The 113670-nt window shown below is 70.5% G+C and carries 112 protein-coding genes and 1 tRNA gene (1 of these 113 only partly in view); 53 read left to right on the top strand and 60 right to left on the bottom strand.

Annotation, left to right across the window (positions count from 1 at the left end):
• The 3 genes from RS86_RS10645 to RS86_RS10635 all read left to right on the top strand — a co-directional run.
• Nucleotides 1-988: the 3' portion of a cysteine desulfurase family protein gene (locus tag RS86_RS10645; protein WP_045272215.1), read on the top strand. The gene continues 194 nt to the left of window position 1, outside the view; 988 of the gene's 1182 nt are visible here — the last part of the coding sequence; its start codon lies beyond the left edge, outside the window; the stop codon is at nt 986-988.
• A 9-nt stretch (nt 989-997) separates the two neighbouring features.
• Nucleotides 998-1939 (top strand): glycosyltransferase family 2 protein, encoded by a 942-nt coding sequence (locus RS86_RS10640; RefSeq protein WP_045272214.1) that lies wholly within the window; start codon nt 998-1000, stop codon nt 1937-1939.
• 65 nt (nt 1940-2004) lie between these two features.
• Nucleotides 2005-2778 carry an SDR family NAD(P)-dependent oxidoreductase gene (locus RS86_RS10635; protein WP_045272213.1) on the top strand — a complete coding sequence of 258 codons (774 nt, stop codon included), beginning with the start codon at nt 2005-2007 and terminating at the stop codon, nt 2776-2778.
• A 27-nt stretch (nt 2779-2805) separates the two neighbouring features.
• Here RS86_RS10635 and RS86_RS10630 read toward each other — a convergent pair whose 3' ends face one another.
• The gene (locus RS86_RS10630) at nt 2806-4680 is read right to left on the bottom strand and encodes an ABC transporter ATP-binding protein (RefSeq protein ID WP_200892788.1); all 1875 of its coding nucleotides are present in this window, start codon (nt 4678-4680) and stop codon (nt 2806-2808) included.
• A 290-nt stretch (nt 4681-4970) separates the two neighbouring features.
• Between RS86_RS10630 and RS86_RS10625 the strand changes: the two genes are divergently transcribed.
• Both RS86_RS10625 and RS86_RS10620 read left to right on the top strand, forming a co-directional pair.
• Nucleotides 4971-6461 carry an MDR family MFS transporter gene (locus RS86_RS10625; RefSeq protein WP_045272211.1) on the top strand — a complete coding sequence of 497 codons (1491 nt, stop codon included), beginning with the start codon at nt 4971-4973 and terminating at the stop codon, nt 6459-6461.
• Nucleotides 6462-6861: 400 nt separating this feature from the next.
• Nucleotides 6862-7770 carry a hypothetical protein gene (locus RS86_RS10620; protein ID WP_045272210.1) on the top strand — a complete coding sequence of 303 codons (909 nt, stop codon included), beginning with the start codon at nt 6862-6864 and terminating at the stop codon, nt 7768-7770.
• Between the two features lie 243 nt (nt 7771-8013).
• Here RS86_RS10620 and RS86_RS20635 read toward each other — a convergent pair whose 3' ends face one another.
• Nucleotides 8014-8187: a hypothetical protein gene (locus RS86_RS20635; protein ID WP_160299686.1), complete on the bottom strand. Its 174-nt coding sequence runs from the start codon at nt 8185-8187 to the stop codon at nt 8014-8016.
• Between the two features lie 148 nt (nt 8188-8335).
• Between RS86_RS20635 and RS86_RS10615 the strand changes: the two genes are divergently transcribed.
• From RS86_RS10615 to RS86_RS10605, 3 genes are all read left to right on the top strand, one after another.
• Nucleotides 8336-8908, top strand: a complete 573-nt coding sequence (locus RS86_RS10615; protein ID WP_045272209.1) for a carboxymuconolactone decarboxylase family protein — start codon at nt 8336-8338, stop codon at nt 8906-8908.
• A gap of 216 nt (nt 8909-9124) precedes the next feature.
• A complete protein-coding gene (locus tag RS86_RS10610; protein ID WP_045272208.1) occupies nt 9125-9424 on the top strand; it encodes a Fe-S cluster assembly protein HesB in 300 nt (99 codons plus the stop codon).
• A gap of 111 nt (nt 9425-9535) precedes the next feature.
• On the top strand, nt 9536-10123 hold the full coding sequence (locus RS86_RS10605; protein ID WP_045272207.1) for a 1-acyl-sn-glycerol-3-phosphate acyltransferase: 588 nt from the start codon (nt 9536-9538) through the stop codon (nt 10121-10123).
• On the opposite strand, the gene RS86_RS10600 is transcribed toward RS86_RS10605, so the two are convergent.
• From RS86_RS10600 to RS86_RS10580, 5 genes are all read right to left on the bottom strand, one after another.
• Nucleotides 10107-10745: a DUF1345 domain-containing protein gene (locus RS86_RS10600; RefSeq protein ID WP_045272352.1), complete on the bottom strand. Its 639-nt coding sequence runs from the start codon at nt 10743-10745 to the stop codon at nt 10107-10109. The two genes, RS86_RS10605 and RS86_RS10600, sit on opposite strands and share 17 nt — an antisense overlap.
• Before the next feature lie 26 nt (nt 10746-10771).
• Nucleotides 10772-11596 carry a DNA-formamidopyrimidine glycosylase family protein gene (locus RS86_RS10595; protein WP_045272206.1) on the bottom strand — a complete coding sequence of 275 codons (825 nt, stop codon included), beginning with the start codon at nt 11594-11596 and terminating at the stop codon, nt 10772-10774.
• Between the two features lie 43 nt (nt 11597-11639).
• Nucleotides 11640-12191, bottom strand: coding sequence for an isochorismatase family protein (locus tag RS86_RS10590; protein ID WP_045272205.1), 552 nt, complete (start codon nt 12189-12191; stop codon nt 11640-11642).
• 91 nt (nt 12192-12282) lie between these two features.
• Nucleotides 12283-12729 (bottom strand): hypothetical protein, encoded by a 447-nt coding sequence (locus RS86_RS10585; protein WP_045272204.1) that lies wholly within the window; start codon nt 12727-12729, stop codon nt 12283-12285.
• A complete protein-coding gene (locus RS86_RS10580; protein ID WP_052680204.1) occupies nt 12729-13304 on the bottom strand; it encodes an alpha/beta fold hydrolase in 576 nt (191 codons plus the stop codon). The genes RS86_RS10585 and RS86_RS10580 overlap by 1 nt, the downstream gene beginning before the upstream one ends.
• A gap of 157 nt (nt 13305-13461) precedes the next feature.
• Between RS86_RS10580 and RS86_RS10575 the strand changes: the two genes are divergently transcribed.
• The gene (locus RS86_RS10575) at nt 13462-13803 is read left to right on the top strand and encodes a YciI family protein (RefSeq protein ID WP_045272203.1); all 342 of its coding nucleotides are present in this window, start codon (nt 13462-13464) and stop codon (nt 13801-13803) included.
• On the opposite strand, the gene RS86_RS20630 is transcribed toward RS86_RS10575, so the two are convergent.
• Nucleotides 13796-13957, bottom strand: a complete 162-nt coding sequence (locus RS86_RS20630; protein WP_160299685.1) for a hypothetical protein — start codon at nt 13955-13957, stop codon at nt 13796-13798. The two genes, RS86_RS10575 and RS86_RS20630, sit on opposite strands and share 8 nt — an antisense overlap.
• A gap of 59 nt (nt 13958-14016) precedes the next feature.
• Nucleotides 14017-14790, bottom strand: coding sequence for an alpha/beta fold hydrolase (locus RS86_RS10570; RefSeq protein ID WP_045272350.1), 774 nt, complete (start codon nt 14788-14790; stop codon nt 14017-14019).
• A 144-nt stretch (nt 14791-14934) separates the two neighbouring features.
• Between RS86_RS10570 and RS86_RS21085 the strand changes: the two genes are divergently transcribed.
• Complete coding sequence (locus RS86_RS21085; RefSeq protein WP_045272202.1) at nt 14935-15279, top strand: LysR family transcriptional regulator; 345 nt, start codon at nt 14935-14937, stop codon at nt 15277-15279.
• Between the two features lie 60 nt (nt 15280-15339).
• Here the strand turns inward: RS86_RS21085 and RS86_RS10560 are convergent, their stop codons facing one another.
• The 4 genes from RS86_RS10560 to RS86_RS10545 are packed head-to-tail and all read right to left on the bottom strand — an operon-like array spanning nt 15340 to nt 17789.
• Nucleotides 15340-15642: a HigA family addiction module antitoxin gene (locus RS86_RS10560; RefSeq protein WP_045272201.1), complete on the bottom strand. Its 303-nt coding sequence runs from the start codon at nt 15640-15642 to the stop codon at nt 15340-15342.
• On the bottom strand, nt 15629-15910 hold the full coding sequence (locus RS86_RS10555; RefSeq protein WP_045272200.1) for a type II toxin-antitoxin system RelE/ParE family toxin: 282 nt from the start codon (nt 15908-15910) through the stop codon (nt 15629-15631). The genes RS86_RS10560 and RS86_RS10555 overlap by 14 nt, the downstream gene beginning before the upstream one ends.
• A 33-nt stretch (nt 15911-15943) precedes the next feature.
• Nucleotides 15944-17017 (bottom strand): redox-regulated ATPase YchF, encoded by a 1074-nt coding sequence (ychF, locus tag RS86_RS10550; protein WP_045272199.1) that lies wholly within the window; start codon nt 17015-17017, stop codon nt 15944-15946.
• Nucleotides 17018-17048: 31 nt separating this feature from the next.
• Nucleotides 17049-17789 (bottom strand): class I SAM-dependent methyltransferase, encoded by a 741-nt coding sequence (locus tag RS86_RS10545; protein WP_045272198.1) that lies wholly within the window; start codon nt 17787-17789, stop codon nt 17049-17051.
• A 79-nt stretch (nt 17790-17868) separates the two neighbouring features.
• Between RS86_RS10545 and RS86_RS10540 the strand changes: the two genes are divergently transcribed.
• Together RS86_RS10540 and RS86_RS10535 are read left to right on the top strand one after the other, a co-directional pair.
• On the top strand, nt 17869-18471 hold the full coding sequence (locus RS86_RS10540; RefSeq protein WP_045272197.1) for a 3'-5' exonuclease: 603 nt from the start codon (nt 17869-17871) through the stop codon (nt 18469-18471).
• 65 nt (nt 18472-18536) lie between these two features.
• A complete protein-coding gene (locus RS86_RS10535; RefSeq protein WP_082076725.1) occupies nt 18537-19868 on the top strand; it encodes a DNA recombination protein RmuC in 1332 nt (443 codons plus the stop codon).
• Here RS86_RS10535 and RS86_RS10530 read toward each other — a convergent pair.
• Nucleotides 19843-20055 carry a hypothetical protein gene (locus RS86_RS10530; RefSeq protein ID WP_045272196.1) on the bottom strand — a complete coding sequence of 71 codons (213 nt, stop codon included), beginning with the start codon at nt 20053-20055 and terminating at the stop codon, nt 19843-19845. The genes RS86_RS10535 and RS86_RS10530 overlap by 26 nt on opposite strands.
• Nucleotides 20056-20243: 188 nt before the next feature.
• Entirely contained in the window at nt 20244-21236 is a 993-nt protein-coding gene (gene glpX, locus RS86_RS10525) for a class II fructose-bisphosphatase (RefSeq protein WP_045272195.1), read from the bottom strand.
• A 183-nt stretch (nt 21237-21419) separates the two neighbouring features.
• On the opposite strand from glpX, the gene fbaA reads away from it, so the two are divergent.
• A complete protein-coding gene (gene fbaA / locus RS86_RS10520; RefSeq protein ID WP_045272194.1) occupies nt 21420-22448 on the top strand; it encodes a class II fructose-bisphosphate aldolase in 1029 nt (342 codons plus the stop codon).
• A gap of 88 nt (nt 22449-22536) precedes the next feature.
• On the opposite strand, the gene RS86_RS10515 is transcribed toward fbaA, so the two are convergent.
• Both RS86_RS10515 and RS86_RS10510 read right to left on the bottom strand, forming a co-directional pair.
• Nucleotides 22537-23211, bottom strand: coding sequence for a zf-HC2 domain-containing protein (locus tag RS86_RS10515; RefSeq protein WP_152642138.1), 675 nt, complete (start codon nt 23209-23211; stop codon nt 22537-22539).
• Nucleotides 23208-23711, bottom strand: a complete 504-nt coding sequence (locus tag RS86_RS10510) for a sigma-70 family RNA polymerase sigma factor (RefSeq protein WP_045272193.1) — start codon at nt 23709-23711, stop codon at nt 23208-23210. Before RS86_RS10510 ends, RS86_RS10515 begins: the two co-directional genes overlap by 4 nt.
• Nucleotides 23712-23956: 245 nt before the next feature.
• On the opposite strand from RS86_RS10510, the gene RS86_RS10505 reads away from it, so the two are divergent.
• Nucleotides 23957-24550: a DUF4822 domain-containing protein gene (locus tag RS86_RS10505; RefSeq protein ID WP_082076735.1), complete on the top strand. Its 594-nt coding sequence runs from the start codon at nt 23957-23959 to the stop codon at nt 24548-24550.
• Nucleotides 24551-24608: 58 nt separating this feature from the next.
• On the opposite strand, the gene RS86_RS20395 is transcribed toward RS86_RS10505, so the two are convergent.
• Nucleotides 24609-25172, bottom strand: coding sequence for a DUF6264 family protein (locus RS86_RS20395; protein ID WP_045272192.1), 564 nt, complete (start codon nt 25170-25172; stop codon nt 24609-24611).
• The gene (locus RS86_RS10495; RefSeq protein ID WP_152642142.1) at nt 25169-26182 is read right to left on the bottom strand and encodes a 4-hydroxy-3-methylbut-2-enyl diphosphate reductase; all 1014 of its coding nucleotides are present in this window, start codon (nt 26180-26182) and stop codon (nt 25169-25171) included. Before RS86_RS10495 ends, RS86_RS20395 begins: the two co-directional genes overlap by 4 nt.
• A 131-nt stretch (nt 26183-26313) precedes the next feature.
• Between RS86_RS10495 and xseA the strand changes: the two genes are divergently transcribed.
• The 6 genes from xseA (at nt 26314) to RS86_RS10465 (ending at nt 31737) form a co-directional block, all read left to right on the top strand.
• The gene (xseA, locus tag RS86_RS10490; protein ID WP_045272191.1) at nt 26314-27651 is read left to right on the top strand and encodes an exodeoxyribonuclease VII large subunit; all 1338 of its coding nucleotides are present in this window, start codon (nt 26314-26316) and stop codon (nt 27649-27651) included.
• Nucleotides 27652-27660: 9 nt separating this feature from the next.
• Nucleotides 27661-27921 carry an exodeoxyribonuclease VII small subunit gene (locus tag RS86_RS10485; RefSeq protein WP_374954855.1) on the top strand — a complete coding sequence of 87 codons (261 nt, stop codon included), beginning with the start codon at nt 27661-27663 and terminating at the stop codon, nt 27919-27921.
• On the top strand, nt 27918-28571 hold the full coding sequence (locus RS86_RS10480) for a DUF4245 family protein (protein WP_045272190.1): 654 nt from the start codon (nt 27918-27920) through the stop codon (nt 28569-28571). The genes RS86_RS10485 and RS86_RS10480 overlap by 4 nt, the downstream gene beginning before the upstream one ends.
• Complete coding sequence (locus tag RS86_RS10475; protein WP_045272189.1) at nt 28568-29221, top strand: carbonic anhydrase; 654 nt, start codon at nt 28568-28570, stop codon at nt 29219-29221. Before RS86_RS10480 ends, RS86_RS10475 begins: the two co-directional genes overlap by 4 nt.
• A 42-nt stretch (nt 29222-29263) precedes the next feature.
• Nucleotides 29264-30661 (top strand): class II fumarate hydratase, encoded by a 1398-nt coding sequence (locus RS86_RS10470; RefSeq protein WP_045272188.1) that lies wholly within the window; start codon nt 29264-29266, stop codon nt 30659-30661.
• 245 nt (nt 30662-30906) lie between these two features.
• The gene (locus RS86_RS10465) at nt 30907-31737 is read left to right on the top strand and encodes a DUF559 domain-containing protein (protein WP_045272187.1); all 831 of its coding nucleotides are present in this window, start codon (nt 30907-30909) and stop codon (nt 31735-31737) included.
• Nucleotides 31738-31791: 54 nt separating this feature from the next.
• Here RS86_RS10465 and RS86_RS10460 read toward each other — a convergent pair whose 3' ends face one another.
• The 4 genes from RS86_RS10460 to RS86_RS10445 all read right to left on the bottom strand — a co-directional run bounded on the left by RS86_RS10460 (nt 31792) and on the right by RS86_RS10445 (nt 35877).
• Nucleotides 31792-32211 carry an ASCH domain-containing protein gene (locus tag RS86_RS10460; RefSeq protein ID WP_200892787.1) on the bottom strand — a complete coding sequence of 140 codons (420 nt, stop codon included), beginning with the start codon at nt 32209-32211 and terminating at the stop codon, nt 31792-31794.
• 186 nt (nt 32212-32397) lie between these two features.
• Nucleotides 32398-33717 carry a PhoH family protein gene (locus RS86_RS10455; RefSeq protein WP_235281755.1) on the bottom strand — a complete coding sequence of 440 codons (1320 nt, stop codon included), beginning with the start codon at nt 33715-33717 and terminating at the stop codon, nt 32398-32400.
• A gap of 201 nt (nt 33718-33918) precedes the next feature.
• Nucleotides 33919-35043 carry an aminotransferase class V-fold PLP-dependent enzyme gene (locus RS86_RS10450; protein WP_045272186.1) on the bottom strand — a complete coding sequence of 375 codons (1125 nt, stop codon included), beginning with the start codon at nt 35041-35043 and terminating at the stop codon, nt 33919-33921.
• Nucleotides 35044-35091: 48 nt separating this feature from the next.
• Nucleotides 35092-35877, bottom strand: coding sequence for an isoprenyl transferase (locus RS86_RS10445; RefSeq protein ID WP_045272185.1), 786 nt, complete (start codon nt 35875-35877; stop codon nt 35092-35094).
• Nucleotides 35878-35970: 93 nt separating this feature from the next.
• Here RS86_RS10445 and trhA point away from each other — a divergent pair, with 93 nt between their 5' ends.
• Nucleotides 35971-36708 carry a PAQR family membrane homeostasis protein TrhA gene (gene trhA / locus RS86_RS10440; protein WP_045272184.1) on the top strand — a complete coding sequence of 246 codons (738 nt, stop codon included), beginning with the start codon at nt 35971-35973 and terminating at the stop codon, nt 36706-36708.
• A gap of 22 nt (nt 36709-36730) precedes the next feature.
• Here trhA and RS86_RS10435 read toward each other — a convergent pair whose 3' ends face one another.
• Nucleotides 36731-36994: a hypothetical protein gene (locus RS86_RS10435; protein WP_045272183.1), complete on the bottom strand. Its 264-nt coding sequence runs from the start codon at nt 36992-36994 to the stop codon at nt 36731-36733.
• A 92-nt stretch (nt 36995-37086) separates the two neighbouring features.
• On the opposite strand from RS86_RS10435, the gene RS86_RS10430 reads away from it, so the two are divergent.
• Together RS86_RS10430 and greA are read left to right on the top strand one after the other, a co-directional pair.
• Nucleotides 37087-37473 (top strand): DUF4307 domain-containing protein, encoded by a 387-nt coding sequence (locus RS86_RS10430; RefSeq protein ID WP_045272182.1) that lies wholly within the window; start codon nt 37087-37089, stop codon nt 37471-37473.
• Between the two features lie 94 nt (nt 37474-37567).
• A complete protein-coding gene (gene greA / locus RS86_RS10425) occupies nt 37568-38056 on the top strand; it encodes a transcription elongation factor GreA (protein ID WP_045272181.1) in 489 nt (162 codons plus the stop codon).
• Between the two features lie 83 nt (nt 38057-38139).
• Here greA and ilvA read toward each other — a convergent pair whose 3' ends face one another.
• Together ilvA and RS86_RS10415 are read right to left on the bottom strand one after the other, a co-directional pair.
• The gene (gene ilvA, locus RS86_RS10420) at nt 38140-39375 is read right to left on the bottom strand and encodes a threonine ammonia-lyase (protein ID WP_045272180.1); all 1236 of its coding nucleotides are present in this window, start codon (nt 39373-39375) and stop codon (nt 38140-38142) included.
• The gene (locus RS86_RS10415; RefSeq protein WP_045272179.1) at nt 39372-40568 is read right to left on the bottom strand and encodes an AI-2E family transporter; all 1197 of its coding nucleotides are present in this window, start codon (nt 40566-40568) and stop codon (nt 39372-39374) included. The genes ilvA and RS86_RS10415 overlap by 4 nt, the downstream gene beginning before the upstream one ends.
• A gap of 98 nt (nt 40569-40666) precedes the next feature.
• Here RS86_RS10415 and RS86_RS10410 point away from each other — a divergent pair, with 98 nt between their 5' ends.
• Entirely contained in the window at nt 40667-41977 is a 1311-nt protein-coding gene (locus RS86_RS10410) for a winged helix-turn-helix domain-containing protein (protein WP_052680215.1), read from the top strand.
• A gap of 19 nt (nt 41978-41996) precedes the next feature.
• Here RS86_RS10410 and RS86_RS10405 read toward each other — a convergent pair whose 3' ends face one another.
• The 3 genes from RS86_RS10405 to RS86_RS10395 form a co-directional block, all read right to left on the bottom strand.
• On the bottom strand, nt 41997-42575 hold the full coding sequence (locus RS86_RS10405; RefSeq protein ID WP_045272342.1) for a LemA family protein: 579 nt from the start codon (nt 42573-42575) through the stop codon (nt 41997-41999).
• A gap of 81 nt (nt 42576-42656) precedes the next feature.
• Nucleotides 42657-43970, bottom strand: a complete 1314-nt coding sequence (locus RS86_RS10400) for a D-arabinono-1,4-lactone oxidase (protein ID WP_045272177.1) — start codon at nt 43968-43970, stop codon at nt 42657-42659.
• Complete coding sequence (locus tag RS86_RS10395) at nt 43967-45211, bottom strand: alanine racemase (RefSeq protein ID WP_045272176.1); 1245 nt, start codon at nt 45209-45211, stop codon at nt 43967-43969. Before RS86_RS10395 ends, RS86_RS10400 begins: the two co-directional genes overlap by 4 nt.
• A gap of 66 nt (nt 45212-45277) precedes the next feature.
• On the opposite strand from RS86_RS10395, the gene RS86_RS10390 reads away from it, so the two are divergent.
• The 3 genes from RS86_RS10390 (at nt 45278) to RS86_RS10380 (ending at nt 46498) form a co-directional block, all read left to right on the top strand.
• A tRNA-Leu gene (locus RS86_RS10390) sits at nt 45278-45350 on the top strand.
• A 120-nt stretch (nt 45351-45470) separates the two neighbouring features.
• Nucleotides 45471-46025 (top strand): hypothetical protein, encoded by a 555-nt coding sequence (locus RS86_RS10385; protein WP_045272175.1) that lies wholly within the window; start codon nt 45471-45473, stop codon nt 46023-46025.
• Nucleotides 46026-46066: 41 nt separating this feature from the next.
• Nucleotides 46067-46498: a MepB family protein gene (locus tag RS86_RS10380; protein WP_045272341.1), complete on the top strand. Its 432-nt coding sequence runs from the start codon at nt 46067-46069 to the stop codon at nt 46496-46498.
• Between the two features lie 2 nt (nt 46499-46500).
• On the opposite strand, the gene RS86_RS10375 is transcribed toward RS86_RS10380, so the two are convergent.
• The 13 genes from RS86_RS10375 to RS86_RS10315 all read right to left on the bottom strand — a co-directional run bounded on the left by RS86_RS10375 (nt 46501) and on the right by RS86_RS10315 (nt 60163).
• Nucleotides 46501-47205 (bottom strand): hypothetical protein, encoded by a 705-nt coding sequence (locus RS86_RS10375; protein WP_152642137.1) that lies wholly within the window; start codon nt 47203-47205, stop codon nt 46501-46503.
• 169 nt (nt 47206-47374) lie between these two features.
• Nucleotides 47375-47764 (bottom strand): hypothetical protein, encoded by a 390-nt coding sequence (locus tag RS86_RS19890; RefSeq protein ID WP_200892786.1) that lies wholly within the window; start codon nt 47762-47764, stop codon nt 47375-47377.
• Nucleotides 47757-48065 (bottom strand): YciI family protein, encoded by a 309-nt coding sequence (locus tag RS86_RS10365; RefSeq protein WP_045272173.1) that lies wholly within the window; start codon nt 48063-48065, stop codon nt 47757-47759. Before RS86_RS10365 ends, RS86_RS19890 begins: the two co-directional genes overlap by 8 nt.
• Nucleotides 48066-48077: 12 nt before the next feature.
• On the bottom strand, nt 48078-49448 hold the full coding sequence (locus tag RS86_RS10360) for a glutamate decarboxylase (protein ID WP_045272339.1): 1371 nt from the start codon (nt 49446-49448) through the stop codon (nt 48078-48080).
• 125 nt (nt 49449-49573) lie between these two features.
• The gene (locus RS86_RS10355) at nt 49574-51004 is read right to left on the bottom strand and encodes an NAD(P)/FAD-dependent oxidoreductase (protein WP_045272338.1); all 1431 of its coding nucleotides are present in this window, start codon (nt 51002-51004) and stop codon (nt 49574-49576) included.
• Nucleotides 51005-51050: 46 nt separating this feature from the next.
• Nucleotides 51051-52364: a S8 family serine peptidase gene (locus RS86_RS10350; protein ID WP_082076723.1), complete on the bottom strand. Its 1314-nt coding sequence runs from the start codon at nt 52362-52364 to the stop codon at nt 51051-51053.
• Nucleotides 52365-52374: 10 nt separating this feature from the next.
• Nucleotides 52375-52896 (bottom strand): DUF501 domain-containing protein, encoded by a 522-nt coding sequence (locus tag RS86_RS10345; RefSeq protein WP_045272172.1) that lies wholly within the window; start codon nt 52894-52896, stop codon nt 52375-52377.
• A 34-nt stretch (nt 52897-52930) separates the two neighbouring features.
• Nucleotides 52931-53446: an FtsB family cell division protein gene (locus RS86_RS10340; protein ID WP_045272171.1), complete on the bottom strand. Its 516-nt coding sequence runs from the start codon at nt 53444-53446 to the stop codon at nt 52931-52933.
• A gap of 68 nt (nt 53447-53514) precedes the next feature.
• Entirely contained in the window at nt 53515-54795 is a 1281-nt protein-coding gene (gene eno, locus RS86_RS10335) for a phosphopyruvate hydratase (RefSeq protein ID WP_045272170.1), read from the bottom strand.
• 158 nt (nt 54796-54953) lie between these two features.
• Complete coding sequence (locus tag RS86_RS10330) at nt 54954-56066, bottom strand: sugar-binding protein (protein WP_045272169.1); 1113 nt, start codon at nt 56064-56066, stop codon at nt 54954-54956.
• Between the two features lie 73 nt (nt 56067-56139).
• Complete coding sequence (mmsB, locus tag RS86_RS10325; protein WP_082076722.1) at nt 56140-57468, bottom strand: multiple monosaccharide ABC transporter permease; 1329 nt, start codon at nt 57466-57468, stop codon at nt 56140-56142.
• The gene (mmsA, locus tag RS86_RS10320) at nt 57465-58985 is read right to left on the bottom strand and encodes a multiple monosaccharide ABC transporter ATP-binding protein (RefSeq protein WP_327037101.1); all 1521 of its coding nucleotides are present in this window, start codon (nt 58983-58985) and stop codon (nt 57465-57467) included. The genes mmsB and mmsA overlap by 4 nt, the downstream gene beginning before the upstream one ends.
• 164 nt (nt 58986-59149) lie before the next feature.
• On the bottom strand, nt 59150-60163 hold the full coding sequence (locus tag RS86_RS10315) for a LacI family DNA-binding transcriptional regulator (protein WP_045272168.1): 1014 nt from the start codon (nt 60161-60163) through the stop codon (nt 59150-59152).
• A gap of 180 nt (nt 60164-60343) precedes the next feature.
• On the opposite strand from RS86_RS10315, the gene RS86_RS10310 reads away from it, so the two are divergent.
• The 12 genes from RS86_RS10310 to menC all read left to right on the top strand — a co-directional run bounded on the left by RS86_RS10310 (nt 60344) and on the right by menC (nt 77738).
• Nucleotides 60344-61831, top strand: a complete 1488-nt coding sequence (locus RS86_RS10310) for an amidohydrolase family protein (RefSeq protein WP_045272167.1) — start codon at nt 60344-60346, stop codon at nt 61829-61831.
• Nucleotides 61828-63162 carry a serine hydrolase domain-containing protein gene (locus RS86_RS10305; protein WP_082076721.1) on the top strand — a complete coding sequence of 445 codons (1335 nt, stop codon included), beginning with the start codon at nt 61828-61830 and terminating at the stop codon, nt 63160-63162. The genes RS86_RS10310 and RS86_RS10305 overlap by 4 nt, the downstream gene beginning before the upstream one ends.
• Before the next feature lie 144 nt (nt 63163-63306).
• A complete protein-coding gene (locus RS86_RS10300; protein ID WP_045272166.1) occupies nt 63307-64692 on the top strand; it encodes a serine hydrolase domain-containing protein in 1386 nt (461 codons plus the stop codon).
• Nucleotides 64689-65594 carry a serine hydrolase gene (locus RS86_RS10295; RefSeq protein WP_045272165.1) on the top strand — a complete coding sequence of 302 codons (906 nt, stop codon included), beginning with the start codon at nt 64689-64691 and terminating at the stop codon, nt 65592-65594. Before RS86_RS10300 ends, RS86_RS10295 begins: the two co-directional genes overlap by 4 nt.
• A 114-nt stretch (nt 65595-65708) precedes the next feature.
• Nucleotides 65709-67292 carry an ABC transporter substrate-binding protein gene (locus RS86_RS10290; RefSeq protein WP_045272164.1) on the top strand — a complete coding sequence of 528 codons (1584 nt, stop codon included), beginning with the start codon at nt 65709-65711 and terminating at the stop codon, nt 67290-67292.
• A 10-nt stretch (nt 67293-67302) separates the two neighbouring features.
• A complete protein-coding gene (locus RS86_RS10285) occupies nt 67303-68301 on the top strand; it encodes an ABC transporter permease (RefSeq protein ID WP_200892785.1) in 999 nt (332 codons plus the stop codon).
• Complete coding sequence (locus tag RS86_RS10280; protein ID WP_082076718.1) at nt 68301-70247, top strand: dipeptide/oligopeptide/nickel ABC transporter permease/ATP-binding protein; 1947 nt, start codon at nt 68301-68303, stop codon at nt 70245-70247. Before RS86_RS10285 ends, RS86_RS10280 begins: the two co-directional genes overlap by 1 nt.
• The gene (locus tag RS86_RS10275) at nt 70244-71281 is read left to right on the top strand and encodes an ABC transporter ATP-binding protein (RefSeq protein ID WP_082076717.1); all 1038 of its coding nucleotides are present in this window, start codon (nt 70244-70246) and stop codon (nt 71279-71281) included. The genes RS86_RS10280 and RS86_RS10275 overlap by 4 nt, the downstream gene beginning before the upstream one ends.
• Before the next feature lie 25 nt (nt 71282-71306).
• Nucleotides 71307-74642 carry a serine hydrolase gene (locus tag RS86_RS10270; protein WP_045272163.1) on the top strand — a complete coding sequence of 1112 codons (3336 nt, stop codon included), beginning with the start codon at nt 71307-71309 and terminating at the stop codon, nt 74640-74642.
• Entirely contained in the window at nt 74642-75775 is a 1134-nt protein-coding gene (locus RS86_RS10265; protein WP_235281742.1) for a M20 family metallopeptidase, read from the top strand. The genes RS86_RS10270 and RS86_RS10265 overlap by 1 nt, the downstream gene beginning before the upstream one ends.
• Entirely contained in the window at nt 75772-76635 is an 864-nt protein-coding gene (locus RS86_RS10260) for a GNAT family N-acetyltransferase (protein WP_152642136.1), read from the top strand. Before RS86_RS10265 ends, RS86_RS10260 begins: the two co-directional genes overlap by 4 nt.
• Nucleotides 76632-77738, top strand: coding sequence for an o-succinylbenzoate synthase (gene menC, locus RS86_RS10255; RefSeq protein WP_045272162.1), 1107 nt, complete (start codon nt 76632-76634; stop codon nt 77736-77738). The genes RS86_RS10260 and menC overlap by 4 nt, the downstream gene beginning before the upstream one ends.
• Before the next feature lie 76 nt (nt 77739-77814).
• On the opposite strand, the gene RS86_RS10250 is transcribed toward menC, so the two are convergent.
• Nucleotides 77815-80322, bottom strand: a complete 2508-nt coding sequence (locus RS86_RS10250) for an ABC transporter permease (RefSeq protein ID WP_045272161.1) — start codon at nt 80320-80322, stop codon at nt 77815-77817.
• Complete coding sequence (locus RS86_RS10245) at nt 80322-81086, bottom strand: ABC transporter ATP-binding protein (RefSeq protein ID WP_045272160.1); 765 nt, start codon at nt 81084-81086, stop codon at nt 80322-80324. The genes RS86_RS10250 and RS86_RS10245 overlap by 1 nt, the downstream gene beginning before the upstream one ends.
• Before the next feature lie 109 nt (nt 81087-81195).
• On the opposite strand from RS86_RS10245, the gene RS86_RS10240 reads away from it, so the two are divergent.
• The 3 genes from RS86_RS10240 (at nt 81196) to RS86_RS10230 (ending at nt 84830) form a co-directional block, all read left to right on the top strand.
• Nucleotides 81196-82431 (top strand): sensor histidine kinase, encoded by a 1236-nt coding sequence (locus RS86_RS10240; RefSeq protein WP_045272159.1) that lies wholly within the window; start codon nt 81196-81198, stop codon nt 82429-82431.
• Nucleotides 82419-83057 carry a response regulator gene (locus RS86_RS10235; protein WP_045272158.1) on the top strand — a complete coding sequence of 213 codons (639 nt, stop codon included), beginning with the start codon at nt 82419-82421 and terminating at the stop codon, nt 83055-83057. The genes RS86_RS10240 and RS86_RS10235 overlap by 13 nt, the downstream gene beginning before the upstream one ends.
• Before the next feature lie 168 nt (nt 83058-83225).
• Nucleotides 83226-84830, top strand: a complete 1605-nt coding sequence (locus tag RS86_RS10230) for a helix-turn-helix domain-containing protein (protein ID WP_200892784.1) — start codon at nt 83226-83228, stop codon at nt 84828-84830.
• A gap of 25 nt (nt 84831-84855) precedes the next feature.
• On the opposite strand, the gene RS86_RS10225 is transcribed toward RS86_RS10230, so the two are convergent.
• Nucleotides 84856-85842 (bottom strand): 4-(cytidine 5'-diphospho)-2-C-methyl-D-erythritol kinase, encoded by a 987-nt coding sequence (locus RS86_RS10225; RefSeq protein ID WP_045272156.1) that lies wholly within the window; start codon nt 85840-85842, stop codon nt 84856-84858.
• A 4-nt stretch (nt 85843-85846) separates the two neighbouring features.
• Entirely contained in the window at nt 85847-86914 is a 1068-nt protein-coding gene (gene mgrA, locus RS86_RS10220) for an L-glyceraldehyde 3-phosphate reductase (protein WP_045272155.1), read from the bottom strand.
• A gap of 237 nt (nt 86915-87151) precedes the next feature.
• Between mgrA and RS86_RS10215 the strand changes: the two genes are divergently transcribed.
• Nucleotides 87152-87835, top strand: a complete 684-nt coding sequence (locus RS86_RS10215; RefSeq protein WP_045272154.1) for a hypothetical protein — start codon at nt 87152-87154, stop codon at nt 87833-87835.
• A 129-nt stretch (nt 87836-87964) separates the two neighbouring features.
• Here the strand turns inward: RS86_RS10215 and RS86_RS10210 are convergent, their stop codons facing one another.
• The 3 genes from RS86_RS10210 to rsmA all read right to left on the bottom strand — a co-directional run bounded on the left by RS86_RS10210 (nt 87965) and on the right by rsmA (nt 89615).
• A complete protein-coding gene (locus RS86_RS10210; protein WP_045272153.1) occupies nt 87965-88186 on the bottom strand; it encodes a hypothetical protein in 222 nt (73 codons plus the stop codon).
• Nucleotides 88187-88415: 229 nt separating this feature from the next.
• Entirely contained in the window at nt 88416-88733 is a 318-nt protein-coding gene (locus tag RS86_RS10205) for a hypothetical protein (RefSeq protein WP_152642135.1), read from the bottom strand.
• 33 nt (nt 88734-88766) lie between these two features.
• A complete protein-coding gene (gene rsmA, locus RS86_RS10200; protein ID WP_045272151.1) occupies nt 88767-89615 on the bottom strand; it encodes a 16S rRNA (adenine(1518)-N(6)/adenine(1519)-N(6))-dimethyltransferase RsmA in 849 nt (282 codons plus the stop codon).
• A 36-nt stretch (nt 89616-89651) separates the two neighbouring features.
• On the opposite strand from rsmA, the gene RS86_RS10195 reads away from it, so the two are divergent.
• The gene (locus RS86_RS10195) at nt 89652-90965 is read left to right on the top strand and encodes an MFS transporter (protein WP_045272150.1); all 1314 of its coding nucleotides are present in this window, start codon (nt 89652-89654) and stop codon (nt 90963-90965) included.
• Here the strand turns inward: RS86_RS10195 and RS86_RS10190 are convergent.
• Together RS86_RS10190 and metG are read right to left on the bottom strand one after the other, a co-directional pair.
• Nucleotides 90947-91831, bottom strand: a complete 885-nt coding sequence (locus tag RS86_RS10190) for a TatD family hydrolase (protein ID WP_045272149.1) — start codon at nt 91829-91831, stop codon at nt 90947-90949. The two genes, RS86_RS10195 and RS86_RS10190, sit on opposite strands and share 19 nt — an antisense overlap.
• A gap of 4 nt (nt 91832-91835) precedes the next feature.
• Nucleotides 91836-93413 (bottom strand): methionine--tRNA ligase, encoded by a 1578-nt coding sequence (gene metG, locus RS86_RS10185; RefSeq protein WP_045272148.1) that lies wholly within the window; start codon nt 93411-93413, stop codon nt 91836-91838.
• Nucleotides 93414-93545: 132 nt separating this feature from the next.
• On the opposite strand from metG, the gene RS86_RS10180 reads away from it, so the two are divergent.
• Genes RS86_RS10180 through RS86_RS10170 form a run of 3 tightly spaced genes read left to right on the top strand, consistent with a single transcriptional unit; the run spans nt 93546 to nt 94532 of the window.
• Entirely contained in the window at nt 93546-93872 is a 327-nt protein-coding gene (locus RS86_RS10180; RefSeq protein WP_045272147.1) for a PadR family transcriptional regulator, read from the top strand.
• On the top strand, nt 93869-94225 hold the full coding sequence (locus tag RS86_RS10175; protein WP_045272146.1) for a DUF1048 domain-containing protein: 357 nt from the start codon (nt 93869-93871) through the stop codon (nt 94223-94225). The genes RS86_RS10180 and RS86_RS10175 overlap by 4 nt, the downstream gene beginning before the upstream one ends.
• Before the next feature lies 1 nt (nt 94226).
• Nucleotides 94227-94532 carry a DUF1048 domain-containing protein gene (locus RS86_RS10170; RefSeq protein WP_045272145.1) on the top strand — a complete coding sequence of 102 codons (306 nt, stop codon included), beginning with the start codon at nt 94227-94229 and terminating at the stop codon, nt 94530-94532.
• Between the two features lie 6 nt (nt 94533-94538).
• On the opposite strand, the gene RS86_RS10165 is transcribed toward RS86_RS10170, so the two are convergent.
• Complete coding sequence (locus RS86_RS10165) at nt 94539-95183, bottom strand: class I SAM-dependent methyltransferase (protein ID WP_052680199.1); 645 nt, start codon at nt 95181-95183, stop codon at nt 94539-94541.
• A 107-nt stretch (nt 95184-95290) separates the two neighbouring features.
• Between RS86_RS10165 and RS86_RS10160 the strand changes: the two genes are divergently transcribed.
• Entirely contained in the window at nt 95291-95860 is a 570-nt protein-coding gene (locus RS86_RS10160; protein ID WP_235281738.1) for an RNA polymerase sigma factor, read from the top strand.
• Nucleotides 95826-96761, top strand: a complete 936-nt coding sequence (locus RS86_RS10155; protein WP_045272142.1) for a CU044_5270 family protein — start codon at nt 95826-95828, stop codon at nt 96759-96761. The genes RS86_RS10160 and RS86_RS10155 overlap by 35 nt, the downstream gene beginning before the upstream one ends.
• A gap of 652 nt (nt 96762-97413) precedes the next feature.
• Here RS86_RS10155 and rsmI read toward each other — a convergent pair.
• Entirely contained in the window at nt 97414-98229 is an 816-nt protein-coding gene (gene rsmI, locus RS86_RS10150; protein WP_045272328.1) for a 16S rRNA (cytidine(1402)-2'-O)-methyltransferase, read from the bottom strand.
• A gap of 23 nt (nt 98230-98252) precedes the next feature.
• On the opposite strand from rsmI, the gene RS86_RS10145 reads away from it, so the two are divergent.
• Both RS86_RS10145 and RS86_RS10140 read left to right on the top strand, forming a co-directional pair.
• Nucleotides 98253-99824 (top strand): dolichyl-phosphate-mannose--protein mannosyltransferase, encoded by a 1572-nt coding sequence (locus RS86_RS10145; protein WP_052680198.1) that lies wholly within the window; start codon nt 98253-98255, stop codon nt 99822-99824.
• 1 nt (nt 99825) lies between these two features.
• Complete coding sequence (locus RS86_RS10140) at nt 99826-100788, top strand: magnesium transporter CorA family protein (protein ID WP_045272141.1); 963 nt, start codon at nt 99826-99828, stop codon at nt 100786-100788.
• A gap of 38 nt (nt 100789-100826) precedes the next feature.
• Here the strand turns inward: RS86_RS10140 and RS86_RS10135 are convergent, their stop codons facing one another.
• The 6 genes from RS86_RS10135 to RS86_RS10110 all read right to left on the bottom strand — a co-directional run bounded on the left by RS86_RS10135 (nt 100827) and on the right by RS86_RS10110 (nt 107401).
• Nucleotides 100827-101300: an Lrp/AsnC family transcriptional regulator gene (locus tag RS86_RS10135; RefSeq protein WP_045272140.1), complete on the bottom strand. Its 474-nt coding sequence runs from the start codon at nt 101298-101300 to the stop codon at nt 100827-100829.
• A 2-nt stretch (nt 101301-101302) separates the two neighbouring features.
• Complete coding sequence (locus RS86_RS10130) at nt 101303-102718, bottom strand: amino acid permease (protein ID WP_045272139.1); 1416 nt, start codon at nt 102716-102718, stop codon at nt 101303-101305.
• The gene (locus RS86_RS10125; RefSeq protein WP_082076733.1) at nt 102715-103878 is read right to left on the bottom strand and encodes a histidinol-phosphate transaminase; all 1164 of its coding nucleotides are present in this window, start codon (nt 103876-103878) and stop codon (nt 102715-102717) included. Before RS86_RS10125 ends, RS86_RS10130 begins: the two co-directional genes overlap by 4 nt.
• 213 nt (nt 103879-104091) lie before the next feature.
• Complete coding sequence (locus RS86_RS10120; RefSeq protein ID WP_045272138.1) at nt 104092-105861, bottom strand: thioredoxin domain-containing protein; 1770 nt, start codon at nt 105859-105861, stop codon at nt 104092-104094.
• 33 nt (nt 105862-105894) lie between these two features.
• The gene (locus RS86_RS10115) at nt 105895-106731 is read right to left on the bottom strand and encodes an aldo/keto reductase (protein ID WP_045272137.1); all 837 of its coding nucleotides are present in this window, start codon (nt 106729-106731) and stop codon (nt 105895-105897) included.
• 70 nt (nt 106732-106801) lie between these two features.
• On the bottom strand, nt 106802-107401 hold the full coding sequence (locus RS86_RS10110) for a TetR/AcrR family transcriptional regulator (RefSeq protein ID WP_045272136.1): 600 nt from the start codon (nt 107399-107401) through the stop codon (nt 106802-106804).
• A gap of 104 nt (nt 107402-107505) precedes the next feature.
• On the opposite strand from RS86_RS10110, the gene RS86_RS10105 reads away from it, so the two are divergent.
• Nucleotides 107506-108291 (top strand): SDR family NAD(P)-dependent oxidoreductase, encoded by a 786-nt coding sequence (locus RS86_RS10105; protein WP_045272135.1) that lies wholly within the window; start codon nt 107506-107508, stop codon nt 108289-108291.
• A 39-nt stretch (nt 108292-108330) separates the two neighbouring features.
• On the opposite strand, the gene RS86_RS10100 is transcribed toward RS86_RS10105, so the two are convergent.
• The gene (locus RS86_RS10100; protein ID WP_045272134.1) at nt 108331-109263 is read right to left on the bottom strand and encodes a nucleoside hydrolase; all 933 of its coding nucleotides are present in this window, start codon (nt 109261-109263) and stop codon (nt 108331-108333) included.
• Nucleotides 109264-109342: 79 nt separating this feature from the next.
• On the opposite strand from RS86_RS10100, the gene hrpA reads away from it, so the two are divergent.
• Complete coding sequence (hrpA, locus tag RS86_RS10095; RefSeq protein ID WP_045272133.1) at nt 109343-113362, top strand: ATP-dependent RNA helicase HrpA; 4020 nt, start codon at nt 109343-109345, stop codon at nt 113360-113362.
• Nucleotides 113363-113670: the final 308 nt, after the last annotated feature.

Here is a 113670-nt window from a genome sequence, read left to right as displayed (position 1 = left end):
TGTGGTCTTCACCGCCGGCGGCACCGAGGCGAACAACCTCGCGGTCAAGGGCATCGTGCTGGCCGCACGGTTCCCGAGCGACGAGCGCAGCGACGAGACGAGGGGCGGCCGGGGCCGGCCGCACGTGATCACGACGCCGATCGAGCACGAGTCGATCCTGGAGTCGGTCGCATACCTCGCGCGCTTCCACGGCGTGGAGGCGACCCTCGTTCCCGTCGACGGCCGAGGACGGGTGGATCCGGCCGCTGTCGCCGCGTCGACCCGCGATGACACCGCGCTGGTCGCGATCGGGCATGCGAACAACGAGATCGGCACGGTCCAGGACGTCGCGGGCATCGCCACGGCCGCGGCCGCGCGGGGCGTGCCGCTGCATGTGGACGCCGTGCAGTCCGCGGGCTGGCTGGCGCTGTCGGGCCTCGGCGCCGATTCGATCGCGATCGCCGGTCACAAGCTGGGCGCTCCCAAGGGCATCGGCGCGCTCGCTGTGCGCGGACGCGTGCCGCTCGAGCCCCTCGTGCACGGCGGAGGACAGGAGCGCGGACGCCGCTCCGGCACCGAGAACGTGGCCGGGGCTGTGGCCCTCGCCACGGCGCTCGATCTGGCCGAGGGCGAACGCGCCGACACCGCCGTCCGCGTGGGCGCGCAGTCCGCGCGACTCATCGCCGGCATCCTCGCGGCGGTACCCTCGGCGCGCCTGACCGGCGACCCGGAGCAGCGGCTGCCCGGCACCGCGAGCTTCACGTTCGCCGAGGTCTCGGGTGAGGCCGTGCTGCTCGAACTGGAGCGGCGCGGCGTGGTGTCGTCCAGTGGATCGGCGTGCGCTGCCGGCAGCGACGAGCCCTCCCACGTGCTGCTGGCCTGCGGGATCGACCCCGTCGTCGCGCAGACCGCGGTGCGCTTCACGCTCGGCCGCGCGGGGCTTCCCGGCGACGGGCCCGATCGGCTCGCAGGACTCGTCGCCGACGCCGTGGCCGCCGTGCGCTCCTAGACTGGCGAGGTGCCCGCTCCGCTCGTGACCGTGATCGTGCCCGGTCGCGACATCGCCGACTTCGCCCCTGCCGCTCTCGCTTCACTGCGCGCGCAGACCGAGAGCTCCTGGCAGGCGATCCTCGTCGACGATGGCTCGCGGGACGACACCGGCCGGATCTTCGAGGCCGCGACGCGCGAGGATCCCCGGTTCACCCTCCTGCGTCACGAGCGTTCGCGGGGCCTCGGAGCTGCGCGCAATGCCGCCCTCGATCTGGTCGACACCGAGTACCTCGGCTTCCTCGACGGCGACGACGAGCTCACCCCGACAGCTCTCGAGCGGATGACCGGCACTCTCGCCGCGACCGGCAGCGACTTCGTGACGGGCGCCTACGTGCGCTCCCGCTGGGACGGCCGTGGCTACGCGGCCGGACGGGTGCAGCCATGGGTCGCCGCGGCGACGGATCCGGAGCGCCTCGGGACCACGGTCTTCGCGCATCCGGCGGCATCGGCGAACATCGTGGCGTGGTCGAAGGTGAGCCGCACGGCGTTCTGGCACGATCTCCGGTTCCCGGAGGGCGTCGCCTACGAGGACCAGATCGTGGCGCAGCGGATGTACACGACCGCACGCGCCTTCGACGTCATCCCCGATGTGGTGGTGAAGTGGCGGCTGCGCGAGAACGGCACCTCGATCACACAGGGCAAGCACCGCGTCCGCGTGCTTCGCGACTACCTCACGGCGCTGCGCGGCGGCATCGAGGTGCTGCATCAGGCGGGCGCGCGCGCCGCGGTGGCCGCTAGGCTCGACCTCATCCTCGCGATGGACGTGCCGCCGCTCCAGGAGATCGCCGGCACCCACCCCGACCCCGCGTATCCCGCGGCGGTCCGAGCGTTCCTCGAAGAGCTCGAGGCACTCCCCGAGTTCGCCGACGCCCGCGTGGATCACACCCTCGCCGCCGCGCTGCACTGGTAGCCGCGGCCACTGCCAGGACGGCCGGCGCGCCCACGCGCATCGAGCCGCCCGGAATCAGGACCACCATGAACGACTACCTCTCCGAACTCTTCTCCCTCGACGGCCGCACCGCCGTGGTCACCGGCGGCAGCTCCGGCATCGGCCGCGGCATCGCGACCGCACTCGCCCGGGCCGGCGCCGCCACGGTGATCGTCGCGCGCGGCGCCGAGCGGATCGAGGAGACCGTGCGCGAGCTCACGGACGCCGGCTGCCGCGCCGCCGGCGTCGTCGGCGACCTCGGCACCCGTGACGGGATCCGTGCGGCGGGCGAGGCGGCGGCTCTGCCGTTCGGCGAGCCCGACATCCTCGTGAACTCGGCCGGCATCAACATCCGCCCCGCCTTCGCGGACATCACAGAGTCCGACTGGGACGCCACGATGACCGTGAACGCGCTCGCCCCGTTCCTGCTCGGGCAGAGGTACGCGACGGGCATGGCGGAGCGCGGCTACGGCCGGCTCATCCACATCAGCTCGCAGCAGGCGCACCGGGCGTTCGTGGGCAGCGGGATCTACGGCGTGTCGAAGGGCGCGATCGAGTCCCTGATGCGCTCCGAGGCCGAGGCGTGGGGCGGTTCAGGGGTCACCAGCAACACGCTCGTCCCCGGATTCGTGCTGACGCCGCTCAACGCCCGACTGCAAGAGGATCCGCAGCAGATCGCGGCGCTCGCCGCCCGTACGATGATCGGCCGCAACGGCCTGCCCTCCGACTTCGCCGGTGCCGCCGTGTTCCTCGCCGGCGCCGGATCCGCTTACGTCACGGGGCACTCGCTCTTCGTCGACGGCGGGCTGAGCGCGCACTGAGCGCGCTCGGCTCCGGCGCTCTGGCGATCAGGCCGAGCGGATATCGTCGTCGATCCGGGCGGCGGCCACCTGCTGCGCCGCGAGGTCGGCGTAGAGCCCGCCCTGCGCGAGCAGCTCGGAGTGCGTGCCCGACTCGATGATGCGCCCCTCCTGCACGACGTGGATGACGTCCGCGCCGATCACGGTGGACAGCCGGTGCGCGATCGTGAGCGTGGTGCGCCCCTTGGCCGCCTCGTCCAGCGCCTCCTGGACTACCCGCTCGGAGACGGTGTCGAGCGCCGACGTCGCCTCGTCCAGCAGCAGCACGGGCGGATCCTTCAGCAGCACCCGGGCGATCGCGATGCGCTGCTTCTCGCCGCCCGAGAGCCGGTAGCCGCGCTCCCCCACCACGGTGTCGTAGCCGTCCTCGAAGCCGGCGATCACATGGTGGATGTTGGCGGCCGTGCACGCCGCGACGAGCTCCTCGTCGGTCGCGTCCGGTTTGGAGTAGACGAGGTTCTCCCGGATCGTGGCGTGGAACAGGTAGGTCTCCTGAGACACGATCCCGATCTCGTCGATGATCGACTCCTGCGTGAGGTCGCGCACGTCGGCGCCGTCGAAGAGCACCGCACCCTCCGACGCCTCGTAGAGCCGCGGCGCGAGGTAGAGGATCGTCGTCTTGCCGGCGCCGGAGGGCCCGACGAAGGCCACGTGCTGTCCCGGCTCGGCCGTGAACGAGATCCCCTGCAGGGTGTCGCGCCCGGCGGACGACGCGTCAGGGTAGCGGAACCGCACGCCGCGGAATTCGAGGCGTCCGCGCGGGCCGGGCGCGGCCGTCGCGGACTTCGCATCCGGCGCGTCCTGGATCTGCGGCACCAGGTCGAGGTACTCGAAGATGCGCGCGAACAGCGCCTGCGACGTCTGCACGTCCAGCGCGACGCGCATGAGCCCGATGAGCGGCATGAGCAGGCGCGCCTGCACGGTCGTGAAGGCCACGATCGCGCCGGCGGTGATCGTTCCGGTGCCGCCGGCGACGAGGAATCCGGCGACGAGATAGATGATCGCGGGCACGCTCGACATCAGCACGGACACCACGGCGAAGAAGCCCTGCCCGCTCATCGCGGTGCGCACCTGCAGGCGGATCTGGGTGCGGTTCTGCGCCTGGTAACGGGCCGACTCGGAGCGCTGGCGGTTGAACGACTTGGAGAGCAGGATCCCCGACACGCTCAGCGTCTCCTGCGTGATGGAGGTGAGCTCGGACAGCGACTCCTGCGTCTGTCCGGCGATCCGCGCGCGCACCTGCCCGACCCGGCGCTGCACGAGCACCAGGATCGGCATGACGCACACGGCGATGATGGTCAGCCGCCAGTCCAGCAGGATCATCGCGACGAGCGAGGCGATCACCGTGACGGTGTTGCCGAGGATGCTCGTGACCGTGCTCGTGAGCACGCCGGAGACGCCGCCGACGTCGTTCTGCAGACGGGACTGGATGACACCCGTCTTCGTGCGGGTGAAGAAGCCCAGCTCCATCGACTGCAGGTGCTCGAACAGTCGCACGCGCAGATCGCCCGTGACGCTGTTGCCGACGGTCGAGGTGAGCCAGGTCTGCACGACGCCCAGTCCGGACGAGAGCAGATACAGGCCGATCATCGAGACGACCAGGACCACCAGCAGGTCGAGCTGCGGTCCGCCGCCGCCGTGCGGGAACAGCGCGTCGTCGAAGACCTTCTGCACCAGGAGAGGCGGGATGACGCCGAGCGCGGCTCCGACGATCACGAGCAGGACCGTCATCAGGATCCGGTTCCGGTACGGCCGGAACAGTCCCACGACTCTGCGCCCGAGGTCGGGGATGCGGGGCGCGTCCGCGTTCTGCTTGCGCTGCGCCGCCTCGTCCACGGGGCGGCCGCCTCGCACGCCGCCCATCCTGGCCATCATGCTCATCCGCCCACACCCCTGACCGCCGCCGGTCGCCCGCGCCGTCGGCACCTGCCGTTCTCTGCTTCGGGGCAAGCGTATGTCCGAGCGGGGACGTCGCGGCGCAGCCGCCGGACGCGTCCGCTCAGGGCGCAACGCCCACGGTCGGACGCTGCCCTCGGCAGCGCGGGCTTCTGCGGAGCCGATCCGGGAATGGAATGTCCGACCCTGTGGTTAGCCTGGGAGTCGCTCGCCGTTCCGCGCAGCTTCCCCCTCGAAACGCTTTCCCGGAGGAGCGCATGTCTGCTACACACACCGATTCCGTGCCCACGAGCGCAGGATCCTCTCTCATCCCCCGCCGCGACATGGCGGTCATCTGGGTGCTCCTCGCCGCCGCCTTCGTCGCGATCCTCAACGAGACGACGATGAGCATGGCGATCCCGCACCTCATCGACGATCTCAAGATCACGCCCCTCGCCGCGCAGTGGGTGACGAGCGCGTTCATGCTGACCATGGCGGTCGTGATCCCCACGACCGGCTTCCTGTTGCAGCGCTTCACGACGCGGCAGATGTTCCTCGGCGCCCTTGCGCTGTTCTCCGTGGGAACGCTGATCGCCGCGCTCGCACCCGGTTTCACCGTGCTGCTCATCGCCCGCGTCGTTCAGGCCTCCGGCACGGCGATCATGATGCCGCTGCTCATGACGACGCTGATGAATCTGGTCCCCTCGGCGAGCCGCGGCCGGATGATGGGGCGCGTCAGCATCGTCATCTCGCTCGCGCCCGCGATCGGGCCCACGCTGTCGGGCTTCCTGCTCGATCACTTCAGCTGGCGCGCGATCTTCGTGGTCGTGCTGCCCATCGCGCTGGTCGCGATGCTGATCGGCTGGCGTTTCCTGACGAACGTCGGCGAGCGCACCAACGCGCCCCTCGACGTGCTCTCGATCGTGCTGAGCGCGTTCGGCTTCGGCGGTCTCGTGTTCGGCCTCAGCCAGATCGGTGCCCTGGCGGGCGGCGGCGGAACCGCCGCTCCCCTGGTGATCTCGCTGATCGTCGGCGTGGTGGGGCTCGTCGCGTTCCTGTGGCGGCAGATCATCCTGCAGCGCAAGGACGACGCACTGCTCGACCTGCGCGTGTTCGCCTCGCGCGACTTCACCCTGTCGATGGTGCAGATGTTCCTGCTGTCGCTCGCGTTCTTCGGCACGCTCACGGTGATCCCGCTGTTCCTGCAGAAGGCGCTCGGCCTTGAGACCACGGAGGCGGGGCTCGTGCTGCTGCCCGGGGCGCTCGCGATGGGTCTGCTCGGTCCGGTGATCGGGCGGATCTACGATTCCCGGGGCACCAAGGTCCTGCTGATCCCCGGCTCGATCCTCACGGCCGCGTCGCTGTGGTTCTACACGACGCTCGCCACCACGACCCCGGTGTGGATCGTGCTGGTGGCGCAGACGCTGCTGTCGATCGGGCTCGCCCTGTCGTTCACCCCGCTGTTCACCGCATCGCTGGCGTCGCTCAAGCCGAAGTTCTACTCCTACGGCAGTGCGGTCATCGGCACCGTGCAGCAGGTGGCGGGTGCGGCCGGCATCGCGGTGATGATCGCGGTGTTCACGCTGATCGTGAACGCGAACGGCGGCACCGAGGTGCCCGACGCCGTCGCGGCCGGTTCGCGCAGCACGTTCGTGATCGGCGCGGTCATCGCGACCGTGACGATCCTCGGCGCGTTCGTCATCCGCAAGCCCGAGGACCAGCCGGACGAGGCAGGCTCCGCCGAGGGCTCCGCCCCCGCGATGCACTGACCCCGGTCGGTTCCTCGCTGCGTCGTCCTGTTCCGCTTCGTTTCGGTTCGCTCCTCTCGGTTCCGCTCCGTTCGGTTCGCTTCTCTCCGTTCCACTCTGTTCGAGTCGTCCCCGTCAGCGCACGCCATAGGCCCCGCTGGCGGGGACGACTCGGTGGTTGGGGCAGCACGCTACCGAAGTTGCGGCGCCCAGATCCGACTGACGCGGAGCACCGTATCCCGAGTCGTCCCCGTCAGCGCACGCCATAGACCCCGCTGGCGGGGACGACCTGGTGGTTGGGGCAGCACGTTTCCGAGTCGTCCCCCTGAGCGCACGCTATGGGCCCCGCTGACCGGGACGACTCGGTGGGTTGTGGATAGTTTCCGCGCCGACTCGCCGTCATGCGGCACGCTTGCGTGGCATGGGATGGCGCGAGGTCGCACGCACACAACAGGGGCTGATCACCCGGGCTCAGCTTCTCGCGCTCGGGGTGACCCGGGGCATGATCCGGCATCGGATCTCGACGGACCGCTGGGTCGCACGATCGTCGCTCGTGATAGGCACGACGACCGGCGAGCTCACCCGAGCACAGCTCATGCGGCTCGGCGTCCTGCACGCCGGCGGTGCCGCCCTCATCGGCGACCTCACGGCGGCGGAGCTCGGTGGGCTGCGCAACTGGCATCGCGACGCGGTCACCGTGCTGGTCCCGCAAGGCCGTGAGCTCGGACCTCCACTGGAAGGGATCCGCTTCGTCGAGACGCGGCGCCCCCTGAGAACGATGAGACAACCCGACCTCGACCTGCCCGTCTGCCGGCTCGAACCCGCCCTGCTCCATTTCGCGGCATATCAGCCCTCAATGCGTACGGCCGAGGGACTGGTCGCAGCGGCCGTGCAGCAGGGACTCACGACGCCGGAGCTGCTGCACGAATGGGTCGATCGGATGCGACCCCTGCGGTGGGCGCGGATGTTTCGTCAGACGTTGTGCGAGATCGCCGACGGATCCCAGTCGGTTGCGGAGCTCGACGTGCTGCGGATGTGTCGCGAGTACGGGCTATGCACACCGCGGCAGCAGACCAAGCGTCGGGATGCGCGCGGGCGGATCCGGTTCACCGATTGCGAATGGCTGCTGCCCGATGGGCGAACCCTGGTGCTGGAGGTCGACGGAGCGTTCCACATGGAAGTCGAGCACTGGGAGGACGACCTCGCCCGCCAGCGAGCACTCGCCGCGCACGACCGCGTGCAGATCCGCTGCACTGCACGGGAGCTCCGGGACACCCCGGGGGCCATCGCTCACGACCTCCGGCTGCTCGGCGTCCCCCGCGCCGCCTGACACCGTCGCGCCCAGGTCCGGATGCGGCCAGCACCCACTTTCGAGTCGTCCCCGCGAGCGCACCCCGTAGGCCCCGCTGACAGGGACGACCCGAAAGACGGGAAATCACAAACCCGAGTCGTCCCTACGAGCGCACCCCATAGCCTCCGCTGACGGGGACGACTCTGAAGTGGTAGCGCTGAGGCGGGAGCGGCGAAGCGGGAGCGGCGAAGCGGGGAGGCGCCGGGGCGGCGAGGGGGGCGGTCAGGCCTTCGAGCCGGGGAGACGGCAGACGCCGTCGATGCACAGTCCGGCGTCGGCGGCATCGAGGCCCGGGAACAGCGCCAGGCCGCCCGGCAGGACGCCCGGAGCAGCACCGTTCGTCGGGCGCTCGGCGTCCGCGGAGGTCTGCTGCTCGGATTCGGCTGCGGTGGTCATCCCTCGATGCTACGCCCGTGTGCGGCAGGGGGCGCCGTTGAGGCGTTTGCCCCATGCCGCCGGTTGCGCGCCGGGCGTAGTCTGCGCTCGTGCGCCGGGGTTTCGCCGCCCGCGAGAACGCCCCGACGCGGATGCGAAGGAGCTTCCCATGATCATCAGCACTCCCCCGACCGAGACGGCCGAAGGACACACCGCCGACATGTACGCCGAAGACATCGCGGACGCGGGATTCGTCTTCTCCTACACCCGGGCGATGGCGGTGAACCCCGCCGCGCACGAAGCGTTCATGGCACTCATCCGGGCGATCGTGCCGTCCATCGGGGTGCGCGTGTACGAGGCGACGACGCTCGGCGCGGCCCGCGCCATCGGATCCCCGCACTGTCTGCTCGCCCACGGGCGCAAGTCGCTGCGGGCCGAGGTACTCAACGATGACGGACTCTCCGCGTTCGCGCGCGGCGACGACAGCGGGTTCACTCCCGCCGAACAGGCCGTGATCCGGTACGCCGAGGCGCTCTCCACGGATCCTCGCGCGATGACCGACACCGACACGCAGCGGCTGCGGGACGCCGGCTACGACGACCGCCAGATCGTCGACATCACCCTCGCCGCCGCGGCTCGCAACTACTTCAGCCGGTCGCTGCTCGCCCTCGCCGTGCCGACGGACGAGGTGCCGGGGTTGGATCCGGCGACGGCCGCGTCGCTCCTAGCCGCCGCGGAATGAGGCCGGCGTCACCAGCGCCGAAGCCAGTCCGACCGGTGCCGCGCAGCGCCAGTCCGCCCCGCCAACGCCTGTCCGACCCACGCCCCGCCTAGGTGGGAAGACCCTCCGAATCACGCCGAATCGCCGCACAGCGGTTGAGAGCTCGGTCCTGAAGGGGAATCGTGGCCCGGACACATGCCGTGACCTCGGCATGTCCGCAACCGGAAGGAGTGCCTCGTGCTCACCTTGACCGACAACGCCACTGCGCTGGTCACCACGCTCGTCCGTCGTCGTACCGACACGGAGGGGGCGGGTCTGCGCATCCACACGGCCGAAACGCCGGGACAGGCGGGCGAACCCCGCCTCGCCGCCGACGTGGTCGTCTCGCCGGAGCCTGACGATCAGATCCTGGATCTGCCCGGCGCCCCGGTCTTCCTTGAAGGGGAGGCCGCCATCGTCTTGGACGACAAGGTCCTCGACGCGAACGTGAATGAGGAGGGCGCCGTGTCGTTCTCCCTGATGCCGAAGGTCGCCTGACCCTCGGCACCCCGAACGGGCGCATGGCCAGGACTTCCCGTCCGACCATGCGCCCGTTCCCCTCTCCGGTTCATGCAGAGTGCGGCATGCGAATCCCTCTACCGTGGACGGATGCTCAAACGCCTCGCCGCCCGCGCGTTCTGGACGCTTAGCCGTTGGACGCTCGCGACGGAACCGGCACCGACGCGTCCGACGGTGCTGATCGGTGCCCCGCACACGTCGAACTGGGACTTCGTGCTCATGCTCGGCATCGCGTGGCGGCTGGGCATCGATGTGCACTGGCTCGGCAAGAAGAGCCTGTTCCAGGGCTGGCGCGGCCCGCTCATGCGGCGCCTCGGCGGCATCCCGGTGGACCGGACGGATCCGTCCCGCGTCGTGGATGAGGTCGTCGCGCAGGTGAACGGCGGCGCCGTGTTCGGCCTGGTGGTCACCCCTGACGGCACCCGCGGCGGCAACGAGTACTGGAAGAGCGGCTTCTACCGCATCGCCCGGGAGACGGGAATGCCGGTGACCCTCGGGTTCGTCGACCGCACCACGATGACGACCGGACTCGGACCCACATTCGACCTCACCGGCGATGTCGCGGCCGACATGGACCGGATCCGCGCGTTCTACGCGGACAAGGCGGGCGTGCGCCCCGAGCGCCGTACCGAACCGCGCCTGCGCGAGGAGAACCCCGCGGTCACCCCAGGCCCGTGACGAGGTTGATGATCGTGCCGAGGATCAGCGCGCCGAACACGTAGGCGATCGTGGTCTGCGCGATGACGATGCGCCGGATCGCGTTGCGCGTGACGTTGGTGTCCGCCACCTGATACGTCATCCCGAGCCCGACCGAGAAGTAGACGAAGTCGGTGTACTCCGGATCCTCTTTCTGATTGAAGACGATCCCGCCGGATCCGTCGTAGTAGAGCTTCGCGTACCGCAGCATGTAGTCGGTCTGGATCAGCCCCCACGAGGCGGCGACGCTGAGCACGGCGCTCCCGGCGAGCGCGAACTGGGTCCACCCCTCGGCGTGCCGGGCCTGCAGCACCACGACCAGTACAGCCGCGATGCTGACGAAGCTGCCGGTCAGCGCGATCACCCGGGCGGCGCCGCGTCCCGGATCCTCCTCTGTGGCGTGCGCGTGGGTCTGCGCGGCGTCCATCCGCCACACCACCAGCAGGATCCACACGATGCTGACGAGGGCGAGCGTGCCCCACCCGGCGAGGATCCCCGCGGCGAGGCCGAGGAACGGCGTGACGACGAAGCCGACCACCACGCCGACGATGATCGCGACCGTCGCACGTACACGCCAACGGTGTCGCAGGGGAAGCTCGCTCACCACCGAATGCTATCTCCGAGGTCGTCTCATGCCGCGGAGCGTTCAGGTTGGCAATGCGGGCAGAGCTGCGCCGAGGCGCCGCCGAAGACGCGGTCGACGATCGTCGTGCCGCAGACCGGGCAGGCCTCGCCGCCGCGCCCGTGCACGGCCATCGCGGCGACCTTGGCCTGCTTGAGCTGATCCGGCCGCAGCCCCCGGCGATCCGAGAGCGCGCCTCGCAGCACATCGACGGTGGCGTGGAAGAGCCGTTCTCGCTCCTCGCCGTCGAGCAATGCGGCGTGCACCACGGGCGAGATCTTCGCGCGGTGCAGGATCTCGTCGGAGTAGGCGTTGCCGATCCCTGCGATCGACGTCTGCTCCTGCAGCAGCGCCTTGATCTGCTTGCGCCGGGTGCCGAGCGCGCGATCGAAGGCATCGCGATCGAAGTCCTGCGCGAGCGGATCCGGCCCCAGCGCCGCTATGCCTGAGACATCGGCGGGCGCGTCGACGACGTTGGCGGTCACGGCCAGGAAGTCGCCCATGTCCACGAGCTGCATCACGGCGCCGTCGTCGAGCGCGATCCGCGCGACCTCCGGCACGGGCTCCTCACTCGGCGGGTCTTCCGGGGCGTGCCAGCGGATCCAGCCGTTGCGACCGAAGCCGATCATCAGCCACCCCGCGTCGGTGTCGAAGCCGACGTGCTTGCCGAAGCGTTCCAGACGTCTGATGCGCGCCCCGACCAGCGACGCCGGCGGGCGATCCCGCGTCTTGATGATGCGGAACTCGCCGACATCAAGATCGGCGATCGCGCGACTGCGGATCCGCTCGTCGAGGAACTCGACCAGCGCTTGCACCTCCGGAGACTCGGGCATGCGCCCATCCTCGCACCGGGGTCGGACATCCGTGCGAGGCTGATCAGGCTAGCGCGACCTCGTCATGCCGCGCGACGGCGAACTCCTGCCCCGGATAGCGGAGCCCGGCGAAGTACATGTTGGTGTGCGCGACGATCTGCTCGCCCGTGATCCGGACGCCGTCCGCGATCGTGTCGACCGTCGTGTGCGCATCGCGCACGAGCGTGACGTCGTAGCCCTCCGCCGCCGCACGCTGGGTCGTCGTGCGCACGCAGAAGTCCGACTGCGCGCCGGCGACGACCAGACGGGTCGCGCCGTAACCGTCGAGCACTGTCCGCAGATCAGTGTCGGCGAACGCGTCTCGGTAGCTCTTGCGCACGATCGCCTCGCCGTCGGCGCGGGCGAGCGGTGCGGCGAGTTCCCAGTCCGGGGTGCCGACGCCGACCGGGTCGTGATGCACCCACACCACGGGGACGCCTTCGCTGCGTGCCCGACGCACGAGAGCGTCGGTCCTCGACAGCACCCCGCGCTCGTCGAAGCAGCCCGGCAGCACCCCCGCCTGCATGTCGATCACGAGGAGGACGGTGCGCGCCGGCGTCTCCGAGGATTCAGGCATGGATCCATCCTGGCACCCGAGACGGAGGCGGCTGGCTCACCGTGCGATCGCCTGCGTGAACAACGAGATCCAGAGTCATCGACAAGAGATCTCAGGTAGCCGGCTCCGCGTCATCCTCATTCAGATACGTCGTGCCGAAGAGGTCGCAGCCCAGCAACGCGAGGTCGTGCTGCAGCGCAGCCGTCATCACGAATCCGCCCTGCGTGCTGTCGGAGAGGCCGCCCCACCAGATCCGGGTCTCGCCGTCTTCGCGGAGGATCGCAAGCGCGTTCGCCCGGGGCAGCAGCAGAGCGACGAGCGAGGCGAGGCTGGCGAAACCGGTACTGTCATCGGCTGGTTCGATCTCGCAGCGGTACGCCCAATAGGTCTCCTGGTATACGAGGTACTCGGGCTTCAGCTTCCGACCTGCAATCCCGGACGGTGTCGGATCGCCTCGATCACCGAAGCCGGTGGGAGCGAAGCCGAGAAGGGAGGTGATCTCTGCCACATCCCTGGTCTCACTTCGGACCACCAGCGACGCGATGTCGGAGGTGATCATCAGTCCCAGGCCAGGTAGTCCTCGATGGCGAACGCCGTGTCGACCGGGTCGCTCACGGGGAACAGGTGTCCGCCGCCCTCTATCGTCACGAGGCTGGCACGCTCCACGGCGGAGGCGCGCAGCTTCTCGCCGTTCGCCGTCGGCATGACGTCGTCCGCGGATCCCTGGATGATCAGGATCGGCACGGAGGGCGCGATCGGCACGTCGACGTCCTCGACGCCCAGCAGCAGCACGCCGAGGGCGCGGTCGGTGCGCTTCGCGGAGAGTGCGCGGGCGACCGTGCCGCCGACGCCGTGGCCGCCGATCCAGGTCGCGCCGATGCCGACGTGGTCCATGACGTCGCTCGCGTCCTGCACCCGATCTTCGAGTGTTGCGTCGTCGTCCTTGCGGTTGCCGACCCGCAGCACGCGGATCCCCTCACCCGCCAGGATGTGTGCGACCGATCCCAGCGCTCCGCCTTCGAGGCCGCGTCCCGGGATGAGCACCAGAACGGGCCCGTCACCCTCCGACATCTCATCGATGTAGGGGATCGCGCGGCCATCGGGTTCGTAGATGCTGTTGTTCTCGGTAGTCACCGAGATATCGTACCGAGTCTCACTGGGGCCTCCGCTGGGGCCGCCATCGGGACGAGAGGGGCCGCACGGGTTCGGTGCCGAGGCTCGAAGGCGCGACATCCCCGGGCGTACGATCGCGAGACGGCCTGTGACCACATGGGCGATGCGAGGAGCGGCGATGACTCAGTACCTCATCTACTTCAACCAGCAGTGGGTCGGCGATCACAGCCCTGAGTGGTTCGCCGCGCGCGGTCCGCTCGCCAATGCCGTGGTGTCCGACCTCAGGGACGCCGGCGCACTCGTCTTCGCGGCAGGCGTGCACGAGGACGACGATGCGGCGTTCACCGCCGACGCGACCAGCGGGACGACGGTGATCACCTCCGGCGCCTTCGCCCCGGCCGAGCAGCGCATCGGAGGCCTCACGATCATCGACGTCGCCGACGACGACACCGCGAAGGAGTGGGCGGGCCGGATCGCCGAGGCTTGCGGCTGGCCGCAGGAGGTCAGGCAGGTCAGCTGACCTGCTCCCCCTCATCGGGCTCGGCACGGAGCAGATCCGCGATCTCCTCCTCGGGGCGAGGCGCGATGTTCTCGTCCTCCTCGAGCTCCGGGATCGTCGGCTCGCCGGGCGCCGGGACATGCCGGGGCGTGGGTTGCGCATCGGTATCGGACATGGCCGTGCCTCCTCTGGACGACACCGTCATCCTACGAGCCGCGAGACAGGAGGGGGCGCTCAGCGCGAGACTCGATCCAGCCAGTCCTGGATCAGCGCACGCAACAGCTCGGGCCGCTCGTGCGGAAGCGCGTGACCGGTGTCGTCGAGGACCGCCGCCGTCGCGTGCGGGTAGCGATCCGCGAGATCGAGTGCGGCGGCGTATCCGACCGTTGAGTCGAGCCGGCCCGCCACGACGAGGGTAGGACCGTCGAACGGCGTCCCCTCCCCCGGCGCAAGCTCCCAGCGCTCGCCGATCCGCTCCATCGCGGTCTCGTCCGCGAGCTCCATGCCGGGCACCACGAACCGTTCGTAGCGCTCCAGCATCTCCGGCGTCTGCACGACGAAGTAGCCCCGGAACTCCTCGTCTCCGAGACCGCCCGATCCGACGACCACACGGTGCTCCGGCACATCTCGGATGCCCGGCAACAGCGGACAGACCAGAGCGAGTCCCGCGACCCGGGTGGGGTGGCGCTCGGCCATCGCCAGCGCGAAATGCGCGCCCGCCGAATGACCGATGAGCCAAGACGGCTCGTCGCCGCTCACCTGCTCCACGAACTCGAGGAGCACGGTCAGAACATCCTCAGCGCTGCGGATCTCCACCGGAGCCGGTGTGCGACCCATCCCGGGCAGGTCGGGATAGATCCGTCGGATCCCCGTTGCGCCCGCGAAGGCGAGCTCGAAGCAGGCTTCTGACTCGCGATGGTCCACGCCTGCTCCGTGAAGGATCACCGCCGGTCGCCCCGAACCGTGCTCGACGTAGTGCACCGTGGTCTTGCCCGTGCGCGCTTCCACGGCCCCAACGTAGTGCGTCCGGCCCGGCGAGGCAGCCCTCATCTCCATGAGGATCCGGCCTTCCGCCCGCCCCGGGTGCAACTGATCGAAGGAAGCCCCGTACGCTGGACGACGCCGCGATCTGCGCGCGAAAGGAAGGGTTCCATGAAGATCACCCAGCTTCGGCGGTTCGTCGCCGTCGCGGAGGAACTGCACTTCCCGCGCGCAGCCGCCCGGCTCGGAATCCCGCTCGCCGCCCTGTACTCGTCCATCGAGAAGCTCGAGGAAGAGGTCGGGCACCCGCTCGTCACGCGGGGAAGCTCGACCAGCCTGACCAGTGCCGGCGTTCTCCTACTGCCCGAGGCGCGAGACAGGATCGCGGCGGCACCACCGCCTCCGCAGAAGTCGGACGCGCCGTCCGGTGGCAAGGCCAAGGCCTCCAAGGGAAAGGGTCGGGCTCCCGCCGTGAAGGGACAGCCCAAGCCCTACAAGAAGCGCCAGGGCCGCTGACGCGGTCCGAGATCAGCCGAGTCGAGAGAGGCTCGCCAGGCGTCTAGCGAGCCTCGAAAGTCACGCAGCCCTCAGCGGTGTGATCGCCGCGATCTGCTCGGCGGCCCGATCCTCAGCCAGGTCCAGCTCATACCGCGTCTGCAGGTTGAGCCAGAACTGGGCCGAGACGCCGAAGTAGCGCCCCAGGCGGAGCGCGGTGTCCGCCGAGATCCCGCGCTTGCCATGCACGATCTCGTTGATGCGCCGCGGCGGCACCCCGATTGCCACGGCGAGCTTGTTCTGCGTGATCTCGAAGCCCTTGATGAAGTCCTCCATGAGAACCTCGCCCGGGTGAATCGGGGGAATCTTGTCAGTGGTAGTCAACGATCTGCACCTCCTCTGGTCCAGCGGCGGTCCACACGAAGCAGATCCGCCACTGATCGTTGATCCTGATGCTGTGCTGGCCGGCGCGATCGCCCTTCAGCGCTTCGAGCCGGTTTCCGGGTGGGAGCCGTAGATCGTCGAGCGACTCGGCGGCCCCCACCTGACGGAGCTTGCGCAAGGCGGTCGAGTGGATCCGAGAATCGATCGACGGCACGCGATCACGACGCCACAGTCGTTCGGTGGCCTTGTCACCGAACGATCTGATCACGGGCTCAGAATATAACGGATACCGTCAATAACGCTAGACGTTAAACCGGAACTCCACCACGTCGCCGTCCTTCATGACGTAGTCCTTGCCCTCCAGGCGGGCCTTGCCCTTGGAGCGGGCCTCGACCACGGATCCGGTGTCCACCAGGTCCTGGAACGAGATGACCTCGGCCTTGATGAAGCCCTTCTCGAAGTCGGTGTGGATCACGCCGGCCGCCTGAGGAGCCTTGTCGCCCTTGTGGATCGTCCAGGCGCGCGCTTCCTTCGGACCCGCCGTGAGGTAGGTCTGCAGGCCCAGGGTGTCGAACCCGATTCGGGCGAGCTGGTCGAGGCCCGACTCGTCCTGGCCGGTGGAGGCGAGGAGCTCCGCGGCGTCCTCGGGATCCAGGTCGATGAGCTCGGACTCGATCTTCGCGTCCAGGAAGATCGCCTGCGCCGGGGCGACGAGAGCGGCGAGCTCCGCCTTGCGGGCGGCGTCCGTGAGCACGGCCTCGTCGACGTTGAAGACGAAGATGACCGGCTTCGAGGTCAGCAGGCCCAGTTCCTTGATCGGAGCCAGGTCGATCCCGCTCGTCGAGAGCAGCTGACCGCGCTCGAGCGAGTCCTTCGCGGCGTTGGCGGCCTCGAGCACGGAGGCGTCGGTCTTGCGTCCGCGGACCTCCTTCTCGATGCGCACGATCGCCTTCTCGAGCGTCTGCAGATCGGCGAGCATGAGCTCGGCGTTGATCGTCTCGAGGTCGTTCTTCGGGTCGATCGCGCCCTCGACGTGCACCACGTCGTCGTCGGCGAAGCCGCGGACGACCTGCGCGATCGCGTCGGCCTCACGGATGTTCGCGAGGAACTGGTTGCCCAGCCCCTCGCCCTCACTCGCGCCGCGCACGATGCCCGCGATGTCGACGAACGACACCGTCGCCGGCAGGATCCGCTCGCTGCCGAAGATCTCGGCGAGCGCGTTCAGCCGCGCGTCGGGCAGGTTCACCACGCCGACGTTCGGCTCGATCGTCGCGAACGGGTAGTTCGCCGCGAGCACGTCGTTCTTGGTGAGGGCGTTGAAGAGGGTGGACTTGCCGACGTTGGGCAGTCCTACGATTCCGATGGTGAGAGCCACGGGGTACGAGTCTACCGGGGCGCGCCTCGGCTCAGGATCCGCGGATCGCGCGATAGGCGGCCGTCACGTACGGCATCGACAGCGTCGCACCCTCGGCGAGGCCGAGCTCGTCGAACAGGTCGTCCATGGCCTGCGCGATCCGCGCCTTCTCCTCGGGCGGCGACGTGATGATCATGCTGCGCGAGCTCGCCATCGCATGCAGTTCGGCGCGCGTCATCTCCCGGGCCCATTCCCAGCGCCGCTCCTCCAGCTCTCCGAACGGTGCGGCGACGCGCACGGCGTTCTCGCCGATCATCTCCTCCGCCGCGCTGCCGCCCATGATCTCGGTCAGCCGTCGCACCCATTCGGTGCGGTCGTCCCGCACGTTCCAGATGAGCCCGAGAACGCCGCCGGGGCGCACCACACGACCGATCTCTGCGGACGCGGCGACGGGATCCACCCAGTGCCACGCCTGGCCGAGGGTGGCGGCGTCCGCGCTCCTGTCCGCCAGCGGCAGCGCCTCCGCGGTGCCCGTGACAGCCTCGACCCCGGGCGTCTTCTCCCGCAGGGCCTCGAGCATCTGCGGATCCGGATCCACGGCCGTCACGCCCGTGCCCCCGAGGGCGAGCACGGCACGGGTGAGCTTGCCGGTCCCCGCACCGATGTCGACGACGGCCTTGTCGCCCTCCGCCAGCGGCTCCAGCAACCAGGCGACCGCGTCCGACCGGTACTCCGGTCGCCCCTTCTCGTAGCTGCCCGTCTCGGATCCGAAGCTCGTCGCACGTTCGACCATGCTTCGACACTACGCCCGGATCCGGTCCGTCCCGGCGCGCCTGAGCCGCGCCGCCCCCTCCCCGGCGGAGGGTGGATGCGTGGCACTGGACTTCACCGCGATCGACTTCGAGACGGCGAACTCCTCCCCGGCCTCCGCGTGTGCGGTGGGCCTGGTCCGCGTCAGGGACGGCATCGTCGTCGCACAGACGGGCTGGCTGATCCGCCCGCCGGCAGGTCACGACGCCTTCCAGGAATGGAACGTGCGGATCCACGGCATCGAGGCGCATGAGGTCGCCGACGCCGACGGGTGGAGCGAGCAGCTCGACCGCCTCTGCGCGTTCGCCGGCGCCGACGTGCTCGTCGCGCACAACGCGGGCTTCGACCTGAACGTGATCCGCCGGGCCTGCGAGGCCACCGGAGACGAGTGCCCTCCGTACCAGTCGCTCTGCAGCCTGAACGTCGCGCGCAAGGTGTACGACCTCGACTCCTACAAGCTCCCGGTCGCCGCGGCCGCGGCCGGCTTCGGCGCGTTCCCGCACCACGACGCCCTGGCCGACGCACGCGCCTGCGCGCAGATCGTGATCGACGCGGCCACGCGCACGGGGTCGGGCACGGTGCAGCAGCTCGCCGACGCAATCGGCGTGCGCCTCGGCGACCCGCTCGCTCCCGCCGCGCCCGCGAAGGTGCGCGCCGCCGCCTGACACTGTTCCGGCCGCCCACGGCCACGCTCTCCTGCGATGTCGGTGGCCCCGCCCATGATGGACGCATGGACGCGCTCGCACTGCTCATCGCCGCACTCACCGCCGTGGCGGGCCTCGCCGTGGGCTGGTTCCTCGGCCGCAGCCGCGGCGCCGCCGACCTTGCCCGCGCCAATGCGGAGCTCGCCGTCGTGCGCGAAGACAGGGACAGGCAGAACGACCTGTACCGCGATGCCGTCGAGCACGCACGCCGCGAGCAGCACGACGCCGCGGAGCGCGTCCGCCAGGAGAACGCCGTGCTCACCGCTCTCGCCCCGGTGCGCGAGAGCCTGCACCGCATGCAGCAGACCGTGACCGTGCTGGAGCGCGAGCGACATGCGCAGTTCGGCCAGCTCAGCGAGCAGCTGCGGCGCACCGAGGAGAACGGAGAGGCGCTGCGCTCCACGACCGAGTCCCTGGCCGGCGCGCTGCGCTCGACGTCCGCGCGCGGCGTGTGGGGCGAGACCCAGCTCCGCCGCGTGGTGGAAGCGGCCGGCCTCACCCGGCACGTCGACTTCGATCTGCAGGCCACGATCCACTCCGATGCGGGCCACGGCCGCCCCGACATGGTGATCCGGCTCGCCGGCGGGGCTTCGATCGCGGTGGACGCGAAGGCCCCGCTCGACGCGTTCCTCGCCGCGGGGGCACTCGGATCCGACGACCCGCAGCGGCGCCCCCTCATGCAGCAGCACGTCAAGGCCGTGCGCGCGCACATCGACGCCCTGGCGAAGAAGGCCTACTGGTCGGGGCTCGAGGTGAGCCCCGAGTTCGTGATCTGCTTCCTGCCCACCGAATCGCTGCTGTCGGCCGCGCTCGACGAGGATCCGGCTCTCCTCGACTACGCCTTCAACAAGCGGGTGGCGCTGGCCACCCCGGTGAATCTGTGGGCCGTGCTGAAGACCGTCGCCTACACCTGGAAGCAGCAGGAGCTCTCCGCCGAGGCGGCTGTGCTCCTCGACCTCGGCACTCAGCTGTACGACCGGCTCGGCGTGCTGGCGAATCACGCCGACGACCTGCGCCGCGCTCTCGAGCGCACGGTCGACAGCTACAACCGCTTCGCCGGCTCCTTGGAGAGCCGCGTGCTCGTGACGGCCCGCCGCTTCCCCGGCGTGGATGCGGATGCCCTCACCGCCCCTGCGACGCTGACCAGCTCGACGCGCCGGTTCACCGCGGACGAACTGGCGTCATCCGCGGAGGAAGACCACGCAAACGGGATGCGTGCGGACCTCGGCGAGCTGCGTGCCCGTCTGGGGAGTAAGGATACCGACGCCGATGCGCCGATCGATCGGGACTCCGACCGCTCCGAGCACGCCGATCAGGCCGAGCAGGAGGAGGTCACGCGCTCCCGGGAACCCCGCTGAGCAGGGCGACGACGGTGGCGGAGAACAGCACGAAAGCGCCGATCATCCACCAGGCGCTGATCTCGTGGCCCTCTTCGCGACGCACGCGGAACAGGACATCGGTGCGGCGAGCGGCGTCCATCTCGACGATCTTGACGGATCCGGTGTCAGTGACCGTCTCCTGGCGGTAGATCTTCTCCGCAGCCATCGTCCACGCTCCCCTGCTCCGCATTCCGAATTGCGCTGAATGCGCCGTGCACGCCGGTCGGCGCCTCCTCCATTGTGCCAGGTGACGCCGAGAAGACGCGGAATGCGATCAGGTCGTTACCCACGGGCCTCCACAGGAGGCCGCTGCGGCCCGGCTCTCTCAGGAAGCCGGCACCGCGGGCGCCCCGCTCAGAGCCACTTGGAGACGAGGTGCTCCGAGGCGACCCGGCGCAGGGTGCCGGAGGCGCTGCGCAGCACGACGCTCTCCGTGTAGAGGTAGTCGCCGTCGCGGCGGACACCGGCGACGAGCTGACCGTCGGTCACCCCGGTCGCGACGAAGATCGTGTTGTTGCCGCTCACCAGGTCGTCGGCTTCATAGACCTTGTCCATGTCGAGTCCGGCGTCGATGCCGCGCTGACGCTCGTCGTCGTCGCGCGGCCACAGCCGGCCCTGGATGTGCCCGCCCAGCGCCTTGATCGCGCACGCCGTGACGATGCCCTCTGGACTTCCGCCGACGCCGATGCACATGTCGGTGCGCGCGCCGTGCCGGGCGGCGTTGATGCCGCCGGCGACGTCGCCGTCGCTCATCAGGCGCGTACCTGCGCCGGCGTCGCGGATCTCCTGGATGAGCTGCTCGTGGCGCGGACGGTTCAGCACCGAGACGACGATCTCCTCGACAGGCTTGCCGAGGGCGCCGGCCAGACGCTTGATGTTCTCCGCGACGGGGAGGCGGATGTCGACGACGCCGACGCCTGCGGGGCCCGTGACGAGCTTGTCCATGTAGAAGACGCTGGAGGCGTCGAGCATCGTGCCGCGGTCGGAGACCGCGATCACCGAGAGCGCGTTCTGACGGCCGGCCGCCGTCAGCGAGGTGCCGTCGATCGGGTCCACCGCGATGTCGCACTGCGGGCCCGTCCCGGATCCGCTGCCGACGTGCTCCCCGTTGAAAAGCATGGGGGCGTTGTCCTTCTCGCCCTCGCCGATGACCACACGGCCGTCGAAGTCCACGGTGCCGAGGAAGGCGCGCATCGCGTCCACGGCGGCGCCGTCGGCCGCCTCCTTCGCGCCGCGTCCGATGAACGGGACGGCGCGGATCGCCGCGGCCTCCGTCGCACGGACGAGTTCCAGTGCGAGGTTGCGGTCGGGGCTGAGGGGGCTGAGATCGGCTGTGAGGCTCACCATGCCCCCAGCGTAGGGGCGGACCGGTTACGGATCCGCAGATTTCCGCGCCGCGAAACCGAAAGATCCACGCTTCTTTACCAGGCCGAAGATCCGCCTTCCCGGGCCCGCCGTCACGCGCTCTGAATCGCCGATCCTGCGGCGCTAGAGTGGCACAGACCCCCGTCGTCCAGCACAGGAGAAGCCATGCCCGTTGCCACCCCGGATCAGTACGCCGAGATGCTCGACCGCGCGAAGGCAGGTGGCTTCGCCTACCCGGCTTTCAACGTCTCCAGCTCGCAGACCATCCACGCCGTGCTGCAGGGTCTGACCGAAGCCGGCTCGGACGGCATCATCCAGGTCACCACCGGCGGCGCCGACTACTTCGCCGGTCAGACCGTCAAGGCCCGCGCCACCGGCGCGCTCGCCTTCGCGAAGTTCGCCACCGAGGTCGCGAAGTCCTACCCGGTCACCGTGGCGCTGCACACCGACCACTGCCCGAAGGACGCCCTCGCCGGCTTCGTCGAGCCGCTCATCGCCGCTTCCGAGGAAGAGGTCAAGGCGGGCCGCAACCCCATCTTCCAGTCGCACATGTGGGACGGCTCGGCGGTGCCGCTCGCGGAGAACATCGAGATCGCCCGCGATCTCCTCCCCCGCATGAAGGCGATCAACGCGATCCTCGAGGTCGAGATCGGCGTCGTCGGCGGCGAGGAGGACGGCGTCGCGCACGAGGGCTCGAACGAGGCGCTCTACACGACGTTCGCCGACGTCGACCAGGCCGTTCAGGCGCTGGGACTGGGCGAGCAGGGCCGCTACATCGCGGCGCTCACCTTCGGCAACGTGCACGGCGTCTACAAGCCGGGCGGCGTGAAGCTCCGTCCCGAGCTGCTCGGCGAGATCCAGCAGCAGGTCGCCGCGAAGTACGGCACGGGCGCCAAGCCGCTCGACCTCGTCTTCCACGGCGGATCCGGCTCGACCGACGCGGAGATCGCCCTCGCGGTCGCGAACGGCGTGGTGAAGATGAACATCGACACCGACACCCAGTACGCGTTCACGCGCTCGATCGCCGGCTACATGTTCAACAACTACGACGCCGTCCTGAAGGTCGACGGCGAGGTCGGCAACAAGAAGGTCTACGACCCGCGCGCCTGGGGCAAGGTCGCCGAGACCGCGATGGCGCAGCGCGTCCTCGAGTCGACGCGCCAGCTCGGCTCCTACGGCCAGTCGAAGAGCTGACGACCGGCACAGTCGCACCGGCATTCAGGAGCGCCGCGGGGATCCCTCCCCGCGGCGCTCCTGTCGTTCGGCGGATCAGCGGCCCGGTTCACCCCGATGACGAACCGTGGCCGATGTCCTGGCGCAGGATGACGGTGCCCGCGGTGTTGCGGATCTCGACCGTGCGGATGTCCGCCAACGGCTGCGCGGTTCCCGCCGAGAGCGTCGCGGTGCGTCCGGGATCCGCCTTCCAGGTCGAGAGGTCGGTGCTCTTCCCGTCGTCCCCGACGACGGTGAGGACGTAGGTCCAGCCCGCATCGGGAGCGCCCGCGGCGTAGAGGCAGGCCATGTCGATCTTCGTCCCCCAGGCGACGGGGGTCAGTGAGATCGTGGCGCTCAGGGGTACGGCGCCTGCTCCCTTCAGCGCCACCGAGACCGCCGGCCGCGGAGCGAGCGCGACGATCGTGACCGGCACGGCGATGGCGAGCGCGGCCGCGATGCCGACACCGGTCCACAGCGCGCGGCGCCGGGAGCTCCGCCTGGCCCGGGCGATCGACAGCAGCTTCGGCCCCGCAGGGTCGACGTCATCGGTGCCGATCCGCGCCGCGTCGTCCGCGTGCACGCGCGAAAGCAGACCCACGGCGGGGACGAGCTCTGCGAGCGCCGTGCGGCATTCCGCGCAGACCGCGAGGTGCGCCTCGTACTGCGCGCGGTCCGCCGCGGACAGCGCGCCCATCGCATAGGCGGCATCCCATGTCGCGAACGGATCCGGATCCACGCTCACCGGATCACCCCTCTCTCCTGCAGCGCGAGCCTCAAGGCCCGCAGTCCGTAGTGCATCCTGGACTTCACCGTGCCGCCCGGAATCCCTAGCTCGGTCGCGATCTCGTCGACGCTGCGACCTCGGTAGTAGCCGGCGACGATCACGGCGCGATGCTCGGGGCTGAGGTCTGCGAGCGCGTCCTCGATGAGGATCGCGTCGAACAGCCGGTCCGTGACGTCGCCCGAGACGCGCTCGGGGACCTCCGCCATCGGATGCTCGTGGCGCCGCCTGGCGCTGCGCGCCTCGTCGATGACCAGGTGACGGGCGACCGTGAACATCCACGCCCGGGTGGTCGTCACCTCCTGCTCCAGGATCCGTGGCGTGCGCCAGGCGCGCAGCAGCGTCTCCTGCACCACGTCGTCCGCCGAGGCACTGCTCCCGGTGAGGTGCACGACGTACCGGCGGATCGGTCCCGCGTGCACGTCGTAGAGCGCCGTCAGCCGTTCGTCGTCGTCGTCCACAGTCGCCTCCTCACAGGGAAACGAGGCCCGTGCCCCGGAGGTTCACCGGCGGGTGGGCCCTGGTCCGCATCGCCGCGAACCCCGATCCCCGAGGCGTCTTGCTCTCAGTATGGTCGCTGCGCTCTTCTTCGAGCCGTTCGATCCGACCGGCGGCGTCCGTCACCGAGGGATCATCCGGTCGGCGACGCCCGAAGTAGCCGATCGGCTGATGCGGGGCCCGTGGTCGGATTTCTAACGTGGAGGGCATGAACATCTCCCTCTCGCGCAGGCTCATCGCCGCCTCGACCATCGCCCTCGCCGCCGTCGCCGTCGTCCCCACGATAGCCGCCGCGGAAGCCCCCGCCGCCGCGGTCTCCGCCCCCTTCGCGAAGAAGGTCCTGACCCCGTCCGAGACGCTCGCGTCCACCCCGTGGAAGACGACGAGCGCACGCGACGCCCAGGGCGACCGCGTCGCGCTGGACGACCCGGCAGTGTCGAACTTCGTGGGCTGGGCCTACTTCAAGGCCGATGGCACGTTCACGATGTACAACCTCGACGACAGCCCGAAGATGCACGGCGACTGGAGCGTCGCGGCCGACGGCTCGTCGCGCTGGATCGCCGCCAAGGATGCGAACGGAGCGGTGCTGTTCCAGCGGGTCGTGCCGATTGTTCAGCTCGACAAGAACGTCTTCACCTACCGCGTGTTCCCGAACGCGGCCGACCAGAGCGTGTACTACGACATCGTGCACACCAAGACCAACCACGTCGAGCCCGGCACCGGCGGCCGCGGTCCCGGCGCGCACGGCGGCCACGGCGCCGGAAACGGCGACTACCACTTCAACAACGGCAACGCGCACTGATCCACGGATCAGGATGAGCCCGGTTCCTCACAGAGCCGGGCTCTTCGCGTCCGAGGACCTACTTCTGCAGCTGCCCGTTCAGGTACGAGATCACAGCCGGATCCGCGAAGAACGGCACCATCAGGCAGACCGCCGCCAGCATCCCGAACACGATGCCGCCCGCGACCGGGAGCCACCACGTGAGCTTGCCGCGCCGCAGCCTGGCCACCGACCAGGCGGCGGTCGCGATCCAGCCGACGATCAGGACGACGCCGGCGACGATGCCCCAGGTCCGCGCCTGCCCGTAGTTCGTGAACGTGCCGGAGATCCCCATGGCCTGCATCAGGGTCGTCAGGAGCGAAGACGGATTGAGGTAGGTGATGACCGTGGTGATCACGTTCCAGAGCCCGTAGGCGAGCAGCGCGATCGACGCCATCCGATCGACCGGGTGCGCCGGGCGCTCCCCCGCCGCCTCCGCGGGAGCCGTAGGGGTCACGGGCTGAGCGGCGGGCGCCGTCGGCGGAATGTGCACGGCGGGCGGCGGCACCAGTGGCCGTCCCGCTCGCCTGCTCTGCTCCTCCGGCGTCGCGTACTCGCCGAAGGCAGGCCGGCGCGGCTGCTCCACAGAACCGGAATCGGTCATCGGCTGCGTCCGCCCAGTGCCCGCTCGTCGCGCTGGCCAGAGACGTCCTGGCGGAGCTCCTTCGGCAGCGAGAACATCAGATCCTCCTCCGCCGTGCGCACCTCCTCGACGTCGCCGTATCCCGCCTCGGCGAGCGCCTGCAGCACCTCCTGCACCAGCACCTCCGGCACGGAGGCACCGCTCGTCACACCGACCGTCGTGACGCCATCGAGCCACTCCTGTCGCACCTCGTCCGCGTAGTCCACGCGATACGCGGCCTTCGCGCCGTACTCGCGCGCCACCTCGACCAGGCGCACGCTGTTGGAGGAGTTGGCGGATCCGACCACGATCACCAGATCCGCGTCTGCGGCGACCTTCTTGATCGCGACCTGACGGTTCTGGGTGGCGTAGCAGATGTCGTCGGACGGCGGATCCTGCAGCTCCGGGAAGCGCGTGCGAAGCCGGTTCACGGTCTCCATGGTCTCGTCGACCGAGAGCGTGGTCTGCGAGAGCCAGACGACCTTGGACGGGTCGCGCACCTCGACGATGTCGGCCTCCGCCGGGGAATTCACCACGGTGACGTGATCAGGGGCCTCGCCGGCGGTGCCCTCGACCTCCTCATGGCCGTCGTGGCCGATGAGCAGGATCTCGAAGTCGTCGCGGGCGAAGCGCACGGCCTCGCGGTGCACCTTGGTCACCAGCGGGCAGGTCGCGTCGATCGCGTGCAGGTGGCGGTCCTCCGCCGCGGAGACGACCATCGGCGAGACGCCGTGAGCGCTGAAGACGACGTGCGACCCCTCGGGGATCTCGTCCACCTCGTCGACGAAGATGGCGCCCTGATCCTCGAGCTCGGTGACCACGTGGATGTTGTGCACGATCTGCTTGCGCACGTACACCGGGGCGCCGTAGCGCTGCAGCGCCTTCTCCACCGCGACCACGGCGCGGTCGACGCCGGCGCAGTAACCGCGCGGCGCGGCGAGCAGCACGCGCTTGCGCCCCTCGACGGGACGGTCCTGGAGCGGCTCGCGCACGGCCGTGGGGCGGCGGCGAGGGATCTGCGGCACGGGCAGCGCGACGGGAGAACTCACGCCCCGATTCTACCGGCGGCGTCCTGACAGCCGGCCGGGATCCGGCAGATGGCCATTGCTACGCTGGGGAGGCGATGACCGTCTTCGAAGCAGCCTCCGTGCCCGGTGAGGCCCCGCCCGCCGATTCCGTCGCGCCGCGCGAGTCCTCCGCGGACGCCCCGACCTCGATCGCGAGGCTGAACGCCACGATCCGCGACTTCGTGGCGCAGTGGGGCACGGTCTGGGTCGAGGGCGAGATCACGAGCTGGAACGTGCGGGCCGGCAACATCTTCGCGCGCCTCAAGGACACCCGCTCCGACGCGCAGATCTCGATCCGGGTGTGGTCGAGCGTGCGGGCGCGGATCCCCGCCGATCTCGCCGTCGGCGACCACGTGATCGCGGCGGTCAAGGCCGACTACTTCGTCAAGGCGGGCGACTTCAGCTTCACGGTGTCGGCGATGAAGCACGTCGGCCTCGGCGACCAGCTCGAGCGCCTCGAGCGGCTGCGCGCACAGCTGCGCCAGGAGGGTCTCTTCGACCCTTCCCGCAAGAAGCCGCTCCCCTTCCTCCCCCACGTGATCGGACTGATCACGGGCGAGAACTCCGACGCCGAGAAGGACGTGCACCGCAACGCCGAGCTGCGCTGGCCGCAGGTGCGCTTCCGCACCGTGCACGCCGCGGTGCAGGGCGATCGCTGCGTGCCCGAGACCCTCGCCGCGCTCAAAGTGCTCGACGCGGATCCCGACGTCGACGTCATCGTCATCGCCCGTGGCGGCGGGGATCCGCAGACCCTGCTCGGCTTCAGCGACGAGCGCCTGGTGCGGGCGGTCGCCGCGGCGACCACGCCCGTGGTCAGCGCGATCGGTCACGAGAACGACCACCCACTGCTGGACGACGTGGCGGACCTGCGCGCCTCGACTCCGACCGACGCCGCCAAGAGGGTCGTGCCCGACCTGGGTGAGCAGCGCGCGCTCGTCGCCCAGCTGCGGGCCCGCGCGACGACCAGGGTGTCGCAGCGCATCTCACATGACATCGCCCAGCTCGAGCAGCTGAGGTCGAGACCCGTGCTGCGGGATCCGGAACCGCTCATCGAGCGCCGCGCGCAAGAGGTGTGGCTGCTCGCCGCCCGCTCCCGCGACACGCTGGGACGTGCGGTCGACGCGGCGGGAAGACGCACGGCCGAGCTGCGCGCGTCGCTGCGCGCGCTGTCGCCCGCCGCCACCCTCGCCCGCGGATACGCGATCGCTCACCGCGAGGACGGACTGATCGTGCGCGACGCGGCAGACGCTCCCGCCGGCACCGTCCTCACCCTCACCGTCGACCGCGGCTCGCTGCGCGCCGTGTCGGAGGGGGAGATCGCCGAGGCCGACGTCGCCGAAGCCCCGGGATCGGGCTCCGCCGCACCGGACGAGGGCTCCGACGCGCGCCGGTAGGATGGAGGCGTGACTGTGTCGAACGAGCCGTCCGCCTCCGCAGGGAGCTCTGCGCCGACCGTCGCTGATCCCGCCGCCCTCAGCTTCGAGCAGGCGAGAGACGAACTGGTCCGCGTCGTCGCCGAGCTCGAGCAGGGAGCCCCGACGCTCGAGCAGTCGCTCACCCTGTGGGAGCGCGGCGAGGCTCTCGCCGCACGCTGCGAGGAATGGCTGCTCGGCGCGAAGCGCCGCCTGGACGCGGCCCGCCCCTCCGAGGGGGACGCGCGATGAGCCGCACCCCGAAGCATGCGCCCGTCGTCGCCGAGCTCGGCCGCCCGGAGACCGCGCAGGAGACCGCCGACCGCAAGGCCGCATCCTCCGCCGCCTACCGCTCCAGCCAGACGTTCCGCGGCCTCATCGCCGCGCTCATCGCGACCGTCGGCGTCGTCCTGCTGATCGTGCTCATCGTGCCGCGCGGCGACTTCACGGGATCCAACGCCGTGGACCTTCCCGCCGCCGCCAAGAACGCACAGAGCACCTTGAACCGCCCGGTCCTGCTGCCGACCCCGCCCAACAACTGGCGGGTCAACAAGGCCGTCCTGATCGACGGCAAGCCCGTCGTGTGGGACATCACGGTCGCGCCCCAGGCGGACGACGCCCGAGGCTACGCGCACGTCGCGCAGGCGTTCGACGCCGACGCGGACTGGGCCGCCACCCCGCTGCGCGGCACCTCCTCGAAGGGCACCGTTAAGATCGGCGGCCGCTCCTGGGACGAGTACGTGATCCCGAATCCCGACTCGGCCGCGAACATCAACTACGCCCTCGGCACGCAGGTCGGCAAGGACTACGTCCTCGTCTACGGCGCTCTGGGCAAGGCGGGCACGGCGGAGCTGGTCGCCAAGATCAGCCCGCAGGTCGACCAACTCGAAAGCGGACGATGACCGACAGCACCACGCTGACCCCCGACGAGGCCTGGCAGCTCATGAGCGAGGGGAACCGGCGCTTCGTCGCGGGCGACCCGGAGCACCCCAATCAGGACGTCGGCAAGCGCCACGAGCTCGTGGACGGGCAGGCGCCGCTCGCGACACTGTTCGGCTGCTCCGACTCGCGCCTCGCGGCTGAGATCATCTTCGACAAGGGCCTCGGCGATCTGTTCGTGGTGCGCAACGCAGGGCAGGTCCTCGGCGAGTCGATCGTCGCGAGCCTGGAGTACGCCGTGGCGATCCTCGGCGTGCCGCTCATCGTGGTGCTCGCGCATGACAGCTGCGGCGCCGTGCGCGCCGCGATCGACGGCACGGCGATCGACGCCGCTCCGCTCCCCCCGCACATCTGGCGGCTCGTCGCCCCGATCGTGCCGGCCGCCCGGAAGGTGCTCGCCGAGCACGGCGGATCCACCGTGGCCGAGATCGACGCGGAGCTCGTGGGACAGGAGCACCTGCGCAACACCGTGCGCGACCTGCTGCAGTCCTCGGAGCTGATCTCCCAGGCCGTCGCCGACGGCAAGCTGGGCATCGTCGGCGCCAACTACCGACTGAACGAGGGCACGGCCGTGCCCATCGTCACCGTGGGCCTCAGCGACGCCCACGCCTGAACATCCCCCCTCATCACCCCCGTCACATCTGGAGGAACAGCAGTGACCGACAACGAGCAGTACCGCATCGAGCACGACACCATGGGCGAGGTGCGCGTGCCCGTGAACGCTCTGTACGGGGCGCAGACGCAGCGCGCCGTGGAGAACTTCCCGATCTCGGGCAAGGGCCTGGAGTCGACGCAGATCGCGGCTCTCGCCCGGATCAAGAAGGCCGCCGCGCTCGCCAACAAGGAGCTCGGCACCCTCGACGGCGCCATCGCCGACGCGATCGCCCAGGCGGCGGACGAGGTCGCAGAGGGCAGGCACGACGGCGAGTTCCCGGTCGACACCTACCAGACCGGATCCGGCACGTCCTCGAACATGAACATGAACGAGGTGCTCGCCACTCTCGCGACCCGGATCCTGGGCGCGACCGTGCACCCGAACGACCACGTGAATGCGTCGCAGTCGTCGAACGACGTCTTCCCGACCTCGGTGCACATCGCCGTCACCCAGGCGCTCATCGACACCCTCATCCCCTCGCTCGACCATCTCGCGGTCGCGCTCGAGGCGAAGGCGGTGCTGTGGAAGGACGCGGTCAAGTCCGGCCGCACCCACCTCATGGATGCCACCCCGGTCACCCTCGGCCAGGAGTTCGGCGGCTACGCCCGCCAGATCCGCCTCGGCATCGAGCGCGTGCAGGCGGCCCTCCCGCGCGTCGCCGAGGTCCCCCTGGGCGGCACCGCGGTCGGCACCGGCATCAACACGCCGCTCGGCTTCCCGCAGAAGGTCATCGCGCTGCTCGCGGCCGAGACCGAGCTGCCGATCACCGAGGCCAAGGACCACTTCGAGGCCCAGGCCAACCGCGACGGCCTCGTCGAGGCGTCGGGTGCGCTGCGCACGATCGCGGTCTCGCTGACCAAGATCAACAACGACCTGCGCTGGATGGGCTCCGGCCCGAACACGGGTCTCGGCGAGCTGCACATCCCCGACCTGCAGCCCGGCTCCTCGATCATGCCGGGCAAGGTCAACCCGGTCGTCCCCGAGGCCGTGCTCATGGTGTGCGCCCGCGTGATCGGCAACGACGCGACCGTCGCCTGGGCCGGCGCCTCCGGCTCGTTCGAGCTGAACGTCGCGATCCCCGTCATGGGAACCGCGCTGCTCGAGTCGATCCGCCTGCTCTCCAACGCCGTGCGCGTGCTCGCCGACAAGACGGTCGACGGCCTGCAGGCCAACATCGAGCGCGCGGCCGCGTTTGCGGGCATGAGCCCGTCCATCGTGACGCCGCTGAACAAGCTCATCGGCTACGAGGCCGCGGCGAAGATCGCCAAGCACGCGGTCGCCAAGGGCATCACCGTCCGCGACGCCGTGCTCGACCTCGGCTACGTCGAGCGCGGCGAGCTGACCCTCGAGCAGCTCGACGCCAAGCTCGACCTGCTGTCGATGACGCACGCCGGCTGAGCCGGATCCGCTCGCGCGGAAGCCGCGGTCCCTTCGGGGCCGCGGCTTCCGTCGTTCTCGGGGGGGTGTTTGCACGACCCGGACACGGATGCACGACCATTTCCCCGGATCCGTCGTGCATCCGTTCCGTGATCGTGCATTTGCCCCTTCCACGTTCGTCCTCCCCCACCGGACTCCGGACCGAACATTCCCCGGATCGCGGAGATACGCCCCCACGAGGTCTGTGCGGGCGACAGGGTGAGGGGATGCTGGATCCTTCGACCACACTCGCCCGCCTGGGCGGCATCGCCCGTGGCACGCAGCTGCAGCGCCTGGGGCTCAGCCGAAGAGCGTTGGCCGAAGAGGTCGCGCAGGGCCGGATCCGACGGATCCGCCCGGGTGTCTTCGCCGTCCCCGCCCTGTCCATCGATGTCGCCGCGGCGGCGGGGCACGGCGGAGCGATGACCTGCGGGTCTGCGCTCCGCCATCATGGCGTGTGGGTACTGGACGATCCCGAGACGCTGCACGTCTGGCTCGGCCGCAACGGCAGGATCCATCCCCATCCGGGTTGCGTCTGCGTCGCCCACTTCTTCGAAGGGCCGACCCGGTTCGGAGTGGTCGACATCGAGACGGCGCTCCTGCATCTGTACCGATGCGGGGGCGACGAGGCGTTCTTCGCCTCCTTCGAGTCCGCCTGGCGCCGCGGGCAGCTGCCACGCACAGCCCGGAATCGAGTCCGGGATGCGCTCCCCGACGTGGCTCGATGGCTCGTGGACGTCGCGCGTGGAGATGCAGACAGCGGGCTCGAATCGCTGGTGCGACTGCGCCTGCACCTCCTCGGGATCCGACTCGACTGCCAGGTGCGGATCCGCGGGGTCGGAAAAGTGGACTTCGTGATCGCGGGGCGTCTGATCCTGGAGGCGGACGGCAAGAAGAATCATGATGGCCGCTCCGCGCGGCACAAGGACCTGGTGCGAGATGCCGCGGCATCCCGGCTCGGGTACGAGACTCTCCGTTTCGACTATGCGCAGATCCTCTACGACTGGCCCACTGTTCAGGCCGCGATCCTCGCCGCCCTCACCCGACTTGCTGACTGACTCCGCCCTGGCCTCAGAGGTTTCGCCGGACCTCGGGGCCTGACACGGGACGGGTCAGGCCGGGACGACCCGGAAGCGAACGAGCACGGCGAGGGTGTCATCGTCAACCGTGAAGGACGGATCTCCGACCGACGAGCGGTACTCGACGCCGTGCCAGAAGCGTTCGTGGCCGGCGCGCCACTCCGCGACGGTCTCGAACCCCTCGCCTTCGGCGATGGCATGCGCGAGATCCACGTCGCCGACTCTGGCGATCGTCACCTCCGTGATCTGCTCGACCGCGATCCGATCGCCAGCGGAATCCACGATCGCAGAGTGCTCGCCGACAGACGGCATAGCCTCGCCCTCGAGCTCGTAGTCCACCACGAGACTCGTCGTCGCTGTCTTGTCTCCTCGCAGGATCGCCGCGATCAAGCTGTCGCGCAGAGGGCCGGGGAACGCGTACTCGGAGACGGGGAGATGATCGATCGAGGTCACGTCCCCACCCTACGGTCGGCGCCCGCTCACCCACTGACCCGCCCTCCCGACCGGAGCCCGCAGAATGGCCAGCGCACCTGCACGATCCGTGAACACCTGCACGACGGATCCAGCGAATCAGTCGTGCATCCGTGCCCGGATCGTGCAGGTGCTCACGGCATAGTAAAACCGGACACCCGCCTGTCGTCAGCTCAGCTCGCCGCCCTCCAGGAGCTCCGTGACCAGCGCCGCGATCGCGGAGCGCTCGGAACGCTGCAGGGTGACGTGGCCGAAGAGGCTGTGCCCCTTCAGCGTCTCGATCACGCTCGCGATGCCGTCGTGGCGGCCCACTCGCAGGTTGTCGCGCTGACCCACGTCGTGGGTGAGTACGACGCGGGAGTTCTGCCCCATGCGGCTCAGCACGGTGAGCAGCACGTTGCGCTCGAGCGACTGCGCCTCGTCGACGATCACGAAGGCGTCGTGCAGCGAGCGTCCGCGGATGTGCGTGAGCGGAAGCACCTCGAGCATGCCGCGCGCGATGATCTCCTCGACGACGTTGCCGGAGACGACGGATCCGAGAGTGTCGAAGACCGCCTGACCCCAGGGGCTCATCTTCTCGTCCTTATCGCCGGGCAGGTAGCCGAGCTCCTGGCCGCCGACGGCGAACAGCGGCCGGAAGACGATGATCTTCTTCTGCTGCTGCCGCTCGAGCACCGCCTCCAGGCCCGCGCACAGGGCGAGGGCCGACTTGCCGGTACCGGCGCGACCGCCGAGCGAGACGATGCCGACGTCGGGGTCGGACAGCAGATCGATCGCGATGCGCTGCTCGGCCGAGCGCCCGTGCAGGCCGAACACCTCGCGGTCGCCGCGGACCAGCGCGTACTCGCCGTCGCCCGTGACCCGGCCGAGGGCGGAGCCGCGCTCCGAGTGGATGATGAGGCCCGTGTTGACCGGGAGTCCGATCGCCTCCTCGCTCGTGCCGACCTCGCTCTCGTAGAGGTCGCTCATCTCGTCGCCGGAGAGCGAGATCGAGCTGATCCCGGTCCAGCCCGAGTCCACCGCCTGCTCGGCCAGGTACTCCTCGGCGTTGATGCCGAGGGAGGCTGCCTTGACCCGCATCGGCAGATCCTTCGAGACGACCGTGACGTCCTGCCCGTCCTGGGAGAGATGCATCGCGACGGCGAGGATCCGGCTGTCGTTGTCGCCGAGGCGGATGCCGCTGGGCAGCACCGTCTGGTCGGAGTTGTTCAGCTCGACGCGCAGCGTGCCGCCGTCGCCGATCGGGACCGGGAAGTCGAGCCGGCCGTGCTCGACGCGCAGTTCGTCGAGGTGGCGCAGCGCGCGTCGGGCGAAGTACCCGAGCTCGGGATCGTGGCGCTTGCCCTCCAGCTCGCCGATCACGGCGACCGGCAGGACGATGGAGTGCTCGGCGAAGCGGAAGAACGCCTGCGGATCCGACAGCAGCACGGACGTGTCGAGCACGTAGGTCTTCAGATCCTGATCGAGCGTTGCACCCCCTTCGCTCACGGCGGTGGTGCGGGTGGTGCTCTTCAGTGCGGTACGTGCGGCCACAACGCTCTCCCGACCCGGGGATTCCCGGTACTAGGCGAGTCGACCAGGGCCACGAGTCGCGATCCTTGAGGCCGACTCGATCGGACGCCGTGTCCGATGCCATGAACGTACGACTCCCCACCGACATCGCGCAGGAAGGACACGCGCTCTTCTCGGTTAAGGGCGGGTGAACTCTCGCGCATCGGCGAGAGCGGCGTCGAACAGGCCGAGCGTCTCGGCGCTCGTGCCGGCATGCGGCGCGACCCGCACGGCCCCCGCCCGCACCGTCACCTGGATGCCGGCCGCGGCGAGCGCGTCCCCGACCCGCTGCGGATCCGCGGGCACGAGCACCACGATGCCGGCGCGCTCCGCGGGCGCCCGCGAGGACACCACCTCGATCCCGTGCCGATCGGCGATGTCCAGCAGCGCATCGACGTTGCGGGACAAGCGCCCGGCGATGGCGCCGACCCCGACGTCCTGGATCTCGGTGGCGGCGGCCGCGAGACGTCCCGCCGCGAGCGGATCCGGCGCGCTGACCGCGTACGCCTGCGCCGAGAGGGCGGGATCCGGCAGCGCGTCGGTGGGAAGGCCCGCAGCGGCGGTCGCGATCCGGCCGCTGAGCACAGGACGGATCCGCTCGCGGGCGCGATCCGTGAACCGCGCGAAGCCGGTGCCGCGTCCCGCCCGCAGCCACTTGTAGCCGTGCCCGACGACGACGTCGGCGACCGCCCAGTCCTCGTCCACAACACCGAAGGACTGTACCGCGTCGACGATGAGCAGCCGGTCCTCGCCGAGCACCTCGCGGAGGGCGGCGAGATCGGCGCGGTACCCCGAGCGGAAGTCGACATGGCTCACGACGAGCGCCGTCACGGCGGGGTTCAGCGCCTCGGCCACGGCCGCGGCCGTCACGCGGGTGCCGGCCGGTGCGATCCAGCGCGGGGCGAGACGGCCGCCCGACGCTGCCGCCGCGCGCTCGAGGGTGATCGTGACGCTCGGGAACTCGGCCGCGGAGGCGACGACCGCGCCGTCGAGCCCCGCGAGCGCCTGCTGCAGGGCGTGCGTCGACGAAGGATGCACCGTGACCTCGTCCGGAGCGGATCCGAGCAGCCCCGCCACCGCCGCCTGCGCCTCAGCCGTCCGCCCGGCGGTCGCGGCGATGCCCTCGGCGCGCCCCGTCGCGAGCAGGTCGGCATCGTCGGCCAGAGCGGTGCGCGCGGCCGGGGACATCGGTCCGAAGGCGGCCCAGTTCAGATAGCCCGGATCCTCGCGGAACGTGGCGGTGTAGTCGTCGATCGCGCCCATCCCGCCAGTCTGACACGCAGCACACGCGCTCCTGGCGCCGCTCGCCGCTCAGCGGCCGAAGCGGCGGTCGCGGTCGGCGTAGTCGCGGATGGCGCGGAGGAAGTCGACCTGCCGGAGGTCCGGGCCGAGGGCCTCGACGAAGTAGAACTCGCTGTGCGCGCTCTGCCACAGCAGGAAGTCGCTGAGCCTCTGCTCTCCGCTCGTGCGGATGACGAGATCCGGATCCGGCTGGCCGCCGGTGTACAGGTGCTCGCCGATCATCTCCGGGGTGAGGTTGGCCGCGAGGTCCTCCAGCGTGCCGCCAGACGCGTCGTGCTGCGCGAGGATCGAGCGCACGGCGTCGACGATCTCGTTGCGCCCGCCGTAGCCGACCGCGAGGTTCACGTGCAGCCCGGTGTGGTCCCGGGTGCGCTCCTCGGCCTCGGCCAGCACCCGGGCGAGCTCTGCGGGCAGGATGTCGGCGCGCCCCACGTGCTTGACGCGCCAGTTTCCCTCGCGGGAAAGACTGTCGGCGAGTTCGCCGATGATCTCGATGAGGTCGGCGAGCTCCGCCGAATCGCGCTTGCCCAGATTGTCCGCGGACAGCAGGTAGAGGGAGACCACCCGGATGCCGAGCTCATCGCACCAGCCGAGGAACTCGCGCATCTTCGCGGCTCCCGCCCTATGGCCGTGCGCGGGGGTCGCGTAGCCCAGCTGCCGGGCCCAGCGGCGGTTGCCGTCGATCATCATGGCGATGTGGTGCGGCATCGTCGCGGGATCCAGCCGTCGCCGCAGGCGTCGGGAGTACAGCCGATAGAGGGGGCCATTCCCTGGCTGCTCGGACCGTGCGCTCACTCCCCTACGCTACCGCGCGGACGCGATCCGGCCGTCATGTCATCCAGGGGATATGTACGGTTTGAGGCATGGGCGGACGCCTAGAGTTCAACCATGCGCAGAGCGACCCGATCCGCTGCACCCGACGTCCCCGAACTGCCCCTCATGGAGGCGGCCGAGCACGACGCGCAGATCGAGATCAAACCGACGTGGCGGGGCTGGATCCACGCCGGCACGTTCCCGGTGGCGATCGCGGCCGGCATCGTGCTCATCGTGCTCGCCCACGGCACGGTCGCGAAATGGGCCGCCGTGGTGTTCATGATCACCTCGCTGCTGCTGTTCGGCAACTCGGCGCTGTACCACCGCTTCAATTGGAAGCCCAGGACCAAGTCGATCCTGAAGCGGATCGATCACGCGAACATCCTGCTGCTGATCGCCGGCACCTACACCCCTCTCGCGACGCTCGCTCTGCAGCCGGAGAAGGGCGTCCTGCTGCTCGTGCTGGTCTGGTCGGGAGCGCTCCTGGGGATCCTGTTCCGGGTCTTCTGGATCAACGCCCCGCGCTGGCTGTACGTCGCGCTCTACCTGCTGCTCGGCTGGGGCGCGATCATGTACGTCGTCGACCTGGTCAACGCGAACGTCGCGATGATGGTGCTCGTCTGCGTCGGCGGCCTGCTCTACACCGGCGGCGCCATCGTGTACGCGCTCAAGAAGCCCAACCCGTGGCCCGGCAAGTTCGGCTTCCACGAGATCTTCCACGTGTGCACCGTGCTGGCGTTCCTCTGCCACTGGACGGCGTGCCTGCTCATCTCCCTGGCGCCGCTGCAGCCGTCGCTGGGCCTGCCCGGCTGAGCCGCCCGGCTCCTCCGAGCCGTCAGGGCTTCGGCGCGCCCGCGTCGCCCTCACCGTCAGCGGCACCGCCCTGGGCGGCCTCTTCGGCGTCGAGCTCGGCGCGCACCTCTTCGCGGTAGCGCACGCGACGGATCCGCCGCTGCATGTCCCAGATCAAGAGGACCGCGAAGACGACGACCACCGCGACGATCACGAAGCCCACGGGGCCCGGGGTGACCAGGTTCGGGTCGACCGTCGGGGTCGGAGTGGGGGTGGCCGCCGCAGCGGCAAGGATCGCCTCGATCATCTCTCAGCCTTTCTGGGCACGGCCCGTTCGGGCCCCTGGCCTCCCGCGGGATAACCTGGAACCTCAAGCCTAACGATCGGAAGCACCCCGCCGTGACGACCCCCGCCCAGCTCGACGAGCGCTACGGCCGCGGACCCCGCCGCCGCCTGCCGATGGTCCTCACGATCGCGGCCGCGGCGATCGTCGTCGGTGTCTTCGGCTGGTGGACCTGGCAGGGCTCCGCGGACACCGTGGACGTGACGGGAACGGGCTTCCGCCTCGTCGACGACCACAGCGTGACCGTGAACTTCCAGATCACGGCGCCCACGAACCGCCCCGTGCACTGCATCGTGGAGGCTCAGGACGAGGAGTTCGGAATCGTCGGCTGGCGACTCGTCTCCTACCCCGCCTCGGAGAAGCATTCCAGGGCGTTCACGGAGCATGTCCCGATCGTCTCGGCCGCGACGACGGGTTTGGTGAACTCCTGCTGGGTGTCCTAGGCTCATCGTGTTGATCGACGCCCCGGCAGGAGCCGGGGCGTCTTGGCATATCCGGGACGTTCCGTTCTCGGATCCGATTCGCAAGGAGTTCGCCGTGTCGAACGACGCACAGGTCCCCTTCCTCACGCAGGAGGCGTACGACCGCCTGGTCGCGGAGCTGGAGAACCTCTCCACGGTCGGCCGCGAGGAGATCGCCAAGCGCATCGAGCTCGCGCGCGAGGAAGGCGACCTCAAGGAGAACGGCGGCTACCACGCCGCCAAGGACGAGCAGGGCAAGATGGAGGCGCGCATCCGCACGCTCGAGCTCCTGCTGAAGTCGGCCAAGGTCGGCGAGGCCCCGGCCAGCCGCGGCATCGTCGAGCCCGGCACCGTCGTGACCGCGACCGTCGCGGGCGGCGAAGAGGTCTTCCTCCTCGGCAGCCGCGAGATCGCCGGTGGCACCGACCTCGACGTGTACAGCGAGGCGAGCCCGCTCGGATCCGCGATCCAGGGCCTCAAGGTCGGCGAGAAGACCTCCTACGAGGCGCCCAACGGCCGCTCGATCGAGGTCGAGATCCTGAAGGTCGAGACCTTCGCGGGCTGACCGCATCCTGCAGACGACGAACCCGCCGCGCCATCGAGGGCCGGCGGGTTCGTCGTATCAGGAACGTTCTGCGCGATCGATCGTCAGTCCTGCACGACGATCGGCTCGAAGCCCGCCGCGCGCAGCGTGTCGAGGGTCAGCTCCGAGTGCTCGGGGCCGCGCGTCTCGACGCTGAGCTCGAGGATGACGTCGTTGATCTGCAGTCCGTGGCCGTGGCGCGTGTGCATGGCCTCGATCACGTTGGCGCCGGCATGCGCGATGAGCTCGGACACCCGGGCGAGCTGGCCGGGGCGGTCGGGCAGCGGGATGCGCAGCGTGAGATAGCGGCCAGAGGCCGCGAGTCCGTGCGACACGACGCGCTGCAGCAGCAGCGGGTCGATGTTGCCGCCGGAGAGCACGGCCAGCGTGGTGCCGCTCGCGTGCACCTTTCCGGCCAGGATCGCCGCGACGCCCACCGCGCCCGCAGGCTCGACCACGACCTTGGCCTGCTCCAGGAGCAGTAGCAGGGCGCGGGCGATGTCGTCGTCGCTGACGGTCACGACCTCGTCGACGAGCTCGGCGATCATCGCGAAGGGCACGTCGCCAGGGCGCGCCACGAGGATGCCGTCCGCGATCGTCGGCTGCGTCGTGATCTCGACGGGATGACCCGCGGCGAGCGACGGACCCATCGCGGCGGCGTTCTCCGCCTGCACGCCGATCACTCGCACCGTGCGCCCCTGCTCGGCCGCGCGCGCCTTGACGGCCGCGGCGACGCCGGCGATCAGTCCGCCGCCGCCGATGCCGACGAGGATCGTGTCGACGTCCGGCACGTCCTCGACGAGCTCGAGGCCGAGCGTGGCCTGCCCCGTCACGATGTCGCGGTGGTCGAACGGCGGGATCAGCACCGCGCCGGTGCGCTCGGCGAACTCGGCCGCGAGGCGCAGCGACGTGGCCACCGTCTCGCCCTCGAGCACGACCTCGGCGCCATATCCGCGGGTCGCGAGCAGCTTGGGCACCGGCACGCCCATGGGCATGAAGATCGTGGCGGGGATCCCCAGTGCCTGGGCCGCCAGGGCGACGCCCTGGGCATGGTTGCCGGCGGACGCGGCGACGACGCCGCGGCTGCGCTCCTCCGCGGTCAGCCGGGAGAGCCGGTGCACCGCACCGCGGATCTTGAACGACCCCGTGCGCTGCAGGTTCTCCATCTTCAGCATCACGGGCGAGCCGAGCACCTTCGTGAGTGCGACCGAGGGCAGCGTCGGAGTGCGCACGATCACGCCGTCCAGGCCGTCTGCCGCCTGCCGGATCTCGGCGAGGGTGGGGATCGTGTCGTTCGTCATCGCTTGCTCCTTCTCCGCGCCCGGGGCACGGTCTGCCAGATGTAATCGCCATCCGGGGCGGCGCCGGTGCGCCACGCACCGGAGTTGATGGTCACGGCGGCCACGTTCACGAACGCCGCGAGCGGCACCGCGAACAGGGCGCCGGGGATCCCGGCGATTAGGGCGCCGCCTGCCACGACGAGCACCACGGCGAGCGGGTGCACCTTGACGGCGGATCCCATCAGGATCGGCTGCAGGAGGTGCCCCTCGATCTGCTGCACCGCGAGCACCACGATCAGCATCCAGAGCGCGATCCATGGCCCGTTGTAGACGAGGGCGAGGAACACCGCGAGCGCTCCCGTGACGACCGCGCCGACGATCGGGATGAAGGAGCCGAGGAAGACCAGCACGGCGACGGGGACGGCCAGCGGCACGCCCAGCAGGAACGCGCCGAGGCCGATGCCGACGGCGTCGATGAAGGCGACCAGCATCTGCGTGCGCGCATAGTTGATCACTGTGGCCCAGCCGTTGCGGGCCGCCGCGTCGACGGCGGTGCGCGACGCCTTCGGGAACAGCTTCAGGGTCCATCGCCAGATCCCGCCGCCGTCCGCGAGCAGGCAGAGCAGGATGAACAGCGTCAGCACCGCGCCGGTCGCGACGTGGCCGAAGGTGGTCCCGACCGCGATCGCCCCGCTCTTCAGCAGCTCGCCCTGCTCGCTGAGGAACGTCACGGCCTGGTCGAGCAGATCCTGGATCTGCTTCGCCGTCAGGTGCAGCGGACCGTCGAGGAGGAACTGCTGGAACTGCGCCCAGGCCGCGACCGAGCGCGACTGCACCCCGTCCCATTGCTGGGTGATCTGCCAGATCGCGAGCCACAGCAGGCCGCCCACGATCGCGAGCGTGCCGATGAGCGCCACCACGATCGCGAGCCAGCGCGGCCAGCGCGCCCGCAGCATGGTGCTGAACGCGGGCCAGAGCAGGGCCGTGAGCAGGATCGCGACCATCAGCGGGATGACCAGGATCTTGAACAGCATGACCAGCCAGATCACGACGCCGAGCGCGGCGGCGATCACCAGCAGGCGCCAGGCGTAGGAGGTGGCGATGCGCAACCCTGACGGCAGGGATCGCTGCACGTCGTCGCGCACATCGACATGGCCGGTGACGGTGCGCTGGCGGATGAGATCGCGCAGCCGGGGCGTGCTGTCCTCGCTCATCGGCCCAGTCTACGGGCGCGGCATGGGCCGTCTCGTCCGTGCGACGGCGCCGCCGACGGACTCCGTCGATGTCGGCGGCTGTCGATACGCTGACCGACGTGACAGCATCCACGGCCGGCCCCTCCCCCGTCGACACGCTGAGCGCCGGCGAAGCCAGGCGGATCGCGCTGGCCGCGCAGGGGTTCTCCCGGCGACGGCCGGCGGATCCGGGCGTGCGCCACCTGCACACGGCGATGGCGCGCATGGGCGTGCTGCAGATCGACTCCGTGAACGTCTTCGCGCGCTCGCACTACCTGCCGCTGTTCTCGCGTCTGGGCGCGTACGACCCCGCTCTGCTGGAGCGGGCGTTCCTCTCGCGCCCGACGGCGGCACGCTCCGGCCGGTACACCGAGTACCTCGCGCACGAGGCGACCTTCCTGCCGGTCGAGGACTGGCCGCTGTGGGGCTTCCGTCGCGAGGCGTTCCGCGCCAAACGTGGCGAGTTCTGGGGACGCACCTCGTCGGCCCGCACGCTGGACTGGGTCCGCTCCGAACTGCAGGAGCGGGGTCCCTCACGCCCTGCCGAGATCCGCGGCGACGCCCCGGGCGGCAAGGGCGGCTGGTGGGAGTGGGACGACGTCAAGCACGCCCTGGAGTACCTCTGGCGCGTCGGCGAGGTCGCGATCGCGGGGCGCGACGGCTTCGAGCGCCGCTACGCCCTCGCGGAGCACGTGGTGCCGGCAGATCTCCTCGGACGCGATCTCGACCGCCCCACCGCGATCGGCGAGCTCGTGCGCCGGGCGGCCAGGGCGCACGGGGTCGCGACCGCGGCGGACATCGCCGACTACTACCGCGTCAAGGACCGCGCGCTGATCCTCGGCGCGATCGACGACCTCGTGGAGCAGGGCGAACTGGAGCCCGTCCGGGTGCGCGGGTGGGAGCGCGGCGGGCGGCCCCTTCCGGCCTGGCGGCACGTCGATGCCGTCCTGCCGCGCCGGATCGACACGACGGCGATCCTCACTCCGTTCGATCCGGTCGTCTGGTTCCGTGATCGCGCGCTGAGGGCGTTCGCCCTGGACTACCGGATCGAGATCTACACCCCCGCCGACAAGCGCCGCTACGGCTACTACTCGCTGCCGGTGCTGGTCGGCGACCGGATCGCCGCCCGGGTGGACCTCAAGGCCGATCGCGCCTCGGGCACGCTGCGCGTGCAGTCCGCGTGGTGGGAGCCGCAGGCGCGCCCGGCCCACGACGTCGAGCCCATCGCCGCCGAGCTGCGCGCGGCCGCCGCCTGGCAGGGGCTCGAGCACGTCTCGGTGTCCGGCTGGGGCGACGCCTCGGCCGCCCTCGCCGATGTGCTCGACGGACACTCCGCACGAGTACTCCGGCACGATGTGGGCCGGACGGATCAGGTGCCGCTCGGGGCCTGACCGCCCCGAAAGCGGCGTGTCAGAACTGCACGCGCGGCGGCTCTGCGATGGCGGCGCCGTCGGCCACCTCGAAGAACTCGCGCTCGGTGAAGCCGAGGTTGCGGGCGAACAGGTTGTTCGGGAACACCTTGATCTTGGTGTTCAGCTCGCGCACGCCGCCGTTGTAGAACCGGCGAGAGGCCTGGATCTTGTCCTCGGTGTCGACGAGCGCGGCCTGCAGCTGCAGGAAGTTCTGGCTGGCCTGCAGCTGCGGATACGCCTCGGCCACGGCGAAGAGGCTCTTCAGCGCCTGCTGCAGATGGCCCTCGGCAGCTCCGGCCTCACCGGGGCTGGAGGCGGAGAGCGTCTCGGCGCGGGCGCGCGTGACGTTCTCGAACACCGCCTTCTCATGCGCGGCGTAGCCCTTCACCGTGTCGATGAGGTTGGGGATCAGATCGGCGCGACGCTTGAGCTGCACCGTGATGTCGCTCCACGCCTCGTCGACGCGGACCCCGAGCTGCACGAGCGAGTTGTACGTGGCCCACAGATAGATGCCGATGGCGACGATCAGAACGACGATCACACCGACGACGACGAGCACTGGCACGAGAACATCCACGGACGACAACCCCCTAGCAGACGCGGTTTCGGCTCATCCTATCCCGGCATCCTCCGTGTTCGCCGGGCTGCCAGCGAACGGTCAGGCACCGAGAACGCGCTCCAGATAGCGGTTGCCGAACCGGCGCTCCGGATCCAGCTGGTCGCGCAGTGCGAGGAAGTCGTCGAAGCGCGGATAGCGTTCCCGGAGCTGATCGGCGCCCAGCATGTGCAGTTTGCCCCAGTGCGGCCGTCCGCCGTGCGCGAGGCAGATCTGCTCGACCGCGTCGAAGTACTCTCGGGGGTCGTGGCGCCAGTACCGGTGCACCGCGAGGTAGGCCGAGGCGCGCTCGTGCGCCGTGGACAGCCAGCGGTCGTCGGCCGCCGCGAAGCGCACCTCGATCGGGAACTCGATGCGCCACCCGCGCTTCGCGATGAGCGCCTTCACGGCGCGGAACACAGGCACGATCTGGTCCTGCGGGAGCGCGTACTCCATCTCGCGGAAGCGCACCGTGCGGCTCTGCGTGAGCACGCGATGGGAGAGATCGGTGTACTCGCGGTCCCCCGTGAGCTTCACCGCGAGCCTGCTGAACGGCGGCGTGATCGCCGGAACGGCCACACCGCCCGCGCAGACGGCCCGGTACACGCCGTTCGAGAGCAGCGTCTCATCGATCCACCTGCCGACCTTCGGCAGCGGACGGCGCACCACCGACTCCGGGAGCCGCTCCGTGGTCTTCGTGAGTGCCACGTCGGTGTGCGGGAACCAGTAGAACTCGTAGTGGTCCGCCGCGGCCACGCGCTCGTGCACGCTCTCCAGCACCTCGTCCAGCGGGACCGGCGCATCGATCGCGTGCATCACGAACGCGGGCACGCACTGCAGCGTGACCTCGACGAGGATCCCGAGCGCGCCGAGGCCGAGGGCCACGGCGGGCAGCATCTCGGTGTTCCGGGTCTCGTCGACGCGGAGGAACTCCCCCGCGGCGGTGATCAGCGTGGCGCCGACGACCTGGGCGGCGATGCCGCGGAAGCCCGCGCCCGTGCCGTGGGTTCCCGTGGAGATGGCCCCGGAGATCGACTGGCGGTCGATGTCGCCGAGGTTCTCCATGGCGAGCCCATAGGGCGCGAGCAGCGCAGGGATCCGGTGCAGACGGGTGCCGGCGAGCAGGGTGACGCGCCCTCGGGCCTCGTCCGCGGACACCAGTCCCTGCAGATCGTCGAGTTCCAGCAGCACGTCGGGCGCGACCGCCACCCCGGTGAAGCTGTGGCCGGCGCCGACCGCCTTCACGCGCAGGTTCTGGGCCGCGGCGGCGAGCACCGCGCGCTGCACGCCCTCCGGGGTCCGAGGACGCTCCACCCTGATCGGCCGGACCGACGCCGAACGACCCCAGTTCTGCCAGGTTCCCCCGGGTCGTGTCATAGGAACGCCTTCCCCTCACCGCGATACGTGGGCAGCTCTGCGACGACGCGATCGCCGTCCACCAGGTGGTAGCTCAGGATCCGCTCTGCCGGCTCACCGCTCTTCGCATGCCGCAGCCAGACGCGGTCGCCGATCCGGAGCGTGCGAGCGGCCTCGCCGCGCAGCGGCGTCTGCACCTCGCCCGCGGCCTCCCGCGGCGCCGTCTGCAGGCCCTGCGGCCACACGGGTGCGGGCTGGCGCGATGCCACCGGGGGCCCGGACGCGATCCATCCGCCGCCGAGGATCGTCGCGATATCGGGTGCGGGCCGGCGCACCACATCGAAGGCGATCGCGCTGGCGGGCGCCGGAGCGAAGGCCCGGTAGCCGTCGAAGAGGTGTCCGGCGAGCAGCCCGCTCCCGGCCGTGATCTCGGTGAGGACGGGATCGGATCCGGTGTACTCGAGGGATCCCGTCCCTCCTCCGGTGACGAATTCGAGGGGCACGAGCGCCCGCACCGCCTCGACGATGCGCGTGCGACGCTCGCGCAGCTCCTGGCGCGACTGCGCCTGCACGGTCCGGATCAGGGTGTCCCCGCTGCCGGTGTCGTCGCCCTGTCCTGCGATCTGCGCCTCGTACATCTGCAGACCGACCAGGTGGAACCCGTCGCGCTCGGCGGCCCGACGGGCGAACCGGGCGACCTCGTCCGGAGTGTGCAGCGGCGAGCGGAAGACGCCGATGTGGCCGAGTGCGGGGGCGCGCCAGGAGGCGTCGGCGTCGATCGCGATGCGCACCCGGGGGCGTCCGGCGGGTGCGACGACCGCGTCGATGAAGTCGAGCTGGGATTCGTCGTCGACCATGAGGGTGATCCGCGCGCTGGCTCGCTCATCGGTGAGCAGCCGTTCGAGGCTCTGACGGTCGGCGGTCGGATAGGCGAGCACGATGTCGTCATGGTCCTCGGCGAGCCAGAGCGCCTCGGCCAGGGTGAACGCGAGCAGACCGCGGTAGCCCGGCACTCTGAGAACGGCGTCGATGACTTCCCGCACGCGCACCGACTTCGTCGCGATCCGGATCGGCAGCCCGCCGGTGCGCACCACCATGTCCATCGTGTTGTAGCGGAGCGCCTCGAGGTCGATGACGGCGACCGGCGCGGGCAAGTGCGCCGTGGCCTCGGTCAGCCTCGGCCACCATCGGGCCGGATCCTCCCAGGCGTGCGCAGTGGGACGGGGGGTCGCATGGCCCTGATCGGCGATGAGCTCGAGCACTCCCCCACCCTATTGGCTCCGAGTCAACATCGCTCACGGTGCCGCGCTCGCTAGGCTCAATGGGCGGCCCCCGTAGCCCAACGGCAGAGGCAGGCGACTTAAAATCGCTTCAGTCTGGGTTCGAATCCCAGCGGGGGCACCGATGCGCGCGCCGCTGATCGCCGTTTTGGGGCGCGTTCAGTCGTTTCGGGGCGCGTCCGGCCGTGATTCCGAGGGATTCTGCGCCCCAAAACGACGGTGGGCGAGTTACATTCATCCCATGAAGCGCTCCGCGATGATCACGTACGCGGTGACGGGGCTCGCCGTCGCCGGGCTCGTGGCTCTCGCGGCACCGCCTGTCATCGCAGCCGTCACGTCGTCGCCTCACTCTCAGTCGACCGCGGCGGGCGCGCCGAAGGCGACACTGCATCCCACGACCAGTCCGACCCCCGATCCGGACCGAGTCATCTGGCTCGGGGACGGGATCAGCGTGAAGGTCAGCGACCTCCCGAAGGGGTGCACGACCTATTCGAAGATCCAGATCTTCGACGTCAACGGCCACAGCTACGGCAGGCTCGTCGGAGACGCCGCAGACCGAGGACCGTCCGACGGTGCAACCGGCACCGTGAACCGCGACACCGCAGGGAACATTGTCGGCTACACAGCTGCCCCCGGCGACAACACCTGGTCCATCGGCGACCGCCTCTGCACGAACGGTCTCATGCTCGGGCGGTACAACCACGTCGGCACCGACCCGGGCGACCACGCGCTCCAGCCGGGCGAGACCATGGTGATCCGCCCCGACATGAACGCCGAATGGGTGCCCGCCGGCTGAGGTCCACCACGGCCTCGCGCAACGCGCGATACGTTGGCGGGATGCGGTTCCCTGCGTTCGAGGCCTACGCGGCCGTCCGGCGGATGCCTGTTGCGGTGACTCCGGCGAGTCAGAACAGCGACTACGAGTCGGGTGTCGCTCGAATCGGCGACGAGAAATGGCACATCAGGACGGCACGGAACACTCCGACCAAGCCCGGCGCCTTCGTCGCCTTCTGGCAGCGGGATGCCGACGGAGCCACGGCGCCATTCGGTGACGACGACCTCGCCGCAGGGCTGTACGTCTTCGTGGAGCAACAGGGCCGCCGCGGCGTGTTCCGGTTCACCAGCGCCCACCTCGCAGCGCTCGGCATCACCTCGGGCAAGCACCCTGGTAAGCGCGGATTCCGGATATACCCGAACTGGTGCGACGAGCTGAACGCTCAGGCAACCGCCACGCAACGTGCTCAGGGATCCGCGTTCCAGGAGTACTGAGATCAGGCCGAGTCGCCGGTCAGCCGGCCCAGGGCACGGCGCGCCGTCTCCACTGCCTTCTCCGTCGTCGCGACATCGTCGGCCGCCCGCGCCTGCCGGTCTTCGGCGGTCGTCACCTCATTGCGCACGGCGCTGACGGCGGCCCTTGCCGCGGACAACTCCGCTTCGAGCCGCGCGATCCGGGCTTCCGCTTGGGCGACGCGATTCGCGGCGTCCCGTACCTCCCGGTCCGCGGCGGCCAAGTCCCGGCCGGCGCGGGCGTGCGCCTGCTCGGCGTCGTGGAGCGTACTCTGCGCCTTCCTCAGTTCGCGCCGCGCCTTGACCTCGTCCACGGGCACGGGCGGCGCCTCCGGCGCGTCCGGGGCACCGCCACCGACGACCGTGTCCAGATCGAGCGGGAAATCCGACGCCGGCTCGAGTTCGTGCACGAGCCGGCCTGAAGCGACGGCCGCGGCCGCGATCGCGTCGAAGAACGCGGCCGTGATCGTCTGCCGGACGGCTTCAAGGGTCGAAGCAGTGACTCTCTCCCCGCGTGCGGTGGCCAGGGCGACGGCATCGTCCGAGAGGCGGTTCGTCAGGGCGCGGCGTTCACGGGTGAGGCGCGCGAGCGTCACCGCATCGACGTCAGCCTGCGCCTCCCTGAGATCGTCGGCCAGGCGCAGCGCCTCTCCGAGCTGCTGTGCACGCTCGCGGGCGAACACGTTCACGACCCACGCGGAGACGCTCGGCTTTCGCAGCGCCCTGATGCGCGCAGCGAGATCGGCGTCGTCCGCCTCCTTCGCACGCGCGTTCCGGGACGACACGAAGTCGCCGGGCGGCCCTGCGTACAGGTCCGCCGCGATCGTCTCGAGGTCGGTCACGGTTCCTCCTGTTCGATCATTCCCGACGATTCTCCTCGCCCCGCGCCCCCGCCGGCGGATCCGGCTGTTCCGAGCTGCGGACTGTCAGGACGTCCGGATCGTCCTCGGGCTCGGCATGGCGGGAAAGCGCGGGTACGGGATCGCCCGCCCCGGCGCGCACATCGCTCCTGCTCTCGCCGTCTTCGATGAAGTCGACCTCGACCTCGGATCCCCACTCGACAGCGATCCCCGGCAGCGTCCACTGCGCCGTCACCCAGAACAGCCCAGGCCAGGTGAGCGCACGGAGACTCGGACCATCCGGATCCGGACCGACCAGCACCAGGCCCACCTCGGCCGCGGCTTCCATCGCGACGTGGACGGGCTCACCGACGAAGTCCGGGACGACCACACGACGACGCTCACCCATCTCCGCCCCCGTCGCCGAGACCGGACTCCAGCCAGACAGCGTTCCAGTCCAGGATCCGCGGCTCGGCGAGTCCCTCCGTCGCGAACGGATCCGCGGCGATGAAGCGCTCCGCGGCCTCGCGCGACGAGAAGACGCCCATGGATCCGGCGGCAGGATCCGCTGTCGCGAACGGGCCGAGTGCGATCAGCCCGTCCCCCGCCTCATGAAAGGCCCGGTAGTACGCCTGGTGACGAGGGAAGACCTCGAGGATCCGGGCGCGATCGACGCCGTCGCGTAGACGGTAGAGGACGACGACATTCATCGATCCAACCCCTCAGTGCCGGAACGCCGGGCTCGCGGTCCGATCCGGCAGCGGCGAGGTCAGCGCGTCCAGATACGCGACCTCCTCGCGGATCGTGGCGAGCAGCGCCTCGGCGAGGTCCATCGTGACGCCGTTGCGGATCACGATCCGCTGGACCGTGATCTCCGCCATGTCGTCCGGCAACGGATAGGCGGGAACCAGCCAGCCCCGCATCCGCAGCCGGTCGGACAGGTCATAGAGCGTCCAGTTCGCGGTGTGCCCGTCGACGAGGCGCCAGGCGAACACGGGGATCGTCGAGCCGTCGCTGATGAGCGCGAACGGCTCCATGCCGCCGATCCCGTCGGCGAGGTAGCGCGCCACGGCCCGTGACGTTCCCTGCACCTCCGCGTACCCGTCCCGCCCCAGCCGCAGGAACAGATAGAACTGCAGCAGCACCTGCGCACCCGGCCGCGAGAAGTTCAGCGCCAGGGTCGGCATGTCGCCGCCGAGATAGCTGACCCGGAACACCATCGACTCCGGCAGCGCCTCCGCGTCGCGCCAGACGACCCAGCCGAGCCCCGGATAGACCAGCCCGTACTTGTGTCCTGAGGTGTTGACGGACGCGACGCGGGCCACCCGGAAGTCCCACTCGAGATCCGGATCCAGGAACGGCGCCACCATTCCCCCCGAGGCCGCGTCGACATGGATCGGCACATCGTGGCCATGCTCGGCGGCGATGGCGTCGAGCACCGCGGCGATCTCGGCGACGGGCTCGTACGCGCCCGTGTAGGTGACGCCGAGGATCGCGACCACGCCGATCGTGTTCTCGTCGACGTACTGCTCCAGCAATGCGCCATCGAGGGCCGGATGCTCCGCGCTCACCGGTACGTAGCGCGCCTCCACCTCGAAGTAGTTGCAGAACTTCTCCCAGCAGACCTGCACCGCGCTGGACATCACGAGGTTGGGCCGGGACGCATCCTGCCCTGCCGCACGCCGCTTCTCCTGCCAGCGGCGCTTCAGCGCGATCCCGGCGAGCATGCACGCCTCGCTGGATCCGATCGTCGACGTCGCAGGCGCCGCCGCCGCATCAGGAGCGTGCCAGAGCTCGGCGATCATGCGCTGGCAGTAGGTCTCGATCGCGGCCGTCTGCGGATACTCGTCCTTGTCGATCATGTTCTTGTCGACGGCCTCGGCATAGAGCCGCTGCGCCTCCTCGTCCATCCAGGTGGTGACGAAGGTGGCCAGGTTCAGCCGGGCATTGCCGTCGAGCATGGTCTCGTCGCTCACGACGTGATAAGCCGTGAGCGGATCCATGCCGCGGTCCGGGATCCGGTGCTTGTCGACGAAGAGGCCGGATCCGGCCCGGCGGTGCAGCGGGTTGACGTGGATGCGTTCCTGCGACATGGTGCCTCCGGATCCGAGCGCGGCGTTCGGGCGCCACCATAGCATCGGCGTCGATCCGGGCTGTGAAAGGCGAACGCCCCCGGATCCGCGCTCGTGAGCGGAATCCGGGGGCGTTCGGGAGGGCCTTACTTGGCTGCGGCCTCGGCGGGCTTCTTCGCAGCGGCCGGGCGCTGAGCGGCGGCGGGCTTGCTCGCGGCGGGCGCGACGGCAGCGGGCGCCGGTGCGGCGTCCACAGCCGGTCGCGGGCGCGCGGCGAACTCGTCGAACACCGCGCGCGGCGTCTGCAGCGCCTCGAGACCGACGATGTCGCGGCCGAGCCAGAGGTTGTTCCACCAGCCCCACAGCACGCGGAACTTGCGCTCCCACGACGGCATCGCGAGGCCGTGGTAGCCGCGGTGCGCGATCCAGGCCACGAAGCCCTTGAGCGCGAGCTTGCCGGACTGGAAGACGCCGTTGTAGAGGCCGAGGCCCGCCACGGCGCCGAGGTTCTTGTGGAAGTAGTCCTTGGGCGTCTCACCGCGCAGCACCGCGACGAGGTTCTTCGCGAGCAGCTTGGCCTGACGGACGGCGTGCTGCGCGTTGGGCACGCACATGCCGCCGACGCCGCCGCCGGACAGGTCGGGGACGGCCGACACATCGCCGGCGGCCCAGGCTCCCTCGACGAACGCCTCGGGGGTGCCCACGCGCAGGTCGGCGCGGGTCTGGATGCGTCCGCGCTCTTCGACCGGGAGGTCGCCGCCGCGCACGACGGTGGGGTTGGCCATGACGCCCGCGGTCCAGACGATGAGGTCGGACGGGATGACCTCGCCGGTGGACAGCTCGACGTTGCCGTCGACGGCGCCCTTCACCTGCGTGTCCAGGTGCACGTTCGCGCCGCGCTTGGCGAGATCCTTGAGCACCCACTCGCTGGTCTTCAGCGAGACCTCGGGCATGATCCGGCCCATCGCCTCGATGAGGTGGAAGTGCGTGTCGTCGAACGACAGCTGCGGGTACTTCGAGATGAGCGATGAGGCGAACGAGCGGAGCTCGGCGAACGCCTCGATGCCTGCGAAACCGCCGCCGACGACGATGACCGTGAGCAGGCGGTCCCGCTCGGGCCCGGCCGGGATGGAAGCGGCCTTGTCGAAGTTCGACAGCAGCTTGTCGCGCACGGCGACGGCCTCTTCGATCGTCTTGAGCCCGATCGCGTTGTCGGCGATGCCGGGGATCGGGAAGGTGCGCGAGACGGCACCGGCGGTCACGACGATCTGGTCGTACGCGAACTCGTACGGCTCGCCCATGGCCGGCGCGATCGTGGCGACCTTGTTGGCGTGGTCGATGCCGGTGACCTTGGCGGTCACCACGTTCGTACGCGAAAGGTGGCGACGGTGGGCGACGACCGCGTGCCGCGGCTCGATCGACCCGGCGGCGACCTCCGGCAGGAAGGGCTGGTAGGTCATGTACGGCAGCGGGTCCACCATCGTGACCTCGGCCTCACCCTTGCGGAGGTGCTTCTCGAGCTTCCACGCGGTGTAGAAACCGGCGTAACCACCGCCCACGATCAGGATCTTGGGCACGGCAGTGCTCTTTGCCACGGTGCTCTCAGTCACGGAGGCTAACTCCTCAGTCATCGGGATTTTGGCGTGCAGATGCGCGCGCCGAACGGATGCGCCGGGCAGCAGCGGTGACGCCAAGCGCTATCAGGATACCAGGCACCGTGAGTGCGACGAGCGGCAGGGTACCGTACAGCAGCGAATCGGGGCTGGGGATCAGCGGCGAGGTGGCCTTGGTGGGCGTATCGGCGCGCGGCAGCGGCGGGATCGCGAGCGGCGTCGAGGTCGGCTGCGCGGGCGCAGGAGCCTGCGCGCGCCGATTCAGGCGGATCCAGTCGGACAGGTCCCCGAGCGGGTTCTGGTCCACCGACGGCAGCGACGCGGACACGGCTGCGGCCGCGTCGATGAGGCCGTAGCCGTACAGCGGGTCGGGGTGCGCTGTCGCCTGCGGTGCGGGACGCGCGGTCTGGATGATGTGGTTGATCACGTTGTTCGCGTCCATGTCGGGGTGCGCCGCGCGCACCAGCGCGACCACGCCCGCCACGATCGGAGCCGCACCGCTCGTGCCGTTCCAGGTCTCGATCGTCCCGTTCGCGTCGACGCCGAGCAGCGACTCGCTGGGCGCGGAGACGGCGATCGAGATGCCCTGTGTGGACGCGGCCTTGCTCGCGACGCCGTGCTGATCCACTCCCCCGACCGCGAGAACGCCGGGGATCGTCGCGGGGGCGCCGACCATGGCCGTGCCGCTGCCGCGGTTGCCCGCCGCCACCACGACCACCACGTCGTGCTCGAAGGCGTAGAGGAACGCGTCGTCCCAGCTGGAATCCCATTCCAGGGTGTTCGTGGTGAAGGACAGGTTGATCACGTTCGCGCCGTGATCGACCGCCCACTTCATCGCCTCCGCCACCTGCTTCGCGAAGGGCACCGGGGCCGTGGCGCCGAATCCGAGCGAGATCGAGAGCAGCTTCGCGTCGGGCGCGACGCCGATCATGCCCGTGCCGTCGGCGTTGGGCCTCCCCGCGGCGAGGGAGGCGACCCTCGATCCGTGGTCGCTGTCGAGCGGACCGAGCGGGGTGCGCCCGTCGTCGGAACCGATGCCCGAGACGTCGGTGCCATCGGTGACGGCGCCGTCGAACTGCGATGGGCCCTTGGCGATGCCCGTGTCGATCACCGCGATCGTGACCCCTGCGCCGCGCGTGGTCTTCCACGCCGCGTCGACGTGGGCGCCCTCGAGCCAGTACTCGGCGGCCCGCTCGGGATCCGGGGTCGGAGTGGGCGTCGGAGTCGCCCCGATCACGAGCGGCGCCGCGAGCGCGAGCGCGAGCACCGCCACGACGGATCTGATCCGCCGTGCGTTCGGGGGGCGTGTGGTCGGCGAGGTCATCGGACTCGGATCAGCGCGCCCGCGCAGCTCCCGGCTCGATGCACTCGCAGCGCTCGGGCGACCAGCGCGCGCGGCGCAGCGCCTCGTCGCCGATCGGGTTGACGCCCTCCCCCGCGGCCAGCGCGTGGCCGGCCAGCGCGTGCAGGCACTTGACGCGTGCAGGCATGCCGCCCGCGGAGACCCCGGCGATCTCGGGGACGTCGCCGTACTGCGCGCGATCGGCGAGATACGCCTGATGCGCCCGCAAGTACGCGGCTGCGGTGTCCTCGTCGTCCAGCAGCTCGGCGAGCTCGGGCATCACGTGCTCGGCCTCGAGGGTCGACATCGCGGCGGCTGCGGCCGGGTGGGTGAGGTAGTAGAACGTCGGGAACGGCGAGCCGTCGGCCAGGCGCGGCAGAGTCGCGACGACCGTGGGGTTGCCGCACGTGCAGCGCGCGGCGATGCCGACGACTCCCCTGGCCTCGCGGCCGAGCTGTGCGGAGACGACCGCGATCTCGGCGTCGGTGGGCGGGGCGAAGGGGGGCGTGGTCACCCCTCCAGGGTACGGGGTCCGCCTGCGGGACGCCTCAGCGCGCGCCCGAGCCTGCGGCCGTCTTGGCGAGACCTGCACCGGTCACGCTGCGCAGAAGCTGGCCTGCCCAGTCCGAGGACTTCTCCTTCACGGTGTCGCTGACGGGCCCCTGTTCGACGGGTTGTGCAGCCGGGTCGATGTCGTTGTCGATGAGGTAGACGACTTCGCCCGGCTTGACGTAGAACAGCCGTTCCCTGGCCTGCGCGGTGATGTACGCCGGATCGTTCCAGCGCTCGCGCTCCGCGGTGAGGGCGTCGATCTGCTTCTGCGTGACCTGCACGGAATGCTCCAGCGCCGCGATCCGCTGCCTCTGGTCGAGGTACGTGCCGAGCGTGGGCACGAGCACCCACGCGCCGAGGATGACGAGCGAGAGCATGATGACCATGAACCCGCTGAGCCGGATGCCGCCGACCCAGCCGCGCACGTCGACCGCGCGGGGCGCGCGGGGCGCGCTGCCGTTCGCCGGCCCGGCGGGCGTGGACGACGAAGGAGGAGTCCGACGTGGTGTCATGACTCCTCCTCCGTGTCCGTCAGCGGCCTCTGGCCGATGACCAGACCCGCGATATGCGGTCGTGCAGCTCAGCCCTTGAAGCGCGGGAAGGCGGAACGCCCGGCGAAGACCGCCGCGTCGCCCAGCTCCTCCTCGATGCGCAGAAGCTGATTGTACTTCGCGACGCGCTCCGATCGAGCGGGCGCGCCGCTCTTGATCTGGCCCGAGTTCACAGCGACGACGAGGTCGGCGATCGTGGTGTCCTCGGTCTCGCCGGAGCGGTGCGAGAGCATCGTGGTGTAGCCCGAGCGGTGCGCGAGGTTGATCGCGTCGAGGGTCTCGGACAGCGTGCCGATCTGGTTCACCTTGACCAGCAGCGAGTTCGCGACGCCGAGGTCGATGCCCTTCTGCAGGCGCTCCGGGTTCGTCACGAACAGGTCGTCGCCGACCAGCTGGATCTGGGCTCCGAGCTTCTCGGTGAGGGCCTTCCAGCCTTCCCAGTCGTCCTCGGCGAGGGCGTCCTCGATCGTGACGATCGGGAAGTCCTTGACCAGGCCCACGTAGTAGTCGGTGAGCGACGCGGCGTCCCAGTCCTTGTTGTCCAGGCGGTACACGCCCTCGTTGTAGAACTCGGTGGCGGCGGCGTCGAGGCCGAGCGCGATGTCGGTGCCGGGCGTGAAGCCGGCCTTCTCGATCGCCTTGACCAGGAACTCCAGGCCCTCTCGGTTGCTGGGCAGGTCGGGAGCGAAGCCGCCCTCGTCGCCCAGACCGGTCGCGAAGCCGGCCGCCTTGAGCTCGCCCTTGAGCACGTGGTAGACCTCGGTGCCCCAGCGCAGCGCCTCGGAGAAGCTGTCGGCGCCGATCGGAGCGAGGAAGAACTCCTGCATGTCGATGCCGTTGTCGGCGTGCGAGCCGCCGTTGATGACGTTGAACAGCGGAACGGGCAGCAGGTGCGCGTTGGGGCCGCCCAGGTAGCGGAACAGCGGCAGGTCGGCCGCGTCGGCGGCGGCCTTGGCGACCGCGAGGCTCACGCCCAGGATCGCGTTCGCGCCCACACGGCTCTTGTTCTCGGTGCCGTCGACCTCGATGAGGATCTCGTCGATCACGCGCTGCTCGCTCGCCTCGACGCCCTCGATCGCGGGGCCCAGCTCGTCGATGACCGCCTCGACCGCCTTCAGCACGCCCTTGCCGCCGTAGCGGCTCTTGTCGCCGTCGCGCAGCTCGTACGCCTCGAACGCACCGGTGGACGCGCCGGACGGGACGGCGGCCCGCTGCACGATGCCGTCGTCGAGCAGAACCTCCACCTCGACGGTCGGGTTGCCACGGGAGTCGAGAATCTCGCGTGCGCCTACAGCCTCGATCAGTGCCACAGAGTGCTCCTTGTTCAAGAGGGAAGTGGGGTGGTGGAGCGACGTCGATCCGCCGCCCAGTCTAGTCGGAGCCGGTCTCGCGGCGCGTCGATGAAGCGCCGCGCGCACGACGAAGGGCCGCGCGGATGCGTCCGCGCGGCCCTTCCGGAAATCCTTGCCTACTTGTAGGACTTCACGACGTCGAGCAGGGCCGGGACGTTGGCGTACGCCTCGGCGGCGTTGTCCTTGGTCACGATGACCGGCGCGAGCAGGAACGACGGGACGACCTTGACGCCGTTGTTGTACGACTTGGTGTCGTTCACATCGGCCTTGTCACCCTTCTGCAACTCCTGCGCCATCTTGATCGCCTGGGCGACGAGCAGCGTGGTGTCCTTGTTGATCGTGGAGTACTGCACGCCCTCCATGATCGACTTCACGGACTCGACCTCGGAGTCCTGACCGGTGACGACGGGGACGGTCTTGCCGGCCTGCTGCACCGAGGTGATGATGGCGCGGGCGAGGGTGTCGTTCGGGCTCAGCACGCCGTCGAGCGTCGCCGAGCTGTAGCTGGAGGTGAGCAGCGAGTCCATACGGCGCTGCGCGTTCTCCGCCTTCCAGCCGTCGGTCGCCGTCTGGGTGATCTCGGTCTGACCCGAGACGACCTTGAGCGTGCCGTCCTTGATCTTCGGCTCGAGCACGTCCATCGCGCCCTTGAAGAAGACCGCCGAGTTGGCGTCGTCCGCAGATCCGGAGAACAGCTCGATGTTGTACGGCGCCGGGTGGCCCGCGCGCTTGGCGAGGCCGTCGAGCAGGGCCTGACCCTGCAGCTGGCCGACCTTGAAGTTGTCGAACGCGACGTAGTAGTCCACCGCGTCGGTGTTCTCGATCAGACGGTCGTAGGCGATCACGGTCGCGCCCGCGTCGTGCGCGGCCTTGACCTGGGTGGACAGCTGCTTGCCGTCCTTCGCGCCGATGATGATGACCTTCGCACCGCCGGTGACCATGGCCTGGATCTGGTTCTGCTGCTCCGCGACCGTGTTGCTGGCCGGCGCGTACTGCACGTCGGGCTTGAAGCCCGCCTTGGTCAGACCGTCGGTGAACAGCTTGCCCGCGAGCACCCAGTTCTCACTGGTCTTGTCCGGCAGGGCGACACCGATCTTGGCGTCGGCGGCGAAGCCCTTGGCCGCGGCGCCGCTCGAGGCGGGGGTTCCGCCTCGCTCGGACGAGCAGCCGGTGAGGGCGAAGGCACCCGCGACGACGACCGCTGTCGCCGAAAGGAGGATCTTCTTCATTGGGATCTCTTTCTCTCTTGTGTGTGCATCTCAGGTGAATGCAGGATCGTGCCGCGAACGGCGCGTACCTCTTTTACTTGCCGCTCGCGGTGCCGGGAGCGGTGGTGGCGAAGGGTTCCTCCGCGCGGGAGAACCGCCGGGTGATGAAGCCCGTCAGGGAGGGACGGCCCTGCTGCTTGTTCCAGACGTCGACGGCGACCGCGAGCAGCAGCACGAGGCCCTTGACCATCGAGACCACGTCGGCGCCGAAGCCGAGGAGCGCCATGCCGTTGTTGAGGAAGGCCATGACCAGACCACCGATGATGGATCCGATCACGGTGCCGATGCCGCCGGAGACCGCGGCGCCGCCGATGAACACCGCGGCGATCGCGTCGAGCTCCCAGCCGTTGCCGTCCTGCGGACCGGAGGCGGTGGCGCGGGCGACGTAGATCATCGCCGCGACCGAGGCGAGCACCGACATGTTCATCATCACGAAGAAGTCGGTCCAGCGGTCCTTCACGCCGCTCAGGCGCGCGGCCTGGCGGTTGCCGCCCACCGCGTACAGGTGGCGGCCGAACACGGTGTTGCGGGTCACGAAGGTGTAGACGATCACCAGGACCAGCAGGATCACTCCCGAGACCGGGAAGCTCGTCCCGGGCCGACCGGTCGCGAACAGCCATCCGGCCACGAGGATCAGGGCGGAAAGGATGACGACCTTGACGACGCTCACCCAGACCGGGGCCACGTCCGTGCCGGCCTTGCGCTGCGAGCGGCGCAGGAAGCCCTCGAACACGACGACCCACACCACGGCCAGGACCGCGAGCAGCATCGTGAGGAAGTTGAACGGAACCGGGATCGGCAGCTCGGGCAGGTACCCGGCGCCGATGTACTGGAAGTCCGCGGGGACCGCGACCGACGTGGACTGGCCGACCCACTGGTTCGCACCGCGGAAGAACAGCATGCCCGCCAGCGTCACGATGAACGCGGGGACACCCACGAACGCGACCCAGAAGCCCTGCCAGGCACCGACCAGCACGCCGAGCGCGAGACCCAGCAGGATGGCGGCCCACCACGGGAAGTGCCAGTCCGCCATCGACTTGGCCACCACGATGCCGACGAACGCGGCGACCGAGCCGACCGACAGGTCGATGTGGCCCATGATGATGACCATCACCATGCCGATCGCGAGGATCAGGATGTAGGAGTACTGGTTGACGACGTTGATCAGGTTGCCGGGAGACAGCGTCAGCCCGCCGGTCCAGACCTGGAAGATGATGATGATCACGACCAGGGATCCGAGGATGCCGAACTGGCGGAGCGTGGACTGGCCGCCGCCCATCATCTTGGAGATGTCGCGGAAGCGGAAGCCCTCTTCCGGAGACGGCGTCGTCGTCGGAGGGGTCGGGGTGGTCGTGGTGCTCATGCGGACGCCTTCTGATTGAGGGAGGTCATGCTGCGCATGAGCGCCTCCGGGGTGGCTTCGGATGCCGGGAGGCAGTCGGTGACCCGCCCCTCGAACACGGTGTAGATGCGGTCGGACATGCCGAGGAGTTCGGGCAGCTCGCTGGAGATGACGATGACGCCCTTCCCCTGGGCCGCGAGCTCGTTGATGATGCCGTAGATCTCGTACTTGGCGCCGACGTCGATGCCGCGCGTGGGCTCGTCCAGGATCAGCAGATCCGGATCCGTGAACATCCACTTCGCCAGCACGACCTTCTGCTGGTTGCCGCCGGAGAGCGTGCCGACGCCCTGATCCACGGTCGGGGTCTTGATCCGCAGGGACTTGCGGTAGCGCTCCGCGACCTTCGCCTCCTCGATGTCGTTGACGACGCCGTTGCGCGCGATCTTCGAGAGCTTGGCCGAGACGATGGAACGCTTGATCGTGTCCAGCAGGTTGAGGCCCAGCACCTTGCGGTCCTCGCTGACGTAGGCGAGGCCGTGCCTGATCGCGCTGCGGACGTCGGGGAGCGAGATCTCCTTGCCGTCCTTGATGATCGTTCCGGAGAGGAACTGGCCGTAGGAGCGCCCGAAGATGCTCATCGCGAACTCGGTGCGGCCGGCGCCCATGAGTCCGGCGATGCCGACGACCTCGCCGCGGCGCACCTCGATGCTGGAGCCCTTCACGACCATGCGCTCGGCGACCGACGGGTGACGCACCCACCAGTCCTTGACCTCGAAGAACACGTCGCCGATCTCCGGGGTGCGGTCGGGATAGCGGCTCTCCAGCGAGCGTCCGACCATGCCGCGGATGATGCGGTCCTCGTTGATCTCGCCCCGGCCGACGTCGAGCGTCTCCACCGTGCGTCCATCGCGGATGATCGTGATCTCGTCGGCGATCTGCTCGATCTCGTTGAGCTTGTGGCTGATGATGATCGACGTGATCCCCTTGGCCTTCAGCCCCAGGATCAGGTCGAGCAGGTGCTGCGAGTCGTTTTCGTTCAGCGCCGCCGTCGGCTCGTCGAGGATCAGCAGCTTGACGTCCTTGTTGAGCGCCTTGGCGATCTCGATGAGCTGCTGCTTGCCGACGCCGAGGTGCTTGACCGCGACATCGGGGTCCTCCTTGAGGCCGACGCGGGCGAGCAGCTCGACCGTGCGCTGCTTCTGCGCGGTCCAGTCGATGCGCGGACCGCGACGGATCTCGTTGCCGAGGAAGATGTTCTCGGCGATCGACAGCTCCGGGATCAGCGCGAGCTCCTGGTGGATGATCACGATTCCGGCATGCTCGCTCGCCGCGATGTCCTTGAAGCGCTGCTCCTGTCCGTAGAGCAGGATCTCGCCGTCGTAGCTGCCGTACGGGTACACCCCGGACAGCACCTTCATCAGCGTGGACTTGCCGGCACCGTTCTCGCCGCAGATGGCGTGCACCTCACCGGTGCGAACGGTGATCGACACTTCCGAGAGGGCCTTCACGCCCGGGAACTCCTTCGTGATGCTGCGCATCTCGAGGATCGGTCCCGCCACGGTGGGCAACGCCGTCGTCTCGCTCACGGATCTCCTTCGATACCAGGTCCGGTGATGTTCCAGGCAATGTTACCGTTCACATCGGGATACATCGTGCCTCCCGCGCTTCGGCAGTGTCAAGTGCCGCAGCCGAATTCGTGTCCTTACCGTGACGCCGCGGATTCGCGGCCGCACAGCACCGGCACGACGGGACCGAACGCCGGCACGGTCTCTCCGCGCAGCTGCGCCAGCAGGATCCGCACGGCGCGACGGCCGAGTTCGGCGAAGTCCTGATGCACCGTCGTCAGCGGCGGAGCGACATGTGCCGCGACCGGAATGTCATCGAAGCCCACCACGCTCACGTCGATCGGAACACGGAGCCCCGCGTCGCGGAAGCCGTGCATGAGGCCGATCGCCATGAGGTCGTTCGCCGCGAACACGGCCGTGAAGTCGCGCCTGCGGGCGAGCTCCTGGCCCGCGAAATAACCGAAGTCGGCGCTCCAGTCGCCGCGGATCGGCGGAATCGTCGGCAGATCGGCGTCGCGCATCGCGTCCAGGTAGCCGCGCATGCGCGACTCGGCCTCGATCCAGTCCTGGGGTCCCGCGAGATGCAGGATGTCGCTGTGCCCGAGCCGGATCAGGTATTCGGTGATCATGCGCGCCCCGGCGAGCTGATCCGCGGAGTGGCTGAATCCGTCGGATCCCGAGGCCGTCTGCAGGCTGACGAACGGCACCGACACGGCCATCCCCCGCAGCACGTTGAAGACCCGCACCTGGGGCGCGAGCACCACGATGCCATCGACCGCTTCCCGCACCAGCTGACGCACCGCCGCACCGATCGCCTCGGGCGTCGTGTCGGGCAGATTCAGCGTGGTTACGGAGTAGCGCTCCGCGCGCGCCGCGTCCTCGATCGCCGCGATCGAGGACGTCGGGCCGAACTCGCCAGTGGTCGCGGAGAGGATCCCGAGCGTGTTCGACCGACTGGTGGCGAGCGCCCGCGCCGCGATGTTGGGCCGATAGTCGAGCACGCGGATGGCGTCGAGCACCCGCTCCTTGGTCTCGGGGCGGATGCTGGGGTGGTCGTTCAGCACTCGGGAGACCGTCTGATGCGAGACGCCCGCCAGGCGCGCGACGTCTCGGATGCTGGGCATGCGGGCACGCTCGGAGGAGGTCGACATGCAGAGCCTCCTCGATGTGCACGGTCACATGGATGAGTCCATTATGGGGGTCGGAGCGTTCCGGCGCGCATCCGCTCCGCCGCCGCCTCGCCCGCGATCTTGTCCTGGTGCACCGGAATACGCGGGAACTTCGTCCGACCGGATCGGCCGCCTTCGCGCGGAGACTGGCACGGTGGTCGCGTGGACACTCTGCTGCGCGGCGGGCGCGTCATCGACCCGAAGACCGGTTCCGACAGGATCTCCGACCTCCTGATCTCCGATGGCAGGATCGCGGAGATCAGATCCGGGATCGCCGCGCCGGAGGCGGCGACCGTGATCGACGCGGACGGTCTCATCGTCGGACCGGGCTTCGTCGATCTGCACAGTCACGTGCACTCGATCGCCGGACATCGCCTGCAGGCCATGGACGGCGTCACCACGGCGCTCGATCTGGAGGCGGGCCTCATGCCCGTGGCCGAGGCGATCGCCCGCGCCGGCCGCGAGGGACGTCCGCTGAACTACGGGTTCTCGGCGTCCTGGGCACAGGCACGCGCCTACGCGCACCTCGAACGCGTTCCGGTCGCCGACTTCACCGCGTCGATGGACCTCCTCGGCAACCCGAGCTGGCAGCGCTCCTCGAGCCCGGCCGAGCGCCGCCGCTGGCTCGGACTGCTGGAGAACGAGCTCACCGCCGGAGCCCTCGGCATCGGCGTGCTGATGGGCTACGCCCCGCGCTCCGACCCCGACGAGTACCTGGAGCTCGCCCAGCTCGCCGCCGCGGCCCACGCCCCGACCTTCACGCACGTGCGCGAGCTGATCGAAGCGGACCCTGCCACCCCGATCGACGGCTCGGAGGAGCTCGTGCGCGCGGCGGCGGAGACGGGCGCCGCGATGCACCACTGCCATGTGAACAGCACATCGCTGCGCCACATCGACCGGGTGCTGGCGCTGCTGGACCGCAGCCGCGCAGCCGGATCCCGGGTCACGGTCGAGGCCTACCCCTACGGCGCAGGCAGCACTGCGATCGGCGCGTTCTTCCTCGCGCCGGAGAAGCTCGCGGGCCTGGGCATCGCCCCGACCGCGCTCGTGCTCGTGGACACCGGCGAGCGCATCGCCGACGAAGCCCGGCTGCGCGAGGTGCGCGCCTCCGATCCCGGCGCCGCCTGCATCGTCACGTTCCTGGACGAGGCGGATCCCCTCGATCGCGCCCACCTGCACCGGGCGCTCGCCTATCCCGACGCGATCGTCGCGAGCGACGCGATGCCGATCTCGTGGCCCGGATCCGGCGGGGCGCCGACCGTGTACGAGCAGCGCCGATGGCCGCTCCCCGAGGGCGGGCACACGCACCCGCGCACGGCAGGAACCTTCGCGAAGTCCCTGCGCCTGATGGTCCGCGAATCCGGCACCTGGAGCTGGATCGAAGCGTTCCGCCGCTGCTCCTACCTGCCCGCGCGCGTGCTGGACGAGGCCTCCCCCGCGATGCGCGCCAAGGGGCACCTCAGCGTCGGCGCCGATGCGGACATCGTGGTGCTCGACCCGGCCGCGATCACCGATCGCGCGACGTACGCCGACTCGACGCGCCCTTCGCAGGGCGTGCGGCAGCTGTACGTGCACGGCACGGCCGTCGTGCACGCCGGAGACATCGTGGCCGACGCCCATCCGGGGCGCGCCGTACGAGGAGAGGCATGATGCACAACTCTGATCTGCAGGAGTTCTTGGACCACACCGCCGCGGAGCTGGAGGTGCCCGGCGCGATCGTCGGCATCGTCGACGGCGACCGCGAGATCATCGCGACGACGGGGATCGCCGACACCGCCACCGGCGCCGCGGTGTCGGAACGCACCCTCTTCCAGATCGGCTCCACATCGAAGACCCTCACCGGGACGGTCGCGATGCGTCTCATCGAGGACGGCGACCTCGATCTCGAGGCGCGGATCGTCGACCTCCTCCCGAGCTTCCGGCTGGCCGACGAGCACGCCCTCGACGCTCTCCGCGTGCGTCACCTGCTCACGCACTCCGGCGGGTTCCTCGGGGACGCGGATGAGCGGCCGGGCTGGAACGACGACGCCCTGGCACGCAATGTGGACGATTACGCCGACCTGCCCCAGTTCTTCGCCCCCGGCACGATCGCCTCCTACAGCAATGCCGGCATCCGCGTCCTCGGCCGGGTGATCGAGGTCGTGACAGGAGAGGCGTTCGAACAGGCGGTGCGGCGCATCGTCATCGATCCGCTCGGCATGGCGGACACGTTCTACTTCCCCTGGGAGGTCATCGCCCGCCCGCACGCCGTCGGTCACGTGCGCGGCGAGGACGGCGCTCCGGTACCCCTCGCACAGTGGCCCCTCACCAGGGACATCAACCCGGAGGGCGGCGTCGTGTCCTCGGTGGGCGATCAGCTGCGGTACGCACGCTTCCACCTTCGCGGCGAGAGTGCGGGACCGGCGCCCGTCAGCGAGGCGACGCGGCGGCGCATGCAGGAGCCGCAGCTGACCGCCGGCCCGCCGGTCGACGCGATCGGCTTCCCCTGGCTGCTCGCGCATCACGGCCCGGCCCGGATCGTGATGCACGGCGGCAACATCGCCGATACGCAGTTGAGCGAGTTCGTCCTGGCACCGGATCAGGATCTCGCCATCACGGTGCTCACGAACAGCGCCGGCGGCAAGGCGCTCGGAACCAGGGCCATCGACTGGTGCTTCCAGAATCTGCGCGGGATCTCGAAGACGCGCCCGACGGCCCGGCTCGCACCGCCCGAAGCGCTCGACGGCGCCGTCGGCACCTACGACGCCGGGCAATGGCACTACGACGTCGCCCGCGCCGGCGACGCCCTCGAGGTCACCATGGTCCTGCGCGAGGACATCGCCGCGCTCGGTGTCCCGCCCCGCCCCATGATGCGGTTGCGCGTGCGCTCGGACGGTGCTCTGGTGACCGACGACGACACCGCCGTCGGCCGTCTGCTCGCACCCGGCGAGGGAGGGCCCGAGCTGCTGCATCTCGGCCTGCGCGCCGTCCGCCGCCGCTGACCGGCGAGGCCTTGTCCCGGGGCACCAAGGTCTCGGCAAGCCTCGTCGGCACGCACCAACGAGACGCGGATCCGCGCGCATAGTCTCGGCCCATCGCCGTCGCCTCCCCCTGATCGACGGCGCACTCGACGAAGAGGAGCGCACATGTCCGACCTGAACGAAATCGGCACCTGGGTGCGGGAGAACCTGCCCGCATTGATCGCCGAAGCACATGTCCCCGCCGCATCCGTGGGAATCCTCGCCGGCGGCGAGGTCTTCACCGCGGCGGCAGGCGTCCTGAACAAGAACACCGGGGTGGAGGCCGATGAGGACTCGGTGTTCCAGATCGGCTCCATCACGAAGACCTGGACCGCGACGCTCATCATGCAGCTCGTCGACGAGGGGCTGCTCGACCTCGACGCCCCGGTGCGCGACACCGTCCCCGCTTTCGCGGTCGGGGACGACGCCGCGGCCTCCGCGATCACCACCCGCCAGCTGCTCAGCCATGTGAGCGGCTTCGAGGGCGATCTCTTCAACGACACCGGCGTCGGCGACGACGCGGTCGAGAAGTACCTGGCGACGATCGCCGACGCCCCTCAGCTCTTCGTCCCCGGCGAGCGCTTCTCGTACAACAACGCCGCCTTCGTGGTGCTCGGCCGCATCGTCGAGGTGCTGCGCGGTCAGACTTACGACCAGGCGCTGCACGCGCACCTCGCCCGCCCGCTGGGCCTCACGCACGTGGCGACGGATGCCTCGCAGGCGATCATGTTCCGCGCGGCGCTCGGCCACATCCCCGGCGATGACGGCGAACCCGTTCCCGCGCCGGTGTGGAGCCTGGTGCGCTCCAACGCTCCCGCCGGATCGATGCTCGCGATGACCCCTCGGGACCTGCTGGGGTTCGCGGGCATGCACATGGCCGGCGGCGTCGCCCCTGACGGCACCCGGGTCCTCTCCGCGCAGAGCGTCGCGGCGATGCAGGAGCGCCAGGTGGACCTCCCGGATCTCGGTGTGCTCGGCGACGCCTGGGGCCTCGGCTGGGAGATCTTCGACTGGGCCGGCGGCCCGGTCTACGGACACGACGGCGGCACGATCGGACAGAACGCGTTCCTGCGCTTCGCACCCTCGGCGGGCGTCGCCGTGGTGCTGCTCACGAACGGCGGCGACACGGTCGACCTTTACTACCGCCTGTTCTCGAAGGTCCTCTCTGCCCTCGCCGGCGTCGACATGGCCGCGCTCCCCGTGCTCCCCGAGTCGCCGGTCGAGGTCGACCTGGACCGCATCCTCGGCACCTACTCGTCCTCGGTCTCGGACTCCACGGTGAGCGTCGACGACGAGGGCAGGATCTGGCTCAGCCGCACGATGAAGGGGATCTTCGCCGAGCTGGGACCGGCTCCCGCGCCCGTGGAGCTCGTCGGCTGGTCCGGCGACAGCCTCCTCCCCCGGGAGGAGAACCACGGCATGCGCATGCCGCACGCCTTCGTCGGCGACGACGGCAGCGGCCGCGCCCTGTATCTGCACACCGGACGCGCCGACCGCCGGGTCGACGCATGAGCCCCCTCACCGCGATGACGACCTCGATCGCCGAGATCTTCGCGGACGCGGATGCAGAGGGCTTCCTGCACGCCCGCGAGATCGGCGCCGAGGTCGGTCCCGAGGTGGACTCCGGCGCCGACGAGCCCGTCGTGCTCGCCTCGGTTTTCAAGATCCTGGTGCTCACCGCGTACGTGCGCGCCGTCTCGGCCGGCACGCTGGACCCGACCGAGAGGACGACCGTCACCGCGCGCTACCGCATCGGCGGCATCGGCACGGCCGGGTTCTCGGACGACGTGCAGGCGAGCTGGCGCGACCTCGCCCAGAACATGATGACGATGAGCGACAACGCCGCCACCGACGTCCTGTACCACCGTCTGGGCGGAGACGCCGTCGATCGCGTGATCGCCGACCTGGGCTTGCGGAACACACGGCTCGTCGGCTGCTGCGAGGACCTGTTCGCCTCCGTGGTGGCCGACCTCGGCGGCGCCGCGGACGACGATCTGGAGGAGCTGCTGGCCGGGACGGATCCGGAGCGGCTGCTCGGGATCTCCGCACTCGACCCCGCCCGCACCTCGGCATCCACTCCCCGCGACGTCACCACGCTGCTGAACGCCCTGTGGACCGACACCGCCGCGCCCGCCGAGGCGTGTGCGCAAGCGAGGGCGATCATGGCGCAGCAGATCTGGCCGCATCGCCTGACCTCCGGGTTCCCGAACGGGGTGACGCTCGCGGCGAAGACCGGAACCCTCCCCCGCTGGCGCAACGAAGCGGGTGTCGTCACCTATCCCGACGGTCGCCGGTACGCCGTCGCGGTGTTCACCCGCGCGCACACGCTCGACGAGCGGCTCCCGCGCGTCGACGCCTCGATCGGCCGCGCCGGATTCGCCGCCGTCGAGCAGCTCCGCGCCGAGCGGTCCTGACGTCCGGGCCGATCCGCCCAGGATCGGCCCTGGCACCCCTCGTTCCTCCCCGTCCCTATCCCCCATCATCCCCGTCCTCATCCCCGCACCACCCGAAACTGCTGGAGGCTTCTGATGCGACACCGCACCCCGCTGATCGCGCTCCTCGGCGCGACCGCCCTCGTCCTGACATCCTGCGCGGGAGGCGGCGCGGCCGGCGCCGGCAAGGATGCCGCGCTCGCGAACGGCAAGACGTTCACCTCGGCGATCGCCACCGACCCCGGGAACCTGGATCCGTTCGTGACGGCGATGTCCATCGCCCGCAGCATCGACAGATTCCTGTATTCGCGCCTGATCGAGGTCAAGGACGACGGCACGGTCACCTCCGGACTCGCCGAGAAATGGACCGCCGATACCACGACCGCCACGTTCACGCTGCGCGACAAGCTCACCTGTGAGGACGGCACCCCCCTGACCGCGAGTGACGTCGCCGCGAACATCGCCCACCTCACCGACCCGGCCACCGGCTCCCCCCTGGTGGGTCTGCAGGTGCAGCCTGGCACGACCGCGGTGGGCGACGACGCCACCCGCACAGTGACCGTGACCAGCGGCCGCCCCGACGCGTTCCTGCTCGACAACGTCGGCAGCATCGCGATCGTCTGCGGCTCGGTGTTGAACGATCCCAAGGCGCTCGCCGCCGGCAAGGGCGCGACAGGCATGTTCACGATGACCGAGATCACGCCGAACAGCCAGTACACGCTGACTCGGCGCAAGGACTTCGCCTGGGGTCCCGGCACATGGGATCCGACCCAGAAGGGCCTTCCGGACAAGGTCGTCTTCCGCGTGATCCCGAACGAGACCACGGCGGCCAACCTGGTCCTGTCCGGAGAGGTCAACGCTGCGGAGGTGGCGGGACCGGATCGCAAGCGCCTTCAGGATGCCAAGCTCTTCCACACCCAGATCATCGCGCCCGTCGGCCAGCTGAGCTTCAACCAGGCCGCGGGGCGCCCGACGAAGGATCCCGCCGTGCGCAAGGCACTCGCCCAGGCCGTGGACCTCGCCCAGGTCCGTCAGGTGCTGGCCGAGAGCACCGAACCGACCGGACTCGTCACCGTCGCACCCAACCCCTGCCGCGCCGACACGGTGAAGGGCAACGTGCCCGGTTTCGACGCCAAGGCCGCCGACGCCGCCCTCGACGCCGCCGGATGGAAGCGCGGATCGGACGGCATGCGCGTCAAGGACGGCAAGCCCCTCGCCCTCAAGATGATCTTCCCGACCCTCCTCGGCGACACCGGCACGGCGGGCGTCGAGCTCCTGCAATCGATGTGGAAGAAGGCGGGCGTGAACGTGACCACGACTCCCGTGGACGGGCCGGCGCTCAGCGAGACGCTCTTCTCCTCCGGCGACTGGGACATCTCCGGCGCCGCGATCACGGTCTCGCTGCCCTCGATGCTGGTGCCGTTCTACTCGGGCCCCACCCCGCCGAACGGCACCAACTTCGCCTCGGTGGACGACCCCGCCTACACGGCGGCGGTCGCGGCGGCCTCCGCCAAGCCGGGCACCGAGGGCTGCTCGGACTGGGCCGCCGCGGAGAAGGCGCTTCTGACCACGACGACCGTGGTGCCCTATGCGGACATCGCGCGAACCATTTTCGCGAACAAGGCCACGTTCACCGAGGGCGACGGCATCGATCCGACATCGATCCGCATGTACCAGTGAGGACCCAGCCGTGACCAGCACCACCGCCACACAGGCGATACTCATCCGATCCGCACGGTCGGGCAACCCCTGGCTGTCCTTCCTGGTCCGTCGTGGAGGGCTCTTCGTCCTCTCGGTCTGGGTGCTGGTCACGGCTGCTTTTCTGATGATCCATCTGGTACCGGGAGACCCGGTGCGCGCCGCGCTAGGGCTGAACGCGCCGGTCGCGCTGGTCGAGGCGCGCCGCGCAGCTCTCGGACTGGACCAGCCCCTGGTCGTGCAGTACCTGCACTACCTCGGCAACCTCTTCACCGGCGACATGGGCGTCTCGCTGCTGACCAACCAGCCCGTGTCCGAGATCGTCGCGGCCCGGCTTCCGGCCACGCTTCAGCTCGCGACCCTCGCCGTGCTCGTGGTGCTGCTGGCCTCGGTGCCGATCGGCGTCACAATGGCGGTCGCGACGCGCGGCGGCCGCCGGCGCGGGCTCGAGCTGGCCTTCGCGGTCGTCACGGTCGTGCTCGCTGCGGTCCCCGAGTTCCTCCTCGCGGTAGGACTCGTCTACGTCCTCTCCGTCTCGCTCGGCTGGTTCCCGGTCGCGGGCGCTTCGGGACCGCTCTCCTTCGTGCTGCCCGTGACCGCTCTTGCGGTCGGTCCGATCGCCGTGTTCTCCCGTCTGATCCGTGTGGAGGTGCTGAGCGTGCTGGGGCAGGACTACATCCGCACGGCGCGCGCCAAGCGGCTGCGTCCCCACCGCATCTACACGCGCCACGCGCTGCCCAATGCGATGACGTCGACGCTCACCCTGACCGGGCTTCTCCTGGCAGGCATGGTCACCGGCACCGTACTCGCCGAGAACGTCTTCGCCTGGCCGGGGCTCGGCACCATGATCGTGCAGTCGATCCTCTCGAAGGACTACTCCGTGGTGCAGGGCATCGTGCTCGTCTATGGCCTGGGCGTGCTGCTGGTGAACCTGGTGGTCGACATCGCTCTGGCCACCCTCGATCCGCGCTCGACGATCAAGGAGGCCTGATGTCCGTCGCATCCACGTTGAAGGCGGTCGTGCGCACACCGCTGGGGCTGACTTCGCTCGCGCTGGTGATCCTGCTCGTGCTCGTCGCGCTGCTGGGCCCGCTGATCTGGGGTGCGCAGGCGCAGCGGATCGACCCGACCGCCGCGTTCCGGAGCCCCAGCGGCGCCCATCTGCTGGGGACCGACGCGCTCGGCCGCGACGTGCTCGCCCGGGTCATGGTCGCGACCCGCCTGTCGCTGGGACTCGCGATGGCCGCGGTGCTGATCGGGGTCGTCACCGGAACGGTCCTCGGCACCGCGCCGGCGGTCCTGCCTCGCTGGGCGGGCCGCATCCTGTCGACGTTCGTCAACATCGCGGTCGCCTTCCCCGGGTTGCTGCTCGCCCTGTTCTTCGCCGTGATCTTCGGCGTGGGCACGATCGGGTCCGTCCTCGCGATCGGCTTCGCGATGGCCCCGGGCTTCGCGCGCCTCACCCAGACGCTGTCTGCGGCGATCTCCGGGCGCGACTTCATCGCCGCAGCACGCGTGGCCGGAGTCTCCCGGTTCCGCGTACTGATCCGGCACGTGCTGCCCAACATCGGAGAGCCGCTCATCGTCAACGCGACGATCAGCGCGGGCGGCGCCCTCCTCGCCTTCGCAGGCCTGTCCTTCCTCGGCCTCGGCGTGCAGGTGCCGGCCTACGACTGGGGCCGGCTCCTCGGCGAGGGCCTCAACCGGATCTACCTGAACCCCGCCGCCGCCCTCGGGCCGGCCACCGCCGTGGTGATCGCCGGGCTCGCCTTCAACCTCCTCGGCGAGACCGCCGCCGCCGCCCTCGGCGGCCGCAACGCGCGGCGCCCCCGCCGACTCCCCCAGACCGCCCTCTCGGGCGCCCCCGGGCACGCGCAGGTCGTGAACGATGACATGGTTCTCCTCGTCGACGATCTGCGCGTGTCCTTCCCCGCAGCGAACGGCTGGGTCACCCCGGTCCGCGGCGTGAGCTTCTCGATCTCCCGCGGCGAGGCGATCGGCGTCGTCGGCGAATCCGGATCCGGCAAGAGCCTGACGGCCCTGGCCGCGGCGCAGCTCATCGAACGGCCGGGTCACGTGGACGCGGCCCGGCTCGAGTTCTGCGGCACACCGCTGCTCGACACCCCCGAGCGGACGCTGCGCCCCCTGCTCGGCACGTCGCTCGCGATGGTGTTCCAGGATCCGATGACCTCGTTCAACCCCACCCGCCGGATCGGGCCGCAGCTCGCCGAGGCCGCCGCGGAGCATCAGGGCCTGGGCCGCACGGCCTCGATGGCACGGGCGATCGAGCGCCTCAAAGCGGTGCGCGTGCCGGCGGCCGAGCGGCGCGCACGACAGTTCCCGCACGAGTTCTCCGGTGGTATGCGACAGCGCGCGATGATCGCGATGGGCCTGATGAACCACCCGCGGCTCATCATCGCCGACGAGCCGACGACTGCCCTCGACGTCACCGTGCAGCGTCAGGTGCTGCAGCTGCTCGCGAGCGTGCGTCGCGACACCGAGGCCGCGATCCTGCTGATCAGCCACGACATCGCCGTCGTCGCGCAGACCTGCGATCGCGTGCTCGTGATGTACGCGGGACGCATCGTCGAGGACCTCCCCGCGAGCCGTCTGAACGAGAGCGCCCGGCACCCGTACACGCGCGCACTGCTCGACGTCGTCCCCGAGCTGGACACCGACCGGGACACGCCGCTGCGCATGATCCCCGGCCGCCCGCCGGCACCCGGGGCATTCCCCGCCGGGTGCGCGTTCGCGGATCGCTGCCCGCTCGCCTCCGCGCTGTGCCGCGAGCAGGATCCCGCGCTCACCGACGCCGGAGACGGGCACAGGGTCGCCTGCTGGCATCCGGTCGACGGCGATCTGCCGGTGGCCGCCGTGCCCGCGATCACCACCGCCGTGCCCGTGCCCGACTTCGAACCCCAGGAGGCCGTCCGATGAGCGAGCTGCGCTTCGACCAGGTGAGCGTCCGCTACGGCACCCACCGCTCCGGCCTCACCGCCGTCGACGACGTGAGCCTCGTCGTCCCGTCCGGCTCGGTCGTGGGCCTCGTCGGCGAATCCGGATCCGGCAAGTCGACGCTCGCCCGCGCCGCGATCGGCCTCGCGCCGATCAGTGGCGGCGCGATCACCCTCGACGGCGCCGATGTGCGCTCGCACCGCCGGCGCAGGCCCATCCAGATGGTGTTCCAGGATCCGTTCTCCTCGCTCGACCCGCGGATGAGCATCGGCGAATCGATCGCCGAGGCGCTGCCCCGCAGCCTGCGCGGCAGCGCAGCCCGGCGGGCCAGAGTGGCCGAGCTGCTCGAGATGGTCAGCCTCGACCCGGAACGAGCCGGATCCCTTCCGGCGGCACTCTCCGGCGGTCAGCGCCAGCGCATCGCCCTGGCCCGCGCGCTCGCCGCGGATCCCGAGGTCGTGATCGCCGACGAGATCACCTCGGCGCTCGACGTCTCCGTGCAGGGCTCGGTGCTGAACCTCGTCCGCGAGCTGCGGCGGGAGCTGTCGCTCACGATGCTGTTCATCTCGCACAACCTCGCCGTGGTCCGCTACCTCAGCGATCATCTCGCCGTGATGTACCTCGGCCGCATCGTCGAGTTCGGTCCGACCGAGCAGATCCTCGCCGACCCGCAGCATCCGTACACGCGAGAGCTGCTGGCCGCCGCGCCGACGAGGCACGGCGACCTGCTGCGCACGGGTGACACCGCGGCGCTCGACGCGGAGCCGCCGGACCCGCACTCGCCGCCGAGCGGGTGCCGCTTCCATCCGCGGTGCCCGATCGGGCCCGTCGCGCATCCGGATCGGGCGGTCTGCCGCACCGTGATCCCCGTCCTGCCCACCGGCATCCGCGGCGCCTCGTGCCACTTCGCGGCGCTCGGATCCGACCCCTCGGCCCGACCTGTGCGCGGCGCCCAAGAGGGTGGGGGCCTTTCGGCCGGCCGGACAACATCCGCCGTCCCCGTGCGGACACAGTGAGTACCGACCACCGATTGGAGTCCGCATGAACCGCCCCGCGACCGTTGACGATCTCCTCGCCATCGCCTCCCCCGAGCAGCCCGCCCTCTCCCCCGACGGCACGCGCGTCGTGTACGCGCTGCGCACGACGGATCGTGACGCCGACCGCGATCGTCGATCGCTCTGGCAGGTCTCCACCCAGGGAGGCGAACCCGAGCGCCTCACCCGAGGTGACGCGGACAGCACACCTGTGTGGAGCCCAGACGGATCCGCGCTCGCCTTCCTGCGCGCCGCGGATGGCCCGGCGCAGCTCTGGCTGCTTCCCGCGTCCGGAGGGGAGGCCCGCGCTCTCACCGCGCTGCCGCTCGGCGCCGGCTCCCCGCAGTGGAGCCCCGACGGCGCACGCATCGCGTTCGCCGCCCCGGTGGACGGCGCGGCCCTGCCCGACGAGGGCGCGGACACGATCCTCGCCCGCCGCTCCGCTCCGACCGTCGCCGACCGCCTCGGGCACAAGATCGACGGCGCGGGCCGACTCGGAACGCTCGTGCAGCAGCTGCACGTCGTCGACGTGGCCACCGGGGCCGTCACGGTGCTGACCCGCGGACACGCGCACGCCTCCGATCCGTTCTGGTCGCCCGACGGATCCCTCCTCGCCTACTCCTCGGCACCGGACGACGACGCCGACCTCACCCTGCGCATCCAGGTCTTCGTCACCTCTTCGACCGACGCGAACAGCGCCCCCGTGCGGGTGAGCGCCGCCGATGTGCAGGCGAGCCCGGTCGGCTGGAGCACGGACGGAAAGCACGTGCTGGCCGCCGGCCGCACCGACACCGAGGTCGGCAACGCCGGCCTGCTGCTCTTCCCGCTCTCCGGCGGCGCTCCGATCGACCTCACCTCCGCACTCGACCGCAACGTGATGCCCGGCGGCCCCGGGTACCCCGGCGGCATGCCGCAGCACACCGCCGACGGAGCGCTCGTGTTCTGCCTGCGCGAGAACGGATCCTCCCACCTCTGGCGCATCGCGGAGGACGGCTCGGGCGCCCGCGCGCTGGTGGCCGGCACGGCGAACATCTCAGGGCTGTCGGTCTCCGGGTCGGCCGCCGCGATCGTGCGATCCACCCCCGACTCCTTCGGCGAGGTCGTCCTGGTCGACCTCGCCGAGGGCACGACCACGGCGCTCACCAGGTCGCCCGCTCCCGGCTTCGACCTCGTCCCCGCCGAGGAGCGCACGTTCACGATCTCCGACGGCACCGTGGTCACCGGATGGCTGCGCCGGGATCAGGACGCCTCGGGACCGCTGCCCCTGCTGCTCGACGTGCACGGCGGCCCGCACAACGCATGGAACGGCGCGGCCGACCTCGTCCACCCGTACCACCAGGTGCTCGCGAGCCGCGGCTGGGCGATCCTCACCCTCAACCCGCGCGGCAGCGACGGCTACGGCAACGCGTTCTTCCGCGCCGTGGCCGGCGGCTGGGGCGTGAGCGACGCGAACGACTTCCTCGAGCCGATCGACGCGCTCGTCGCCGAGGGCATCGCGGATCCGGCACGCCTCGCGATCACCGGCTACAGCTACGGCGGGTTCATGACCTGCTACCTCACCTCGCGCGACGATCGCTTCGCGGCCGCCGTCGCCGGCGGCGTTGTGACCGACCTGTTCTCGATGGGCGGCACGTCCGACATGGGCCACTTCCTCTCCGCGAAGGAGAACGGCGGCCTGCCGTGGCGGGACGAAGCCCTCATCTCGGCGCAGTCGCCGTTCACGCACGTCGACCGGGTGACCACGCCGACCCTGATCCTGCACGGCGCCGAGGACGACCGCTGCCCCGTCGGGCAGGCCGAGCAGTGGTTCACCGCCCTGCGCGAGCGCGACGTGCCGGCCCGCCTCGTGCTGTACCCCGGCGGCTCGCACCTGTTCCCCCTGTCCGGTCCCCCGTCGCACCGCGCCGACTTCTCCCAGCGCGTGATCGACTGGGTCCAGCAGTACGCCCCCGTGTCCGGCCGGCCGGTGCGCGCGCCGCTGGACGCCCGGCACTGGCAGCAGCGGCTCAGCGCCCTCGCGACCGCGCACAAGGTGCCGGGCGCGACGCTCGGCATCCTCCGTCTCGGCGAGGAGCCCGTCTTCGCCCGCCACGGCATCCTGAACGCACGCACCGGGGTCGCCACGACCGATGACTCGCTGTTCCAGATCGGATCCATGACGAAGGTCTGGACGACCACGGCGATCATGCGGCTCGTGGACGACGGCGTGCTCGACCTCGACCGCCCGGTCGTGGAGTACCTGCCCGAGTTCCGTTCCTCCGAGGACGAGATCACGGGCATCGTGACGCTCCGGCATCTGCTCAACCACACGAGCGGCATCGACGGCGACGTGTTCACCGACACCGGTCGCGGGGACGACGCTCTCGAGAAGTACGTCGGGATCCTCGACGGCGTCGCGCAGAACCATCCCATCGGCGCGACCATGTCCTACTGCAACTCCGGCTTCGTGCTGGCCGGACGCGTGATCGAGAAGGTCACCGGGACCACCTGGGACCAGGCCCTGCGGGACCTCGTGATGACGCCGCTCGGCCTCGAGCACTCGGCGACGCTGCCCGAGGAGGTGCTGCTGCACAGCGCGGCCGCGGGACACACCGAGATCCTCGACGACGGACCGAAGCTCGCCCCCGCCTGGATGCTGCCCCGCGCCATGGGGCCGGCCGGCCTGGTCTGCTCCACGACCGCCGACGTGCTCGCCTTCGCCCGCATGCACCTCACCGGCGGCCTCGCCTCGGACGGCACGCGAGTGCTCTCCGAACGCAGCGTGGCGCGCATGCAGGAGCGCCAGGTCGACATGCCGAACCCCTACACGCTCGGCGACGCCTGGGGCGTCGGCTGGATCCTGTTCGACTGGAACGGGCGGCGGCTGTACGGTCACGACGGCAACACGATCGGACAGGCCGCGTTCCTGCGGGTGCTGCCCGACGAGGGCGTCGCGGTGACCCTGCTGACCAACGGCGGAGGCGCGCATGACCTCTACCTCGAGCTCTTCGAGGAGATCTTCTCGGAGGTCGCCGACGTGCACCTCCCCGAGGAGCTCGCTCCGCCCGAGGACCCCTTCGTGTCCGACTTCTCCGAGGTGCTGGGCACCTACGACCGGGCCGGCGTGCGCATCGACGTGATCGACTCCGCGGACGGACTGCGGCTGCGCACGACGCTGACCGGCCCCCTCGCCGAGCTGCTTCCGGATCCGGTCGAGGAGCATGCGCTGATCCCGGTGCGGGAGAACGAGTTCGTCCTGCGCCCCGAGGGCTCGCAGGCCTGGAACGCCGTGGTCTTCTACCGTCTCGCCACCGGCGAGCAGTACCTGCACTACGGCGTGCGCGCCGCGCCGAAGGTCTCGTGATGGCCGCGCAGGCCCGCACCGCAGAGGTTCCGGAGATGACCATCGACGCGATCGTCGCGGACATCGGCGCACTGGTGCGCTGCGAGTCGCCCTCGCACGACCGGGAGGCACTCCTCCGCAGCGCCGACGTCACCGCCGCACTCGGCGAGCGCGTGCTCGGCGCTGCTCCGGAGCGCATCGTCATCGACGGCACACCCCATCTGCGCTGGCGGTTCGGCACGCCCCGGGTGCTGCTGCTCGGCCACCACGACACGGTGTGGCCGGTCGGCTCGCTCGAACGCCTTCCCTTCGGCGTCGAAGACGGCGTCCTGCGCGGACCAGGGTGCTTCGACATGAAGACCGGCGTGGTGATGGCGATGCACGCCGTCGCCGCGCTCGACGACCGCGAGGGCGTGAGCATCCTCATCACGGGCGATGAGGAGCTCGGATCTCCGTCGTCGCGCACCCTCATCGAGACGGAGGCACGCGACTGCGCGGCGGCCCTCGTGCTCGAAGCCTCGGCCGACGGCGGCGCGGTGAAGGTGGCCCGCAAGGGCGTCTCGGTCTACCGCGTGCTCGTCACAGGACGGGCCGCGCACGCGGGCCTCGAACCCGAACGCGGGGTGAACGCCTCGGTCGAGGCCGCACACCTCATCCTCGCGATCGCGGCACTCGGCGATCGCGACGCCGGCACGACCGTGACGCCCACGCTGCTGCGGGCGGGCACGGCGAGCAACACGGTGCCCGCGGAGGCCGAGTTCTCGGTCGACGTGCGCGCGGTCACCCGCGCAGAGCAGGAGCGCGTCGACCGGGCGCTGCACGCACTCGGCGCGACCCTTCCCGGCGCCGAGGTGCGCATCGTGGACGGCCCGCGGAGCACGCCGATGGAGCGGAGCGCCTCCGCCGACCTGTTCGCCCGCGCTCGCGCGGTCGCCGCCGACCTGGGACTCGCGCCTCTCGAGGGCGTCGCCGTGGGCGGCGGCTCGGACGGAAACCACACGGCGGGCATCGGGGTGCCGACCCTCGACGGCCTCGGCGCCGTCGGCGGCGGCGCGCATGCCGACGACGAGCACGTGATCGTCGACATGATCCCCGAGCGCATCGCGCTGCTGCGAGAACTCATCGCGGATATCCGGACAGGAGGCGGAAGATGACCATCATGGGAACCTCCATGCAGGAGACCGCGGCCGCCGCGGATGCCGCCGGCGCCGCTGCCGCGGAAGCCGGGATCGAAGTCCGGATCCTCTCCCGGGTCGAGGAGTTCGCTCAGGTGACCGCGCTGTTCCGCAGCATCTGGACCGCCGAGGGCGACCGTGCGCCGGTCAACGTGGAGACGCTGCGCGCGCTCTCGAAGGCCGGAAGCTACGTCGGAGGAGCCTTCGAGGGCGACGAGCTCGTCGGCGCGTGCTTCGGCTTCTTCGCGGCGCCCGAGCGGAGGGCGCTGCACAGCCACATCGCGGGAGTGTCGGCGCGCATGCGCGGGCGGAACGTGGGCTTCGCGCTCAAGGTGCACCAGCGATCCTGGGCGCTCGAGCAGGGCCTCGACGAGATCTCCTGGACCTTCGACCCGCTGATCAGCCGCAATGCGTACTTCAACCTCGTGAAGCTCTCAGCCACTCCGACCGGATACCTCCGCAACTTCTACGGTCAGATGAGCGATGCGCTGAACGGCGCGGACGACACCGATCGGATGCTCGTCACCTGGTATCTGCACGATCCGGCGGTGACGGCGGCGTGCCGCGGCTCCGCTCCCGACGCGCCGACGGCTCTCGCCGAGCCGCTGCTCTCCCGCGAGGACGACACGATTCCGGTCGTGCACGAGACCTCGGCCCGGCTGGTCCGCGTCTCGCTCCCCCGCGACATCGAATCCCTCCGCCGCACGGATCCGGAGCTCGCCACGCGCTGGCGCCTCGCCGTGCGCGCGACCCTCGGCGACCTCATGGACGACGGAGCGCGCGTGCTCTCCTTCGACCGCTCCGGCGCCTACACCATCGACAGAGGAGAAGTGCAATGAAGCTCAGCGGGATCGAACTCCGCGTCATCGAGATGCCCCTGGTGTCTCCGTTCCGCACGTCGTTCGGCGTCGCGACCGCGCGCGAGGCACTGCTCGTGCGGGCCGTCACGGATGAGGCCGAGGGCTGGGGCGAGGGCGTCGCGATGGCCGATCCGCTGTACTCCTCGGAATACGTCGAGGCGAGCGTCGACGTGATCACCCGCTTCCTGCTCCCGGCGCTGGCCCAGGTGCCCGACCTCGACGCCGCCAAGGTCGCGCCGGCCCTGGCGAAGTTCAAGGGCCACCGGATGTCGAAGGCTGCCCTCGAGCTCGCGATCCTCGACGCGGAGCTGCGCGCCAGGGGCGTGCCGCTCTCTCGCGAGCTGGGAGCGGTGCGCACCCAGGTCGACTGCGGGGTCTCCGTGGGGATCATGGACTCGATCCCCGAGCTCCTCGACGCCGTGGGCGGCTATCTGGACGAGGGATACGTCCGGATCAAGCTCAAGATCGAGCCGGGATGGGACATCGAGCCCGTGCGCGCCGTCAGGGAGCGCTTCGGCGACGAGGTGCTGCTGCAGGTGGACGCCAACACCGCGTACCACCGCGGCGACGCCGGGCATCTCGCTCGCCTCGACCCGTTCGATCTGCTGCTCATCGAGCAGCCGCTGGACGAGGAGGATCTGCTCGGCCACGCCCAGCTGGCGAAGGCCGTGCGGACGCCGATCTGCCTGGACGAGTCGATCGTGTCCGCCCGCGCGGCGGCCGACGCGATCGCGCTCGGCGCGTGCTCGATCGTGAACATCAAGCCGGGCCGGGTCGGCGGCTATCTGGAGGCCCGGCGGATCCACGACGTCTGCGCCGCCAACGACATCCCCGTCTGGTGCGGCGGCATGCTCGAGACGGGGATCGGCCGGGCGGCCAACGTCGCGCTCGCCGCTCTTCCCGGTTTCACCCTCCCCGGCGACACGTCCGGCTCGGACCGCTACTACAGGCACGACATCACGGACCCGTTCGTGATCGAGAACGGCACCCTCACGGTGCCGACCGGCCCGGGAATCGGCGTCACCCCGACCGCGGAGGCGCTCGAGGAGGTCACGGTCCGCACCGAGTGGATCACGTTCTGAACCAGGAACCTCCCCCGAGATCGAGAAGGGCGGCCCCGCATCCGCGGGGCCGCCCTTCTTCGTCGTCAGCGGGCTGTCATTGCCGGGATCCGATCTCCTCGATCGGCCGCGTGCGCATCGCGCCCAGGGTCGCGACCCACAGCGTCGCCAGCGCCAGGGCGCCCATCGCGCCGACGAGCCCCAGCACCGCCAGCACCGGGAGCTCCGGGATGAGACGGCCCGAGATCCCGATGCTCATCCCGATGAGGGGCGGGATCGCGACGGCGACGCCGAACGCCGTCGAGATGACGGCGACCATCACCGCCTCGGTCCGCATCATCGCCCGCACCTGGCGCCGCGAGGATCCGATCAGCTGCAGGAGCGCGAACTCCCTGGAGCGCTCGCCCGTCGCCATCACGAGCGTGTTGACCACGGCGATCGCGATGTAGCCGAGGATCACGATCAGCGCCACGAGGTTCACCCAGCCCTGCTGCGACTGCGCGTCGGCGCCCGCGGCCTTCTGCCCGCTCCCTGGAACCACGTGCAGCCCCCGTGCGGTCGCGGCGGCCTGCACCTGGTCGGCCTGCCCGGCGTCGACGGCGACGAGCGCGAAGGCGTCGAGTCCGCTCGTGGTGCGCGCGCGCACCGCCTCGGCGTCCATCGTGAGATCGCCGAATCCGAGGCCGCGCTCGTAGACCGCGACGACCGTCGCGCGCAGCGGAGTGCCGTCGCCGAACCAGCCCTCGATCGCGTCTCCCAGGCCCACGCCCCAGGTCTGCGCTGCATCGCTGCTCACGGCCACGGTCTCCGCGCCGCCGAGCCCGGTCAGCGCGCCCGACCGGACCTCGAGGTCCATGGTGCGTTCGACCGCTGCCGGATCGACACCCTGCAGCACGGGTTCTGCGTTCTTCGGCGTGCCGTCGAACTCCTTGTAGCCGATGATGGCGCCGCTCAGAGCGATGGGGCCGACCGCGGTCACGCCGGGGATCTCCCCGAGCCCTGCGACCGCGCCCGACGACAGGCCCGCGGGCGCGCTGACCCGCAGGGCGGCGGTCACGCCCGCGTCCGCCTGCGCGGCGGATTCGTGCGCGACGATCGACGGAGCGCCGATCTGCACGAGCCCGAGGCCCACGCCGAGGGCGATCGGGAGGATCGCGCCGGCCAGGCGACGACTGCTCGCGATGCCGTTGGCCGAGGCCAGGAAGTCGGCCGCCGACAGGCGGCTCAGGAGCGGAGCGGCGGCACGCATCACGAGGGCGACGAGCCACGGGCCCAGCAGAGCGAGGGCCACGATGAGCATCAGTGCTGCCGCGGCCGAGGCTCCGGCCGCGGCCACCCCGCGAGCGAACAGCGGGACGGCGGACACCGCCAGCCCTGCCACGGCGAGGATCCCCCCGCTCACGAACCGGGCCCGCCCGATGCGCGTCGGCCCGCTCGAGGACTCCCGGAGCGCCTCGATCGGATCCAGTCCGGCCGGCCGGCGGGCGGCGATCCTCGCCGCCGCCCATGCGGCGCCCAGCACGAGCAGCAGCGCGCCGGCGGCGGGCGAGGGGCCGACCGCGAGCGCGAAATCGCCCGGGATCACCCCGCCGGAGACGAACGCCCTTTGCAGCACGCCGGACAGGAGGTATCCGGGGACGATGCCGAGGACGCCCGCGACGACCGCGATCGACATCACCTCGCGCGACACCAGCGCGTGCACCTGCTTCGGACTCGCGCCCACCGCCCGCAGGAGCGCGAAGTCGCGGCGGCGCGACTGCACCGACAGCGACAGCGTGCCGGACACGATGAACAGCGCGACCAGGACGCAGGTGCCGACGAAGGCGCTGCCGATCGTCACGAGCGTCGAACGCGCCGCGCCGGAATCGAGGAACTCGATGTCGCCGCGCCCCGCGCCGGTCTGCACGGTGAGGCCGGGCACCGCGTCGCGGATCGCAGCCGCGAGCTCCGCCGCGTCCGCCCCTTGCGCGGGGAACACCCCGAGGGTCTGCGCGGCGCCGCCTCGGGGATCCAGCTCCGCGATGCGCGTGCTGCTGAGGTAGACCTGCGGCGCACGTTCGGTGCCGACAGCGTCGACGACGCCGACGACCCGGTACTCAGCGGGGACCCCGCCGTGCGCGAGCAGGATCCGGGCGCCGAGGCCTTCCGCGCCGCCGGCGGTCACGACGACCTCGTCCGCGCCCGCAGGCTCTGCGCCCTCCCGCAGGGCGGAGCCCGCCAGGGCGACCGCGCTCCAGGGATGCGCCTCCACGCGGTGCCCGCCCGCGTCCGCGAGGGGCACCGTGACGTCGGCGACGACGTGGTCGACGCCCGACACCGCGGCCACGTGCGCCGCGGCATCCTGGGGCAGGGGTGCACGTTCGTGCAGTGGGACCGGGAGGTCCTCCGGCACCTCGACCTGCTGCGAGGCTCCGACGACGACAGGAGCCGCCGTGTAGCGGACCGGGGCGAGCCCGCCGCGGACGCCGGACTCCACCAGGACTCCCAGGCCGGTGACGAGGGCGCTCGCGACGAACACCGCGACGGCCACGCCGACGAAACCGCCCTTGTTCTGCCGGAGGTCTGCGCGGACGAGCCGGCCGAACCCCAGTCGTGCGCCCGCCATCACCACTCCCCCAGCGCGCTCATGCGGTCCGTGATCTCCGCGGGCGTCGCCCCGTCGAGGTGGCCCGCGAACGCGCCGTCCGCGAGGAAGATGACGCGGTCCGCGTGCGAGGCCACGACGGGATCGTGCGTGACCATCACGACCGTCTGCGCGAGCGCCTTCGTGGTGTGCGCCAGCAGGTCGAGCACCTGCTTGCCCGACCGCGAGTCGAGCGCGCCCGTGGGCTCGTCGCCGAAGACCACGTACGGCCGCGTGATCAGCGCGCGGGCGATCGCCACGCGCTGCTGCTGCCCGCCGGAGAGCTCAGAGGGACGCCGCCGACGGCGTTCGGACAGCCCGACCGACTCGAGCAGGAAGTCGAGCCATTCCCGGTCGAGCCTCTGCCGCGCGAGCCGCAGCGGGAGCGTGATGTTCTCTTCGACGTTCAGGGCCGGGAGCAGGTTGTACGCCTGGAACACGAAGCCGACGTGATCCCGCCGGAACTCCGTGAGCCGTCGTGCGCTGAGCGAGGAGACCTCGGTGTCGCCGAGGATCACCCGGCCGCTCGTCGGCCGATCGAGTCCTGCGGCGCTGTGCAGCAGCGTGCTCTTGCCGGACCCAGACGGCCCCATGATCGCGGTGAAGGTCCCCCGGGCCAGGGTGAGGTCGACGCCGCGCAGCGCGGGGACGGCGTTCGCTCCGGACCCGTAGGTCTTCACGATGTTCTCGAGGCGGAGCGCGTCACCGGCCTGCACGGGCCGGGACGGTGCGGATGAAGTTGTCATGCTTCGACGCTAGGAACGACGGCAGGCGATGCCCATCCTGCTGGGCACCGCTCGGATGGTGCAGCTGGCTGTACCGTGCGGGGCGTCGGGCTCGGGCAGACTTGTCGGGATGACTCAGGGACCGGTGCGGCGCTGGCTGCGGGATTGGCGCTTCGTGGCCGTCGAGGCCGTGACGTCCGCCGTGTCGATCCTGTTCTTCTGCGCGGGCCTCGTGCTGATTCCGCTCATGATCATCCCGGGCGGCGTCCTCCTCCTGCCGGGAGCGGTCAGGATCCTGCACGGCTGGTCGGACCGCGCGCGTCGCCGGGTCGGCTCCTACCGCCACGAGAGCATCCGGGGTCATGCGCCGGTGCCGCGGGACCTGCGGTCGATCGACGAGCGGATCCAGCTCGCGTTCTCCCCCGCAACCGTGCGCGACGCGCTCTGGCTCGCCGTCGACGCGGTCCCCCTCTTCTCGGTCGCGATCGTGACGATCGTGATCCCGCTGGGCGCGGTGAACTCCCTGGCGGTGCCGTTCTACTGGCAGTTCGCCCCGGTCGACGAGCCGGTGACCGCGCCGTACCCTGTCACCTCCTGGCCGCTCGCGGCGACCATGCCGCTCATGGCCCTCGTCTACGTGCTGATCTCCTGGGCGCTCATCCCCGCGGTCGCCCGCCTGCTGGCGCTGATCTCCTCGCGCCTGCTCGCCGCACCCGCGCGGTCGAGCCTGGCCGAGCGCGTGGACGCCCTGACGCTGAGCCGGGCGGCAGCGCTGGATGCGCACGCCGCCGAGCTGCGGCGCATCGAGCGCGACCTGCACGACGGCGCCCAGAACCGACTCGTCTCGGTCGTCATGATGCTCGGGATCGCCGAGCGCTCGATGCAGGGCGAGGACGCGCAGACCGTCGAGCAGCTGCGCCGCGCGCAGGACGCGGCGACCGAGGCGCTCTCGGCCCTGCGCCGCACCGTCCACGACATCTACCCGCCGATCCTCGACGAACTCGGCCTCGAGGGCGCCCTGGCCTCACTCGCCGGCCGCAGCGCCGTGCCCTGCACGCTCGAGACGGGAGGGGTGGGCAGAGTGCCGGCCGCGGTCGAATCCGCGACCTACTTCATCGTCGCCGAGGCGCTCAGCAACGTGAGCAAGCACAGCGCGGCGGCCCGCGCCGCCGTGCGGGTGCGACGCCGCGACGACGTTCTCGAGGTCGCCGTCGAGGACGACGGCATCGGCGGCGCCGTGGAGCGCCCCGGCGGAGGCTACGCCGGGATCCGCAAGCGCCTCGAAGCCTTCGAGGGCGCGATGACGCTCACCAGCCCGCCGGGCGGGCCGACAGTACTGAGGACGGAGCTGCCATGCGGATCGTGATCGCCGAAGACGACACCCTGCTCCGGGAGGGGCTCGCCCTCCTGCTGCGGAGCGAGGGGTTCGACGTGATCGCCGCGGTGGACAACGGCGAGGACTTCCTCGCCCGTCTCGACGAGGCGGACGCCGCGGTGCTCGATGTGAGGATGCCCCCGACGTTCACGAGCGAGGGACTCAAGGCCGCCGCCGAGGCGCGTCGCCGTCGCCCCGGCTTCCCCGTGCTGGTGCTCTCCGCCTACGTCGAGGACCGCTACGCGGGAGAGCTCCTCGCGGATGGTGCGGGCGCCCTCGGCTACCTCCTGAAGGAGCGGGTCGGGAAGGTCGCCTCGTTCGTCGACGCGCTGCACCGGGTGTCCGCCGGCGGGACCGTCATGGATCCCGAGGTCATCTCGCAACTGATGAGCCGCCGCCGCGCCGACGACCCGGTCCGTGCGCTCACTCCGCGCGAGCGCGAGGTGCTCGGCCTCATGGCGGAGGGGCTCGACAACGCCTCGATCGCCGGCCGCCTCTTCGTCACCGAGACCGCGGTGAGCAAGCACATCGGCAACATCTTCGCGAAGCTCGGGCTCGCCGCCAGCGACAGCGGTCATCGTCGGGTGCTCGCGGTCCTCGCCTACCTGCGCAGCTGAGCTCGGATCCCGCATGACGTGCCTACCGCGCCCCACCCCTTCGTCGAAGACGACGAACTCCGCCCTCGATTCGGGTGTGCTGCACCATCGCGGCCCTCACGTCCACCGCCTACCCTGGGGGCTGTGCTCATGTCAATGACGACGCGTCCACGTGCCAGCCTCGGGCGCGTGGTGGAGGACCTCGGCAACACGCTCCTCGAGGTGGTGTGCGGTGCGGCCGACGGGGACGCCGAGATCGAGACCGTCGTCATCCACGACGTGCTCGACGACGGGATGCCGATGCGCGGGGCCATGGTGCTGGGCGTGGGGCTGAGCGATCCGGCCGAGATCGCCGAGCTGCTCGCGGTGCTCGCCGCGCAGCAGGCCACCGCCCTCGTGCTGCGCGCTCCGGTGCGCGCGGAGGAGCAGGTGCTCGCGGCATCCGAGGCGGCAGGCATCCCGGTGCTCGCCCTCACCCGCGGCGCATCCTGGGCACAGCTGGCCGCCATGCTCCGCTCCCTGATCGCGGAGGGCGACGTCGGCGAGCAGGGCGCGCAGACGCTCGGCGGCATGCCTTCGGGCGACCTCTTCGCCCTCGCCAACGCGATCGCCACCCTGCTGAACGCGCCGGTGACCATCGAGGACCGCAATTCGCGCGTCGTGGCCTTCTCCGGACGCCAGGACGAGGCGGACCCGGCCCGCGTGGAGACGGTCCTGGGCCGACAGGTCCCCGAGCGCTTCACCCGCCAGCTCGAGGAACGCGGCGTCTTCCGGGATCTGTACCGCAGCGAGGATCCGATCGACATCGACCCGGTGGACGCCGACGGGGTCCCCTCGATCCCCCGGGTCGCACTCGCCGTGCGCGCGGGCGATGAGATCCTCGGCTCCATCTGGGCCGCCGTGCGCGAACCGCTGACCGCGGATCGCGTGCGCGCGCTGAAGGACTCCGCGGGGCTCGTCGCCCTGCACATGCTCCGCCGTCGCGCGGGCGCCGACGTCGAGCGGCGACTCCGCGCCGACCTGCTTGCCACGGTGCTGGAGGGCGGCAGCGGCGCCGCGGACGCCGCGTCCCGGCTCCGACTCGACGGACACCGCTGCGTCGTGCTCGCCCTCGCCGCTGCGGATCGCACCAGGGACGAGTCCTCGGCGGACGCCAGGGCCATCGCGGAGCGGCAGCACATCGCGGATGCGTTCGCGATGCATCTCGGCGCGGTCTACCTGCGCTCCGCGGTCGCACCCATCGGCGACGTCGTCTACGCCGTCGTCGGGATCCGCGCCGATCACGGCGACGCCGACCTCCGCGCATCGCGGGTCGCGTCCGACTTCCTCGGTCGCCTCGGCAGCACGCGAGAAGTGCGCGTCGGGGTCGGCACCGTCGCCGAGGACGTGCAGGGCATCCCCGCATCGCGCGTGAACGCGGATCGCGCGCTGCGCGTGCTGCAGAACTCCCCGCACCGAGAACCGGTGGCGCTGTTCACCACGGTGCAGGTGGACGCCCTGCTCGTCGAGCTCGGCGATCTCGCCCGCGCGCGCGGGGACCAGCCGACCGGTCCGGTCCGGCTGCTGATCGATCACGACCGCGAGAAGGGCACCCAGCTCGTCGAGACCCTGCGGGCGTGGCTGGACGCGTTCGGCGACGTCAGCATCGCCGCCGCCCGCATCTACACGCACCCGAACACGTTCCGCTACCGGCTGCGCCGGCTCGCCGAGATCAGCGGACTGGATCTCGCAGACCCCGAATCGCGGTTCTCCGCGATGATGCAGCTGCGCCTGCTGACCGCCGAGGAGCGCTGAGCCCCGGACGGCCCCGTGGGCGACCTCAGTCGTCCGCGGAGACGACGTGCGCGCCGCGCACCGGGCCGTGCGCACGCAATGCGGTGCGCCCCCACCCGCGCAGCCGCTCGGCGGTGCTGTCCGCGCCTTCGGCGGTCTCGCAGAGGAACGCGAGGGTCGGGCCGGAGCCCGACACGATGCCCCCGACGACGGGTCCGCCGCCCTCGCCGACCACCGCGTCGATCGTCTCCTCGAGCTGAGGGCGCAGCCGGAAGGATCCGGCCTCCAGCTGATTGCGCAGGCTCTGCCCGAGTTCGAACGCCTCGCCGGAGAGCAGCGACTCGAAGAACGACGGCGGCACCTGCACAGGATCCAGGCGGCGGCGCTGAGCGTGCCGCTCCGGATCGCTCTTCAGGTCCTCCGCCATCACCATGTCGAACGCGCGGTACACCGCGGGCGTCGACAGGCCCTCCTCGTCGAGGAGCAGAACCCATTCGTACCGGCCTCGGGACAGCGCAGGCGTCAGCACATCGCCGCGCCCCGACCCGACGGCGGTGCCTCCCATGAGCGAGAAGGGCACGTCAGCCCCGAGCCGCGCGGCGAGCTCGTGCAGACGCCCGTGGTCGAGACCCGTGCGCCACAGCTCGTTGCAGGCCACGAGCGCGGCCGCGGCATCGGCGGATCCTCCCCCCATCCCGCCGGCGACGGGCACGCTCTTGTGCACGTCCAGGTGCACGCCGCCCGCGTAGCCGGTGGCCGCCGCGAGCACCTTGGCCGCGCGCATCGCGAGGTTGCGGTCGTCGAGCGGGACCGTGGACGGATCCGCCACGCCGGAGACCGAGAGCGTGAAGTCGTCCGCTGGGGTCGCGATCACGTCCTCATAGAGCGAGACCGCCTGGAAGACCGTGGAGAGCTCGTGGTAGCCGTCGTCGTCGAGCTCCCCGACGCCGAGGAACAGGTTGACCTTGCCCGGCGCGCGCACGTGCACGCGCTGCACCGGCTGCTCGTCCGCCTGTTCCTCCGCGATGCTCATCGGCTCACAGCTCCGACGAGACCGACCACAGGTTCACGTCGAGGCCTGCGCCCGCGATGCCGTCGATGCGGGCGATCTCCGCAGCCGTGAGCTCCGGCGCGTCGAGGGCGGCGAGGTTCTCATCGAGCTGCGCCGGACGCGAGGCCCCGATGAGCGCCGAGGCCACCACGCCGTCGCGGAGCACCCACTGCAGCGCCAGCTGGGCGAGGCTCTGCCCTCGCTCACGGGCGAGTTCGTTGAGCGCCCGCAGGATCGCGAGGCCCTGGTCGCTCAGCGGCTTGTCGGGCAGGGACCCGCGCTTCTGCGCGCGCGCCGCAGTGCCGTCACCGAGGTACTTGTCGGTGAGCAGTCCCTGCGCGAGGGGGGTGAACGCGATCGCGCCCATGCCCTCCTCGCGGAGGGTCTCGGTGAGCCCGCCCTCGACCCAGCGGTTCAGGATCGAGTAGGACGGCTGATGGATGACGAGCGGCGTGCCGAGCTCGCGGGCGACGTCCATCGCAGCCTCGGTGCGCTCCGCGCTGTAGGAGGAGATGCCGACGTACAGCGCCTTGCCTTGGCGGACCAGGGTGTCGAGAGCGCCGATGGTCTCCTCGACCGGCGTGACGGGGTCCACGCGGTGCGAGTAGAAGATGTCGACGTAGTCCAGTCCCATCCTGGTCAGCGACTGCTCCGCGCTCGCCAGGATGTACTTGCGGCTGCCGAGGTCGCCGTACGGCCCCGGCCACATGTCCCAGCCCGCCTTCGACGAGATGATCAGCTCGTCGCGGTACGGCCGGAAGTCCTCCGCGAAGATGCGGCCGAAATTCTTCTCGGCGGATCCGTAGGGCGGTCCGTAGTTGTTGGCCAGGTCGAAATGCGTGATGCCCCGATCGAAGGCATGCCGCAGCAGTATGCGCTGGTCGTCCAACGGGATGTTGTCGCCGAAGTTCCACCACAGCCCGAGCGAGATGGCCGGCAGGTACAGGCCGGAGGATCCGACCTGACGGAAATGCGCCCCCTCGTACCGGTCCGCCGCAGCGGAATAGGGGCGGTGGATGTCGAGGACGTCTGGGCGGAAGCGCGGCTCGGTCACCGTCCCAGGTTAGCGTCGCCCGCCCTGTTCGGCGCATGCGCGATGCACGGGCCGCCCGAGACGGCCGCCGGATCCGACGCCGGACCGGACCCCGTACCGGTCGCCGTCGGATCCCCGGCTCGCTAAGATGATCCGCCAACCGCGGACCGAGCCCGATCCGCGTCCGATCACGCTCGCCCGAGTGCGGATCCATACCCGGCCAAAGCATTCGCCCGAGCGTGCGGCGACAGGATCGTCATGCGCTGGCACCGACGCGTACCGTTCGTCCTCACGGCGGCAGGCGTGCTCTGCGCGAGCATCCCCGCCGCCGCTTTGACGACCTCCGACCCGCTCTGGTGGCTGTCCTGCTTCAGCCGGCTGGGGGCGACGGACGATGCGTCGAGCATGTTCTTCAACGGCGGTATGGTCCTGGCCGGCACCGTGATCGGCCTGTCCGCCGTGCCGGTGATGCGCGGCCTCCGCGGCGCTTCTGCCGCGGGATTCCGGGATACGGGCGCGGCATCCGTGCTCGTGCCGCTGCTCATCGCGACCCTGGGACTCAGCCTCATCCTGATCGGGATGCTGCCGCTCTCGTTCAACGTCTTCGCGCACGAGCGCGTCGCCAACGGGGCTCTCGCGTCGTCGGCGGGACTGCTGCTCCTGCACCGCCGATACCTGCGCGGCCTGTCCCGGAACCTGGATCGCATCGCGATGGGCGCGGTCGTCATCCTGGCCCTCGGCATGGCCGGACTGATCGCCGGCGTGCTCACCCTCACCGTGTTCGAGGGGCTCGCGTTCGGGTCGGTCATCACCTGGCTGCACGCCCTCGAGATGCGCGCGAAGCACTTCCCGACCGGCCCGGCGACCCCATTCACGGCAAACTCTCAGCATTTGTTTTTGTCCCCCATTTGGGGGACAAGGCGATCCGGTGTTACTGTCTAATCCTCAGCTGAGGAAGTCGACCGGGACTGGGGACTCGGTCGACGTGAAGGTACCTCCAGTCGAAGTGAATGTGCCCTCTTGGGAACCCGATCCCGAGAGGGCACAACTTCGCCCGGGAGACCCTGCCGATCAGGCGCCGGAGCGGCCCGCGCCTCGGATTCTGCGCCTGCGTCGTGCGAGCGCGATCCGCCGCAGGATCCAGCGACCGCGCCTCTTCGCGGTCCAGACGACGGCGAGAGCCAGCAGGACGAGCGGAACCAGCTCCGGTGCGATGAGCATCGCGCCGAGCAGCGCCTCCAGACCCTCGAATCCGAGCAGCGCGCCCGCCGCGAGATAGATCCACACCTCCATCCGGACGGCATGGCGGAGCGCCGCCTCCGCGCACCGGTGCCGGAGCCGCAGACAGCGGTAACGGATCAGCCGAAGCAGGCGCGGGCGGACACCAGGCGGGGGCAGGACGGGCATGACGGACTCCGGGTCGACGGGCAGGCGGATATGCGCCCGCACCCGTGCATCCGGCCGCGGTCGATGACCTGTCGATCGGAGACGTCGATGACGCCCCTGAGGTCCGGCGGACCGCTCAGCCGTGCAGCGGGGAGCGCAGCGAGCTTCTCCCCGGTGACCGCGCGCCTCGCGCGCCTGCCGGTCTGAACTCCGCTCTGGCCGGCCTCTCGGATCGCGCACCCGCATCGGGGCGCACGACCGTCGGAGTGCTACCGCCGAGCATCGCGGCCAGGATCGCCTGGATCCTGATCCGACCGCTCGTTCCCGCGAGCACGATGCCGATGACCACCAGCCCGAGGGCGAACAACCACGCAGCCGGCATCGCGGTCAGCGACAGCGCCAGCGACACGTCCATCCGGACCACCGCCTCGTCGAGCACCGCGATCAGCATCACGATCGGCACTCTACCTGTCAGAGTCCACGGCGGTCAGGCGACCGGGGCCACCAGCGCGATGCGGTGGTAGTCGTCGACCGTGAGATCCTCGCCGCGCGCGGTCGGCGCGACCCCCGCGGACTCCAGCACGGCCGACGCCTCGGCGGAACTGCCGAAGATCCCGGACAGCGCCTGGCGCAGCATCTTGCGCCGCTGATTGAACGCGGCGTCGACGATCGCGAAAGTGCGCCGGCGCTCCTCCTCGGATCCGCGCGGCTGCGGATCCCGGTGGAACCCGACGAGCAGGCTGTCGACGTTCGGCACCGGCCAGAACACCTGGCGCGACACCGTGCCGCTGAGCTTCCACGGCCCGTACCAGGCGGCCTTGACGCTGGGCGTGCCGTAGATCTTCGAGCCGGGCTTCGCCGCGAGGCGCTCTGCGACCTCCGCCTGCACCATCACGACGCCCCGCTCGAGGTAGGGGAACGTCTCGAGGAAGTGCAGCAGCACCGGCACGGACACGTTGTACGGCAGGTTGGCGACGAGCACCGTCGGCTCCCCCGGCAGTGTGGTCACGCGCATCGCGTCGGCATCGACCACCGTCAGCGCCCCCTCGGGCACACCGCGGTCGAGCGCGGTCTGCGGCAGGCGTGCGGCGAGGCGGTGGTCGATCTCGACGGCCGTGACACTCGCGCCCGTCTCGAGGATCGCCAGGGTGAGGGATCCGAGACCCGGCCCGATCTCCACCACCCGCTCGGAGGGCCGCACGTCGGCGGCCTGGACGATCTTGCGCACCGTGTTCGCGTCGACGACGAAGTTCTGGCCGAGCTTCTTGGTGGGCGTCACGTCGAGTTCGGCGGCGAGCCGGCGGATGTCGGCGGCGCCGAGCAGGGAGACGGTCATCTGACCATTGTCCCCTACGGTCGATAGTCTTCTCGGATGCCCTGGATCGGTGAACTCGTCGCGCCTCGGCGCATGGGCAGAGACTTCCGCTGGCTGCTCGCCTCCAGCTGGACGAGCAACGTCGGCGACGGCGTCGCCCTGGCCGCCGCTCCCCTGCTGATCGCGTCGATGACCTCGTCGCCGATCCTCGTCGCGTCCGGCGCGATCCTGCAGTTCCTGCCCTGGCTGGTGTTCGGCCTGCACGCGGGCGCGATCGCCGACCGTTTCGACCGCCGCCGGCTCGTCATGGTCGCGAACGCGGCGCGTGCGGTCGTGCTGCTCGCGCTGTGCGCCTTCTTGGTCACCGGCGTGGCGGACATCTGGATCGTGCTGGCCTCGGCGTTCCTCTACGGCACCGCGGAGGTGTTCGTCGACACCGCCGGATCCACGCTGCTGCCCATGCTCCTGAAGCCGGCGGACCTCGGCCTCGGCAACGCGCGCCTGCAGGCCGGGTTCCTCGTCGCGAACCAGTTCGCGGGACCCCCGCTCGGCGCGTTCCTGTTCGCCGCGGGCCACGCGTGGCCGTTCCTGCTGGAGGCCGTGTGCGTGAGCCTCGCGGTCGTGCTCATCTCGCGCATCGCCCGCACGCCGGTGCCGCCGCGCCCTTCGACCGGCTCAGGGACCGCCATGGCCGGCTCGGTGGGCGACGCGACCGGATCCTCCCCTGGCGGGGCGAAGGTGCACACAGATATCGCGGAGGGCCTGCGCTGGCTGTGGCGCAATCCACCCGTGCGGATGCTCGTGCTCATCATCCTGTTGTTCAACGTGACCTGGGCGGCGCCGTGGGGCGTGCTCGTGCTCTATGCGACGGAGCACCTGCACATGGGAGCGGTCGGCTACGGGATGCTCACGACGGCATCGGCCGCGGGCGGGCTGCTCGCAACGATGAGCTTCGGCTGGCTGGAGCGTCATGTGTCGTTCGCCGCCATGATGCGCGTCTGCCTCTCGCTCGAGGTGGTCATGCACCTCGCGTTCGCGCTGACCACGCAGGGCTGGCTGGCGCTGCTGATCATGTTCGTGTTCGGGTTCTACGCGTTCATCTGGGGAACGATCTCGACGACCGTGCGGCAGCGGCTCGTGCCGCACGAGCTGCAGGGCCGCGTGTCGTCGGTGAACTCCGTCGGCGTGTTCGGCGGCATGGTCATCGGGCAGGCGCTGGGCGGCGTGATCGCGCAGGCCTGGGGCCTCACCGCCCCGTGGTGGTTCGCCTTCGCGGGTGCAGCGCTCACGCTGCTGTTCGTCTGGCGCCCGATCTCGCAGATCGTCTCCGCGCGTCCCGTGCTCGACGAGGTTCAGGCGAACGAGCCGTAGACCTCGAGCGTGTTCGCGGCGATCTGCGCGCTGAGCTCGTCGACGTCGAGGCCGAGCTCGGCGGCCATGAATCGCAACGTGATCGGGATCAGATAGGGCGCGTTCGGACGCCCGCGCAGCGGCACCGGCGTCAGGAACGGAGCATCCGTCTCGATGAGGATCCGCTCCCGCGGCGTCACCGCGAGCGCGTCGCGCAGGTTCTGGGCGTTCTTGAACGTCACGTTGCCCGCGAACGAGAGGTAGTACCCCGCGTCGGCGCAGATCCGAGCCATCGGCTCGTCGCCCGAGAAGCAGTGGAACACCGTGCGGTCGGGGGCGCCGACGCGGCGCAGCGTCTCCAGCACGTCGTCGTGGGCGTCCCGGTCATGGATCTGCATCGCGATGCCGTGCTTCTTCGCGAGCGCGATGTGCGCCTCGAAAGACGCGTGCTGGGCGGCGCGTCCTGGCTCCTCCGTGCGGAAGTAGTCCAGCCCGGTCTCGCCGATCGCCCTGGTGCGCGGGCGTGCGGCGAGCTCGTCGATCACCGCGATCGCCTCATCCAGGCGTCCCGCCTCGGCGTACGTCGGGGCATCGTTCGGATGGATCGCGACGGCGGCGAGCACGCGCGGATCCGACTCGGCCGCGTCGACGGCCCAGCGCGACGACTCGACGTCGCCGGAGGCCTGCACGACGCCGGCGATGCCGACGGCCTGCGCCCTGTCCAGCTGCTCCTCGAGCGACAGCCCCACGTCGCCATCGGAGATCTCGAGATGGCAGTGGTTGTCGTACACCGGCACCGCGAGCGGCTCGGGCGCCGCGGGGTAGCGCAGGTCCTTGCGCCCCTCCGTGGCACGCTCGCGCACGTAGGTGTCCGGCGTCTCGGTCATGCGGTCAGGCCGTGGCCTCGATACGCGGGAACAGCGGTGCGAGCGCCTGCACGACGGTGCCCGCAGGCAGCTGACCCCAGCGCCCGGCGTCGCGCAGCGGCTGCGCGGTGAGCGCGCCGAGGCCGCCCTCCGCCCCGAGCGCGCCCCAGAGCTTCGCCGTCGACTGCGGCATCACGGGCGACAGCAGCACGGCGAGCGCGCGCAGACCCTCGGCACAGGTGTACAGCACGGTGCCGAGGCGCTCGCGCTGCTCCTCGTCCTTGGCCAGCGCCCACGGCTCGTTCTCGGTGATGTAGCCGTTGAGCGCATCGACGATCGTCCACACGTCGGCGATCGCCTCGTCGATGCGGAACCGCTCGACGGCGGAGTCGGCACCGGCCGCGGCCTTCGCGACGAGCTGCTGGATCGCGAGGTCCTGCGCGGTGTACTCCCCCGCCGACGGCACGACGCCGTCGAAGTAGCGCTCGATCATCGCGATCGTGCGCGAGGCGAGGTTGCCGAAGCCGTTCGCGAGTTCGGCCTGGTAGCGCGCCGACAGGTCCTCCCAGGAGAAGGATCCGTCCTGGCCGAAGGCGATCGCGGAGAGGAAGTAGAACCGGTACGCGTCGGATCCGAAGACGTCGGTGATCTCGGACGGCGCGATGCCGGTGAGCTTCGACTTCGACATCTTCTCGCCGCCGACGAGCAGCCAACCGTGCGCGAACACGCCCTTCGGAACCTCGAGACCCGCAGCCATGAGCATGGCCGGCCAGATGACGGCGTGGAAGCGCAGGATGTCCTTGCCCACGACGTGGTACGCGGGCCAGCGGCGCTCGAACGCGGTCTCGTCGGATCCGTACCCGACCGCGGTGACGTAGTTCAGCAGCGCATCGACCCACACGTAGATGACGTGCGAGGTGTCCCACGGCAGCGGGATGCCCCAGTCGAACGTGGACCGCGAGATGGAGAGATCCTTGAGACCCTGCGAGACGAATGAGACGACCTCGTTGCGCGCCGAATCCGGGCGCACGAAGTCGGGCTCGGTCTTGTACAGCTCGAGCAGGCGGTCCTGGAACTCGCTGAGCTTGAAGAAGTAGTTCTTCTCCTGCAGCAGTTCGAGCGGCTTGGAGTGGATCGCGCAGACCTTGAGTCCCTCGAAGGGGCCCGTGCCGTCGACGATCTCGGACTCGGGCTTGAACTCCTCGCAGCCCACGCAGTACAGCGCCTCATACTCGCCGGCGTAGATGTAGCCCGCGTCGTAGAGCTTCTGGAAGAACACCTGCACGTTGGTCTCGTGCCGCTCCTGCGTGGTGCGGATGAAGTCGTCGTTGGCGACGTCGAGGGTCGTCAGCAACGGGAACCAGCTCTCGCTGACGAGCTTGTCCACCCACTCCTGCGGGGTCACGCCGTTCGCGGCCGCCGCGCGCAGCATCTTCTGGCCGTGCTCGTCGGTGCCGGTGAGCATCCAGGTGTCGTCACCCGACTGGCGGTGCCAGCGCGCGAGGGTGTCCACGGCGACGCTGGTGTAGCCGTGCCCGATGTGGGGCACGTCCGACGGGTAGTAGATCGGCGTGGTGATGTAGAAGGACTCGCCTGCGGGCATGCGTTCGATTCTAGGCGGGATGCGGGACCCGGTTCGGACGATGACGAATGCACCCTACTAGTCAGTGGCACGAAGTAGTGGTACTTTGTGACACGTAGTAGTAATCGACGGAACGTGAACGCGAGGATCACCATGGACGGCCTGACCGAGATGCTGAAGGGGACACTGGAGGGATGCGTCCTCACGGTCATCCAGGCCGAGGAGACCTACGGGTACGCCATCACCCGCCGCCTGAACGATCTCGGGTTCACCGACGTCGTCGAGGGGACGGTCTACACGATCTTGCTGCGGCTGGAGCGGAGCGGTCTCGTCGATGTGACGAAGAAGCCGTCCGAACTCGGGCCGCCGCGCAAGTTCTACGCACTGAACGACGCGGGCCGTCAGGAGCTCGCGACGTTCTGGGAGAAGTGGCGTTTCGTCTCGACACGGATCGAACGACTGAAGGAGAGCGGATCATGAACTTCTGGGAGAAGGTGACCGGCAGCGACCTGACCAAGGACTGGAAGGACTTCGCCGCCCGCGCGGAGGCGCTGCCCGACGACTACCGGCGAGCCTGGGACGAGTTCACGAAGAGCCTCTTCCTGCACGGCGACTTCACCGGGCGCAACCTCACCCCGATCGCCGACGGCGTGCTGGGGCTGCTGGAGGCCACGTCGGCCGATGGGCAGAGCGCCGAAGAGGCGCTGGGCGACGACATCCCCGCCTTCTGCGCCGCGGTCGTCGGAGAAGAGGGCGCCAAGAACTACCGCGATCGGTGGCGCGCCCAGCTGAACCGGAGCGTCGCGCGCCGGCTGAACAGGTTGGAGGCCTGACATGAGCATTCAGGACATCATCGAGGGCAAGCGGAAGTGGCGCGCGCACACCGCCCGCGTCCGCGCATTGCCGGCGGACTACCGGATCGTCTACGACGAGCTCCAGAAGTACTTGTTCAAGGTGGGACCGGTCTCTCTCGTGGAGGGCGATCTGCTGAGCGACCTCGTCGACTTCTTCGAGAGCGGCGCCGCGGACGGCAAGGGCGCGATGGAGCTCATCGGACCGGATGTCGCTGCGTTCTGCGACGGATTGATCGGTGACACCCCGACGTACGCCGACCGCTACCAGGACGGCCGGCACGGCTGACCGGCCTCAACGGATGCGCTCTGCCTCGAGTGCGCCGTGCGGGCGGACGCTGCCCGCGGCGCCGGGTTCGCGCTCGCGGCGCTCTGAGCGGATCACACGCAGCCCCGCGCTCTCGAGCAGCGGGGTCAGGGCCTCGGCCGACCAGTAGTACGCCGGAGCGACGGCATGTGCGAACCGCTCCCGCGGCTCGCCGTCGAAGAACCCGACCCGGATCCGGCCGCCGACCGCGAGCACCCGCGCGAGCTCGGCGACGACCTCCGCCATCTCGACCGGCGGCACGTGGATGAGCGAATACCAGGCGAGCACTCCCCCGAAGGATCCGTCGGGGAACGGCAGCTCGCGCATCGACGCGGACTCGAACCGCAGAGCGGGATGCCGCGCGCGGGCGGCGGCGAGGAACGCGGCCGAGACGTCCACGCCGACGACCTCGCGACGGGGCGAGCGGGGATCCGGGGCGGGATCCGGGTTCGCCAGGAACGCGGTCCACAGCCCGGGGCCGCACCCGGCGTCGAGGAGCACTCCGGGCGTCTCGTCCCGCCACCGGCCGATGCGGGCGACGTCGTCGCGCTCCATCTGGTCGATGCTCCCGATCAGCGCGATGTACTCCGCCGCGCGCGCGTCGTACGCGGCCGCCACCTCGTCGTCATCCACGTCGAGAATCCTGCCCGAGCACCTGCGCGTGCGTCGCCTTCGCCACTCCGTCGCCGCCGAACCGAGAGAATCGTGAACACGATCCGCCCCTCCGAGGAATACAGGATGTGAACAACGACAACACGGTGATCGCGAGATCGGTGACGGATCCGTCGGCCTTCGGCGAGATCTTCCACCGGTACGCAGGAGCGGTGCATCGCTACGCGGCCCGACGGGCCGGTGACGCCGTCGCCGACGACGTCACGAGCGAGACCTTCCTGATCGCGTTCCAGCGCCGCGCACGATTCGATCCCGCACGGGAGGATGCCCGACCCTGGCTGTTCGGCATCGCGACGAACCTCATCCACCGCCACCGCATCGCCACTGCACGCGTGCTGAGGGCGATGGAGCGCAGCGTGCCGGAGGCCGAAGCCGTGTCCGTCGACCCGGACGACGCGCTGGACGCTCGGCGCGAGGTCGCCCGCCTGGCGGGGAGGATCCGGCGGCTCTCCGCCGGTGACCGCGACTGCCTGCTGCTGTTCTCCTGGGCCGAGCTCTCGTACGACGAGATCGCCGAAGCCCTGCACATCCCTGTCGGCACGGTGAAGTCACGACTGAACCGCGCCCGACGCCAGATCCGCACGGCACCTGAGGAGGGTGAGAATGGACGAGCTGACACTGCTCCGCAGCCTGCGTGACGACATCGCAGAACCCAGCGCTGAGCGACTCGCACCGGCATTCGCGAAGCTCGACAACGCCATGCACGACGCAGCGTCGAAGAAGGCCGCGCGTCCCCCGCGTCCCCGGCATCCGATCCGCTGGGCCGCCGCAGGCCTCTCGGTCGCCGCCGCCGCAGCCGCGGCGATCGTCATCGGCGGGGTGATCGCGCCACCGCATCCGGAAGCGGCGAGCGCGGCGGCGATCGTGTTGCGTGAGACAGCCAAGGAAGCCCTCAGCGATCCGGATCCGTTGCCCATCCCAGGCCAGTACTTCAAATTCGAGGTCCGCAGCGTGTCACTAGGAAACTGGACCACCGCAGGCGACACAGGCGGCGAGGCGACGCGTGGCCCGGAGCAGCGAGGAACCATGGATCTCTACATCCCCGCCAACCTCGACGACGAGTGGGTGCAGACCTTCGATTTCACCCGGGGGCAAGAGACTCGCCGGGGAGCGGGCGGCAGTTTCTACGGCGCGCGCCCTCAGTCAGAAGAAGTCAGAAAGCAGGCGGAGATCCCGACCGGATCCGCGCAGGAAACGCTCGCGTACTTCGATAAGCGCTATTCCGGGGGCGGATCGTCCCGCGATGCTGACAACTTCCGGCGCATCGTCGACGTCCTCCAGGCCTACCCAGTGCCGTCATTGCTGCGGGCACGGCTCCTCGAAGCCATCGCGCTGATCCCCGGTACGGTTTCGACGCCCGGCGTAGCGAACCTCGATGGCACAGTGGGAGTGGCGATCGGCAGGGCAGAGTCAGCCGGCTCGAACGGCCGCACCGAACTCATCGTCGACCCGTCGACAGGGCAGCTCATCGGAATGCGGGACAGCGCCGGCTCCTGGTTGACAGCGATGTCCACGACCGTCGTCGATTCGGCACCGTGATGAGCGCGGTCACCCCCTCCTCGCTCGCGCTGCCGCCGACGGTCAGCGTCCCCGTGCCGCTCACCGCCGCCGCGCCCCCGGTATCCCCGGCACCCTCGGCATCCCCGCATCCGCGACGGTGACCTCGCCTCAGGATCCGACGCGCTCCAAGCGCACCCCGCGGGTGCAGCCCGAGTGCGGCGGATCCTGTCGAGTGCACGGGAACTTCGCGCCGACACCCCGTGCAGTCAGCGGGCGCAGCCCGAGCGCGCCGGATCCAGTCGAGTGCACGGGAACTTCGCGCCAACACCCCGTGCACCGGGCAACAAGCCGTGCCCCCGGCCGGCGAGCACCCGACCGCACGCCGCTTCTGCGCCAAGAACCCGTGCACCCGGCAACGCCCCGTGGCCTCGCCTCGCCTGCGCCGACCTCACGCCATGTCTGCGTCAAGAACCCGTGCACTCGCCTGGCGCGGCCCGAGCGCACCGGATCCTGTCGAGTGCACGGGAACTTCACGTCGACACACCGTGCACTCGCCCGGCGCAGCCCGAGTTCACCGGATCCTGCCGACTGCACGGGACCCTCGCGCGAACAACCCGTGCACCCGGCAGCAACCCGTGCACTCGGCGTGCGCGGAACCGCGGAAGCGGCGGATCCCCCGGGCGCTCCGCCCTCACCGCGCGGCGAGCGCCGCCTGGTACAGGTCGCGGGAGCCGAGGCCCGTGGCGGCGGCGACCTCGGCGCACGCGTCCTTGAGGCGCACGCCCGAGGCGACGAGCGCCTGCACCTGGGCCAGTGCGTCCTCCGGGGAGACGGCACGGGGTTCGGCGCCCGAGACGACCACGACGATCTCGCCCTTGACGCCCTGCTCCGCCCAGGCGGCGAGCTCGGCCGCGCCGCCGCGGCGCACCTCTTCGTAGAACTTGGTGAGCTCGCGGCACACCGCCACCCGCCGAGAAGCGCCGAACGCCGTGGCCATGTCCCCCAGGGTCGCGGCCAGGCGCGACGGCGACTCGAAGAACACCATGGTGCGGGGTTCTGTCGCGAGCGCGTTCAGTGCCGAGCGGCGCTCCCCCGGCTTGCGCGGCAGGAAGCCCTCGAACGTGAAGCGGTCGGTGGGCAGCCCCGACACGGCGAGCGCCGTGACGACCGCGCTCGGGCCGGGGATGACGGTCACGGTGACGCCGCGCTCGGCAGCCGCCGCGACGAGACCGTATCCGGGATCGCTCACCGTGGGCATTCCCGCGTCGCTGAGCACCACGAGGTCTTCGGTCTCGGCCGACTCGGCCAGCTCCGCGGCCTTGGCCTTCTCATTGTGGTCGTGCAGCGCGATGAGCCGGGGCCGGTTCGTGATGCCGAGGCCCTGCAGCAGCCGCTGGGTCGTGCGGGTGTCCTCCGCCGCGATGATGGTCGCGTTCTCCAGCACCTCGATGAGGCGGCGGGACGCGTCGCCCAGATTTCCGATCGGAGTGGCCGCGAGGATGATCACCCGCCCCAGCATAGGCTGAGCGGGTGACCGCGCCTCTGCTGCCCGGCCTCGACGCTCGCATCGACGGCCGCCCCACCGCCTGGGAGCGACTGCGGGACGCCTGGCTCGGGGATCCAGCCCGGCTCCGGCTCGTGTCGTGGCTCGCGCCGACCCTCATCACCCTCCTCGCCGCCGTGCTGCGCATCGCGGGGCTCGGGCATCCGCACACGATCGTGTTCGACGAGACCTACTACGTCAAGGACGCCTGGTCGCTGTGGGTGCAGGGGTACGAGGGATCCTGGCGCACCGGCGCGAACGAGATGTTCGCGAAGGGCGACACGAGCGCGCTCGAGGACACCGCTTCGTTCGTCGTGCACCCGCCCCTCGGCAAGTGGCTGATCGCGCTCGGCATCGCCGCGTTCGGCCCCGGATCCAGCTTCGGCTGGCGCATCTCGACGGCGGTCATCGGCACGCTCACCGTGCTCGTGGTCTACCTGCTCGCCAAGGCCCTCACCCGCTCGGTCACGGTCGCGAGCATCGCCGGCCTGCTCATGGCCGTCGACGGCCTCGGCATCGTCCTGAGCCGGATCGGGCTGCTGGACGGGATCCTCACCTTCTTCATCATGCTCGGGATCCTGTTCCTCGTGTACGACCGGCGGCAGACGATGCCCCGGCTCGAGGACCGCGCCTCGCATGAGCGCGGCGATGACCCGACGCTGTGGGGTCGCGTGTTCTGGCGCCGCCCGTGGGTGCTCGCCGCGGGCGTGGCCCTCGGAGCTGCGACCTCGGTGAAGTGGTCCGGCGGCTACGTGCTCGCCGCAGCCGGGATCTACCTCGTCGTCACCGACGCTCTCGCCCGCCGCCGCGCGGGGGTCGCCCTGTGGCCCACCGACGCCGTGATCCGGCAGGGCCTCGCGAGCTTCGTGCTGCTCGTGCCGGTCGCCGCGGCCGTGTACGTCGCCTCGTGGAGCGGCTGGTTCCTCACCGCGGGCGGCTACGACCGCCAGATCACCGACAACGTGCTCACCTCGTGGTTCAAGTACCACTCGGACATCCTGGCATTCCATGTCGGGCTGACATCCTCGCACCCCTACGCGAGCCCGGCGTGGCAGTGGCCGCTGTTGATCCGGCCCACCGCGTTCTGGGTCGGCGGTCAGGATGCGCCCTGCTTCGGCACGGATCGCTGCATCGGCACGATCACCTCGATCCCGAACCCGCTGATCTGGTACCTGGGCGCCGCCGCCGCGGTCCACCTGCTCGTGCGATTCGTGCGCGGACTCGTGCTGCGCGCGCCCATGCCGTGGAGCTACGCGATCCCCCTGGTGGGACTCGCGGCGACGTACCTGCCCTGGCTCGCGTTCCCCGAGCGCACGATCTTCCAGTTCTACACGGTCGTGATGGCCCCGTTCCTGATCCTCGCGCTCGCGCTCGCACTGCGCGACATCGCGGGCAGGCGCAGCGATCCGAGACACCGCAGGCAGTCCGGGCAGCGCACCGTGGTGGTCATCCTGGTGCTGATCGTGCTGCTGAGCGCATTCTTCTACCCGCTGTGGATCGGCCTGCCCGTGCCCTGGTGGTTCTGGCAGGCCCACAACTGGATGATCACCTGGATCTGACGTGCGCATCCTCGACTCCATCGACGAATCCCTGATCGCACAGCTGCGCGGGCAGGGCGAGTTCTTCTGGCTCGACCTGACCTCCCCTTCCTCGGAAGACGTGCAGCGGCTCGGCACCCTGCTCGGCTGGCATCCGCTCTCGATCGAGGACACCCAGCGCATGGGGCAGCGCCCCAAGCTCGACGTCTACGGCGAGGGCGCCCTCCTCGTGCTGCAGGGCGCGGTCGAGCTGCACCCCGAGGACGAGAACGACCACCCTCTGGAGGAGGTGCACTGCCACCTCAGCGGCGAGTTCATCGTCACCGTGCACTCCGAGCGCTTCCAGGATCTGCGCCAGGTGCGCACGCTGCTGCAGAACTCCACGGCGCCCAAGTCCGAGCGCTACTACGTCTACAAGATCATCGACGTCATCGTGGACAGCTACTTCCCGATCCTCAGCGACCTCGACGAGGAGATCAACAGCCTCGAGGACGCGATCGTCGCCGGCGGCGGCCGCAAGGAGCTGCAGCAGACGTTCGGCCTCAAGCGCCTGCTGCTGAAGCTGCGGCGGGCCGTCGTCCCGATGCGGGACCTGTTCGCCCGGCAGGCCGAGATCATCACGGATCTGGCGGGGCTGGAGGCCGACAGTCACGACTACTTCCGCGACATCTACGACCACCTCATCCGGATCACGGACGAGATCGACGGCTATCACGAGATGGTCTCCGGGTGCACCGACCTCTATCTGTCCACGGTCGCGAACCGGCAGGGCGAGACGTCGAAGCAGCTGGCGATCATCGCGTCGATCTTCCTGCCGCTGAGCTTCCTCACGGGGTTCTTCGGCATGAACTTCGACTGGTCGATCGCGCACGTACTGTCCGGCCCGTGGTCCTTCTTCCTGCTCGGCATCGGCTCCATGGTGATCTCGGGCGCGATCATGTGGTGGTGGTTCCGCCGCAAGGGCTGGACCGGGAACGACGAATAGGCCGGCGCCGGCCGCAGCCGGGGCACCGCCACGAGGGCTCAGCCCCGGGCCGCGTGCTCCACGAGAGGCAGCATGCGCCCGCTGAGGTGCGTGCGCATCGCGATCGAGCTCGCGGTGCGGGCGACGCCGGGCACCAGGGCGATGCGGTCGAGCACCTCCTGCAATTGCTCGGCGCTGTGCGCGACGAGGCGCAGCTGCATGTCGCTCGCCCCGGTGACCGTGTACATGTCGACGACCTCGGGGATCGCCGATGCCAGCGCCTCCGCGACCTCGTCGTGGCCGACCTTCTGGTCGATCTCCACCTGGCAGAACGCGGTGAGCGCGTATCCGAACCCTCGCGGGTCGATGCGGGGCACGATGCCCTCGATCACGCCGTTCTCGTGCAGCCGCGCGAGACGGCTGGTGACGGTGCCGCGGGCCACGCCGAGCCGCCGTGCGCATTCCAGCACGGGCAGCTGCGGCGTGTCCGTGAGCAGCCGGATCAGGGCCGCGTCGAGAGCATCGATGCGCATCGTCAGCTCCGGAACACCTCGTCGGCGGAGTCCTTGACCACCCCGGGACGCGACAGCCCGCGGGTGAGGCGCGCCACGACGAGGAGCAGCACAGTGAGCCCGATCGTGAGCAGCAGCTGCGTGCGTGCGCCGGCGTCGAACATCGTCAGCACGATGACCGCGGCCAGCAGCACGAGCGTGACGATCGAGAGCCACGGGAAGCCCCACATGCGCATCGGCAGCGGCGTGCCGTCGGCATCGGCGCGCCGGCGCAGGATGAACTGCGCGAGCGCGGTGGCCGTCCACATGATCAGCAGGGTGGATCCGACCACGTTCAGCAGGGCGGGCAGCACCTGGTTCGGGAACATCCAGTTCAGGATCACGGTGACGAACCCGAACGCGACCGAGCTCAGGACGGCCACGCGGGGCACGCCGGCAGCGCTCGTGCGGGTGAGCGCGAGCGGGGCAAGACCGCGCTCGCCGAGCGAGAACGCCATGCGCGAGGCGCCGTAGATGTTGGCGTTCATGGCCGACAGCAGCGCCACGATGACGATGAGGTCCATCACGAGGCCGACGCCGGGGATCTTGAGCGTGTCCAGCACGGCGGAGAAGGGTCCGGCCAGCACCGACTCGGAGTTCCACGGCAGCACGGCGACGATCACGAAGATGGATCCGACGTAGAACACCAGGATCCGCACCATCACCTGACGCACGATCCGGCTGATGTTGCGCGACGGGTCATCCGACTCGGCCGCCGCGATCGCGACGACCTCGGTGCCGCCGAATGCGAAGACCACGATCAGCAGGGCCCCTGCGATGCCGGCGATGCCGGTCGGGGCGAAGCCGCCCTGGTCGACGAGGTTGCCCACCCCCGTGGCGGGGATGCCGGGGATCAGACCGACGATCGCGAGCACGCCGACGACGAGGAACGCGATGATCGCGGCGACCTTGATCGCGGCGAACCAGAACTCGAAGCGGCCGTAGTTGCGCACGCCGAGCAGGTTCACGACGGTGAGGGCGAGCACGAACAGCAGCACCCATGCCCATTCCGGCAGGCCGGGGAAGCGGTGCGCGACGATTCCGGCGGCTCCGGTGGCCTCGGCCGCGATCACGACGACGAGCTGGATCCAGTACAGCCAGCCGACCGCGCTGCCGACGCTGCGGCCCATGGCCTTCTGCGCGTAGGAGCTGAAAGCGCCCGACGAGGGGTTGGCGGCCACCATCTCGGCGAGCATCGCCATGACGAGCACGACGATCGTGCCGGCCACGAGATAGGACACGATCACGGCGGGTCCTGCGATGCCGATCGCCTGGCCGGAGCCGACGAAGAGGCCGGCGCCGATCGCGCCGCCGAGCCCCATCATGGAGATCTGCCGGCGGGTGAGCCCGGGGTGCAGGCCCTTCGTGGTGGTCGTGGTCAGGGGCACTTCGGTGGTCATGCGGTCGCCTCCTCGCGAACGGCAGCGGTGGGGTGAGCGGAGCTCGGGATCGTGCCGGCGGCGAGGGCCGCCGCGACGCGGTCGATGTCCTCGGCGGATCCGGCGGAGATGCGAACGCCCTCGCCCGGGAAGGTGCGGGCGACGACGGCGCCGTCGTGCAGGAGCTCGTCGAGCTCGACGGAGCGCTCCCCCGCCGGGACCCAGACGAAGTTGGCCTCGGAGGGTACGGCGGGCCAGCCCGCCTCGACGAGCACGTCGCGCAGGCGGTCGCGCTGCACGGTGACCTCGGCGATGCGCATCGCGAGCTCGTCCTGCGCGTCGAGGGAGGCGACCGCGGCCGCCTGCGCCAGGTCGGTGACGCCGAAGGGCACGGCGACCTTGCGCTGGGCGGTGGCGATCTCGGCAGGGGCGATGGCGTAGCCGATGCGCAGGCCCGCGAGCCCGTAGGCCTTGGAGAACGTGTGCAGCACGGCCACGTGCGGGTAGCGGCGGAACAGCTCGATGCCCGCGCCGCGCTCGGGGTCGGTCGCGCCGGGCGCCTGGGCGAAGTAGGGCGAACCGTCGAAGTGCACGTACGCCTCGTCGATCACGACCAGCACGTCGCGCGGCACGGCGGCCACGAAGCGCTCGAGCTCCTCCGGCCCGACGACCGTGCCGGTGGGGTTGTTCGGGTTGCACACGAAGATCAGGCGGGTGCGCTCGGTGATGGCCGCGAGCATCGCGTCGAGGTCGTGCCGGTGCTCGGCGTCGAGCGGCACCATCACCGGGGTCGCTCCCGCGATGCGCACGAGCGACGGGTAGGCCTCGAAGGAGCGCCAGGCGAACATGACCTCGTCGCCCTCGCCCGCCATCGCGTGGATGAGCTGCGAGGCGAGCTCGACGGATCCGGCGCCGACCGTGACGAGCGACGGGTCCACGCCGTAGCGCTCGGCGAGGCGGCCGATGATCTCGGGCGCCGCCATCTGGGGGTAGCGGTGGATGGATCCGAGCCGGTCGGCGATCGCCGAGACCACGGATGGCAGCGGCGGGTGCGGGGACTCGTTCGAGGAGAGCTTCGAGGCGCCGGCCGGGGCGGAGCGCCCCTGCTTGTAGGCCGGCACGGCGTCCAGGCGCGCGTTGGTCGGCGGGGTGGCCGGGGGCGTGGTGACAGGGAGGGTCATCGTCGAGGCGTCCTTGCTGCGTTCGTTCGGGCCGGTGGGGAGGCGCGTCGGGCGGCAGGGCCGGAGCGGCGACGTCGCCGGGGATCCGGCCACTGTATCCGCGGCCCGGATCGCTGGACAAACGGATCAGCGACGTCTGCGCATGTCGCACAGCCTGCCGGGCATCTGCGCACTCTGCCTGGTCAGAATGTACAGCAGGCGCGGATTCGACCGTCAGCGTGCGACAGAGACGAGCGCGGGATCCGAGACCGGCAGCAGGCAGATGAAGCCGCGGCAGTCGTGCACGACGCCGTCGACACCATCGCGCTCGTCGAACAGCGTGAAGCCCGCGTCGGCGAAGGCGCGCACCTGCTCCGGAGTCAGCACCGCGGTGAGATCGGCGTCCGCGGCGCGCGCGGCGATCGCGAGCGCTCCGTGCGGCTCCGAGGTCACGGCGACGATCTGCCGCGGCGCGCGGGCGAGCCCCGCCGCGGCCCGCAGCAGCGCACCGGATCCGAACGGGTGGCGCAGCGCCTGGCCTGCGCGCGCGGCGACGAGGGCGGCGGCCCGCTCGCGGTGCTCCTCCCCCGCCCCGAGCCGCCACGCGGTGAGTTCGGCAGACGCCCGCGCGGACGCACCGGAGGGAAGGTCGCCGTCGCCGCCGTCTGCGGCCCCGGGGATCGCGTAGGCGGCGAGCACCGGGTCGACCTCCGCATCCGCCGCGAGCACCTCGAGCGCACGCGTCGCCCAGCGCGCATCCCCCGTGGCCAGCGCGAGGGCGAACAGCCCGTCCGCGAGCAGTCCGAGGTCAGCGTCCGTCGCGACGGCTGCCGAGGGCGCACCGTCCAGCGACGTGCGCACAAGGCGTCCTGCCGCATCGCGGTTCACGTCCAGCACGGTCTCCGCGGCGCGGACAGCGGCGTCGATCCAGGCCGGCTCGCCGAGGACGGAGCCCGCGCGTGCAAGGGCGCCGATCGCGAGCCCGTTCCAGCCCGTGATGACCTTGCCGTCCACGGCCGGCGGCTGCAGCCCGGCCCGCGCGGCCACCGGGCGGCGGTAGTAGCCGCCCTCGCTGCGCTGCCCGTCGATCATGGACTCGGAGTCCTGCGCGGCGCCGAACCCGCCACCGGGGCGCTGCAGCACGGTGATCAGGAACTGCGCGATGCCGCGCGCCACGTCAGGGCGCTCCGCATCGATCGCCACGTCCAGCAGCTGCGCGTTGTCGATGAGCATGCGCTCGTAGTGCGGCACAGACCAGTCCTGCTGCGTGGCGTAGCGGAAGAAGCCGCCGTCCTCGTCGCGCAGCTCGGACACGGCCATCGCGTCGAGTGCCCGCTCCACGCCGTCGGTGCGCCCTTCCGCCTGCAGGAATCGCAGGGTCGTGGCGACGGGGAACTTCGGCGCGGCGCCGAAGCCGCCGTACCGCCGGTCCTCCCGGCCGACGATCTCGTCCGCGGCCGCGGCGAGCGCGACCTCATCGGGCAGCGTCGAGGGATCCGCCGCGTCCGAGGACTCCAGGGCGTCGGCCACCGCGCCGGCGAGATCCTCGACCTCCGTGCGACGGTCGGTCCACGCTTCTCGGACGGCGGCGAGCACCGTGCCGAACGCCGGCATCTGTCCTCTCGCCACGGGCGGGAAGTACGTGCCTGCGTGGAAGGCCCGTCCGGACGGCGTCGCGAAGACAGTGAGCGGCCAGCCCAGATCCTGCGTGAACGCGGAAGCCGCCGCCATGTACGCGGCGTCGACCTCGGGATGCTCCTCCCGGTCGACCTTGATCGACACGAAGCCGCGGTTCAGCCCCTCAGCCGTGGCCGGATCCTGGAACGACTCCCGCGCCATGACGTGGCACCAATGGCAGGTGGAGTACCCGATCGAGATCATCACCGGCACGCCCCTGCGGCGGGCCTCGGCGAACGCCTCCTCGCCCCAGGGATACCAGTCCACGGGGTTGTCGGCGTGCGCGCGCAGGTATGGGCTGCCGGTGCCGGCGAGGCGATTGCTCATGGCTTCACGCTACGCCGGGCGGGCTCACGATGGTCAGTTGACCTCGTCCGGGTGCGAGGCCACGCGACCGGATCCGTCGCCCGGATCGAGGGCGGAGATCGCTGCGAACTCGACGTCGCTCAGCGCGAAGTCGAACACGTCGAGGTTCTCCCGCAGGCGCTCGGCGCGCACCGACTTCGGGAAGACGATGTTGCCCTTCTGCAGGTGCCAGCGCAGCACCACCTGCGCGGGGCTCTTGCCGTGCGCCGCCGCGGCCTCCGCGACGGCCGGGATGCCGAACAGGTCGTACTTGCCCTGTCCGAGCGGGCCCCAGGCCTCGATCTTCACCTCGTGATCGCGCGCCCAGGAGCCCACGTCGCGCTGCTGGTAGGCCGGGTGCAGCTCGATCTGGTCGACCGCGGGGGTGACGCCGGTCTCGGCGACGATGCGCTCCAGGTGCGGCACGAGGAAGTTCGAGACGCCGGCCGAACGGGCAAGGCCCCGGTCCCGGATCTCGACGACCTTCTCCCAGGCGTGCACGTAGTTGTCCTTGGCGGGGGTCGGCCAGTGCACGAGGTAGAGGTCGACGTGGTCAAGGCCGAGCTTCTCCAGGCTCTCCGCGATCGCCGCATCGGGGGCGTCGCCGTCGTGGCGGTCGTTCCACAGCTTGGTGGTCACGAACAGCTCGTCGCGCGGGATGCCGCTCTTCGCGATCGCCGCTCCGACGCCCGCCTCGTTGCCGTAGATCGCCGCCGTGTCGATGTGGCGGTACCCGATCTCGAGGGCTTCACTGACCGCGCGCTCGGTGTCGGCCGGATCGACCTTGAAGACTCCGTAGCCGAGCTGAGGGATCGTGTGGCCGTCGTTGAGCAGGATTCCGGGGATCGTCATGGTTCCAGCCTAGGTTCCCGCACGGGACCGCGGGCCGGCGCCTTCGTGCTGATCCGTGCGGGACAAGCGCTCAGCGCTTCGGCGCAAGCGCGGCATACGCCCGGGCGGCGAGCGCCGCCGGGGATCCGGTTCCGCGCACCCCTGCCGTCGACCGCGACCACTCCTCCAGCCCGATCCGGATCGCCTCCGTCGCCGCCGCGGCGAGCACGCGCGCGGCGAGCCGGTCGCGCTCGCCGCGTTCGGAGATGAGTGCGACGAGGCGCTCCTCGGACTCGTGGTTCACCCGGTGCCACACGGCCCTGAGCTCCCGGTCCTCGGCGAGCGCGCGCAGCAGCGGGCGCATGCGGGCGAGGCCCTCGGCCTCCTCGGGCGTCTCCGGAGTGAGCTGCGCGGCGAGCACCGCGGGGATCGCCGCTGCGGGCTCCTCCTCTGCCTCCTCGAGCGCGGCCTGCCAGCGCGCAGCGCCGATCTCGAGCACCGGAGCGACCGCATCCTCCTTCGTCGGGAAGTAGCGGTAGAACGTGCGCAGCGAGACTCCGGAGGCTTCCGCGATCTCGGCCGCCGTCACCTGGGCGACGCCGCGCTCGGAGAACAGCCGCGCCGCCTCCGTCGCGATCTCGCCGGCGGTCGCCGCCTTGCGGCGCGACATGAGTCCGGTGCGGTTCTGCATGATCCGAGAGTACGGGAATATCTTCCGTTTCATGGTGTTGTGTGTCAATATGACACGTTGTGCCACTTCGGCACGACAAGACTTCCCAGAAAGAAGGATTCGACATGAACCGCTATGAAGGTCGCCGCGCTCTGGTCACCGGAGGCGGATCCGGCATCGGTCAGGCCACCGTGCTGCGCATGCTCGCCGAGGGCGGGCGCGTGGTGGCGGCCGACGTGAGCGCCGCCGGTCTCGCGGACACCGTCGCGAAGGCGGGGGACGCCGCCGATCGCCTGACCGCGATCGAGGTCAACATCGGCGACGAGGCCTCCGTGAAGGCGGGCGTCGCCGCCGCGGTCGAGGCCCTCGGCGGCCTGGACGTGCTCGTGAACGCCGCGGGCATCCTTCGTTCCTCGCACACCGCCGAGACCACGCTCGACCAGTTCCAGCAGATCATCCAGGTGAACCTCGTCGGCACCTTCCTGATGATCCGCGAGGCGATCCCCGCGCTGCTCGCGGGCAACGACGCCGCCGTGGTGAACTTCAGCTCCACCTCCGCGATGTTCGCGCACCCGTACATGGCCGCCTATGCGGCGAGCAAGGGCGGCGTGCAGTCGATGACCCACGCGCTGGCGGCGGAGTACGCCAAGCAGGGAATCCGCTTCACCGCCGTGCAGCCGGGGTCGATCTCCTCGGGGATGACCGACGGATCCGGCCAGAGCGGGCAGAGCCGGGGGCCCGGTCTTCCGGAGGACGCCGACATGAGCCTGTTCATGAAGCTCGCTCCGGCCATCGGCCAGGGCTTCGCCGGTCCCGAGTCCGTGGCCGGCGTGGTCGCGATGCTCGCGAGCGCCGACGGCGCCTTCATCACGGGCACCGAGGTGCGCATCGACGGCGGCACCCACTTCTGATCCGCGCGGACCTCTGATCCCCGCGAGGCGGTCGGCCCCTCAGGCGAGGGTGCCGACCGCCTCTTCGATGAGCGCCCAGAACCGGTCGACGTCGAGATCGATCGCGATCGTCGCGTTGGGCGCGGTGCCGAGAACGCCGAGGAGGTCCACGCTCGTGGCACCGCGCGTGAAGACGCCCTCCGTCTCGACGTCCAGCCTGGCGCGCACGGTCGTCGCGATGGCCGGATCGATGAGCATCGCGACGGTGATCGGATCGTGCAGCGGCCCGTCGGGCATGTGCTCGGCGATCTCGTAGGTGGCGCAGAAGAACTCCAGCAGCTCGGCGCCGAATGCCGCGGTGCGGGTGCCGATACGGCGGATCCGCTCCCGCACCTCTCGCGTGATGAGCGCCTGGTGCGAGATGTTCAGCCCGACCATGGTGAAGTCCACTCCGCTCTCCAGCACGAGGGCGATCGCCTCCGGGTCGGTCCAGGCGTTGAACTCCGCATACGGGGTCGCGTTGCCGCGGCCGGTCGATCCGCCCATCCAGACGACGCGGGCGATGCGCGGCAGCAGATCGGCGTGGTCGCGCACCAGCAACCCGACGTTGGTGAGCGGCCCGGTGGCGACGATCGTGACCGGCTCCTCGGACTCCTCGAGCACCGCGCGCATGAGCGTCAGCGCGTCACGCGGATCCTCCGGGACGGTCGGCTCCGGCAGCTCAGGACCGCCGAGCGCGTTGGCGCCGTGGATCTGCTCCGCGGGGTGCAGGAGTCCGTGGATCGGCCCTGCCGCGCCTGCGGCGATCGGCACGCCCTCGATGCCCGCGACCGTGCACGCGATGCGGGCGTTGCGCGTGGTGAACTCCAGCAGCCCGTTGCCGCCCACGGTGGTGAGGGCGCGCAGGTCGATCGCGGGGTTCGCGGCGGCGAGCCAGATCGCGAAGACGTCGTCGTGGCCGGGATCGCAGTCGAGGATGACGGGTGTGCTCATGATGCCCTCAGTATCGCGGGTGGTCGCGACGCGGCGAAGCCCTGATACCGCCCTCTCTCCCGCGATAGGCTGGAGGGCTATGTCTGTGCCCGTGATCTCCTACCCGCCGGAACTCCCGGTCAGTGCCGCGCGCGACGAGATCGCTGCGGCGATCCGCGACCATCAGGTGGTCGTCGTCGCGGGTGCGACCGGATCCGGGAAGACGACCCAGCTTCCGAAGATCCTGCTCGAGCTCGGCCGGAAGCGCATCGCGCATACCCAGCCGCGCCGTCTCGCGGCCCGCACGATCGCCGAGCGCGTGGCGGAGGAGCTGCGGGTGCCCCTCGGCGGACTCGTCGGCTACAAGGTTCGCTTCACCGATCAGGTCTCCGAGGAGACCCGGATCGCGCTCATGACCGACGGCATCCTGCTCAACGAGATCCACCGCGACCGGCTGCTGCGCCGCTACGACGCCATCATCATCGACGAGGCGCACGAGCGCTCCCTCAACGTCGACTTCCTCCTCGGCTACCTGCACCGGATCCTCCCCGAGCGCCCCGACCTCAAGGTCGTCATCACCTCGGCGACGATCGACCCGCACAGCTTCGCGAAGCACTTCGCGGCCCGTTCGACAGGCGCAGGGACCGACGGCGAGCCCGCGCCCGTGGTCGAAGTCTCGGGACGGACCTATCCTGTCGAGATCCGCTACCGGCCCCTCGTGGACGAGGAGGCAGAGGCCGCGACGGCGAAGCCCGCGCGGGGTGCGAAGTCCGAACCCGAGGACGAGGTCACGGCGATCGTGACCGCGCTGCGCGAGCTCGACCGCGAGGAGCGCGGCGACGTGCTGGTGTTCCTGCCCGGCGAGGCCGAGATCCGGGACGCTGCCGACGCGATCCGGGGCGCCTATCGCTCCCAGACGGCGCCGGTCGAGGTGCTGCCGCTGTACGGGCGTCTCTCCGCCGCCGAGCAGCACCGGGTGTTCGAGCCGTCGACCGTGGCAGGGCTGCGGCGTCGGGTGATCCTGGCCACGAACGTCGCCGAGACGAGCCTCACCGTGCCCGGCATCAAGTACGTGATCGACACGGGCACGGCCCGCATCTCGCGCTACAGCAACCGCTCGAAGGTGCAGCAGCTGCCGATCGAGCCGGTGTCGCAGGCGTCCGCGAACCAGCGCTCCGGCCGCGCCGGCCGCACGAGCGCCGGTATCGCGATCCGGCTCTACGGCGAGGACGACTTCGAGACGCGGCCGGAGTACACCGAGCCCGAGATCCTGCGCACCTCGCTCGCGTCGGTCGTGCTGCAGATGCTGAGCCTGGGCTTCGGCGACATCGCGGAGTTCCCGTTCCTCACTCCCCCGGGTTCGCGTGACGTGAAGTCGGCGATCGAGCTGCTGGTCGAGCTCGGCGCGGTGCAGCCGGGCCGCCCTTCGGCGGGGACCGCTTCCGAGGCCCCGCGGCTCACCCGGATCGGGCGCGACATCGCGCGCATGCCGATCGACCCGCGCTTCGCCCGCATGCTCGTCGAGGCGAGCCGCCCTTCGACAGGCTCCGCCAGCGGCGTGATCGGAGCTGTGCTCGCGATCGTGGCGGGGCTGTCGATCCAGGACGTGCGCGAGCGCCCGTCTGCCGACGCGCCGCAGGCCGTGCGCGACGAGGCGGATCGGATGCACGCGCGATTCGCGGATCCGACCAGCGACTTCCTGTCGATCCTGAACCTGTGGAACCACCTGCGCGAGCAGCAGAAGGAGCTCGGATCCAGCGCGTTCCGCCGGCTCTGCCGCTCGGAGCACCTGAACTACGTGCGGGTGCGCGAATGGTTCGACGTGCACCGGCAGCTGCGCACGCTCGTGAAGACGGGCCGTGACGCCTCGACGGAGGCCACGGATCCGGATGCGGTGCATCGGGCTCTCCTCGCGGGGCTGCTCAGCCAGATCGGGATCCTCGACGAGCGCAACCTCACGAAGGGCCCGCCGACGAAGGGCGGGCAGAAGGACCAGAAGCGCCGCATCGCCGAGTACCGCGGGGCCCGCGGGATCCGGTTCTCGCTCTTCCCCGGCTCCGCGCTGCGCAAGAAGGCGCCGCGCGCCGTCATGGCGGCGGAGATCGTGGAGACCTCCCGCACGTTCGCGCGCACGGCAGCGGCGATCGACCCCGCCTGGGCGGAGGCGCTCGCCGGAGAGCTCGCCAAGCGGCAGGTCTCAGAGCCGCACTGGTCCAAGGAGTCCGGGGCCGCGGTCGCCTTCGAGAAGGTCACGCTGTTCGGCGTGGAGATCGTGGCACGCCGGCGGGTGCAGTTCGCCCGCATCGACCGGGCCGCCGCCCGCGAGCTGTTCCTGCGGCATGCGCTGGTCGAGGGCGAGTGGGATCCGAGCCGCATCGACAAGCGCGTCTCGGCGTTCTGGCGCAGCAACGCCGAGCTGCGCCGACGCCTGGAGAAGCTCGAGGAGCGCGAGCGGCGCCGCGACATCCTCGTCGGAGACGAGGCCGTGTTCCGGTTCTACGACGAGCGGATCCCGAACGACGTGTTCGACGTGCGCTCGTTCGAGGCGTGGTGGCGCGACGCCCTCACGGCGACGCCGAAGCTGCTCGTGATGCGCGAGGGCGACCTGCTCGACGATGCCGACCGGGCCGATCAGCAGGACTTCCCGACGCGCTGGACGCAGGCGGATCAGGTGCTCGGCCTCGCATACCGCTTCGAGCCGGGAGCCGCGGACGACGGCGTCAGCGTGGTCATCCCGCTCGCGCTGCTGCAGCAGGTGCGGGACACCGGATTCGACTGGCAGGTGCCGGGGTTGCGCGCAGAGCTCGTGACGGCGCTGCTGCGCGCACTGCCGAAGGCGATCCGCCGGCACGTGGTCCCCGCCGCGGATTGGGCCGACACCTTCGGCGCCGAGCTCGCGGCCGAAGGGCCGGAGTCGCATCAGGGCGTCCCCTCGCGGAGCCTGCGCGAGGCGCTCGCGCGGCTCATCCAGCCGCTCGCGAATCAGCCGATGTCCGCCGCGGACTTCGATATGGAGCGCGTGTCCGCGCACCTCCGGATGAACTTCCGTGCGGTCGACGAGCGCGGTCGCGTCGTCGGGTCGGGGCGGGATCTGACCGTGCTGCAGCAAGAGCTCGCGGATCGTTCCCGCGCGAGCGTGGCCCGCTCGATCGAACGAGGCCCGGAGCCTGCCCGCCCCGGACGAGGGCGCGGCGCCGCAACCGTCGCGGCCGCCTCCCCTGCGGCCCCGACGGAGCGCGACGGCATCACGACCTGGGACCTCGGCGAGCTTCCGGAGGTGCTGGACACCCGGGTGGCCGGCGGCGTGGTGCGCGGCTATCCCGCGCTCGTCGACCAGGGCAAGTCCGTCGCGCTCCGCGTGGAGGCGACCGCCGAGGCGGCGCTCGCGGCGACCCGCGACGGCGTGCTGCGGCTGGTGCTCCTCGGGATCCCCTCCCCCGCCTCCTATGTGCAGCAGCACCTGACGAGTCCGGAGAAGCTCGCACTCGCCGCCTCCCCGTACCCGAACGTCGCCGCGCTCGTCGAGGATGCGCGCGCGGCCGTCGCACGGGCCGCGATCGAGCGGATGACGGGCCCCTCGACGGGCTCGGCCACCGTGGGGATCGTGCGCACCGAGGCGGAGTTCGCCCGCGTGCGCGACGGGATCTCCGCGGTCGTCGTGGACGAGCTCTTCGCGCTCGTGTCGCTCGTCGCGAAGATCCTCACGAAGGCGCGCGAGGTCGAGCGCGGGATGAAGGGACAGAACTCCCTCGCGCTGCTCGGGCCGCTGGGCGACATCCGCGGCCAGCTCGCCGGCCTGCTGCCGAACGGCTTCATCTCGGGTGCGGGCGCCGAGCGCCTCGCCCAGTTCCCGCGCTACCTCGACGGCATCCTGGATCGGCTGCGCACCTTGGCGGACGCGCCGGGCAAGGACCGCACCCGGCAGAGCGAGTACGAGCGCATGTCGAGGGCCTACGCCGATGCCGGAGGCGCGATCCCGCTGCCCGCCGGGTCCGCGCCCCGACTCGTCGAGGTGCGCTGGCTGCTCGAGGAGTACCGCGTGAGCCTCTTCGCGCAGCGCCTGGGCACCGCGCAGCCGGTCTCCCCACAGCGCATCATGAAGGCCCTCGCGGAGAAGTGAGCCCGGGGCCTGTCCCTGACAGGGTGGCCCGTGTCCCGGCTCGGCCGTGCCGTGTCCCACTTCGGGTCGCCCCATGTCCCACTTCTGCCAGTACCGTGTCCCACTTTCGGCGCCGAAAACACCGGATCCAGAGCCAGAAGTGGGACACGGCCCTGCCGCCCCTGCCGCCCCCAGCCCCTGTCCCACTTTCAGTCGCACCGTGTCCCACAACCGGCCCCGAAACACCGGATCCAGAGCCAAAAGTGGGACACGGTCCAGCTGAAAGTGGGACAGGGGCTGGGGGCGGCAGGGGCGGCAGGGCCGTGTCC

The organism is Microbacterium azadirachtae (genome assembly GCF_000956505.1).
In the GTDB taxonomy this organism is placed as follows: domain Bacteria; phylum Actinomycetota; class Actinomycetes; order Actinomycetales; family Microbacteriaceae; genus Microbacterium; species Microbacterium azadirachtae_A.
The sequence above is the reverse complement of the archived record's forward strand: the minus strand, read 5'-3'. Positions and strand labels throughout refer to the sequence as shown.

Coding starts and splice junctions, on each gene's coding strand:
- RS86_RS10635 (WP_045272213.1), top strand. CDS start 2,005: ATGAACGACTACCTCTCCGAACTCTTCTCCCTCGACGGCCGCACCGCC.
- RS86_RS10630 (WP_200892788.1), bottom strand. CDS start 4,680: ATGGGCGGCGTGCGAGGCGGCCGCCCCGTGGACGAGGCGGCGCAGCGC.
- RS86_RS10625 (WP_045272211.1), top strand. CDS start 4,971: ATGTCTGCTACACACACCGATTCCGTGCCCACGAGCGCAGGATCCTCT.
- RS86_RS10620 (WP_045272210.1), top strand. CDS start 6,862: ATGGGATGGCGCGAGGTCGCACGCACACAACAGGGGCTGATCACCCGG.
- RS86_RS20635 (WP_160299686.1), bottom strand. CDS start 8,187: ATGACCACCGCAGCCGAATCCGAGCAGCAGACCTCCGCGGACGCCGAG.
- RS86_RS10615 (WP_045272209.1), top strand. CDS start 8,336: ATGATCATCAGCACTCCCCCGACCGAGACGGCCGAAGGACACACCGCC.
- RS86_RS10605 (WP_045272207.1), top strand. CDS start 9,536: ATGCTCAAACGCCTCGCCGCCCGCGCGTTCTGGACGCTTAGCCGTTGG.
- RS86_RS10595 (WP_045272206.1), bottom strand. CDS start 11,596: ATGCCCGAGTCTCCGGAGGTGCAAGCGCTGGTCGAGTTCCTCGACGAG.
- RS86_RS10590 (WP_045272205.1), bottom strand. CDS start 12,191: ATGCCTGAATCCTCGGAGACGCCGGCGCGCACCGTCCTCCTCGTGATC.
- RS86_RS10585 (WP_045272204.1), bottom strand. CDS start 12,729: ATGATCACCTCCGACATCGCGTCGCTGGTGGTCCGAAGTGAGACCAGG.
- RS86_RS10575 (WP_045272203.1), top strand. CDS start 13,462: ATGACTCAGTACCTCATCTACTTCAACCAGCAGTGGGTCGGCGATCAC.
- RS86_RS20630 (WP_160299685.1), bottom strand. CDS start 13,957: ATGTCCGATACCGATGCGCAACCCACGCCCCGGCATGTCCCGGCGCCC.
- RS86_RS21085 (WP_045272202.1), top strand. CDS start 14,935: ATGAAGATCACCCAGCTTCGGCGGTTCGTCGCCGTCGCGGAGGAACTG.
- RS86_RS10545 (WP_045272198.1), bottom strand. CDS start 17,789: ATGGTCGAACGTGCGACGAGCTTCGGATCCGAGACGGGCAGCTACGAG.
- RS86_RS10535 (WP_082076725.1), top strand. CDS start 18,537: ATGGACGCGCTCGCACTGCTCATCGCCGCACTCACCGCCGTGGCGGGC.
- RS86_RS10530 (WP_045272196.1), bottom strand. CDS start 20,055: ATGGCTGCGGAGAAGATCTACCGCCAGGAGACGGTCACTGACACCGGA.
- glpX (WP_045272195.1), bottom strand. CDS start 21,236: ATGGTGAGCCTCACAGCCGATCTCAGCCCCCTCAGCCCCGACCGCAAC.
- fbaA (WP_045272194.1), top strand. CDS start 21,420: ATGCCCGTTGCCACCCCGGATCAGTACGCCGAGATGCTCGACCGCGCG.
- RS86_RS10505 (WP_082076735.1), top strand. CDS start 23,957: ATGAACATCTCCCTCTCGCGCAGGCTCATCGCCGCCTCGACCATCGCC.
- RS86_RS20395 (WP_045272192.1), bottom strand. CDS start 25,172: ATGACCGATTCCGGTTCTGTGGAGCAGCCGCGCCGGCCTGCCTTCGGC.
- xseA (WP_045272191.1), top strand. CDS start 26,314: ATGACCGTCTTCGAAGCAGCCTCCGTGCCCGGTGAGGCCCCGCCCGCC.
- RS86_RS10480 (WP_045272190.1), top strand. CDS start 27,918: ATGAGCCGCACCCCGAAGCATGCGCCCGTCGTCGCCGAGCTCGGCCGC.
- RS86_RS10475 (WP_045272189.1), top strand. CDS start 28,568: ATGACCGACAGCACCACGCTGACCCCCGACGAGGCCTGGCAGCTCATG.
- RS86_RS10465 (WP_045272187.1), top strand. CDS start 30,907: ATGCTGGATCCTTCGACCACACTCGCCCGCCTGGGCGGCATCGCCCGT.
- RS86_RS10450 (WP_045272186.1), bottom strand. CDS start 35,043: ATGGGCGCGATCGACGACTACACCGCCACGTTCCGCGAGGATCCGGGC.
- trhA (WP_045272184.1), top strand. CDS start 35,971: ATGCGCAGAGCGACCCGATCCGCTGCACCCGACGTCCCCGAACTGCCC.
- RS86_RS10435 (WP_045272183.1), bottom strand. CDS start 36,994: ATGATCGAGGCGATCCTTGCCGCTGCGGCGGCCACCCCCACTCCGACC.
- ilvA (WP_045272180.1), bottom strand. CDS start 39,375: ATGACGAACGACACGATCCCCACCCTCGCCGAGATCCGGCAGGCGGCA.
- RS86_RS10415 (WP_045272179.1), bottom strand. CDS start 40,568: ATGAGCGAGGACAGCACGCCCCGGCTGCGCGATCTCATCCGCCAGCGC.
- RS86_RS10400 (WP_045272177.1), bottom strand. CDS start 43,970: ATGACACGACCCGGGGGAACCTGGCAGAACTGGGGTCGTTCGGCGTCG.
- RS86_RS10385 (WP_045272175.1), top strand. CDS start 45,471: ATGAAGCGCTCCGCGATGATCACGTACGCGGTGACGGGGCTCGCCGTC.
- RS86_RS10380 (WP_045272341.1), top strand. CDS start 46,067: ATGCGGTTCCCTGCGTTCGAGGCCTACGCGGCCGTCCGGCGGATGCCT.
- RS86_RS19890 (WP_200892786.1), bottom strand. CDS start 47,764: ATGGGTGAGCGTCGTCGTGTGGTCGTCCCGGACTTCGTCGGTGAGCCC.
- RS86_RS10365 (WP_045272173.1), bottom strand. CDS start 48,065: ATGAATGTCGTCGTCCTCTACCGTCTACGCGACGGCGTCGATCGCGCC.
- RS86_RS10360 (WP_045272339.1), bottom strand. CDS start 49,448: ATGTCGCAGGAACGCATCCACGTCAACCCGCTGCACCGCCGGGCCGGA.
- RS86_RS10350 (WP_082076723.1), bottom strand. CDS start 52,364: ATGACCTCGCCGACCACACGCCCCCCGAACGCACGGCGGATCAGATCC.
- RS86_RS10340 (WP_045272171.1), bottom strand. CDS start 53,446: ATGACACCACGTCGGACTCCTCCTTCGTCGTCCACGCCCGCCGGGCCG.
- RS86_RS10330 (WP_045272169.1), bottom strand. CDS start 56,066: ATGAAGAAGATCCTCCTTTCGGCGACAGCGGTCGTCGTCGCGGGTGCC.
- mmsB (WP_082076722.1), bottom strand. CDS start 57,468: ATGAGCACCACGACCACCCCGACCCCTCCGACGACGACGCCGTCTCCG.
- mmsA (WP_327037101.1), bottom strand. CDS start 58,985: ATGCGCAGCATCACGAAGGAGTTCCCGGGCGTGAAGGCCCTCTCGGAA.
- RS86_RS10315 (WP_045272168.1), bottom strand. CDS start 60,163: ATGTCGACCTCCTCCGAGCGTGCCCGCATGCCCAGCATCCGAGACGTC.
- RS86_RS10305 (WP_082076721.1), top strand. CDS start 61,828: ATGATGCACAACTCTGATCTGCAGGAGTTCTTGGACCACACCGCCGCG.
- RS86_RS10300 (WP_045272166.1), top strand. CDS start 63,307: ATGTCCGACCTGAACGAAATCGGCACCTGGGTGCGGGAGAACCTGCCC.
- RS86_RS10295 (WP_045272165.1), top strand. CDS start 64,689: ATGAGCCCCCTCACCGCGATGACGACCTCGATCGCCGAGATCTTCGCG.
- RS86_RS10290 (WP_045272164.1), top strand. CDS start 65,709: ATGCGACACCGCACCCCGCTGATCGCGCTCCTCGGCGCGACCGCCCTC.
- RS86_RS10280 (WP_082076718.1), top strand. CDS start 68,301: ATGTCCGTCGCATCCACGTTGAAGGCGGTCGTGCGCACACCGCTGGGG.
- RS86_RS10275 (WP_082076717.1), top strand. CDS start 70,244: ATGAGCGAGCTGCGCTTCGACCAGGTGAGCGTCCGCTACGGCACCCAC.
- RS86_RS10270 (WP_045272163.1), top strand. CDS start 71,307: ATGAACCGCCCCGCGACCGTTGACGATCTCCTCGCCATCGCCTCCCCC.
- RS86_RS10265 (WP_235281742.1), top strand. CDS start 74,642: ATGGCCGCGCAGGCCCGCACCGCAGAGGTTCCGGAGATGACCATCGAC.
- RS86_RS10260 (WP_152642136.1), top strand. CDS start 75,772: ATGACCATCATGGGAACCTCCATGCAGGAGACCGCGGCCGCCGCGGAT.
- menC (WP_045272162.1), top strand. CDS start 76,632: ATGAAGCTCAGCGGGATCGAACTCCGCGTCATCGAGATGCCCCTGGTG.
- RS86_RS10250 (WP_045272161.1), bottom strand. CDS start 80,322: ATGGCGGGCGCACGACTGGGGTTCGGCCGGCTCGTCCGCGCAGACCTC.
- RS86_RS10245 (WP_045272160.1), bottom strand. CDS start 81,086: ATGACAACTTCATCCGCACCGTCCCGGCCCGTGCAGGCCGGTGACGCG.
- RS86_RS10240 (WP_045272159.1), top strand. CDS start 81,196: ATGACTCAGGGACCGGTGCGGCGCTGGCTGCGGGATTGGCGCTTCGTG.
- RS86_RS10235 (WP_045272158.1), top strand. CDS start 82,419: ATGCGGATCGTGATCGCCGAAGACGACACCCTGCTCCGGGAGGGGCTC.
- RS86_RS10225 (WP_045272156.1), bottom strand. CDS start 85,842: ATGAGCATCGCGGAGGAACAGGCGGACGAGCAGCCGGTGCAGCGCGTG.
- RS86_RS10215 (WP_045272154.1), top strand. CDS start 87,152: ATGCGCTGGCACCGACGCGTACCGTTCGTCCTCACGGCGGCAGGCGTG.
- RS86_RS10210 (WP_045272153.1), bottom strand. CDS start 88,186: ATGGAGGTGTGGATCTATCTCGCGGCGGGCGCGCTGCTCGGATTCGAG.
- rsmA (WP_045272151.1), bottom strand. CDS start 89,615: ATGACCGTCTCCCTGCTCGGCGCCGCCGACATCCGCCGGCTCGCCGCC.
- RS86_RS10195 (WP_045272150.1), top strand. CDS start 89,652: ATGCCCTGGATCGGTGAACTCGTCGCGCCTCGGCGCATGGGCAGAGAC.
- RS86_RS10190 (WP_045272149.1), bottom strand. CDS start 91,831: ATGACCGAGACGCCGGACACCTACGTGCGCGAGCGTGCCACGGAGGGG.
- metG (WP_045272148.1), bottom strand. CDS start 93,413: ATGCCCGCAGGCGAGTCCTTCTACATCACCACGCCGATCTACTACCCG.
- RS86_RS10180 (WP_045272147.1), top strand. CDS start 93,546: ATGGACGGCCTGACCGAGATGCTGAAGGGGACACTGGAGGGATGCGTC.
- RS86_RS10175 (WP_045272146.1), top strand. CDS start 93,869: ATGAACTTCTGGGAGAAGGTGACCGGCAGCGACCTGACCAAGGACTGG.
- RS86_RS10170 (WP_045272145.1), top strand. CDS start 94,227: ATGAGCATTCAGGACATCATCGAGGGCAAGCGGAAGTGGCGCGCGCAC.
- RS86_RS10155 (WP_045272142.1), top strand. CDS start 95,826: ATGGACGAGCTGACACTGCTCCGCAGCCTGCGTGACGACATCGCAGAA.
- RS86_RS10135 (WP_045272140.1), bottom strand. CDS start 101,300: ATGCGCATCGATGCTCTCGACGCGGCCCTGATCCGGCTGCTCACGGAC.
- RS86_RS10130 (WP_045272139.1), bottom strand. CDS start 102,718: ATGACCACCGAAGTGCCCCTGACCACGACCACCACGAAGGGCCTGCAC.
- RS86_RS10125 (WP_082076733.1), bottom strand. CDS start 103,878: ATGACCCTCCCTGTCACCACGCCCCCGGCCACCCCGCCGACCAACGCG.
- RS86_RS10120 (WP_045272138.1), bottom strand. CDS start 105,861: ATGAGCAATCGCCTCGCCGGCACCGGCAGCCCATACCTGCGCGCGCAC.
- RS86_RS10115 (WP_045272137.1), bottom strand. CDS start 106,731: ATGACGATCCCCGGAATCCTGCTCAACGACGGCCACACGATCCCTCAG.
- RS86_RS10110 (WP_045272136.1), bottom strand. CDS start 107,401: ATGCAGAACCGCACCGGACTCATGTCGCGCCGCAAGGCGGCGACCGCC.
- RS86_RS10105 (WP_045272135.1), top strand. CDS start 107,506: ATGAACCGCTATGAAGGTCGCCGCGCTCTGGTCACCGGAGGCGGATCC.
- RS86_RS10100 (WP_045272134.1), bottom strand. CDS start 109,263: ATGAGCACACCCGTCATCCTCGACTGCGATCCCGGCCACGACGACGTC.
- hrpA (WP_045272133.1), top strand. CDS start 109,343: ATGTCTGTGCCCGTGATCTCCTACCCGCCGGAACTCCCGGTCAGTGCC.